This window comes from Gardnerella sp. c10Ua_31, assembly GCF_055700915.1.
Genome location: NZ_JANUYG010000002.1, coordinates 460230 through 575572, shown reverse-complemented (window position 1 = coordinate 575572; position 115343 = coordinate 460230). Strand labels below are relative to the sequence as shown.

Sequence of the window (115343 nt, the reverse complement as noted above, 5' to 3'; positions counted from 1 at the left end):
ATTTATACATCTTTTGTCTAAATATCACACACAGAATTCAGACTGAAATCAACAAATCACAATCAAACCAAACACAACATATAACAAACATAGCCTTCTGAATCTTAATTAAACTCAGAAGGCTATTATTATTTGATAAACTGTTTAATCTAGTTATTTTACATAGCTATTTTTTTACTCTTAAAAATAGTTATAGCAGCAATACTTACAACAAGAACAGCAAGAACAATCAATGGCGCCGCAAAATAATTTGTGTAGAATTCACGCACATCAACATCTACGGAATTGATAGTCGCAGCATAAGTTATATACGACAATACGCCTAATACAACATCAATAATTGCATATGAGCACGCGTTTTTATACAATTCTTTAACTGATTTGCTGCTTTTAACCCAAAGCATTACAGACAAAACCAAGCCTATTAACATTGATAAAACCGCAACAAGTGCAAACAACATATCTAACATAAAAACCTCCTGCCCAATTAAATCCTCTTCCATAGAGGATTTAATACGATTTTAATTTAACTAAGATTTTCGTGTCAATATTAAAAAAAAAATTATAGAATTTTGCACATTATTTTCACATTTAACGTACTTCTAAGACATAAGAACAAGCCACAAACGTTGATATATCAACGTTTTCTACATGGAGCGGACAACGGGAATCGAACCCGCCTCTGAAGCTTGGGAAGCTTCCATTCTACCGATGAACTATGTCCGCATGTTCGGTTGCTTGCGACTAATCCTCCAAAATAATCTGCCTGCAAACAAGCAAATAAGTGCCAAAGAATCAATCTAAAAAGCAAACCATCTAAGAATATCACGCTCCGCTAACCGCTACAACTCCGCCAGAAACGCCTTTGCTGTATTCAGCATCGTATTTAGTGCCATTCTTAAAACGAAACACGCTATCTCTATCTGGCTCAACGTAATCTACTTCTCCACGTGCATCTTCTTGCACAAGACTTTCCATCTTACTAGACATAAGCATTAAAGAGTCAACTCGCTTGTTAACATCTGGCTGCCTAGAAAACAGCTTTAAAAGCTTGGAATCGTAGTTTGCAAACGGATTTACAATCATCAGTGAAGCAATAGCTTGCACTCCCCCGAATGCAAATCCATCTTATGCATCTTAACTCCGTAGGAAATTTTGTTTAGAGCAGAAGCTAAAGCCGCAGGGTCGCCAGTAAGCATACTTGCACTTCGATCTGCATCCAGCTCGCGCACTCTAGAAATCGCAAGCTTAACAAATAGAGAACCAAGCGGCACAAAAATGGCACTTAAAACCTTGCCAATAACTTTTAGTACAGGGCAACGCCTTTTAGCAGATTTTGCACACTCACTTCCCGAATACATAAGCACGTACCCAAAATACGTAACAACTGTTGCGATTGCAGATGCAACCGTTGAATTCAAAATATCGTGATTATAAACATGAATAAGCTCGTGGCTTACAACGCCACGCAACTCGCGCTCGTTTAGAATATTCAAAAGACCACGAGTGCAGCAAATTGTTGCGTGACGCTCGCTTCTACCAATTGCAAAAATATTCGGACTATCTGTTGGAGCAACATAAATGCGCGGCATAGGCTTTTCGATTTGCGCAGAAATCTCGCGAACAATGCCGTATAAAACAGGTTCGTCATTCTCGCTAATTTCGCTAGCACGCATAATGCGAGTGGCAACTTTTCCAGAAAGCCAATAAGCACATAAGCTTAAAATTATTGCAATAATTGCAAACCAAACCAGCATCGACAAACGCAATCCAGCAACAATCCACAGCAAAGCAGCAAATAGCCATATTAGCGAAAACAACACTACTGTTTTCAAATTGTTGCAATAGCGCATACCCATGTTGCCAAACATGATTTTGATTTTAATAATCGCAACTGTAATTTTGCTGAATGAAAACTGTATATTTAATGTTTATGATTTAACACACTTAAAACAGATGAATAAATGTTGAAAAGTGGCCACTTTCTGCGCAATTTGGCTACAGTTTAATGGCCACTAATCAATGTTTACTAATCAATGCGTACACTCAATATAAACTATTGTTTAATTTCCGCTATATCCATAAGCATTTGTTTAGATACGACTTTTTTGCGAGCGCGATTTTCCGCTAATCCAGATTCCACCTCGAAAGCATCAATCCTCTTCCACCCTTCAAAATCAACCACTTTGACTCCTCTAGATTTAAGAAGATTTTCAATAGACTTAGGATCTCTATCTGTTGCCAATCTTCCAGGAAGTGCAGGAATCTCAGAAAGCGCAGGAAGCGCGGTTTCACATTCTTCGGTCGAGCTTTTTGCCAAGTCTTCCAGCATATTTTCAACAATTTGCAGAGCGTCCGACTTTGTAGAGCCAATCAAACCGACTGGTCCTCGCTTAGCCCAACCAGTTGCATACAAGCGCGGGCAAACAACCCCATTTTGCGCAGAAGTTAAAATCCTGCCATCGCTGTTTGCAAGAAGCGCACGAGAAGAGTCGTAAGCAACTCCACTAACCTGCGCAGGCTTATATCCAATCGCATGGTAAACCGCCTGAACTGGGTATTCTTCAAACTCGCCAGTGCAAGTCATTTTGCCATCCGCGCTTGTAGATGTGCGCTCTACTCGAATCGCACACACTCGCCCATCTTTGCCTAAAATCTCAACTGGATTTGCGTTAAAGTGAATAATGTAGCGCCTATTTGCAGTATTGCCCTCAAAGTCAACGTTTCCACCATCTTCCATATCTTCACTCAAATCGCGTATAGCAAAAAGCTCTTCTACCATTTGTCGAGTCAATTTGTCTTTTCCAGCAACATCAATTGTTTCGTCGTCCAGGTCAAAATCGCTTTCGTTTACAACTATTTGCACACCAGAAAGCTTTTCCATCTCACGCAATTCTTGCACGGAGAATTTAGCTTGAGCAACGCCTCGTCGAATAAACAAGTGAAGTGTTTTAGCCTGGTTTTTAAGTAAACCATTGTAAACGTCGTCGGAAATATCCGTGTGCTCTCTAAGATAATCAGCATCTCGCAAAAGCTCGCGCGCAACATCCATAGCAACGTTTCCGCCGCCAATAACAGCCACTTCGCTTGCATCAAGCGGCCACGTACGCTCGCTGGTAGGATATCCGTCGTACCATTCCACAAACTTTGCAGCGCCATACACGCCGTTCAACGATGCTCCTGGAATATTAAGCGGCTTATCTTCTACAGCGCCCGTAGCAAAAAGAATTGCGTCGTAGCGCGGCAATAAATCTTCTAGTGTAATATCTTTGCCAAATTCAACATTCGCATACAAGTGAATATTTGGATTATCAAGCGTTTTAGCTAATGCATCTGCAATAAATTTTATACTCGGATGGTCTGGAGCAACGCCATATCGAACCAGGCCAAATGGCACTGGCAACTTTTCAAATAAATCGATTCTAGCGGCCGTACCCAAGCCCATGCCGTCGCCTAGTTTTTTAAGCTGACGAAGAAAAATATCTGACGAGTAAATTCCAGCAGGCCCCGCGCCAATAACTGCGATTCGCAATTCGTGCGAATCCGCATTATAATTCGTTTCCATAAATTTTCCCATGTTATTATTCAAATTTTGTATTCAAATGTTGTTATTTAACTTTTGTTATGTTAAAACATTACATTTTGCGTGTTTCGAGCATTCTTAAGCCTAATCTTTTTGAAGATTTACATAATCGCTTCCTTAAATGCTCCACTACTTAGACTAGCGCCTTGATTCATTCAAGAAAAGAGCAAAGTGAATATTGTCACTTATGCACATTTATTGCTTATACGCGATTGCGCTTATCCACATATTCGCATTTACACATATAAACTCTTGATACTTATGCACATATTCGCATTTACGCTTATACGCGCAAAATCACGCACGCTTGCCTTTCAATGCTGTTAGCGCCCACAAAATTGACACAACATCAATCATCTCTTGCATCATAGCTCCAAGAACGGCAGGAATCAGCCCAAAAGCAGCCGCAATCATGCTTATAACAGCCAAACCAATTCCCAACATAACAGCTTGAATCATAACTCGTTTTGTGTGTTTTGCAACGCTTACAGCGTTTGCTACAGCATAAATGTTGTTATTCATAATCACAACTTGCGCGCACTCCGAAGCAGCTGTATCCGTGCCATCTGTTAAAGCCACGCCAATGTTTGCTGCAGCCAAAACTGGAGCATCATTTACACCGTCTCCAACCATCATTGTTACGCGCTTATCTTTTTTCTTATGCATAAAGCTGCTAAAACCGCCAAAACTGCCGCAATCTTCTTCGCTTTTATAACCACTATAGTGCTGTTTTATGCACTCAAGCTTGTCTTGTGGCAGCAAATTAGCCTTTACTCGCTCAATACCAACGCTTTTTGCTATTGTTTGAGCAGCCTGCAAGCCGTCTCCCGTAAGCATGCTTATTGAACGAACTCCAAGCTCCTTTAACTTTTGAATCGTTGATTTTGCATTTTCTCTAGGCACGTCTTTTAGGACGATTCGACCAACAAGTTTGCCATCAAAAGAAACGTATGTTGCCATTTCGTCGGCAGCAAGTTTTTCAAAATTATTTTCTATATTTTCTATATTTGCACGTTTGGCTTTATCTTCGGTTGCTTGCGACTTTTCCTCGAGGCAGCCAGCTGGCGCATTCAAAACGTAGCTTTTTCGCCCAACTCTAACGTTTACGCCATCCACACTTGCGCATATACCTTGCCCAGCAGTTTCTTTAACACCGCTTATAACTGGGTATTCTCGCACGCTTGGAAGTTGCGGAATAGCAGATGGATGCGCGTTTTGCCAAAGATCTGCTCCAGCTTTTGCAATTCCTCCTGCAAGAATGTGCTGCGAGTAGGTTTCCAAAACGCCTGCAAACATTAGGATTCTATTTTGCAACTCGCTATTTTCTCGATTTGCGCTATCCTTGCTATCTGCGTCATCTTTATGATTCGCTAAATCCACTCTAACAACTTGAGGCTGCTTAACAGTAAGCGTTCCTGTTTTGTCGAAGAAAACATCACTTACACAACTTAATTGCTCTAAAACATCCTGACTTTTTACAACAATCCCAAGCTTTGCAAGCCTTCCCGTTCCTGCCATAAATGCCACTGGCACAGCGATTAATAGCGGGCAAGGCGTAGCTAGCACCAACACTTGCGCAAATCTTAAAGCCTGACCAGATGCAGCCCAAGCGCTAAATGCAATCACAAAAGAAATCACCGTAAAAGGCACGGAAAGCATATCCGCAAATCGAACCACAGCAGCCTTGGAACTTCTTGCAGATTCCACCAACTTCATGATTTTTTGATATTGCGAATTTTGCGATAACTTAGTTACGCGCATAATTAACACAACACCGCCATTTACGCACCCAGACAACACTTGCGCGCCAGCAAACACTTCACGCGGAAGCGACTCGCCATTTATTGCGCTTGTGTCTAAAACCGCAGAACCGCTTAAAAGCTGACCATCTACAGGAACCGTTTCTCCTGGAAGCACAACTATTACATTGCCAATTTTTAGATCTTCAACTGGAACTGTTTTGTATCTTTGCAATTGGCTAGAAGACTTTACATCTTGCAATATTGGGCATTCTTTAGAGTTATTGTTACATTTTTTACACGATTCACAACTAGTAAAATCTTTAGGTTCTTGCAATGCCTCTAGCGAAGATTCATCGCTTACTTTTCTAAAATGATTATGATCAAGCAGAGCACATTGCTCACAAGATTCACCGCACACTATTCCAGGAAGTGTCATTAAATGCGCGGTTTGAGGAGACGCATTTACTAAAAGCGACAGATTTTTTTGCGCTGCATCTTGCGCAAAGTCTTCGATTGCACCGCCTGTAAACACCATTACAACAATCAAATAACTTGCCCAAAATTCGCCTATACAAAGCGTTGCGAGCAATGCAACAAACGCAAGCAAGTCAATTCCAAGCGTGCCATGCGCCAAATCATCAATCATACTTAAAAGCGACTTAGCACATGTGTATAAAACTAAACATGTTATTATACTTTGCCCGATTGTAAGGCTTATTTGCGCATTAAAATCAACGTTTATTAACGAAAGTAGGTGATTTAACTCTTTGCTTATAACTTTGCAAAAATCGAGTATAAAAGTCAGATTAATGGAATAAAACGCCGCAATAAACGGGAACAAAACTAAAACAATTACTAATTGAGGAGCACGACGGCAATACGCTAAAAGTTTACGCATACACTTCCTTACGCTGATCAGGTTAACCGCGTTAAACGCTGCTAACACACGATTTCACGCCTTGTTAACCCATTGAGCAGCTATTTATAACAGCAAACTCAATACACGGCGTAAGAGGTTATATTGACTTAACAAATTCAGTTTATCAAACGGCCTTGATGAGAAGCATTCTCATATAACAAGACGCGTGCAAAGCCAAGTAACACGCGCAAAACGAAGTACTGAGCGCATGTACAAAAAAGGGCTTCTAGCGATTGGCTAGAAACCCTGTTTGTGGAGCTAAGGAGACTCGAACTCCTGACCCTCTGCTTGCAAAGCAGATGCGCTACCAGCTGCGCCATAGCCCCATTCGAAAGAATGATGTTCATTCTATCGTGGGCCCGGGAGGACTTGAACCTCCGACCTCATCCTTATCAGGGATGCGCTCTAACCACCTGAGCTACGGGCCCAACTTGTATGTTGAAAACATACAAGTAGTTAGATTAGCACATGAAACAAAAATGTCAAATAGCAAATCTAAGCGTGTCGCAAAATTATTCTACAAAATTACTCTAAATGACTGCGCATAAACCACTGGAACTTTTCAAGCTGCTGAACATGGTCTTGAATAATATTTGAGCTAACAATATCAAGATTATCAAGCTGTGCAATGGCATTTCTATCGTCCGCAATCATATCGTTGTAATACTCAATTAATGCTTGCAAATATTCTTTGGTGGACTTTCTACCACTAAGAGCAAAACGCTTCCAAGTGCGCGAAGCTACAACATCGTCCGCGCGACCAGATGGCGAGCCTCCAAGCGTTGCAATTCGCTCAGCTGTCTCATCTGCTTGAGCCAAAACTTCACTAACTTGAGGGTCAAGCATTTCGTGAACTGCAATAAAGTCTGGACCCGTAACATTCCAATGCGCATGCTTTAAGACTAAAGCAGCTTCCTGCTCGTGGCTTAAACGATTTTGTAAAACCGCAATAGCTTTTTCGCTAGAAACTTCGTCTAAACCTGGCACAATATGCATTAAAGCCATAGTATCCTCCATTTTTTGTTTTTTATTAATTTTTGTTATTGATTTTGTTCAAATCTTTATTTTGCTCTGTTTTTCTAACTTCAATCGTAGCAATTCTACGACCATCCACTTCTGCAACAGTCATATCGTAGCCATCCGCATCGTGCAAAACAGCGCCAACCTTACCCATCGAGCCTGTGCGAGCCAGAAAATACCCTGCAACCGTTTCGTAAGGGCCATCTTCCAATTCGATTCCAGTAACGTCTGCAAAGTCTTCAATCGTCATTCCGCCATCAACAGTAGCTACTCCGTTTACAAACGCTGTAGACTTGCTATCGCGGCTTAAATCCGACTCATCTGGCAAGTCGTACTCGTCTCGAATATCTCCAACAAGCTCCTCGGTCATGTCTTCAAGAGTTACAATGCCATCCGTTCCACCATACTCGTCAATAACAACCGCAAGATGAACCCCTCGCTTTCTAAGAAGCTCAAGACTTGGGAGCAACTTAGACGTTCCAGGAAGACTTATTCCCTCTCTAGTTACGTCTGCTACTGTTTTTGCGTTTGGATCTTTAACATCCAGCAAATCTCGAACGTGAACAAATCCAATAACATCATCAAAATCCTTGCCTGTTACTGGGTACCTAGAGTACGGAAGCTCGCGAATCTTTGCAGCAGCATCTTCTAGACTTAGTGAGCCATCCAAAAACTCAACGTCTGCACGAGGACGCATGACTTCTGCAACAATCGTCTCGGAAGCGTCAAAAACATCGTCTAAAATCGTGCGCTCATCTTGACTAAGTTTTTTATTGGAATTAACTAAAACGCGCAACTCTTCGTCGGAAACTTCACTTTCTTTTTCGTTTGGATCGAACCCAAGAAGGCGCACAAAACCGTTGGTATTCTTAGCAATCAACCATATTAGGGGCTTGCATATTTTAGAGAACACGTCTACTGCAGGAACAACAGTCCTTGCGATTTGCTCCGATCGCTGCATTGCGATTCTTTTTGGAACAAGCTCAGAAATTACGATTGAAAAATACGATATTATAAGCGTTAAAACAATAGTCGTAAGCGGGCCTGCTACATGTTTTGAAACACCCCAAGACTCCACTAATGGCACAACATGAGGTGCTATTGCAGATTCGCCAAAAGATGCCGAAAGAAAACCAGAAAGCGTAACTCCGATTTGAAGAGTGGAAAGAAAAGTGTTTGGATCGCGGGCGATTTTTGCTACGCGCGCTCCTCGCGCATCCTGCGCTTCCATGCGATCCAGCTGCGACGATCGCAAGTTAACAAGCGCAAGTTCGGTTGCTGCAAATATGGAACCAAACAAAAGGAACACAACAATGAGTGCAATGTTAAAACCCAACGACATACTTGCTATCTTAGTTGAATTTAGCTCATATAAAAAGTGCGTATAAAAGCAATGTTAATAATGTTGATAATATGCGGATAATATGCGGACAATAAACAAATACGCGCAATCAAGTTCTATAGAAATACCCCGAAGGCGCTTTATTCAAATCGCTAGCGGATTCAACTTTAAGAACAATTCCATCTTGCGAATAACCTTTTAGCCCAACTTTCCCAAGGGCTATTTTGGCTTTAACAACAACCCATTGATGATGCTCAAATCGCATATTTTTGGGCATTTGTGCAACAAAACCAAACGGGCTCATATCTAAAATGCAACAAGACATAAACTGTCTAGATATGCGAACTTGATCTTTAGAAAGCGTAGATTCTTTGCTTATAAACCCTTTTACAACAATCGTATAATCTTTGTATTTATCAAAATTATGGTCAATTTCGTTGTACCAATTGCCAAAATCATCGTCTGCAACAACAATTTTTTTATTAACTACATCTAATCCGCTTAAATTTTTTTTATTATTTTTACGATTAGACGCGATTGCTATTGCGCGACCAGAAGCATACTCGTCAAAACCTGCAGACTTTGCAAAACCGCTCGCAAGCGACGATTGAGACATTTGAAGTGGAATCAAAATAATAAGCATTGGCACTACAATTGAAACCATTATTTTTTTGCAATCTTTAGCATGTGCAGGGAAAAGTCCAAAAAGTGAGCAAATTCCCAAAACCAAAAGCAAAATCGCAGCAAAAATAAGATAAGCAAACGCGCGCGGAGTAGTCAAAATTGCATAAGATCCACTTAGAGCACTGTGCATTAAAGTTGCAGAAAAACAAAATAAACACAATGCTTGAATAATGCTTGCAAATGTTATTTTTTTAGACAATTTTGCAGAATTTGCGGAATTTGCGGAATTTATATCACTCACAGCATTACTCCCCACGCAAAATGAACAATAAGCGCAGCAAACAAACAGAACACAACAATCGTTGCAATTAAGCGCAAAACAAAGCTAGTTTTGCAATCTTCAACAAGCATAAGCGTATTTTTTATGTCTAGCATTGGCCCAAAAAGCAGAAAAACAATTACTGAACTCATTGGAAGCGAGGAGGCCAAAGAGCGCGCGATTACAGCGTCGGAACTGGAGCAAAGTGAGCTTGCATACGCTATTAACATCATTGCTGGAATTGCCACAAAAACAATTGTTGTATTAACCTTTGATGCAGGATCTGCACCAAGCCAAACGCGAATAATCGAAGCAACTATCGTTCCAAACAAAATTATTGGCATTAGTCGCATAAAATCTGAATAAATGTGATGTGCGTAAGTTTTCAAACTATTTTTAATACCAGACTTAAAGCTGGAAGAATTTTTATACGAAGAATGGCCACTTTGCGACTTATTGCAGCCGCCGCAATACGCACAATCCGCACAATCCGAACAATCAGCGCGAACTTTTTCCAATACATTTCGCCTTAAAACTTGCGACTTTACAGGAAAAATCACAAAGCTAACACCCACTAAAAGAGCCACACCAACACCCAAAGCCACTCGAGTTACAGCAACTGCTGGAACGTCCGCAAACGCGTACCAAGTAGCCCAAATAGAAACAGGATTTACCACTGGAACAGCGCACAAAAACGTTACAGCACAAGGCAATGGCAGCTTTCGCGCAACAAGACGAGAAAAAGTTGGAACAACAACACAATCGCAAACAGGAACGCACACACCTGCAAAAATCGCAGCCAAAAAGCCGTTTGCAATAGACTTTGGAGCGTGTTTTTCAATAAAATCTTCCGTAACCCATGTTTCTACAGCAGCGGAAACAAGAACACCAATTAGCGTAAAAGGAACAGCTTGCAAAAGCAAGCCAGAAACACCCCTAATAACAGTGTTTACAGGCAACCACGGGTTGCGCGCTTGCAAAGCTGGAAGCATTGCAATAATAAGAGCTACAAAAGGCACTCCTGCAATCAAAAAAAGATAGTTTGCAGAATTTGCTTGTTTTGCTTTACTTGCTTTTTCTACTTGGCTCGTTGTTTTTGCTTCGGTTTCTGTTTTTAGCATGACAACACTTCCACCAAGCCGTCACTCATTCGATACCTTGCTCCAACAAGCATCAAAGCGTCTTTGAAAACAGCTTCGCGAATTATTTGTGATTTTTCGCAAATTTCAGCCAAAATATTAGACACGTGAATACGTTCAATATCATCTGTATCTAAATTTTCCTCAACACCTGCGAGCGCAGCAGGCCCTAAAGAACGCAGTAATATTGACTCGCTCGACTCAATTGTTTCGCTTGTTTTATCTTCGCCGTATTCAGAAACCAGCTTTTGCACGTTCGGCAAAACAGCCTGTACAGCGCCGCAATGCTCATGCCCAAGCACAACCAACACTTTTACCCCCAAATCACTTACAGCGTATTCTAGCGAAGCTATTACGGCATCATCCAACACTTCTCCAGCTGTGCGAACAGAAAAAATATCGCCCAAACCAGCGTCGAATATAAATTCTGGAGCAACTCGCGAATCTGCGCACGAAAGCACAACAGCTCCAGGATGCTGACCGTCAATAAGTTTCATGCGCGATTCTGAATTTACGCCTGCATGATCTGAATTGCCGTCTGCAAATTTGCGATTCCCTGCAAGCATTGCGTTTAATACCGATGTAGCTAAAACTGAATCTTCATTAGCAAAATCTTCGCTGACTTCTTCTTGCATTATTACCTCCTACACTGGCATTGGCAATATTTTCAGTTGCTTAAAGTGTAAAATTTTTGACTTAAAATATATTGTATCTTTCGTAGTAAATAAGAATTTTGTTTAAGAATATAAGCCTATTATCAAAAAGGCTCCCGTATTGCAATTCGCAAATACGAGAGCCTTCTTGATTCAGTAATTTATTAAAATCATCCAGTGTTTTGCAAGCCTGCAGCAACACCAGAAACTGTGCAAAGAATCAAGTAAATAAACTCTGCTTGCTGGCTTTCGCTAAGCTCTTCTTTATCTACCTTGTTGCGCAACTTATGCAATGCAAGTGACTGAATTACAGAAAGCGCGTCCACGTAAGGCGAGCGCACGCGGATTGCCTGGCCAAGCACATGGCGATGTTGCAACGGCCACTTATCTCCAACAATTTGCAAAACCCACTTGCGCGTAAGTTGCATTTCCGAAAGCACCTTATCGCTCAAATCTTCGCGATCTCCAAGGCTTAGATACATGCAAGCAATGCGCTCATCCGTTTTAGCCAAAGACATCTCAATGTTGTCAATAAAAGTGCTGAAAAGTGGCCACTCTTCGTACGCTTTGCGCAAAGTTTGCAAGTCGCCAAACTTTTCGCAAGCTGTACCCAAGCCGTACCACGCTGCCAAGTTGATTCGAGCTTGTGCCCAAGAGAAAACCCACGGGATTGTGCGCAAATCATCCAAAGACTTTGCGCCAAGGCCTCGCTTTGCAGGGCGAGAGCCGATTGGAAGCAAACCAATCTCGCTAAGCGGAGTAACGGTTGAGAACCACGGCGTAAAGTCATCTGTTTGAAGCAAATCAATAAAACGATTATGCGCTGCAACATCAAGCTTTTGAGCCATATCCGCATACTTATGCGTCATCTCTGTGTTTGTTTTCTCCACGCTTGGAGCAGACTGAAGCAAAGTTGCTGCAGCAACAGATTCCAAGTGGCGAATCGCCAAAATTGGGTTTCCGTATCGAGCAAAAATCACCTCGCCTTGCTCAGTAAGCTTAAATCTGCAATTTACTGACCCAACTGGTTGAGCCAAAACAGCACGGTTTGCAGGGCCTCCACCTCGTCCAACAGCGCCACCGCGACCGTGGAACAGCGTTAGGTCAATATCGTGCTTTTTAGCCCACTGAGCAATGCGCTCTTGAGCAGAATGCAAAGCAAGCGTTGCAGAAGTAGGGCCTGCGTCTTTGGAAGAGTCGGAGTAACCGAGCATAACTTCCATCTTGCGGCCAGTGGCCTTTAAGCGAGCTTGAACTTCTGGAATCTTAATGATTTCTTCCAGAACATTAACCGAATTTTGCAAGTCTTCAAGCTGCTCAAAAAGCGGGATTACATCGATTGTTGGCGCATCTTGAGGGTGAGCAAACGCAAGGCGATTAAGCTCAAACACATCGCGAACATGCTGAGCAGACTTTGCAAACGATATAATGTAGCGGCGAGCAGCGCGCATACCATTTCGCTTTTGAATAGCACCAAGCGCGCGGAAAGTGTCTAGAACTTCGCGAGTCATTGGCTGAAGCGGGCCGCGCTCCCCATGCAAACCGTGTTCGCGAATATCTTCCAAAGCGCGAGAATGCACGAGCGAATGCTGACGGAACTCCATTTCCACCATGTGGAATCCAAATGTTTGCGCTTGCCAAATAAGATCTTGCAATGGACCATAAGCCGCGCGCGAATCGCCAGCAGCCGCAAGAGACCTTTGTACAATGTGCAAGTCTTCAATAAAATCTTCGCAAGAATGATACATTATGTCTGTATCTCGGCTAATTGTTCTGTGCAAACGATCTGCCATAACAAGCATAACGGCTCTATGCGGCTCGCTATTGGAAACGTCGGATGCGCTTTCCGTTAGCTGCTCGCTCATTTCTCGCTGGCGATTCCAAAGCTCCAAAAGCTCAACACTTGGAGGAGTTGTGCGCGTTTCCATTGTTAAGCATTTTCCAACTTCACGCGTACGCGCTTCTAGAGCAGCAAGAACGTGGTCGCTAAACTTTCTAGCAACTTGCCTGCTAACTTTTGCCGTAACATTTGGATTTCCGTCTCTATCGGAGCCAATCCAGCTTCCTGGGTGGAAGAACGCTGGGCAACGCGGCGGCACTAAGCCAGCCTTCTTACCTAGCAGCCAATCGTCAAATCTGCGATAAACCAGAGGAATTGTGTTGAACAAAGTGGCGTCAAAAATATCTAGAATCGTGTCTGCTTCTTCAACAGGAGTTGGCTTTTTAAGTGCGATTGGAGATGTACGCAGCAATGCGTCAATCTCGTTGTATAGCTTACGATAATTCTCGCGCTTATCCGATCCACCTAAAGTATTGTGCTTACTTAAAAGCTGCGATATTCTGCGGATTTTACCAGCTACAGCCTTGCGCCTAGCTTCTGTTGGGTGCGCAGTAAAAACTGGGTGGAACTCAAGCTTTGCAAGTAATTCCTTAGCTTGCGCAGGGCTCATTTCTGTAAGCAACTTGTGATATGCGCAAGTTAGCTCGTTCACTGGATCCACTGGATTAGAATCCTCAACATCGCATTCGCGCTGATGAAGCACAGAAACCCTGTAGTTTTCTTCGCAAAGATTTGCAAGATGGAAGTATGTAGCAAACGCGCGCGCAAGCAATTGCATATCTGGCAAATCTATGCCATTGATTTTTTCTACAGCCTTGCTTAATCCGTCGTCTTCTGTTTCTTGAGCATCAAGCATTTGATTAAAGTGTGCTGCACTTGCGTCTACAGCATTTAAGCGCACTTCGTCAAATACGGTTAATAATTTTTCATCAAATTCGCCTAAAACATCGCGCAGAATATGCAAGCACAAATCCATGTCTTGCTTAAGCGATGCTGGCAGTTCGCGCTCCTCGGGACCTTTTCGCCCTAAACCAGACGTTACAATCGTTGCGTCTGCTGGAGTTACCTGTTGATTTTGAGTTGTCATCAGACCTCCTTGTGCTAGTCATAAGGTTGCTTGGTCATTCGACTTCCACGGCTCCTCCGCGGTTATTTAGGTCAAAAGTTGCAAGCCCACAGCCTTTGTTTCCAGCGAGATTCCAAAATAATTGTGAACCGACCTTAGGACTGATTTTTTGTATAAATTTTTTATATAAATTTTTATAGGCAATGCAATGCGTATACTAAAAAATTGTGAGCATAGAAGAGAATAACGCGGATAGCAGCGATAGCAATAGCAGCAATAATAACGGCAGTAACAGCGATAGTAATAAGCCAAAAATACTTTCGACTGGCCATATTGTTGGAAAGCCTTCTGGCCGTTTTCAAACGCACGCGATTCCGCTAGATATGGAAGATGTTGAGCGCGATTGGGATAAACCAGTTACGCAAGCTGGAATTGCAGCAAAATCCAGCATTATTATTCGTGTTGGTGCTTTAGGTTTAGGCGCTGGAACTGGAAGCTACCGCGTTCGCGAGCTTATGCATAGGGTTGGCGAACCTATGGGCGTGAACGTTCGTGCAGACGTTAATCTAACAGATATTGAAGCTACTTGCACAGATAAGCACGAGCGAATTACAGAAGTTGTTGATTTGCCTACTACTGGCGTAAACACTGAGCGAATTTGGTTGCTCGAACATTTTGCAGACTGGTTTAACGTTAAACTTGGAAACGATTCCTTATACCATTCAAAAGCCACTGTTTCCAAGGAATTAGTGGATACTCTTCAAGCTAGCAGTAACGAGAACGCGATTGTTCAAACAGCTAAGCAGTCAGAGGAGAATGCTGCAAAAGTCGAAGAAAAAATGGCAATTCAAGAGGCGATTCGTAAAGAAAAACCTCGCGGAATTTTTGCGCTCCAGCCAGAAAAAACGTATGTTGAGCATTTTTCTCACGTTCAAAATGTCAAGAATGTTAAAAATGCTCAAAATAGCCAAAATAATTTGAATTCAGATCTTAAAAACAATTCCACTACTTCCTCTAACGCAAATCCTGCTGGCGATTTCTCCGCGCCGCTTACAGTTCGTCAAGTTCACGACCGCTTAGACTTAATCAAAAACCGCAAGCCTCTTTATAAACCTTGGTTTGCTGGCCTTGCCTCTGCAGTAGCATGCGCATCCTTCGCATTTTTGCTTGGCGGCGGCGCTTACGATATGCTTGGCGCTTTTATTGGCGCTGGAATTGGCCACTACGTTAGAAGACGCATGTTTATGCATCATCTAAACCAATTCGTTGTAACGTTTATTGCTGTTGCTGTTGGCGCTTTAAGTTGCATTGCTTCTTTGCGCATTATTGGTTGCTTTGACCCTTCTGCTTTGCATCACAATACGGCTTATATTGGCTCTGTTTTGTTTGTAATTCCAGGCTTCCCGCTTATTACAGGCGGCTTAGATATTGCTAAGATTGATTTTCCTTCTGGCATTCAGCGGCTTTGCTACACAATGGCGATTATTCTAATGGGCACTCTTGCAGGCTGGATGGTTGCAAGCCTTGTTCAGCTAGACCCTCAAGGCTTTACTCCGCTTGGCTTAAATCCTTGGCTTAATGCTGTTCTTAGAATGATTACAGCGTTTGCAGGCGTGTGGGGATTCTCCGTTCTGTTTAATTCTCCTCAACGAATGTGTTTTGTTGCTGGAATAATCGGAGCAATTACCGATACTTTGCGCTTAACAATGGCTGATTTTGGCGTAGCTGCAGAGATCGCAGCGTTTACTGGCGCTTTGCTTGCTGGTCTTTTGGCTTCCGCTTGGCGTGCAATTGTGCATAGAGGCTGGGCGCCGCAATACTTGGGATATCCGCGCATTGGTCTTACGGTTCCATCTATTGTGATTATGGTTCCTGGACTTTATATGTATCGCGCAATGTTCTATCTCGGTCAGTTTAATACTCTTCCTGCTTTAGACTGGACTTTCCGCGCGTTTATGGTGATTATTTGCTTGCCATTAGGGCTTGCAGTTGCGCGCGTTATAACAGATAAAAGCTGGCGATACGACATTTAGTCATAAGCTAATAAACATAAAACGCCCAGCTACTACTGGGCGTTTTATTTATGCGCGTTCTATTTGCATGCAATCAAAATATGCAATCAAGAAAGCTTTATCAAGCAAGAATTAATCAATACTTCATATTCATTGCTTCGCGTACTTGATCAAGTGTTTCTTGTGCAATCGCAGCAGCTCGCGCATTTCCATCATGCAAAATATCTCGAATTGAATCCATATCTTTGGCCAATTCCGCTCTACGCTGGCGGTGTGGAGCAAGGAAGTTGTTTACAGATTCAATAACGTACGCTTTTAGTGCTCCTGCGCCCGCGTTGCCGATTTCTTGCGCAATATCTTTTGGATCTCTGCCTGTAACCAAACCAGCAGTAGTCAAAAGCGCAGAAACTTGCGGACGAGCCACTGGGTCAAAAGTAATTGTGCGCTCAGAATCAGTTGGACTCTTCTTAATCAGCTTTGCTGTTTCTTCTGCACTTGCGCCAAGCATAATCGAGTTTCCGTAAGACTTGCTCATCTTGCGGCCGTCTAATCCTGGGATTTCTGGCGTATCCGAAAGAATTGCAGCTGGCTCTGGAAAAACAGGATTCTTCTTTGCGTATCTCTCATTAAATCTGCGAGCAATCGTGCGCGTAATCTCAATATGCGGCAAATTATCTTTGCCAATTGGCACAACATTTGCTTTGCAAAACAGAATATCGCAAGCTTGATGCACTGGGTATGTAAGCAAAAGTCCTGTTAAGGCATGACCAGAAGCTTCCATTTCGGCTTTAACAGTAGGATTTCTATGCAATTCGGCTTCTGTAACTAAAGACAAGAATGGCAGCATAAGCTGGTTTTCTGCAGGCACAGCGGAGTGCGTAAAAATCATGGTTTTCTTAGGGTCAATTCCAGCAGCCATGTAGTCAAGAACAAGGTTTAGCACGTTATCTTCTACGTGCTCAACAGTGTCTCTATCCGTAATCACCTGATAGTCTGCAATAATCACGTTTGTGTTTACGCCAAGATTTTGCATTGCGACACGCTCGCGAATCGAACCAAAGTAATGACCTAAGTGAAGTCTTCCTGTTGGCCTATCTCCCGTAAGCATTGTAAAGGAGCTAGGATTTGCTTTTAGCTTCTCAAGCGTTGCGTCTGAACGTTTTTGAGCTGCCACAAAGCTTGCGCTTATCTCGTTTCCAGCAGCTGTAACCTGTGCTTCTTCTGCCATTTCTAACTCCTTACACACGCAATTTTTCTTGCGATTTTTACGCCTAAAATATGGCTTTTATGGTAAAAGTTCACTCAGACAATATACTCTGTTGCGGCAAAGTGGTACGCTCTTGTGTGATGAATTGATTGTTTCGGTAAATTAGAGGGGGTCAGATGGGCCGCGGACGACAGAAGGCAAAGCAACAGAAAATTGCCCGTAAGCTCAAATACCTGACGACCGATACGGATTACGACGAGCTTGCTAAAGAGCTTAATACTCACGAGCCTGGTCAAGGATCCTTCGATCCGTTTGAATCTGATAGCTACAAGAATGAGGATTATCTAGATAATCAAGATGATTCCGAAAGCTTATCTGTAGAAGATGATTCTAAAGACACCAACACTAATGCTGGTAATGATAGTGTTGATAGCTTGCATGATTCCGTTTCGAGTGGAGATGACGATTTAGACGACTACGCCGAGTGGGCTGCTCAGTCTGCCGCTCAGGCCGCTACTAAAGACAAGTCGTCTAGCAATTCTGGCGTTGTTCATCATCACATTCCTATGCCTATGCCTAGTTTTATGCATAAGAACAAGTAATTTTTGCACAAGAATTTGCACAAGAACGCTTAATTCTATATGTAGATAAGCATGTAGGCAAATACCCTTAGTTAGCATTAATTATTAAAAAGAGCTTTTGTAAGTTCGGGCAGCAAATTGCTTAAATCGTCTCGCTCTCCAACTGCGCTTATATTCCCAATTTGCTGCTCGTAATCCCATTTTGTTATTGCGCAAGAAAGTCGCAACCAAACATCTGGGTCAAGTTCTATAACATCTGGCGGTGTTAAATTATGCGGATCTGAATGTGGTCCTTCTAAGATTTTTACAGCTCCCCAAGGCGCCACTCTTACCTCTACAGCGCATCCTGGAGCTATATGCTCTAGCACATAAAGCGAGTATCTAACAGCCATTGCTTCATCGTTTACGCTAACGCCTATTTCGCTTGTGTTTATGCAGCACAAATCTTTTTTATTGTTCGTAGAATCTATTTTCATAGAATTTATATAAGATTTTGCACTATTTACCCACGTTTCAAACGATTTTTTAGCGCCACTTATATCCGCTTCTCGTATAACAGCCATATTTGAATTATCTCACGAATTGTCTAAGTATTATTTGCGATTTTAATGTTGTTTTATAAAAGTCATATTGTGAATAATTATTAATAAGGGTTTGGGGTTGTGATATCATCAACAATGAAAACGTGTGCATTGCCGCGTACCGTCTTGTTAAGTGCAATTTGGCGCGGCTACAACCAGCATAATCAAGGGTTGCTATTCGCACATTTTAGGTAAATATATTATTCACGGCACAAGGAGTCAAATATGACTAAACACGTCGCGCCTAAAGCCAAGACTACTGCGGCAGCATTTGCCAAAGAACTTCAAGAAAATCTGAAGTACACCCAGGGTGTCACCCCAGAACAGGCCACTACGGCTGATGTGTATGTTGCCGCTGCTACCGCAGTTCGTCGCCACTTGATGGACTCTTGGATGCAGACACAGCATGACATGATTAACGGAAACACAAAGGCTGTTGGCTATTTAAGCGCAGAGTTCTTAATGGGCAAGCAGCTTGAAAACGCTTTGCTTAACGCTGGCCTTACCGATCAGTTCAACAAGGCTGTTACAAAGCTTGGTTTTGAGCCAAAAGATGTTATCGATGCTGAGTATGAGCCAGGTTTAGGTAACGGCGGTTTGGGTCGTCTCGCAGCCTGCTTTATTGACTCGCTCGCCTCTATCGGCGTTCCAGCATTCGGCTACGGCATCCAATATCGTTACGGCATTTTTAAGCAGCGCTTCGACGAGCAGGGCAAGCAGGTAGAAACCCCTGATTACTGGCTTAGCAACGAAGAGCCATGGGGTCACGTTGACTACGGCAGAGATCAGCGCGTTAACTTTGGCGGCAAGGTTGTTGAAGAAAATGGCAAGCGCGTGTGGAAGCCAGATTGGGCTGTTCGCGCAGTACCAGTTGACTACATGGTTCCAGGCTACAATTCTGGTCGCGTAAACACTCTTCGCTTGTGGACTTCTAAGTCTTACGACGAATTTGATTTGCTCACCTTCAACAAGTCTGAGTACTTGGATGCTGTTAAGCCACAGGTTGAAGCAGAAAACATTTCTAAGATTCTTTATCCAGAAGATTCCACTCCACAGGGCAAGGCTTTGCGTCTTGAGCAGCAATACTTCTTCGTAGCTGCTTCTATTCACGACGCTATTCGCGTGTTCTATCCTGGTCAAGATAAGCCAGATCTTACAACCTTCCCAAGCAAGATCAACTTCCAGTTGAACGATACTCACCCAGTTATTGGTATTCCAGAGCTTATGCGCGTTCTTATGGACGAGTACGGCTACGATTGGAACACCGCTTGGGGCATTACTACTAAGACATTCAACTACACTTGCCACACGCTTCTTCCAGAAGCTTTGGAAGTTTGGCCAGCCAAGCTTATTGGCGAACTTTTGCCACGCCACCTTGAGATTATTCAAGGCATTAGCGAGCAGTTCCGCAACGAGCTTCGCAGCAAGGGCGTTTCCGAAGATCAGGTTGAGCGTATGCGCATTGCTACCGACGCCGACGAAAATGGCGAAGGTGCTGTAGTTCGCATGGCTTACTTGGCTACCTACGGCGGCTCTTACGTTAATGGCGTTGCTGAGCTTCACTCTGAGTTGTTGAAGGATGTTACATTAAAGGACTTCTCCAGCGTTTACCCAGATAAGTTCAAGAACGTTACTAACGGCGTAACTCCTCGTCGTTTCGTTCGCTTGAGCAACCCACGCATGTCTGCTCTTATTACTGAGGGCTTGGGCACCGACGCATGGCAGGGTGATTTGGAGCTTCTTGAAGGTTTGAAGCCATTGGCTGACGATCCATCCTTCGTGAAGAAGTTCGCTAAAGTCAAGCAGGAAAACAAGCTTGCCTTCGTTGATTTTGCAAAGCACAAGTATGGCTTTGAAATCAACCCAGACACTATGTTTAACACCATTGTTAAGCGTTTGCACGAGTACAAGCGCCAGTCCATGAAGATCCTCCAGGTTATCTCCACATACGCTGGAATCAAGAATGGCACAATCGACGTAGACAAGATGCTTCCACGCACCGTGTTCTTCGGCGCTAAGTCCGCTCCAGGCTATGCTATGGCAAAGCTTACGATTCAGCTCATCAACAATGTTGCTCGCGTTGTGAACAACGATCCAGCATGCAAGGGCAAGCTTGCAGTGTTCTTCCCAGAGAACTACAACATTGAACTTGCTATGAACTTGATTCCTGCAACCGATTTGGATGAGCAGATTTCTCAAGCTGGTAAGGAAGCTTCTGGCACTGGTAACATGAAGTTCGCTTTGAACGGTGCTTTGACTGTTGGTACTCTCGACGGTGCAAACGTTGAGATTCGTGAACGCGTTGGCGCTGAGAACTTCTTCCTCTTCGGCATGACTGTTGACGAGGTTGAGAAGCTCTACGCTGAAGGCTACGATCACGGCGGCTCCCGCAAGTACTACGAGTCTGATCCTCGCTTGAAGACCGCTTTAGACATGGTTGCTGACGGCACCTTCTCCAACGGCGACAAGAGCGTGTATGAGCCACTCGTCAACGATTGGCTTACTCACGATTACTTCATGGCAATGGCTGACTTCAGCTCTTACATGGATATTCAAGCTCAAATTGAGGAAACTTACCGCGATCCTATGAAGTGGGCACGCATGGCTGTGTTGAACGTAGCCAACTCTGGTTACTTCTCTTCCGATCGCTCTATCGAAGATTACCTCGATCGCATTTGGCACACTGGCGCTCTTCCAACTGCCGAATAATTATGTAAAAGCATTTTAATATTGCTTTAATAAAAGCTGTGACTAGCGTTTGTTGGTCACAGCTTTTTTATTTATAAAAATGACTAAAAAACGACTATCAAAATAAAAATAAGGTGTGAAGTTATGCACTACGAGTGCAATACTTCACACCTTATATAGCTAAAGATTTGAGTATAAGAATTTTAATTCTAACTAAGCCTCAACTGCCTTAGCTGCTTCAGATTCTTCCTTATCTTCTTTTTCTGCGCCTATGTTAATTGGCGAAGAGCTGTTCTCCCATGGCTGCTCCCATGGATCGTAATCAGGATTATGCTGCTTGTAAACATACAATGCTGCAATACCTGCGAGCAGTGCTCCAAAGAGCAGTGCAAAGAACTTCCAACCGCCAGAGGACCTGTTCTCCATGATGGCTCCTTTCGTTAAGCTGACCTGCTCGTCCAAGTCAACGTTTGTATCGAGTTTACTCGTGTATTCACTATAATAGTGATTTTTTTTAACACTTGCATCTTTTTATTATATTTTTATGCACAAAACACCATAAATCTTACAAAACATTTTTAATGACCATTATGGTTGCTACTTATGTATGCAAATTTGTGTATGCAATTAGATAATGTTATTTTATGAACAATTTTGACATAAACACTATTGTTAAGCGCTTTAAAACTAATTGCAAAACCGCAACGTATTCAATTATCTACATTTGCGTGTTTGTGTGGATTATTGAGATGATTCTTCACACTTTTTTGCCAAGCGCATATCAACTATTTGTTGAAAATACTGCTTTTGCGCCATTTTTGATTACAAAAGCAAGCTGGACTTGGTTTACGTCTATGTTTGTTCACGCGCCAGAACTTACGCACATTCTTTTTAACATGATTTGCTTGTATTCGCTTGGCGTAGAGCTTGAGAGATTCTTTGGTAAATGGAAGTTCTTTTTCTTATACGCTATTAGTGGGCTTGGTGGATGCGTTGCAACTCTACTTTACTCAAAGCTTACACAAGACTGGGTGATTGCAGCTTATGGGGCTTCGGGAGCGATTATGGGTCTTATTGGCGCTCTTTTGGTTGCGCAATGGCGACTTGGCGAAAGTGTTAATGGCACTTTAATTTGGATTGGCCTAACGCTTGCAATGCCTCTTTTGGTTCAAAATATTGCTTGGCAAGCTCATATTGGTGGAATTGTTACTGGAATAGTTCTGTCTGCTTTACTTGGCACTAATAATCCTCTTCTTAAAAAAGCATCTTTTAATGAGCGATTTGCTGTTTACTCTTTACTAATACTTATTGTTCTTCTGGCAATAAGCGCATTCTGTTTGCAATAAATAGCGTTAAATTACACGCGTGTAGTTCTCCACAATTGTGGACATAAATGTGCATAACCTGGGTATAACATGGGTATATCTAAATAAGTTATCCACATTGTTATACACAATCGTTGATAACTCTGCATTTTTAGCCATGTTAACAAGTGTATAAAAGTTATCCACATTTTTGGAAAATTGTGACTTTCTCTAAACCTTAATTAAAAATAGAATTATGCAATCTAACAACATTCACACAAAACAACTACAAGATCAAAATCAGCAAACTATTGATTTTATTCTTCAAAATCAAAACACAAACCCAAAAGAAGCTGCACTAAAAGCGTCTAATAACCCAAACGTGAATGTTGCTTTTGCTGTTAATCAAATAAGCGGAAAGCAGATTGCAAAAACAAAACTGCCAATGTGGTATAAAAACAATCAAGTTATTTACCCATCACATATTTCTATGGAACAGTGCTCGTCGCAAGCAACCGCGCAATATAAAGCACGCATCGCAAATCGTCTTATAAAAAACAACAATATTGATAAGTGCAAAACAACTCTAATCGACTTAACTGGCGGATTTGGAGTAGATTGCGCAATTATGAGCCAAGAGTTTTGCAAAGCCATTTGCGTAGAAACTCAAGAAGAACTATCGGCCATAAGCCAGCACAATATGACTGTTATGCGCTTAAACAATGTTCAATGCGTAAACTCAACAAGCGTAGAAGTGCTAGAAAAAGTAGACTACGCAACGATTATTTATATTGACCCAGCAAGACGAGATAAAAGTGGAGCTAGAACGTACGCGATTAAAGATTGCACACCTAATGTTTTAGAGCTAAAACAACGCATGCTGCAAGTAGCAAAATTTGTGATTATTAAACTATCTCCAATGCTTGATTGGAGAAAAGCTGTTTGCGACTTTTGTGGAAACGTTAGTCAAGTACACATTGTTTCACACAATAACGAGTGCAAAGAGCTGCTTTTAGTATTAGACTCAAACATGCATTCGCATATTGAAGTTTATTGCGCAAACAACGATTCAGTAACCGTTTTTAACGCAAAATATAATCTGGACTTAAATAAAGTAGAAGAAGCGCAAAAGACGCAAAAATCGCAAGAATCACGCATAAAAAACGAGCAAAATTCAAATGATTCAAATGATTCAATAAGCGATTGGAAAAACTGCGCTAAATATGTTTATGAGCCAAACTCTTCAATTATGAAGTCGGGATGTTTTAAGATTTTAAGCACTAAATACAACGTAGTTCAAATCGCAAGCAACAGCCACGTTTTTATATCTTGCGAATATAAATCAGATTTTCCTGGAAACATTTGGAAAATAAATAATATTTGCAGCTTAAACAAAAAAGAAATCAGCAAAGCTCTTTCTAAAATAACTTACGCAAATATTGCAACATACAATTTTCCACTAAGCGTAAACGACTTAAAGAAAAGGCTTAAGTTAAAAGACGGTGGAAACACTAGGATTATTGCAACTACCGATTCTAAAAATAATCATGTTCTTATTTGTGCAAGTAAAGCGGAGTAATAAACACACAAAATGCGCAAAACACACAAAGCACGCATATAAAAATGGCTGCATGCTTATTACATGCAGCCAGAAAATCAAGCTATATACAAGCTATTTATAAGCTATCTCCAGCACATTGTCATTAAGAATCCAGCCATAACCAAGCACGCTGCAATCAAAAGATTAAACGCTCCAATTCCTGGAATTGGCAAAGCAGGATTCAAGTAATAAATAACAGCCCAGAACAAGCCAACAATCATAAGCGTGCAAAATAGTGGAACAAACCATCCAGCATTAGCTTTAGTGCCCTTAATGGACTCTTCAACTCTGCGAGTATTTTCTTCTTGACGCTTCATCATGCGCTGTATTTGCGGAGACAACGACGATTTATCGGCAGTTGCGTTCAAAACAGCTTCAACCTGTTCCATAGGAACACCATACAAGTCTTCTTTAGAAGAGTTTTGAGATTCATCCACATCGGCAGATGAAGTGGTGTTCAATTTATTCAATTCTTCGTCAGCCATAACAGTAACACTCCAATCAATCGGCTACACGCTATAATAATAGTTACACTCGAACGCAAGAAGAAGAATGGGTAATATGGCAAAACAAACAGGTAAACACGGCGCTAGAAAATCGCTGTTAGGAAGCGTTGCCGTTGCCCTAGCAATTTGTTTTACTGGTTACTTATTCGTTACTAATTTGCGCATAAATCGTACTGCATTTGTAACTTCCGATACGGGGCAAATGGTGGAAAGAAATTCTCAAAGAGCAAAATATTTGAGAGAAGAGGTTAAAGAGTTAGATTCTAAAGTTAATCTTCTAAACAAAACGTTAACAAGCAGCACAAGCGGGTCTGATTCTTCCGACGATACTGGCGCAAGCACAATACTTCCAGCAATACAAGGACCAGGAATTACTGTAACGCTAAACGATTCGCCACTTTGGAAAACGGCCGTAAACGGGTCTGGAAGCTCCGCAAACATAAATGACTATGTAATTCACCAACAAGATATAGAAGCCGTTATAAATGCCCTATGGAAAGGCGGAGCGGAGGCTATAACAATTCAGGGTCAAAGAATCTTGTTTAATTCAGCTGTTGTTTGTATTGGAAATGTGCTTATGTTGCAAGGCCATCAGTACTCGCCACCGTATAGAATATCTGCTATTGGTTCAATAGAAGACATGATAGAATCGTTGGATAATTCTCCAGCAATTCAAACATATAAAGACTATGTCAGTACTTTTGGACTGGGATGGAAAGTGGAAAAAAGGGGAAACTTAAAGTTCTTAGAGTCGTCTGCCCTGTTGCAGCCTCTAAGGTTTGCTTCGGTTCCAAAAGATGCCGATATTATTGGAAATATTCCCCAACACCATTCCACCAAACAATAAAGGAGTAAAATGAAGCGTTCTAACTACAAGCACGAACGTAGCGAAGCCAAAACAACAAAGGCTAGCGCACTTTGGACAATAGCTGGCGTTGTTGGAGAACTTCTTATAGCTTTTGCAGTTGTTTGCGCATTGTACATTGTCTGGCAAATGTGGTGGACGGGCGCTCAATCCGAGCATGTACAGTTTGAAACCAGAGAGGCTGTTTCGTGGAAGAATCCTGCTGCTGGTAAAAAAACCAAGATTGCTCTTCCTCAAGTAGACGATCCTCCTAAATTGCAAAAAGTAAAGTATGGAGAACTTGTTGCTCGAGCATACATTCCTAGGTTTGGTAATCAATGGGAGCGCAATATTGTTGAAGGCGTTAGCCTAGAAATATTAAATAGGCGAGGACTTGCACACTTCCCTAAAACAGAAATGCCAGGAGAAATTGGAAACTTGGCTATTAGTGGTCACCGAAATGGTTACGGTCAGCCTTTAGCAGACGTTGACCGATTCCAAAAGGGCGATCCTATTATTATTCGTACAAAAGATTATTGGTTCGTTTATAAGTACGTTACTCACAAGATTGTTAGACCAGATCAAAGTGAAGTTCTTGATCAAGACCCAATAAATCACAGCAAGAATCCTAAAAAGCGCATGATTACGCTTGTTACTTGTGAGCCAAAATATTCAACTCCTGAGTTCCGCTTTATTAGCTTTGGCGAGTTTGATTATTGGGCTAAGGTTTCCGACGGTATTCCTAAAGAGCTTTCTACGGTAGATGCAAACGGTCAAGTTAAGTTTGTAAACAACGAGCAGCAGTCTTTGGCTTCTAAGCTCGATTCGCTTGTTCCAGTTATACTTATTGCTATAGTTGCGTACATTATTATCTTCGCTGCAGCAGCTATCGCTTGGCAATGGCCTCTAAGACGTCAAATCCGAGCTGGATTAAAACCAAAGCCAGAATTCAGCATTTTTGGCGGACTTATGCGATTGCAGCCTGGTATTTTGCCAATAAGATTAGTTCTTTGCGCACTAATCTACGTAACAGCAATTGCAATTCTTATGCAATGGATATATCCGTTTGCTTCGGCAACAATTCCATTCTTAAGAGAAATGTCTGCATACACAACAACGATTTATTAAATCGCTACTAATAAGCTAGGAATCTATTAGTTTACAGTTTACTTGTCTAATTAGTTTTCTAGCTTATTAGATTACAAACAGCTTATAAATCATTGGTTTGATAGCTTATTAAAATAGCTTATTAAAACACAAACTATTAATTAATCTTAGTAGCTTACAAGTTAAATAGCTTACAAGTTAAATACAAATGCCGCCTAGCACCGTTAAAACAACGGCAAGATAGGCGGCTTCTTGTTATTTATCACTATTGCTTGTTGTTGCAGAAGATGAGCCAGATGTTGAAGTTCTTCCAGGCTTTGTAGTGGTGTCTACAGAAGGCTGGGGAGTTTTTACAGTAAGCGTTATTGTAGAGCCTTTATCTATCTTAGACCCTTCCTTTTCCGACATACTATCAACAATATCGTCATCTGTAGCGGAGCCATCAGCAACAACCTTAAAGCCCTTTGCTTCTAGTATTTGCTTAGCTTGCTTTAACGTTGATGTTCCAAGAGCAACATGAGGAACTTCTACCTTAGGCTTTCCTTTAGAAACATACACAGTTATAGCGCTATGAGGTTTTACAGCAACTCCAGAAGACGGATTCATTTTAGTAACCATTCCTTCTGCAACAGTGTCGGATTCTTCTTCTACGGTATTAACAGTAAATCCAAGATTTTGCAATTCTCCAGCAACAATATCTTTGGACTGCCCAACCATTCCATCTGGAACCTTAGTTAAGCCAGAAGAAATGTACAAAGTTACCATTGAACCTTTATCGGCAAACGAATCTGCAACTGGGTCAGTTCTAGTAACGTGATTCTTTTTAACGTCTGTACTATCTTCCACTCTAACGTTAGAAATCTTAAATCCTGCGCGCTCAAGAGCTTTTCTAGCTGCTTCTTGCGATTTTCCAGTAACATCTGGAACCTTAGTTGATTGAGGACCAATAGAGAACCAAACGCTAACTCTAGACCCAGACGCAACCTTCTCTCCACCTTTAGGAGATTGCTTGGTAAAAGTACCTTCTGGCTTAGTAGACTTATCGTCTTCCAAAATATCTGGAATAAGACCAAGCGCGCGAAGTTTTTCTTTAGCAGCATCTTGAGTTGTAGTTTCGCTAAACGTTGGAACAACAATATCTCCAGCTAGCTTACTGCGATTTAGCATAAATAGAATTCCGCCAACAACAATCGCGCAAACAATCGCAGACACAACAGAAGCAATAACAATTCGCTTACTTCTTTTTGCCTGATTTGCAGCGCGCTGAGCGGCTCTTGTGTTGTAGCCCGTATTTGGATACGCATCAAACTGGCCTGTAATCGCGCCAAAACTTTGAGTAGAGGCAGTGTCTGCCGCTCCAATAGCTTGAGTTGCAGCATTCTGCTCTGCCTGCTTTCTTGCGCGCATATTAGCTAAATCGGTTAGCGGATTAAAAGCTGCTGCAACAGGAACACCGCCGTTCATAAACGCTAATATGTCGTTCTTAAATTCAGCAGCCGTTGCATACCTATTCTGCCTATCTTTTGCCATTGCTTTTGCGCAAATCTTATCCCACATTGAAGGAAGACCTGGAACAAGCGTACTTAGAGGAGTTGCAACTTCTGAAACATGCTGATATGCGATTGCAACTGCAGAATCGCCAGTAAAAGGCGGCCTTCCAGTTAGCATCTCGTATAAGACGCATCCTGCAGAATACAAGTCGGACCTCATATCCACCTGTTCTCCACGCGCCTGCTCTGGAGACAAATATTGCGCAGTTCCAACAACACCTTGCGATTGTGTCATTGTTGTTGCAGAATCGTCTAGCGCTCTTGCGATTCCAAAATCCATAACCTTAACAATGCCCTGCTCGGAAATCATAATGTTTCCAGGCTTAATATCTCGGTGAATCACGCCCATTCTATGCGAATACTCCAGGGCGTTCAAAACTCCAAGCATAACTTGTTCGGAATCTCTTTGACTTAAAGCACCATTCATCTTAAGAATATCGCGAAGCGTTTTGCCTTTAACGTATTCCATAACAAGATACGGCAAATGCTCTTCTACGCCATTGTCGTCTACAACAGACTCTTCTCCAGAATCATAGATATTCACTATGTTTGGGTTATTCATTTGCGCAATCGAATGTGCTTCTCGGCGGAAACGAGACAAAAAGATTTCGTCATTTGCCAAATCAGAACGCATGATTTTAACAGCAACGGTACGACCCAAGCGCTTATCTTCTGCGACTCGCACTTCGGCCATTCCACCGCGGCCAATCAATTCACCTAATTGGTACCGTCCATTCGCTAATGAGGTAGGCATTGTGTTACTCATTGCTGCTCCTTGCGGTCGTTATTATTCAAAATGTTAATAATATTAACTTGTGTTTTTGGAACACTTCTAACGCTGCGTTTAATGCGCTGAGCATTGGAAGAATCTATTGTGTTTTTATTGTTAAACGCTGTTTGCTGATCCAAAAGTCTTCGTTCAATTTTTGCAAGCACTTTTGAAACAACAAGAGCATCTTTAGGTCTATCTTTTGGATTCTTAGAAAGCATTGACATTACAAACTGTCTTAATTGAAGGTCAACACTATCTGGAAGAGGTGGAACAGGGTCATTAACGTGTGCGGCTGCAATATCTACAGGCGTAGTTCCAGTAAATGGCCTATGTCCACAAAGTCCTTCGTATGCAACAACTCCAAGAGAATAAATATCGGACTGGGCAGTTGCTTGCTCTCCTTGAGCTTGCTCTGGGGAAATATATTGAGCTGTTCCAACAACCATTCCATCTTGAGTAATCTGCTCTTGGTCGCTAGAGTACGAAACGCCAAAATCTGTTATCTTTACGCTTCCCGTTTCGGAAACCATAATATTTGCTGGCTTAACGTCTCTATGAATAACACCGTGGGAATGTGCAACAAAAAGACCTCTTGCAGTTTGAATAAGTATAGGCAGCAATCGCGTTGGCTCAACAGTTTTTTCTTTATGATATAAGTCTGCTAAAGACTTACTAGGAACATACTCCATAATCAAAAAGCCAATGCCATCATGCTCGTAGTAGTCAAATAAAGCTGCAATGTTTGGATGAGCAAGATTGGCTGAATTATGTGCTTCTGCTCTAAGTCTACGCAATTTAGCTTCAACATTGCTTGTATCGGTTCTAAGCGCTTTAACGGCAACAATCCTGCCAAGCTGTATATCAAAGCCCTTCCAGACTTCCCCCATGCCTCCTTGTGCAAGTCTTCTATCTAGTCTGTATCGATGATGAACTAACTGTCCTTCAACAAGTTTCATTGCTTAAGCGCCTCCTTCATCACCTGTCTCATAATTGGCCCTGCTGTAAGCGTTCCATACGTACTAGCATTGTGAATAACAACTGCTACAGCTATTTTAGGATCTTGTGCAGGAGCAAATCCAATAACCCACCCATTAATAGCTTGATTTCTAAACCCAATTTGTGCTGTTCCCGATTTTGCTGCAACAGCAACATTGGGCAAAGAAAGATTTTGATTACTTTTTACAACTACACTTTGCATCATAGCATTGAGTTTTGCAGCACTTTGTGCGCTTAAAGCTTGACTCATAACGGTAGGCGTTGTTTGAGAAATAACAGACAAGTCACTAGACCTTACGCAATCAACAAGCGTTGGCTTCATAAGTGTTCCATTATTTGCAATAGCAGCTGCAATCATAGCGTTTTGAAGAGGAGTAACCCTAGCGTCTCCCTGACCAATCGACTGAAGAGCAAGCTTATCTTGCGTAGGCTTTTGATTAAGCAAAGACGCAACAACTCTCATTGGGAATCCTGTTGAATCAGATCCATCTAAAGTAAATGAGCTAAATAATCCAAACTTTTTAGCCTGCTTAACAATCGCATCCGATCCTAAAGAAACTCCTAGTTGTGCAAATGCAGTATTTGAAGAATAAGCTAAAGCATCTTCAAACGATATTTGACCATTCGATCCGCTAGCGCTTGGAACAACATTTGTAAGATGAGTTTGCGTTCCTGGAAGAGTGTACGAAGATCCAGCTGGAATCGAAGTATTTAAATCATATTTTCCAGTTTCTAGCGCTGTTGCAGCAACAACCGTTTTGAAAGTAGAACCAGGAGCATAAAGTTCAGATATTGAATGATTTAGCATTGGATTATATATGTTAGATATAAGATCCTTATATGCTCTGTTTACTAAAGAAACATTGTGAGATGCAAGAGAAGAAGGATCGTAGCTAGGCGTACTAACCATTGCTAGTATTCTTCCAGTTTTTGGCTCTATTGCAACTAAAGCGCCATTCTTGTCTTTTAGTAGATTGTATGCAAGAGTTTGAAGCTTAGTGTTAATAGATGTTTCTATAGAAGCACCTCTGTTTTCTGCTCCTGTAAATAGAGACTTAAACTTTTGAAGGAATAGCGCGTCGGATTCTCCACTTAAAAGCTGATTTCTAGAAGCCTCTATGCCCCTATCTGCCCTTTGACTTATTGAATAATAACCCGTTATTGGAGCATAAGCAGGGCCGTTAAAATATGACCTTTGATACACAAACGCATCTTTAGATGGATCTGACTTTGCTAAAACAGTTCCATCTGACGCAAGAATGGCTCCTCTTGGAGCGCCAAATTCGTGATATAGTGCACGCCTGTTTCTAGGATCAGAATTTAATTCGTTTGCTTTTATAGACGTTATGTACGTGCTAGAAATACATAAAACAACAAACAACACAATTACTGCACTAAAAAGCTGCTTCAAACATTTATTCATAAGATTCACCCCCATCTTCTTTAAGATTAGAGGACTTATTTTCTCTTTGCTTAAGCTCTCTTTCCCTAAGAGCAGCTAAAGCTTCGTATTGGAAAGTATCAGACAATATAGCAGCCTCTGGCTTATTAGCAGCATTAGATATAACAATCAAAATAGATGCAAGCAAATAGTTAGCAACTAGAGAAGAACCACCAGCTGCCATATAAGGCATTGTTAAGCCAGTAAGTGGAATAACAAGCGTGATTCCGCCAACAACAGTAAATACTTGGAACGCCATTGTAAAAACAAGACCAGATGCAAGAAGCTTTCCAAAACCGTCTTTAATCTTCATAGCAGTAATCATGCCCGACGCAATAATAATCATGTAAAGAATTAAGACTATAAACAAACCAGTTAATCCTAATTCTTCCCCAACCGAAGCATAAATAAAATCGGAATTAGCAAGTGGCGTTAAAGAAGGATGACCTTGGCCTAATCCTGTTCCAGTTATACCTCCTGCAGCAAGGCCAAATAATCCAGTAACAATTTGAGCAGACCCGCCTGGGAATCTGTTGTAAATAACTGGGTCGTATGGGTTAAGCCAAGCGTCAACTCTGTATTGAACGTGTGCAAAAAGCTTAACAGCAACTAAACATCCAATTATAAATGCTATAAAGCCTATTGCAAGCCAGCCTTTTCTTCCAGTTGCAACGTAAAGCATAGAAACAAACATTGCAAAGAACATTAATGATGTTCCTAAATCGTGTTGCACAACAAGCACACACATTGAAGCAGCCCAAACAAGCGCTATAGGACCCATATCTTTGAATCGTGGAAGATGAATTCCAAAAATCTTTGTTCCACCAACCGCAAGTCTGTCTCTATGGTCAAACAAGTATGCCGCAAAGAAGAAAGCTAAGAATAGTTTTGCAAATTCTCCTGGCTGAATAGTGTGGTTTCCAAAGCCAATCCAAATTCTCGCTCCGCCAATTTCCTTACCGATTATTGGAAGCATTGGAGATAAAAGGAGAACAAGACCAATAACCATGCTAACGTACGAGAATCTTCTAAGAATCCTATAATCTTCTAGAACCATCACAAAAATTATGGATAATACAAGAGCAACACAAACCCAAATAAGCTGTTTCATAGCAACATTAGTGTTGTGCTGTTTATCTATTCTTGCAATCATAACAGTTCCAATAGCTGTAAGAAGAAGAATACAAGGGAGTATTACCTGGCTAGAATAAGGCTTTTTTACAATCAAAACGCCCCACAAAACAAGGTATAATGCCGTTGTTAGAACAAGCATACCAACATAGTTTGCTGGAACGAATCCATTAATCCTTAGAAACATTTGTAAAAATGCTATTGAAGATATAATTACAGAAAACAGAAGCAAAGATATTTGCTTAATACGCATACTAAACATGTTCACGAGGTTTTACCTCCTGAATCATTGCTTGAATCTACAGCTCCACTATTGTTTCCGTCTTTATTATCTGAATTAGAAATAATACTTTTTGGCTTATTGCCGCGCTTCTCGCTTTCTCGAGCGCGCATTTCTCTTCCGATTAGCCTTGCATGACCTCTTGCTTCTTTAAGACTGCTAAAGCTAATACCTTCGTCAAGCTGATCTTGCCAAGACTTATCTAGATTCTTAACTCTAATATTTGTTTCTTCAATCTGATGTGAAAGCTCTAATCCAAATATGTTAGTAGGAACACCTTGGTAAATAACTACTTTGCCATTTCCTTTACCAATGTAGTATTGCTTTTGAGTCCAAGAATAAACAAGATAAGCTCCACAAGCAACAATCGCACACACAACAAGCGTTGCAAAAGCAACACCTATTCTCATCCATCTTATTCTAATTCTATTTGCTTTATGTGCTTCTGCCTGTTCTCTTTTAACAGCGCGCTGAACATCTGGATCCCTAGGATCTGTTGATATTCTACCGTTCTTCTTTTTTACAATAGGAATCTCGTTTGTATCTGTAGATCTTAATTCCTCTTCGTTTCTTAAATGAGAAGGCTGCACAAGTCGAGTAGTTTCTACAATTTTCTCATCTTTTTCCGCCGATTTTGCGTCTGTTTGCATAAGAGCAGCAGCTCTTTGAGCAGGAGAATCTTTACCTTCACGCAATGGTGGTGTAGAAGAAACAGCTTTATTAACAATATCTGCTATAGACTCTAAATCTTTGCTTGCAGCACCGCCAATTAATGGAGTTTGGTGAGGCAAGTCAAAAGCATCTGCGTCTAGTGCCAAAGTTGCATCTGCTATAACAGCAGTCGCATTATCTGTGCTTCCTGCTTTAAGTGCCATATAAACAAGTTTTTGAGCACACTCTTCTTGATTAGATACAGTGCTCATAACTTCTTGAATTGTGGAATCTTCTAATACTCCACACACACCATCCGAGCATAAAAGCCAGCGATCGGAAGGGTGCGCCTGCCTAATAGCAATATCTGGCCTTGGATCAATATCAAAATCACCTAAAACGCGCATAACAACATTTCGCTGCGGATGATTTCTTGCTTCTTCTGGCGTAATGTGACCCGTGTCTATTAAATGTTGAACGTAACTATGGTCGCAAGTCATTCTTGTAAGATGATTATCTCGCAACAAGTACGCTCTAGAATCGCCCAAATGTGCAAGAACCCAGTAACCATTTACAAGAGATACGGCTGTTACTGTTGTTCCCATTCCAGCAAGTCTGCGTTCTCTTTTGGCTTTGCCAACAATTGCGTCGTGAGCAGCCATAATCGAGGTTTCCATCATTGAAGAAACAGCTTTTACATCATTTGGCCTTGAATCTTGCTCAATGTGCGCTAAAGACCTAATTGCGATTGTAGAAGCAGTATCTCCTCCAGCATGACCGCCCATACCATCGCAAATAGCGGCCAATCTTTCTCCAGCAAACGCAGAATCTTGATTATTGCTTCTAACAGTACCAACGTCGCTAACAGCTGTTGAATACATAAACAACGCTTTGTCTATAAAATAGGCCTTATTTAAGTTTTGTTCTTCACTTTTTACAGCATTATTTACTGGATTATTATTTGTATCGCTGCTATTTGCAGACTCACTACTTACAACATTTGCAACGTCACTACTTGAAACGTTATTACTTGCAGAATCAACTTGATCTTGCTGTTTTTGACTACTTGTTTTATCTTCAATGTTTGAATCGAATTGCGCCATTTATTTACCTCAATTCAAACATTGTTGCTCCGATTCGCACAGACTTGCGCGGAGGCAAAACAACAGGTTCATTAACTCTACTATGACCTATCATAGTTCCGTTAGTGCTACCTAAATCTTCAAGAACCCAAGAATTTACAGATTGATTAAAATACACGCGCGCGTGATGAGAAGAAACAAACTCGTCATTTAGAACAACCGTATTGTTTGCAGATCTTCCAAGAGTTACGCCAGAAGGCTCCAACGGGAATGACGAACCAGCTAAAGGACCATCAATAATAACAAGCAAAGTTGGCATTTCAGCTTGATTATTCTTCTCTAAATTAGCAGAAGCAATATTGTTATTTCTTAAAGATTCATCATTAGAAGGATTTGGTCTGCGATGAGACTTATTCTTCCAAGCTTTAGACTTTTTAGGACTAAAAATCTCAATATCTTTGCGTAAAGATCGAACAGCAAACCATACGAATACCCACAAAAGTACTAAAAAACTGTACTTAAGTATAGCAAAAGTCAACTCGGTTAATATCATGCGTGTACTCGTATCTCTTTACGTATTCGTCTACTACTCCTGATCTTGATCCGAAGCCCAATAAAGAATACGGGTGCGCCCAATAGTAATAGTGTTTCCATCTAATAGCGTTGCTGCTGGAGTTTGATGACCTTCAACATAAGTACCATTAGTGGATCCAAGATCCCTAGCAATAACACCATCTGGTGTAACGTCTATTCCAAGATGTCTACGAGAAATTCCAGGATCATCAATAACAATATCGCAACCAGAACCTCTGCCTAATATTGTGCGATCTTTTGTTAACAAATACCTATTCCCATTAATCTCCAGCATTGGATGATTTTCTGACTGCTCTTGCGTTGTTACAGGAACAGCGTTTCCTGGAACAGAATCAGAAGTTAAATTGAAATTACCTTTTGTAAGATCGGTATCTTCTTCAAAAATAACTGCAACTGGGCCAACAAAAGCATAATGCTGACTTTTTGCATACTGTGTAAGATTATCCGCAAGCTCATTTGCTAAAGCTTCACTACCAAGCTGATCAAAGTCTGGAGTACTAAGCTTAAAGTGATACTCATTTGGTGCAACCGTACGATCGCGATCAATTGGCATAGACTGGTTATCAATTTCTCGCTCTAATGCACTAGAAAGATCAACAGGTTGCAAGTCTTTAGACCCGAATTTTGCGAAGACTCCATTCATTGCACCTTCAACGCTCTTCTCAAGTCTGTCAAGCACGCTCATTGTAAACCCTTTCTACCTTTTCCTCATATTACTCGTCACCTCGTACGGTGTACAAATCACATCTAAATACCAAACATGCGTTTGCTAAATTTATTTACATACTTGTTTATATACTACATTTTTACAAAATTATGCAAAATAAACAAATAAAACTTATAAACCAATTTAATATTACAAGTTTATTATATATTTCTAAGTGTAATCTTTAATTATGAATCAAAAAAATAAGCTTTACGAATTTTTAGAAAAAATAAAGTTCTATATAACTAATAATAAGAAGTGTTCTACTGTTATACTTCTTGCGATTTTAGTTCCTTTAATTGGAAAACTTTTGCTTGTTAATAGTGCAGAAAGATCTTTTGAAGCAGGAATCGTAGCATTTTTCCACAACTATTCTCCGTCTTTTATAATGGCTCTTTCTAAATTGCTTGCAATAGTTTTTTCTACAAAATCATGCATTGTTATACTTTTTATTTTGGCTGTTATTTCTTATTTTATAAAACGAGATTGGCGCATAACTCTAATACAGCTTGCGACTTGCCTTTTGCCAATGATTTATATTTTTGCTGTTAAATTCATAGTTCATAGACCTAGGCCATTTATTGGTGTAAAAATTAAAGTTCCACCAGATCCAAGTTTTCCAAGCGGTCACACTGCAGCAGCAGTAGCTATTTGTTCAATGGCTCTTATGATTATTTATATTGCAAATAAGTCTTTCTTAAGGCTTGGATTAATCGTTAGCATTATTATTGTTGCTATTGTTGCAATTTCTAGACTTGTTGTTGCAGCACACTTCCCTAGTGATGTTTTAACTTCTGCAATAATGTACCCAATACTTGTTTTGTCTATTCTTAATCTATCTAAAAGTAATAGTTTTATTTACAACAAAATATTAAGAAAATTAAAATAATATAGATATCAAATAGACATCAAATATTAAATAGCAGAAGGGATTTTCTATGTTTAACGGTTTCAAAAAATTCATTGCAAGAGGTAGTGTAATCGACATGGCGGTTGGTGTTGTTATGGGCAGCGCCGTAACTTCCGTTGTTACTTCGATTGTTAAAAACATTATTAATCCGCTTATAGCGATAATTTGCGGAAAGCCAGATCTTGATGGTGTTTTAACAATAACAATAAATGGTGCAACAATCTCTTTTGGTGCAGTTATTGGATCAATCTTAAACTTCCTTATTGTTGCTGCAGCTGTTTATTTTTGCATTGTTCTTCCTATTAACAAGTTAAGAGAGATTGGTCTTCCTTTCTTGCAATTTGAAAAAGAAAAGAGTGATGAAGAAAAACGCAAAGATCGCGAAGAAAAAATGATTAAAATTTTGGAAGATATTCGAGATCTATCTTATAAAAAATAGTTCGTTTAATGATTTTTATAAATAATTTTTATAAAAATAATCCCCACTAATCTACTTAAAGTTTAGTGGGGATTAATTTTATGAGATTAAATTATTAATTATACGTGCTTTTTGCTTTAGTCATCACCAAGAGTTAAGTGAATTCCACCAACTAATGATCCAACAACGTTATAAAGCAAAGATCCAATTGCAGATAATAATGTTGCAATAACTATTTCTACAACAGAAAAAATTATTACAGCACTTAAAACAGTTGGCAAAGAAAACACGTCTGCAAGGTTAAAACCGTTGCTATTTAAGCCTGTTGATGAAACAATCTGTGTTACTTGATCAAAAACACCAATCATGTTTAGAAATAGCCAAACTAATCCCGCTGCAATAACTTGTATTATTCCGCCAGCAACACTTAGCAAAAATGTTACTTTTGCAACACTCCAAGCGTCTACTCTAACTAGGGAAAGACTCATCCTTCTAGCTCTTGGTTGAGTAGATTTCCTAACGCTATACGCATTAGAAGAAGACGTAGCTGTTGCACCTACTGTTCTTGGAGAACTAGTATTAGATTCTCCACTAACTTTGCTATTGGATGCTTCAAAATCTTCACTCATCTAAGTTCCTTCCAATAGTTTTTTCTGATGATTCTTCATTTTGAGTTTCATCATCATCTCTTTCCTCGTTTCGAGCAATCGAGATGATTTCATCACCCTTATCTGGCTTTGCTAAAGTCACTCCTTGAGTGGTTCTACCTGTGCGCTTAACTTCGTTAACGTCGGAACGAATCACTTTACCAGACTTCATAATTGCCATTACTTGATCTGTTTCTTCAACAATCAAAGCACCAACCAAAGAACCGCGGCCTTCTGTAAGCTGTACCGCTTTAACACCGTAGCCGTTTCTTCCTTGCAAACGATACTCTTCAATAGCTGTACGCTTAGCAAATCCTTCGTTTGTAACAACAAGAAGATCTTTGCTTGTATCTACCGACACAACATCCATATCCAGCAATTCGTCGCCTTCTCTAAATCTCATGCCTTGAACGCCTGCAGTTTGACGGCCCATTGGTCGAAGTTGCTCATCATCTGCTCTAAACTTAAGGCTCATACCAAGTTTAGAAACAAGAATAATGTCATCTTCTGGGTTGCACAAAGCTGCACCAATCAGCTCGTCTGTTGGCTCCCCAGTTTCTTCGTTTGCCATTAGTCGAACAGCAATCAAGCCACCTTGTCGTGGAGAATCATATTCTTGCAAAGCAGTTTTCTTAACTTTTCCAGAACGAGTTGCCAAAACCAAATACTTTGCTACATCATAATTTTGAATTGACAATACCGCTTGAATTGTTTCTCCAGGAGTAAATTGAAGAAGATTTGCAACATGCTGACCTTTAGAATCTCTTGATCCTTCTGGAAGCTCATATGCTTTAATGCGGTAAACGCGTCCGCGATTAGTGAAGAACAAAAGCCAATTGTGAGTAGATGTTAAGAAGAAGTGATCTACAACATCATCTTCACGAAGCTTTGCGCCCTTAATACCCTTACCTCCACGGTGTTGTGCGCGATACTCGTCTGCTTTTGTACGCTTAATATAGCCTGCGCGAGTAACTGTTACAACAACGTTTTCTTCGGCAATAAGATCTTCAACGTTCATTTCTCCCGAGAATGGAAGAATCTTAGTTCTGCGCTCATCTCCATATTTTGCTACGATTTCGTCAAGCTCATCGCCAACAATCTTGCGCTGACGCTCTGGGCTTGCAAGAATATCGTTGTAATCTTCAATCTTGCGCATTAATTCTTCATGCTCGTCGAGAATCTTTTGACGTTCCAAAGCTGCGAGCCTACGAAGTTGCATTGCAAGAATAGCATCTGCTTGAACTTCATCAACATCAAGCAAATTCATCAAACCAGTGCGAGCTGTTTCAACATCTTTAGAAGATCTGATTAATGCAACAACTTCGTCAATCATATCCAAAGCTTTTAAGTAGCCTTGCAAAATATGATCTCGCTCTTCTGCCTCGCGCTTTAAGTAGCGTGTACGCCTATCAATAACTTCAAGCTGATGACTTACCCAATGACGAATAAACGCATCCAAGCTCAAAGTTCTAGGAACACCATCAACAAGCGCAAGCATGTTAGCGCCGAAAGTTTGCTGCAATTGCGAATGCTTATACAAGTTGTTCAAAACAACTTTTGGAACAGCATCTCGCTTAAGAACAAGAACCAAACGCTGACCAGTACGGCCAGACGTTTCATCGCGCATATCTGCAATGCCTTGAATCTTACCGTCTCGCACAGCTTCTCTAATAGAAGCAGCTAAACGATCAGGATTAACTTGGTATGGAAGCTCAGTAACAACCAAGCACATACGTCCCTTAATTTCCTCGGTATTAACAACAGCGCGCATTGTAATTAATCCGCGACCAGTGCGGTACGCTTGCTCAATTCCCTTGTGGCCTAAGATTGTTGCTCCAGTAGGAAAATCAGGCCCTTTAATTCGCTGAATTAATGCTTCTAGAAGCTCGGAATTACTGGCATCTGGGTGATCTAAAGCCCAATGTACGCCATCGGCAACCTCGCGCATATTGTGAGGTGGAATATTAGTTGCCATACCAACAGCAATACCTGCAGAACCATTAACTAAAAGATTTGGGAAACGAGATGGCAAAACTGTTGGCTCTTGAGTTTTTCCATCGTAGTTTGGCAAGAAATCAACAGTATCTTTGTCAATATCTCGAACCATTTCCATAGCAAGAGGCGCCATACGGCATTCTGTATAACGCATTGCTGCTGCAGGATCATCACCTGGGGATCCAAAGTTTCCTTGACCATCAACAAGCAAGTATCGCATTGACCAAGATTGAGCCATACGAACCAAAGTGTCGTAAATAGCAGAATCACCATGAGGATGATACTTACCCATAACATCGCCAACAACACGAGAGCACTTGTTGTATCCGCGATCTGGCCTATATCCGCCATCGTACATTGCGTAAATAACGCGACGATGCACTGGCTTTAAGCCATCTCGAACATCTGGCAAAGCACGCTCAACAATAACAGAAAGTGCATAAGCAAGATAGGATTCGCGCATCTCTTGTTGCAAATCCATATGCTTTACGCGAGCACCCTTCATTAAGCCATAATCCGTATTATCTGCTTCTTGCGGGCTTTGTGGCTCCATTGAACCGTCAGGTAACTGATCTGGCTCTTCGCTATTATTAGCGGCATTTATTTCGTCTACCACTGTAATTCCTTTTTATTAGCTTTAAGTTTATTTGCTTTAATGCTTTTACTGACAATTTTTAACAATTTTTAAGCGTCAATAAATCTTGCATCGTGAGCATTACGTTGAATAAAGAGCCTACGAGGTTCCACTTCGTCTCCCATAAGCATTGAGAAAGTTTCATCAGCTCGAGCAGCATCTTCAATATGAATTTGCTTTAGGATTCTGTGCTCAGGGTCCATTGTTGTTTCCCACAATTCCTGATAGCTCATCTCACCCAAGCCCTTGTATCGCTGAATGCCTTCGCCTTTAGGAAGTTGTCTGCCTGCAGCTTTACCTTCTGCAAGAACTCTGTCTCGCTCTGCATCCGTATAAACAAAATCATGCGCACCCTTGCTCCACTTCAAGCGATAAAGAGGAGGCATTGCAACGTAAACGTAGCCTGCTGTAATCATTGGTCGCATATAGCGGAAGAACAGTGTTAAATTCAATGTAGCAATATGAGCACCATCAACATCAGCATCAGCCATAATAATGACTTTGTGATATCTAACTTTACTTAAGTCAAAATCTTCACCATAACCGCCACCAACAGCAGTGATTAAGGATTCAATAGTTTCCGACTTCATCATTCTGTCGATTGATGCGCGCTCAGTATTCAAAATCTTACCGCGCAATGGCAAAATTGCTTGCGTAATAGGATCTCGTCCTTGAATTGCGGAGCCACCTGCGGAATCACCCTCCACTATAAACAGCTCGCATTCTTCTGGATTATTAGACTGGCAATCCTTCAATTTATCTGGCATTCCAGCAGTTTCAAAGATTGACTTTCTACGAGTATTTTCGCGAGCTTTCTTAGCTGCAAGACGCGCACGCGATGCTTCAATTGCTTTTTGAATAATGTTCTTTGCTTCACTTGGATGAGCGTCGAACCAATCTCCAAGCTTTTCGGTCATAACTCGCTGAACAAAAGTCTTAGCTTCGGAATTACCAAGCTTTGTTTTAGTCTGACCTTCAAACTGTGGAGTTGTAAGCTTTACGGAAACAACTGCTGTTAAGCCTTCTCGAACATCGTCTCCAGAAAGATTAGTATCTTTTTCTTTTAATATGTTCTTTTCTCGAGCATAACGATTTACAAGAGATGTAAGCGCAGCACGGAATCCTTCTTCGTGAGTTCCACCTTCTGTAGTAGAAATCGTATTTGCAAAAGTATGCACCGCTTCCGAATATGCAACAGTCCATTGCATAGCGATTTCTGCAGAAATACCAATCTCAAGGTCTTCTGCCTCAAAATCAATAACATCTGGCTCTACTGGAACAGCTTTACGAGATTTAACTAAGTAATCAACGTAATCTTTAATTCCGTGATCATACTTGTAGCTAACGCTTTGATGCTTTTCTTCGCTAATTGATTCATTTTCTCCAGTGACTTCATCCCCTGCTTCATCGGGTTTACGCAAATCGGTTAGAGAAATCTTCAATCCCTTGTTAAGAAAAGCCATTTGCTGGAATCTAGATCGCAAAGTTTCAAAATCGTACGTAGTTGTTTCAAAAATTGCGCCATCTGGCCAGAACGTTACAGAAGTTCCCGTAGATTCACCATCTTCCATTGGCTGACCTTTTTTAAGAGGAGCCGTTGGATGCTGATCTACATACGTTTGAGTCCAATGGAATCCTTGACGACGAACTTCGATTTCTACACGCGTAGAAAGAGCATTAACAACAGATATGCCAACGCCGTGCAAGCCGCCAGAAACAGCGTATCCGCCGCCGCCAAACTTTCCGCCAGCGTGAAGCTTAGTCATAACTGTTTCAACACCAGAAACACCTTCGCCTGGTACTTCGTCAACTGGAATACCACGTCCATCGTCCACAACTTTTATTGCATTGTCTGGCAAAATTGTCACTTCAATGTGAGAAGCATAACCAGCCAAAGCTTCATCAACTGAATTATCTACAATCTCGTATACAAGATGATGCAATCCTCTAGGGCCAGTTGAACCAATATACATACCTGGCCTAATTCGAACTGCTTCCAATCCTTCTAGAACTCGAAGATCACTAGCATCATAATGTTCAGGAGAAAGTGAATCATCTAGCTGAGCATCATCTAGTTTATGTTCTTCAACAGAATTTTCCATTGAATTATCTTCAGTGTTTAACACTTTAGATCCCTTCCCGTATTACCTCATGCCAAGAGGCATTTACGAGGTCTATACACGCTAGAAAGCACAAAAAAGGGTCTTCTAGCGATTTAACTATATTACATAACATTCTACACATGCATAATGACCGCTCTTTATTAAGAGCCATTATTAGTGATTCTTAATATTAAACCTACTGTTTATTGATTTTTTGCCTGTTTTTTGCAAAGATGGGCCAACTATTTTGACTTCTTTAATATTAATATTCTTAGAATATTCAAATATTTTTTTCTCAAGCATAGGCTTGCAATAGCTAAGTTGCGTATACCAAACATTTGATTTTGTTCTAACAATTAAAACGCCATCTTTTATTTTGTCTATATAACAATTCAATGATGCGCTTTTTCCAACTATTTTCCACCAATCTTCGCGCATTTTTGCTATAGAAAGTTGCTCATTCCAATTGTTTTGATTAGCAAAATTTGCAAGTAAAGAATAAAGATTTTGTGGATCTCTACCAGGTTTTCCAAAACTTTCTAAAGCTTTATAAGCATTCTGCTCGTTAACTACCTTTTTTATTGCTTTCTTTTTAATAGGCGTAAAAATTAGTTCTGGAAGCTTTCTTGTATCTAATTTTAGTATTTTATTTACGGGAATTTTCATCTAATATCCCCTAAGTCAGTAGATTTATTTTGGTTATTTTCAATATAATCAACACTATTTTTACGACTATTAACAATATTTTCCAATAAAATTTTATGATTAATATCAATATTGTTTTCTAAAGATTTAGAATCATCTTCATTTTGATCTTTTGCTATTTTAGACACATCAATAATCGAGTTTTCTAACACACTTTTATCTTTTGGTATATCACTTAAAGACGCAACAGTAATAAAAACTTGATCTTGATTTTTTGCAAATTCTAAAATTTGTTTTCTTCTAAACTCGTCTAATTGTGCAAAAACATCATCTAAAATAACAATAGGTTTTTTCCCATTCTTTTTTTCTAATGACTTAAATAAAGCCATTTTTAATGCTAATGCAAGAGTCCAAGATTCACCGTTTGAAGCAAATTCTTTTGCATTATAATCATTAAGCAATATAGTAAAATCGTCTCGATGAGGCCCTATTAGATTGTATCCTCTTGCAACTTCTCCATTATAAATTCTTTGAAAATGCTCACTAATCGCAAGTCTAATAGAATTATCATTACTTTCTTCAAAATCGTCTTCAAAATTATTTTCGCTAAAATCAATCTCACTAAAAGAAGGATTATATTCGATTGAAGCAAAATTAGATGAGTTAGAAAGATGTTTAACAATATTTGAAAAAACATTATTAAGTAACTCTATTATTTGTTTGCGTAATTTTGTAAGAATTATTCCAGTTTCAATAAACTTAGCAGTCCATACTTCTAAATCAGAAACCGTATTGTAATTATTCATTGAATTTGGTGAATAATTATTAGATAAACTTTTTAATAGTGCAGAACGCTGCTTTGCAATATGATTATATTCTTGCAAAATAGGCAAATAGTTTGGTATTAATAATGCTCCAGCTTGATCAATGAATGTTCTTCTAACAGTAGGATCTGAAACAATCAAATTTTGGTCTCTTGGAGTAAAAGAAACACAAGGAACTAAGCCAACTATATCTTTCATATATAGAGATTTTTTACCATTAATCCTTGCTCTATTAGCACCCTTTAGATTAATGCTTAGCTCAAATGTTGTTTCGTCTAAATTATCTAAATTATCTGAACCATCTAAAGTATTGATATTGCAAGTATTGCTAAAATCCTTAACATTTGCTCGTATTGTAGCGCAATTATGATTTATCTCTATTAATGGCGTTAAAGAAGATACTCTATGACTTGTTCCTGTTGAAATAACTTCTAACGATTCAACAACATTAGTTTTACCTAAACCGTTTGAACCTACTAGAACATTCATTTTGGGGGAAAAGTCGAGTACACAACTACTCCACGAGCGAAAATGGTCTAATGCAAGCTTTGAAACATACATTTATTTGGCTACGTTATTCGTTATAAGTATTTGTTTTAAGGATGCATTGGAACAACAAGATATCTGTAATTCATTGATTCATCTCCATCTGCTTCTTGTTGACCGTTAAATTCAACAGGCTTAACAGCAGACGTGATTTTAGCGTGAATAAATGGCTCACTAATAGCGCTTAATCCTTCAATCAAGTAGTTAGGATTAAAAGCAACAATAATATCTTGACCATCCATATCTATGTCAATAATTTCTTTTGCTTTAGATTCACTGTCGTTTCCAGCACTTAGAGTGAGTTCATCTTCCGCAAAAGACATGTAGATTGGAGCATCTTTTTCTGCAACAATAGCAACGCGTTTAATTGCGTTAATAAGCATTTGTCGATTAATAATTGCGTGAATAGGATACTCGTCAACAAAAAGACGATCTACAGAAGGAAATTCTCCATCAATAAGTTGAGAAGTGCTAACTCTTCCAGAATTTTCAAATCCTAGAATAGAAGGTTCTTGCTCGTTTAAGTTAATAACAACATTTTGATGTTCGTCAACAGAGCGCGAAATATCTTTAAGAATGCTTCCCTTAATAAGAGTTGAAGTATTTATATCGCTATGTTCTGGAGTCCACTTAAAAGTGGAACGAGCAAGACGATATCTGTCAGTAGCTGTAAAAGTAACAGTATCGTCTTCAAAATGAGCATGAATTCCTGTTAGAACTGGCCTATCTTCTTCTCTAGAAACTGCTACAGAAGCCTGATTTACAGCCTGAACAAAAGTAGGAGCATCTACTTGACCAAGTTTTGAAGGAATTTCTGGTAAATCTGGATATTCTCCTTCTGGCATAAGCTGCAAAGTAAATGTTGACTTTCCAGAAGTAATTGTAAGAGTTGTTTCGTTAGAAGATAAATATGTTTTTTCTGCTGGCAAAGATTTTGTTATATCTGCAAGTAGTCTGCCTAAAACGAGCACACTCCCTGCTTCATCTACACCCGCTTCAACGTGATGACGACTAGAAAGTTGATAGTTAAATGCGCAAAGCTGCAAAGTTCCGTCTTTTGCTTCTAGCTTTAAGCCAGCAAGAATAGGATTTGCTGGACGATTATCTATAACGCGAGTAGTCCAAGATAGTGCGTCTGCAAAAGAAGCGGAATTAACTTCAACTTTCATATTTCCTCATTTCAGTAAAACTGTGTTTATTCTATCTCATTGGCTAATGAAAATCTAATTTAGAAATAAGTGCTAATCGTTAATAAAAAATATTATTATTATTCAAAAATAAAGTAATAATAGTAATAAGCAATGTGGAAATGTTAACATGTGACTAGAAAAGCTTTGTTAAAGCCATTATCCACATAAGAAAAATGTGGATAACCTATGAGTAATTGTGTGCAAAAAGAGTCGAGTTATCCACATTCGGAGCTATTTTTTCATTAATTCACATTTTGAGCGGCTTTATAAACAGTTTATTCACTTTTTTAACGGCGTTTTCCACCACTTATTCGCAGGGTTTAACCACATTTGTGACTAACTATGTGGATAACTTTTTTTATTTTAATTAACAGAGTTGTATAGATTTGTGTAAAACTACTTTTTATTCGTAGGATTTTGCTTTAATCGAACAGTTAATTCCATAACATAGTTATAGATTTCCTGCTTTTCTTGCATCTCTCCGCTAATGCGCGTATAAGCATGCATAACAGTCGTGTGATCGCGGCCGCCAAAGACTTCGCCAATATCAACAAGACTCATACTTGTCATTTCTCTAGCTAAATACATTGCAATTTGACGTGCCAAAGCAACATTCTTAGTTCTAGATCTGCCAACAATCTCGTCAAAAGTCATATGGAAGTACTTAGCAACTTGACCAATAATATCTGTTGGACGAATTTCAATATCGGAAGCAAAGAAGTCTTGTAAAGCTTGTTCTGCCAAGGCTTTGCTCACAGGTTGATTACTTAAAGATGCAACGGCTGTAACTCTAGTTAAAGCACCTTCAAGCTCACGGATATTCTCTGTAAAACGCTCCGCAATAAGGTCTAGAACATCGCTAGGGACGTTAGAATTATTCATTAATGCCATCATTCTTAGAATGGCTATTCGGGTTTCTAAATCAGGCGGCTTAATATCAACAGTTAAGCCAGACTCAAATCTAGAAATAAGTCTTGATTCAAATCCTCTAAGATTTTTAGGAGCAACATCAGAAGCAATAACAATTCTTTTACTTGCTTGATAAAGAGCATTAAAAGTATGGAAGAATTGTTCCAGAGTTGCTTCTTTTCCTCCCAAAAACTGAATGTCATCGATTAAAAGAACATCAACTTCGCGGAAGCGCCTATTAAAATTAGCGATTTGACCCTGATTTTGACTTGTGTTTTGTAAAGCCTCAATAAATTCGTTAGTAAATTCCTCGCTTGTAATATAACGAACCTTAAGTGAAGAATCCTTAACAAGAGCATAATTGCCAATAGCATTAAGCAAATGTGTTTTACCTAAACCAGATCCGCCGTAAATACATAAAGGATTAAAGTCTTTTCCAGAGCCTTCTGCAACAGCTAAAGCAACTGTGCGCGCAAAACGATTAGAATCTCCAGGAACAAAAGTATCAAAAGTTGCGCAAGTATTTAAGTGAGTAACGGGATCCCTTTTTATTGAAGAAGGAATTTTTGCTTGCGGATTATTAATACCAGAATTAATACCAGAAACATCTAAACCAGTGTTTTGCATGGTATTTAAGCCGGTTGCGTAGTCAAAATCTTTTTGAATAGGAGTATTGCTAGATGAACCAACATTTTCAACGCTATTAGTGTTTACAAGATTGTTAGTATTTTCAACAGATTGTGCGCCAAAATTTGATTTTACGTTCTCTAAAGAGTTGCTTTTAGAAGAAGATAAGTCTGAATTAACGTTTGTATTTTCTTCTAAAGATGTTGAAAATACTCGGGAAGTCTCGTTTACATTTTGATTAAGATTGCTTAAATCGGAAGTGCTGTTAGTGGCATTGATGTTAGCGGCTGCACTGTTAGTTGAAGTATTGTTATTTTCTGATTGAGAAACAATCTTAAATGCTGGAAACATATCTTTTCCAGTACAAATTTTTAATGATGTAAGAAGAGCTGAACTAAGCTCATTTTGCAAAGCTTGCTGTGTTTCTATATTAGAGACGCAAAGAACAATAGTAGTTCCAAAAATAGATTCAGGTTTTACGCTTTCAAACCAGCTTTTATCGCGGTTGCTTAAAAGGGCATTATGACGCAATACTGCAAGGGTATTTGACCACACAATAGTGGCTTGCGCATTTGGATCGCTAAAAGAATCCGTCATGCTACACCCCCATAAACTTGCAGAAACATTTATTCGATTCTTTACGCTTAGACAAAACAGATATGCAAAACAGAGATACATATCCATTCGCGCGCGTAAAGAGTGCTAGTAGAATATGTTTACTCCGACCCTAAGAAGTTATCCACAGCCTCGCGTGTTGAAAATACTTAATTGTGAATAACATGTGTGTAATTTGTGGATAAGATAAAAGCTTTTAATCCACATTTTTCAAGGCTTTTACAAGTTGTTTGATTTAGTGAAAATGGTACAGAAAATTTTACGGTGTTGAAAAATTTGACTTATTAAAGCGTACTTATAAACACGTTTAATCAAAAGTTTTTTGACTATTGGTGAGGGGTAATAGTAATTTAGTATAGCTTGACTCATACGGAGCCGTGCTTTTGCATGGCTAAATACAGGAGCGTTAGTTATGAAGAGGACATTCCAGCCTAACAACCGTCGTCGTCACATGAAGCACGGCTTCCGCGTTCGCATGCGTACGCGTGCTGGCCGCGCAGTGATTAATCGTCGTCGCGCCAAGGGCCGTAAGACACTATCTGCCTGAGATGGGGCGCGTCGTAAAGCATGGATAGGCTGAAAAGCCATCGCGATTTTGTTGCGGTGCTCAAAAAACGACGCAAGGTGTGTTCACGGGATATCGTCGCGCATTACAACATGCGTGGCGGTATAGCCGTGTTAAACGCGCTTAACGAAGGCGAAAAAACAAGTCTGAATCAGATTGCCACGGGTCGTGATGGTAATACACCCGCGGCATTTTGTGGTACCTTAAATCAGCCTCAACAAAATGAAGCTGACTTAAGGCTAGGGCTTGCTGTATCTAAAAGCGTAGGAAAAGCTGTTATTAGAAATAAAGTAAAAAGACGCTTTAGAGTAATAGCAAAACAGCATCAATCGTTACTTCCAAATGGTTGTGACGTAGTTCTAAGAGCTAAATCTACTGCTGCTAGTGCATCGTTTGAATCATTAAATGAGCAGGTTAAAAAGATTTTTGAGAAAATAACCAAAATTGTTCAAAATCAAAGCCAGCAAATAGCGCAAGAAGAACACCAAGAATGCCAACTAAATCAACCATCAGAATCGTTGAAAATCGGCGAAAACAACAATAAGTTGGTTTAAGGAATAGTGATACAGCTATGAATAGCAGAAAAAGTGTTGTAGCGAATTTGATTATAAAAGCGATTCGCTGGTATCAACGCGCGATTTCTGCTAATAGACCAGCTTGCTGCCGATACTACCCAACTTGCTCAAGATACGCTATTGAAGCAATTAGCCGCTATGGAGCGTTTAAGGGCGGTATCCTAGCTGCTTTGCGACTATTGCGCTGTAGACCATGGACCAGCTGCAGTATTGACGATGTACCACGCAAATATTCAATTTTTTATCGTTGCGCTTGGTCCAAAGCGCATGAAGAGCCACGGTTAACTCCCTTGGCTGATCAAGACAAGGAAAACTAATGTTTAATCAAGACCACTTTTTACTTGATAATGGAATTTGGGGATGGTTCTATAAAATCCTTACGCCAGTTGAGTGGCTTATGACTCAAGTAATGGCGCTTTTCCACAAGCTATTTGTTCTTATTGGAATGAATGAAATTGGATTCTCCTGGGTTCTTTCAATCGTCTTTCTTGTGCTTGTTGTGCACGCGTGCATATTCCCTGCCTTTATAAAAAGCATTAAAGGTATGCGCAATATGCAAGCGATCGCTCCTAAAATGAAGAAAATTCAGCAAAAGTATAAGGGTAAAAACGATTCTGCTAGCAAAGAAGCCATGCAGCGAGAAATGATGAAGCTGTATCAGGAGAATAACGCAAATCCTGCTGGAAGCTGCCTGCCAATGATGATTCAAGGCCCAGCATTTATGAGTATTTGGTATACGCTTTCTGTGATTCCGTTCATTGCTCGTGGAAAGCATGCTTCTTTGGGTGCTTTTGATGTTACTACAGCACAGCAATTCGTTAAAACGCATGTGTTTGGTGTTGGTGTTTCCGACACGTTTATGACGGTTCAAGCAGGCGGAAAAGTTGTTATTGTAATCTTTGTTATATTGATGTGTGCTGCAATGTGGTACATGCAATTTAACAATATTCGTAAGAATCTTCCGCCAGAATCGAAGCAGGGTCCCCAGTACACAATGCAAAAACTTATGATGTGGGGATTCCCATTAATCTATGTTTTCTCTGCATTTGCTCTTCCATTTGCAATGCTTGTTTATTGGCTTGTAAACAACATTATTAATATGCTTCGCTCTATTTGGCAGGTGTATGCCTTCCCAACCCCAGGATCTCCTGCAGCAGAGGAAAAAGAAAAGCGCGATTACAAAAAAGAATCCGAGCGCCGAAAGCGCGAAGGTTTGCCTTCTATTGAAGAAGAAAAGCTTCAACAGGCTCGAGAAGAAGCTAAGCGCAGAGAATCCGAAGGGTTCCAACGTAAGCAGCCTAATCGCAAGCGAAAAACAAGTAAATAATGTAAAAACAAGGTAAATGTGAATTTATTTATTAGATTTATTAAAATTATTAAAATAATTTATAAATTTGGATTTATCTTCAGTTAAACTGTACACAGAATTGTGATTCTTGACATTTATTGAAATTAAGGAGTATGTAAATGGCACAAGACGAGACCAGGAGCATTGACCAGCTCAATGAGGAAGCTGATATAGCTGCCGATTACTTAGAAGGACTTTTAGATATTGCTGATTACGAAGGTGATATTGAAATGGGAGTTCGCAACAATAGACCAATGATTCAAATTGTTGCAGACGACGATTCAGATATTAAGCATTTGATTGGTAGAGATGGAGAGGTTGTTGATGCTTTGCAACAATTGAGCCGTCTAGCTATTCAGCAAAAAACTGGTGAAAGATCGCACTTAATTGTAGACGTTGATGGGTTCCTTAAGCGTAAGCGTCAACATTTGCGAGATATTGCGTTGGATGCTGTTGATGAAGTTCGCGAAACTGGCGATTCTGTTGATTTGAAGCCAATGAATTCGTTTGAGCGTAAAGTTATTCACGATACAGTTAGAGAAGAAGGCTTAAGGTCTAGGTCTCATGGAGAAGAACCACACCGCTACGTTACTGTTTATATGCCTGCAAGCGCCATTGAAGACGATGATTTAGATGAAGATGTGGATGTAGACATGGATGATGTAGACGTAGAGTTGGACGAAGAATATACAGAGTAGCAATTAGCTTAAATAAAAAGTAACACAATAGAACAAAAATGTTTTATTGTGTTACTTTTTGTTTGAGGGGCTGATTTGCGGAAAAGATTTTAGATATGGAACAGGCTGACAATTTACAAAACAATGTAGATGAAAACAATGTAGATGAATTAGACAACTCCCCTTTGTTGAGTGAAGTTTTGGGCAATGCTCTTGATAAATGCAAGATGTTTCACGTGAAACTTAAGAAAGAGGGATTAGTTCGCGGCCTTGTTGGTCCTAGAGATATGAATATTCTTTGGGAAAGGCATATTCTAAATTCTGCTGCGGTTGTTCCATTTGTTAAAAAAGCAGTTGAAAAGTCAAGTAAGAAATCTATTGCAGACGTTGGAAGTGGCGGAGGTTTTCCAGGAATTGTTGTAGCTGCGTGTTTGCCTGATTGCAAAGTAACATTAATTGAGCCAATGGAAAGACGAGTTCTTTGGTTAAAAGAATGCGTAGAGGTTATGAGCCTAAAAAATGTTACAGTTTTTCATGGAAGATCAGACGAAGTTATTGCTAAAGTTAAGTCTCACGAAATTCCAGCCTTTGACGTAGTTACATGTAGAGCTGTTGCACCTATGACAAAATTGGCTGGATGGACCATTCCACTATTAGGCAAGAATGGACAACTAATCGCGTTAAAAGGAAAGTCTGCACAAGCGGAGATTGATAAAGCTGAAAAGATGATTAAAAAAGTAAAAGGGCTAAATCCTAGAGTAGTTGATGCCCCTGTTGCTAAAGGCCTTCAATCAACTAGCGTTGTAATAATTGATAAAGGCTGATTTAAGTTTTGTGATTTACTTCTGTGCTTTTATGCGCAATTATTTTTTGCATTAAGTTTCATTGAATGTTTCACGTGAAACTGAATAAAGATGTTATATGTTTCATGTGAAACTGTGTGTTTTTATAATATTTTTGTAGCATTTTCTGCAATTTTTATGGTGTTTTATGTCCATAGAAGAAAGGAAACTTGAAAATACTACGGTTAAATTGGTTAAGTTTGGTAATTTCCCATAGGTGGGCGGGGTGGTGTGAATGGTGGAATCAGCAGAAGATACAATTAAACGTATTTTTGGGGATTCTGGATCTTCCTTGGGCAGTGAGTTGGCAGATATAACCAGTCGCTTTCACGCCATTGATGGCGTTGTGTTCCCTAAGCCGAAGACTACACGTTTTATTGCGGTTGCGAATCAAAAAGGTGGAGTTGGAAAAACCAGTTCCGCTGTGAATTTGTCGGCAGCAATGGCTGTTGGCGGCTCGAAAGTTTTATTAATTGATATGGATCCACAAGGTAATGCTTCTACGGCAATGAATATACCACATTCTTCCGCAGATCCTTCTATTTATGATGTTATTGAAGGAAGAAAGACTATTGCTGATGTTAAACAAGAGTGCCCAGATATTGCAGGGCTAGATGTTGTTCCAGCTTCGATTGAGTTAAGTGGTGCTGAATTAGAAGTTGCTCAAATGGAAGATAGGAATAATCTTCTTAAGAATGCAATTGATGAGTTTTTAAGCTCTAGCAGCGAACATTACGATTACGTTTTTATTGATTGCCAACCTTCTCTTGGTCTTTTAGTAATTAATGCGATGTGCGCTGTGCACGAGATGCTAATTCCAATTCAAGCGGAATACTATGCGCTCGAAGGATTGGGTCAGTTGATTAGAACAATTGGTTTGGTTCAAAAGCACTATAATCCTGCGCTTGTTGTTTCTACAATGCTTGTAACAATGTTTGATAAGCGAACTCTTCTTGGTAGGGAAGTTTTTCAAGAAGTTAAAAATCATTATCCAAATATTGTTCTTAATACCACTATTCCGCGAACTGTTAAGATTCCAGAAGCGCCAAGTTTTAATCAAAGTGTTATAACCTACGATCCGCATGGAACAGGTGCTGTGTCTTATAGAGAAGCTGCATTTGAGATAGCTAATAAGTCTGATGTAATTTTGTCTGTTATTGATTCAAAAAGAGAGGGTAATTAGTGATGAGTGCAAGTAAATCGCGTTTGGGGAAAGGATTGGGAGCATTATTCCCTGCACTTCCTGGAGAAGATAGTTTAGATGAGTTTGCTAACAAAAAGATTGAAGATGTTTCACATGAAGCATTAGAGAGTAACGACACTTCGAGCACTGTTTCACGTGAAACAGACAGTAAAATCGTAGATAAAAATACGCAAAAAAGTGTTTCACGTGAAACAAAGGTATTTACAAAAAAGCCAGCTAAGGTTCCTAGCGTTGATGACTCAATTTCCCCGCATTTAAGCCAAAAAATGGGGGGAAATACTTCCGTTTCACGTGAAACAGTGCCGTCAATCGCTAGCAAAAACAAGCATTCGGCAAAGCGAACTTCTATGCCGTCAATTGATGACGTTACAAGGCCAATTGACTTTTTCTTTGGCGATTCTGCTTCTAAATCGTTTGTTTCTTCAAAGCAAAAAAATGAAGATAATGATAAAAATAAAGTTGCAGAAAAAATATCGCAAGATAAACAAACAAGCCAAACGCAAGAGCTAAAGCCTATTGAAGGTGGGTATTTAGAGTATTTGGATCCAAGTGATATTGTTCCAAACGCTCATCAGCCGCGTACGATTTTTGATGAAGAAGAGCTTCAAGAATTGTCTGCTTCAATCAAAGAGGTTGGAGTTTTGCAGCCGATTGTTGTGCGAAAAATCAAGGATATAAGTCAAGATGATTTGCACAATGCTCATTATGAGTTAATAATGGGCGAGCGAAGGTGGAGAGCAACGCAATTAGCAGGTCTTAAAAAGATTCCAGCGATTGTTAGAACCACTTCGGATGAAAACATGCTTAGGGATGCGCTTTTGGAGAATTTGCACAGAGTTGCATTAAATCCGTTAGAAGAAGCTGCAGCTTATGCTCAAATGATTGATGATTTTGGACTTACGCAAATTCAGCTTTCTAAGTCCGTTTCTAAGTCTCGTCCGCAAATCGCAAACACCTTGCGACTTTTGAATTTGCCAGCCAGCGTGCAAAAACATATTGCGTCGGGAGTGCTTTCTGCAGGTCACGCTCGTGCTCTTCTTGCATTAGCTTCTACAGAAGAAATGGAAGCTCTTGCAAAGCGCATTATTGCAGAAGGTTTATCGGTTCGCAGTACGGAAGAAATTGTTTCGATTAAAGTAGACAATGGAGACGATTCTTCTAGAAGAACTAGAGTTAAACGAAACAACAAGTGGGTGTCTTCTCCAATTAGAAAGCAGCTTGAAGATAGATTCTCCACAAAAGTTGCCATTAAAGGAAGCGAAAATCACGGAAGAATCGAAATAGTATTTTCTTCTCCAGAAGAACTGCATCGAATAGTCAATATTTTAGTAGATAAAAAAGATTAATAATAAACCCCCAATAAGCTGTTAATACAACTATTGGGGGTTATTGTTTCACGTGGAACAAAAAATTATTGTTCGTTCAAATCAGTTAAATCGTTCAAATAGGCTTGTGCATCAAGGGCCGCGCGGCAGCCCATGCCAGCAGCAGATATTGCTTGCCTATATACGCTATCTACAACATCGCCAGCAGCAAAAACGCCAGGAACTGAAGTTTTAGTAGATGCTCCTTGCACAGAAATAGTTCCATCTTCGTTAAGATCTAAAGCACCATCTAAGAAACTTGTAGATGGGGAGTGTCCAATAGCAACAAAAATGCCGCTTGCCTCAATATTTTGAGTCTCGCCGGTTTTAACATTCTTAACAGTTACAGATTGTGCATCTCCATCCACGCCGTTTACAGAGCAAACAACAGAATCTAAAACAAAATTGATTTTGCTGTTTTTGCGCGCGCGGTCAACCATAATCTTAGATGCGCGGAATGAATCACGCCTATGAATAAGCGTTACGCAAGAGCCAAAACGAGTTAAGAAAAGCGCTTCTTCGAAAGCAGAATCACCGCCGCCTACAACAACAATAGGCTTTTCCCTAAAGAAGAATCCGTCACAAGTTGCACAATAAGAAACACCGCGGCCCGAGTACTCCTGCTCTCCCGGAACACCTAATTTGCGCACTTGTGAGCCCGTAGAAACGATTACAGCTTTAGATGTGTAAGTTACACCATCATCTGTTGTAACCGCTTTTAAATCGCCATTAAAATCTACAGAAATAACATCGTTAAGCAAGATTTGTGCTCCGAATTTTTCTGCCTGTTTTTGCATTGCTTCCATTAGGTCTGGGCCTAAAATGCCGTCTGCAAAACCTGGATAATTTTCCACTTCGGTAGTGTTCATAAGCTGGCCGCCAGGCGTTAGCGCTCCAGCAATAACTAGAGGGCTGTAGCCTGCGCGCGCTAAGTACAAAGCCGAAGTGTACCCAGCAGGGCCAGAACCAATAATAATTACGTTTTTTTGCACAGTTTTCATAAAATATTCCTAATAGTCCTAATAATTTTAATAATTTTTAGTAAATTCTAACGTAGTTTATGTATAGCCCATTCATTGGTATAGACCCTTGTGGAACCCACAAGATAAAGTCTTGCGCTGTTATAGGCTTTTTGAACTTTACATCTGTTACTCCGCTAGCGTCAAAAGTAAAGTCTGCAACTTTTTCTCCAGCGCTAGGATCGTTCTTGGAATTTGCAATCAAATACCCATGTCCGCCCGAAGAGCGAATCGAAACAACAAATCTGTATGCTTCTTGAGGCTGAGTTAAGTGCATGTAGTAGCCGTAGCCGCGCTGATTGCCCGTATCTTCCAAGAATTGCTGAATATCTATAGGGTAAGGCGTGTTGTTAGTAGGCATTTTAGGCTTTGGTACTTGCTTTACTTTCTTGCGTTTATTTTGTTTCTTATGCTTGTTTTTAAGGCTTTTATTATCCTTATTGCTCTTATTCTTTTCGCCAGCCTTATTTGCATCAGATTCACTAGTACCAGGCTTATTTGGTTGCTTTTCTTTAGATGAATCGCTTTTATCTTCCGAAAGAACACCTTGACTTCCAAAAGGCACATTTTCAACACTTTGCGAATCCCAAGAATTAGATTTTGCAAAGTTTGATGGCGCTTCGTGAGAGTTAAAAAGACTATGCAAAGATATTGCAAAGACAACAATCACTAGCAATGCAACAACGCCAATAGCTAAGACTTTTGTAGAAAGTCCTCCAAAAATCTTTGCATCTGCAATGTCTACATTGTTTTGACCAGAAGATTTCTTTGCTTTTAAGTCGTCTTGATGCTCGTGAGGCTGGAAGCTAGGAGGCATGGATGAGTGAGACAATAATCCAGTATTTTGGCTGCTATAATCGCCATATTCCTCGTTTTCTAGCTCCTCTTCTCGCAACGCTCTAGCGGATTCTTCGCCAGGAGCAACAAAACGCCCATTGCTGTCTACAACAGGCACTCTTCCTGTTGATTCGGCTTCTAATGGCAAGATTTGCGGCTTAGAAAGCAACTCCGTGTGCCTTGTGTTACTGCTTAGAAGGTCTTCAAAGTCGAATCTTCTAGGCATTAGTGGCGAAGATAAGTCATCTTTTTGTGAATAATCGTTTCCAGAAGTTAGCGAGTCTAAAGCGTTTAACGCGCTTTTATTGCCATTTTCTTTTGCGTACGAGTCGTTTGTAGAATCATTGCCAATGTTTGTATTCTTGCTATTCTCGTTATTTTTATTATTTTTATTTTCGCCAACCTTATTCTCTTCGCTTGCTTGCGATTTATCGGTTGAATAGCTAGGGAAACTTGTGTATGTTGAAGACAAATTGTGGAAAATTGAATCATCGGCGTCTAGCTCAGTTGGAGCTAAAATATTCGCCATTTCTGCTGCAGCAATATCGTGGAAGTCGTAGTCTGTTCCAGTTGAATCGGACTCTGGTAAAGAATCAAGTTTTTTCTCAGAATTATCATCATTTCTTTTTAGCAAAGCGCTTAAAGCACCAATGGTTTTGCTTGCATTTTTAAGACCAGTATTTTTAGCGTTTTTGCCAAACTTGTTAGGCTTTTCGTCTTCATTTTTTATTGATAAATCACTTGAATCTAAAATACCAATAGATTCTTGACTTGATAATTGGTTTTCAAGCAAATCTTCGTTCTTAGATAATCCTTCTGGAAAATCAATAAGATCTTCGTCTTTGCAAGGTAAAAGTAGTGCTTTTTGAATAGAAGATTCGCTTGCATTATTGTTAAGAATAATATCTTTTTCGCTAAGCTTTTTAACAGGAGTATATGTGCCTAAAAGTGCCAGAAGCTCCCCAATAGATGCCATTGGAATAATGCTTGAATCCTTAGCAGAAGAAAGGCCTCTTTTGCAAATCATAACAAATTCGCCAGGAACGCCGTCTGCAAGTCTAGAAACGTTAAAAACTGTGTTATTTTGCGTGTATCCAGTGCGCGTAAGAAGAGCATATAAAAGCGCAGAAAGCTGATGTGTTGCAATGTTTTCTACACTTTGTGGCAAGTTTTTAGACGGTTCTTCGTTTTTGTTTTGATTTTCGCTTTCGTTTTGCGAATCCTGCGCGTCTTGCTTATTTTTAGTATTCGGCTTATCTTGTTTGTTTTTTTGCGAATCCTGCTTTGAATATTCAACAGTAACGTCTTTTAATAGAGGGCTTATTGGCGCGCAAGCTAGCTCTACTCCATTATTTGTGATTCTTACCGTGTTTGTTGAAATAGCATAATGAGTTATTCCAGATGCAAGAAGTTTGCTAAGTGCATTTGCTGCTTCGGCAACAATAGAGCGTATAGCTTCGTAGCTAAGTGTAGAGCTATGTGATTTTATGTAGTCGTCTACAGTTATTCCAGAATCCAACTCAGTTATAATAATTGCAACGTCATCTATGTTGTGAATTTTTAGAACTGGCGTAAATTTGCGGATTCTAGATAGTGCAAGAGTAGAAGATATTGTGTTTACTTCGGGAAGGAATCTACGGTCGCGCACAATAAAGAGCTGGCAATCTCTAGCAAGTATGCGGTCGCTAGCTTTCCATACTTGAACGCCTGCTTCTTCTCGCAAAGGTGATATTAGAGCATAGCGATTAAGTATAATATCTCCCAACTGAGGTTTCATCTACTCCCCGGCTTCCTACATGAGTAATGAATATGCGTAAATAATAAATCCCATCAATTATTGTAATTGCAGAATTTAGTAAAACGCTCCTTATTTTGCAATTATTGTTGTTTATTTATTTTGATTTAATTATTGCTCACTGTGTTGATTTATGATTATCAACTTGTATTGTGACGATTATTGTTGACTATTGTGGCCTTTTATTGCACATTATGCACTGTTTTTGCCTATTTTTGAACGAACAATGCGAGACGAATTATTTTTGTTGCCATTTTTGCTGCTGCTTTCGCTGCTGTTTTTGGCATTACTTTTTACATTACTTTTAACAGCATTTGCGCGCTCAAGATTTAGTAAGAACGACCATTTTACGCCGATTTTTTTAAGAATTGGATTAATAATGATCGCCAATTCGCTTGTTCTTAAAAGCAAAAGAGTAGATACGTAAACGATTACAAGAATAATAGTTATAATTGCGCAAACAAAAATCGCAAGCAACCATCGATTAACACCACGAAGCTTTGGTGAATCTAAAGAAATCCACTTGTAAATAAATTCTCTAGTCAAAATTCCAACAACAATAGAAACAATCGAAGCCGCAATCACCTTTATGTGAGTAACAATAAGCTGCTTATCGTCTAAATTATTGTTAAAACGAGACCTAATCATTTTAACAAGCGCAGGGAAAGTAAGAATGTAGCTAAATGATGCAGCTGCTGCTAAAGCGCTAACCCAGTAGTTTGGCGGAAGGAACTTTATGCAAGAAAACACAATAACAAGCTCTACGCAAAGTTGCGCTGCACAAAACATAAATGGATGCTTTCCGTCTTCAAAAGCGTAGAATGTGCGTTGAATAATCAAATAGGCGCTAGATAGTGGCAAGCCAATTGAAAGCATCATAAGAGGATCGGCCATTAAGTACGCCTCTTTTATGCTGATTGAAGGAAGCAGAGCCAAAGAGATAGGCATTGGAATAACAATAAAAGCAACGCTAAAGAAGCACATTAAAATGCTAACGCTTCTAATGCAAGAGCTTAAATCTGCGCGAACTGTAGATAAATCGTGTTGTGCAATCGACTTAGAAATCTTTGGAAAAACAGCGGTTGCAACCGATACAGCTATAAGCGAATAAGGCAGAATAAACATTGTGTATGCGTTTTGAAAAGTGGCGTTTCCTGCAACATCAAATTGGCTTAATCCCAATGTTTCTTCGGCTATAGAAGGTGCGCTTGTTGTTATGTGAGTTGTAGCCATTGTAGAAAGCTGACTAACAGCCACGATTGCAAAGCTCCAAGCTGCAACAGGGCCCATAGAACGCAAGCCAATGCCACTAATGCCAAAACTTGGCTTATACTTTAATCCGATTTTTTTAAGAGGAATAAACAAAACAAGTGCTTGAGCTGCAACGCCTAAAGTCCAAAAGCCTGCAGTTAAAAGCATTGTAGTGTTGTTCCAAAAATGCGCAGGCTGTCTACTTGCCTTTCCAAAAATCGCAATAAACACGCCAAATCCCGTGCAACTAACAATGTTTGCAGCAACCGAGCTCCAAGCATACATTGCAAATTTGCCTTTAGCAGCCAGAACTTGGCCGAGTACGGTATAAAGGCCGTAGAAGAATATTTGAGGCATACACCATAGCGTAAAAGCGTTTGTAAGTGCAATCATTGCTGGGTTTGATCCAACGTAAAGCCATGTTAAAACAGGTGTGGCAATCGCCATTAAAGCGGTTACGCCTAAAAGCAGAATAATAGCAAATGTTATTAGCTTATTTAGCCTATTTTTTGCATCTTGTTTTTCTAGAGTCTTAACGATTTGTGGAACAAGAACAGCATTGAAAATTCCGCCAGAAACAAGCGTATAAATAAGCTGAGGAATCATAGACCCAGCCTGGTAAGCGTTTGCTGCCAAACCAGTTGTGCCAAGGGCTGCGGCGAGCAAAATTGTTCTAATCTGGCCAGTGATTCTAGAAGCGGCTGTGCCGCTTGCCATTATAATCGAGTTGCGGCCTACTGAATTCATTCGTCTGGGTCCTTTTTACGATTAAACTGCCTGAAAAGCCCAAAAGCTCCAAGTGCAAAAGCAAATATTATAATAATCGTACCGCTTTTATCGCTGATTTGCAGCGTGCTTGTGATTGCCGTCTCTTTAGTGCTACTAAAAACGTTGTGGTTTCTATCTTCTAGAGCAAAAGTGGCTTTAACTTTGCTAGATGTTGTAGATCTAAGTGGCAAAATCACCTGGGATTCGCTATTTGCTGCGATTTTAACTGGTGTTTTTCTTCTAGTTACTATTTCCATAGAATTGGTATACGCAGTTAAATATACGCTAATCGGGTATGGGTTTGTGTTGCTGATTGTAATCGGCATGGTTGCTGTTTCGCTTACAAGAGTAACGTCTTTTGGAGGAATAATATTGATTCCAGAAATGAGCATTTTAGCCAAATCGTGAGTGCCATTTTTGGTTTGCGTCTGCGATTCGCTAGCGCTACTGTTTGATTGGCTAGCGCTATTTAACGTATTATCTAGCTCTCTTTGAGCCATTGCGTCAAAAAGTTTAATAAGATTTTCGCTCCAGATTTTGCTGTTTTGATTAATTTTTAACTTTGCGTTTTGTTTTGCAAGAGACTGAGCATCTGACTCGCATGTTTTATGGTTATTAAGCTCATTTTGATCAAGAATGCTGTTTATAAATTGGTTTACTAGCATTCTATCGGAAGCTAATTGGCTAATCTTAGCTTTGCTTGCGATTAATGATTTTCCTTCGATTGAACTCGCCTTAGGAACTGGGCTATATCCAAGGTGTTCTTTAGTAATAGCTTTTGAGTGTGTTAAAGAATTTATATCTAGAAGACTAATCCAAGGCGATTTTTCTAGAATGCTTACAACTGATTCGATTAAAGGTATAGAAGAATCTGGGCTAAACGTTAGTAGCAAATGCCTAGGCATATAAGGCTGTTCCATCTGGTAGAAGGCGCTTTGTGCTGCAAGTCTGTTTAGAAGTCCTGCGCTAGTAGTTTCTGCTGCCGATTGAGCACTTGTAAAATGCCCATTTATTAGCTCGTTAAGCGTTTCTTGGCAAGAAAGCACTTTTACGCTTCCCGAAGATGTTTGAACCTCGTAAACACCATTTTTTACGGCAAAACGGTTTGCTAGAGGGTCGAATCCGCTAGTGGCCACTACTGTTTTGTATCCGTTTGCGGCAGCCTTCTCTAGTGCGCGTAGAGTCCATTTTTCGCCTGTTTGAAAAGCGTAGGAATCAAGATTTAGCGGCTTTGTTGTTGAATTTTCTAATATAGATGATTTTTTACTCCAAGAATCTAAACCAATTCCAGCTAGTTTATAAGAAACACGATTTTCAGATTCCGCATACCTGCTTATGTTAAAACCGTTATTTTGCATAAATACGGAAGGCGTAAATGTTGGTTCACTAAATTTAAGAGTGTTTGGGTCTGCTATTGTTTGCAACTTTGGATGCTTTTGAACAAGATTTATCAAAGAAGTAATGCGCTTAATACTGCTTTTACTAAGTCTGATTTTTCTGTTAGTTGTAGAGCCTGTTGTAGAGCCTGTTGTAGGATTTGCTAAATTTTCTTGCGATTCACTAATGGCGTTAATAGAAGGAGAAATATTGTGCTTGCTAATGTTAAAACGCCAATCGGAAGATTTTGCGATTATTGGCATTAGTAAAGTCACATTAATTGGCGGAGTTTGAACGTTTTTAATGCCAATATTTGCTCGAGTTACAAACGATTTAACAGAATAATAATGCTTAAAATCTAAAGAAGAATACATTATAGAAACAGGTTTTGGACCCCAATAAATAATGTTTGAAAGATTTTGACTGTCTGCATCAACGTCAATTTGCGCACTATAGGATTTTCCGCTTGCAAGCGCTGGAACACTAACTTCGCCTATTAGTTGAGGCGTTGGAATCCTAGACTCGGCTTGGCTCCATTTTTGCAAGTCGGTTCTAGACATAAAAGTGTACCAAGGGTTAAAAGTGACTTGAATTTTGCCTTCTGGAAAATCTTTAGAACTGTTATTTTTAAGCAGAAGATTAATGTGGTATCCGCTTTTATCTGTAAGAATCGAAGTTGACTTTACGATTTTTAGCGAGATTCCTTTGAATTTTGTGTTATACAAAGAGTAGGAGCTTAAGGAAGACTGATTAGCATACGCGACTTTTGGTGCGAAGAAAAATGGGAAAGTCGCAAGCAAGAGTGCCATTAGAACTGTGGTTACGCAAAGTCTTAAAAACGCGTTTTTTTGCGACTTACGCAACTGGTTTTTTGAAAAATCAATCACATTAATCACGTTAGTAACGTTAATCACGGTTTTGCCTCCTATTCGCCTTTTTAGCATACATCCATGCTATTTTTCGTTCGTTTGGGTAGCTTAAAATGTCGTTAAGGTTCTTAAAATCAACCCAAATCGCGTCTTCTGCTTCGTGATCTGGGTCTCCAAGAACAGATAATTCGCCGCTAACATACTTAAGCGCAAAGTGGTGAACAAGTTTATGCACACGCTGGCTTGTTCCAGTAAACCAGTAGTCGATAGTTGCAATTGAATCAACAACTTCGCCAAGAATACCCGTTTCTTCGCGAATCTCTCTAACTGCTGTTTGTTGCGGTGTTTCGCCTTTTTCAATATGGCCTTTTGGCAAGCACCATTCCATGTGTCCACTTCGCGAATGCCGTGCTATAACCGCGACACGCCCAAGAGAGTCAAAAACTAATCCTCCAGCGGAATATTCTCGAACAATAGGCAAATCCTGTGCGTCTAGAGAAGCAAAAGTTTTAGGGCCGTCATTAACTCTTCTTTGAGGCATTAATGCAGGAGAAGGGGCATTAATAGAAGATATTTGCTGCCTGGATTCCGTTATATTAACATGAATGTTTTCAACAGTGTAGCTGCCTGAAAAGCCCGAAATATCAACAAAAATCGACTCCTCTTCTTCGGCCTGTTGTGGATGAATTTTGCTTTTCATTCTAGCAACATCAAGAGGAGTGACTCGAATGCTTGGAGTGTTTTGGGTATGATTATCCGAGGCTCTGGCGAGCATGCGTCTTAAGTCTTTCGGAGTAACCATACACTCCACCTTACTCAATCCGCTGTGCATTGGGGTAACGGTATGCTGGAATGTAGTTTGATTTTTGCTGAAAGGGTGTTTTTAAGCGTGTCTGTGAACTTTGAAGTTTGGCCAGAAGCCATAGAGTTGGGTAAATTATTTGCCGATCACAATTACGAGTTGGCGCTTGTTGGCGGCCCTGTGCGAGACATGCTTTTGCATAGAGTTTCGCACGATCTTGACTTTTGCACATCTGCTAAGCCAGAAGAGTTTGAGCCACTTCTTAGGTCTTGGGGTCATGACGGTTTTTGGGACATGGGTCGAAAGTTTGGCACGCTTGGAGCTTTGAAGCGCAGAAAAGACGGAACCGAAGTAAAAGTAGAGATAACAACTTACAGATGCGATGCTTATAATCCAGATTCCAGAAAGCCAGAAGTAAAATATGGCGATACTTTGGAAGGTGATCTTTCTAGACGCGATTTTACTGTAAACGCAATGGCTTTGCGCGTGCCAAGTCTAGAATTTGTGGATCCATTTGGCGGAGCAAGCGACTTATCTAAAGGTATTTTGCGAACTCCGGTAGACCCACGTCAATCTTTTGACGACGATCCTTTAAGAATGATGCGTGCTGTTCGCTTTGTTGCTCAACTTGGTTTCACTATTGAAGCAAGCACGGCTGAGGCCATTTTGAGCATGGTTTCTAGATTAGATATTGTTTCTGCGGAGCGCGTTCGTGACGAAATAACAAAGATGCTTCTTTCGGCAAATCCGCGCGCTGGAATTGAAGCAATGGTTGATTCTGGTATTGCAGATAGGGTTTTGCCAGAAATTCCTGCTTTGCGCTTAGAAATTGATGAGCATCACAGGCATAAGGATGTTTTCGAGCACACAATGATGGTTCTTGAGCGCGCAATAGCGCTTGAAACAGATGACGAAGGTGCTGTTCCTGGGCCTGATTTGACTTTGCGACTTGCGGCTCTTTTGCACGATATTGGCAAGCCGCGTACTAGAAAGTTTGAAGACGGCGGAAAAGTTAGCTTCCATCATCACGATATTGTTGGAGCTAAAATGACTCGAAAACGCATGAAAGCTTTGCATTTTGACCATCATATTATTGACGATGTAAGCGAGCTTGTGAATTTGCATTTGCGATTCCATGGCTACGTAGATGAGCCTTGGACGGATTCTGCAGTTAGAAGGTATGTTAAGGATTCTGGCCACTTGTACGAGCGGCTAAATCGCTTAACTCGCGCAGACGCTACTACACAAAACAGGCGCAAGTCGCTTATGTTTGAGCATGCTATGGACGAGATGGAAGATCGCGTACGCGAATTAAAAAAGCAGGAAGATTTTAACGCAATTCGTCCAGACTTGGATGGCAATGAAATCATGAATCTTCTTGGCCTAGAGCCTGGCCCGATTGTTGGGAAGGCATACAAGCACATGTTGGAATACAGACTAGATAATGGTCCTGTAGAGCACAGTGTTGCTGTTGAAGAGCTTAAAAAATGGTACGAAAGTCAAAGCTGAATAAAGCGAATCACGCAAAGCGTCTATATAAGCGTCTATACAAGCTAGAATACTACTGAATAGGCTTGTGGTTTGCAGCTTTTGGAAGATTCTTAATTGTGTTATACGCTGCGCAGCCTCTAATCTCGTTAATCGTAGCTCCAGCAGCAGGAACGTCGGTTTTAGGACGAAGATTGCTAAAAGTGGTTCCTAAAACAACGTCAATAAGCTTATCTTGACGGTCGTCCATGCGCAAAATAGCGTCCTTAAAATTGGCAACTAGTGTATAAGCTTCGTTAATCGACTGTTTTCCAAAATAGATTGTTGTGCGCTTAACGCGTGTTTCGCTATTTCCAACTTCGATTAAGTTAAAACCGCGATTTCTAAGGCCTTCCCCGACTGCTCGCGCGAATCCGCGGAATTTTGTTCCATTTAGAACGCGTATAGAAACAGCACGATTATCTATATAAGATGCTTTATTTTCGTCTTTGTTTTTTATAGCACAAGGCGCTTGAACGCCGTAATTTGGGTCTACTTCTGGAGTTCTAGGAGCAGCGATTCCAAAAAGATGAGATTGCACAATAAGAGCTAGAACAAAGGCAATTGCAACTCCGATTGCAACAGACGATAGCACAAATCGTTTTCTTTGATACATGAACTCTCTTCGGGCTAGTCGCTCGTCGTAAAACTGCGTCATGCTAACTTCCGATCTGTACTGTGTGCTTGTATTGTGTACCTGTATTGTGCGCGTTGTGCGTGCATATGCGTATGCATAAGTGTTAGCTATTTTACTTACTATGCATGACGGCGTTTATAAGCGTATTTTAACTGTTAAAAGCTTTAGACAGAGCTAAAAATTCGTCGCAAGTTAAAGTTTCGCCTCGTCTTGTTGAATCAATCTTAGAAAGTTCGTAGGCTTCTTTAGGAACAATGCCTTTTAGTGCTGCGTTTAGCGTTTTTCTTCTCTGCTGGAATGCTGCATCAATAATCTTAAACACTTTTTCTTTTTCTTGCTCGCTGCCTTTTGGATTATTGTTTCTCTTAAAGTACACTAGCGCGGAGTCAACGTTTGGAGCAGGCCAAAATACGTTTCTGCCGATTAAACCCGCTTTTTGAGCAGTACCGTACCAAGCCAACTTTACGCTTGGAGTGCCATACGTTTTATTGCCAGGCTGCGCGCATAAGCGATCTGCAACTTCTTTTTGAACCATTACAAGAAAGCTTGTAAGATTATCGAATTTTTCTAAAAGAGTAAGAATAATCGGTGTTGCAACGTTGTATGGAAGATTTGCAACAAGCGTAAAGTGCGCCGCTTTTGCTAAATCGGGAACGTCTTGAGCGTTTACCTCTAACGCGTCTTTAAGAATCACATTAAACCGTTCTAAAGCATTAGGCATAAATTCTTTAACGGTTCTTGGCAAACGCTTAGCAAGATGCGGATCTATTTCTACAGCAGTAAGATTTGCGCCCGCTTGAAGAATCGCAAGTGTAAGCGAGCCAAGACCAGGGCCTACTTCCATAACAAAATCGTTTGAATTAATTTTTGACGCAGCAACGATTTTTTTAACTGTTCCTGGGTCAATAACAAAATTTTGACCAAACTTTTTTGTAGGTGTAATGCCCTCTTGTGCTGCGATTGCGCGAATATCTACTGCTCCAAGAAGACGGCCTTGTTGATTTTCAATATTATCTTTCGTCAATTTAATACCATCCAAACTTTAATACCATCCAACTTCTTGTGAATGCTTCCATGCTTCGCTAGGATTTCCGTATTTACTTCTAATGTAACTAAGGCCCCACGTTATTTGTATTGACGCGTCTTCGTGCCAGTTTGCTCCCGCGCTCGCCATTTTATCTGCTGGAAGTGATTGCGGAATTCCGTACGCGCCAGAGCTTTTATTTTCTGCGTTCCAACGCCAATTCGATTCTTTTGTCCACAATTTAACAAGATCTTCCCACATTGCGCCAGTCCAACCAAGTTGTGCGCATGCTGCTTGAGCGTAAAGTTTTGCTTGTTCGGGCGTTGCGTGAACCATGCCATTTGGGTTATCTGCGGGTGCGGGAGTTGGTGTTGGGGCAGGTGTTTGTTTTATAGCTTGTGAAGTTTCAGCAGTTTGCTTAGAATTTTGCTGATTGTTGTTATTATTTTGTTGAATGTTTTGATTTTGCGCGCCCTGTTGTGTGCTCTGGTTTTGAGTATTTTGTTGATTCGTGTTTGTTTTTTGCGATTGAGTTTGATTATTTGGTTTCTTGTTTTCTTCTTGTTTATTGATTCGTTTGCTTGGCTTAGACTCGTTTTGTGTTCTAGGAGTAGACTTTGCGCCAATTGCAACAATTTGATCAATCGACGGCTTAACAATTGACTGCTTTATTAGCGTTGCACTTTGAGCTTTGCCATCCACATAAGTCACGTTATACAAATCTATGCGCTCGCCATTTACGCCAGCTTGTTTAATAACACTAGCTCCTATTGCAAGACTTGGGTCGATTATGTTTACAGTGCTAAATGGAATAACAACGTTTCTAGATTCTTTTCCATGCGTTACTCTAAGAATGCGAAGCAATGTTTTTCCGTTTTCTTCGCTAACAGTTACTTGGTCTTCTTTTCCTAAGACTATTCCTAAAGAATCAAGAATGGAGCTTGCTGGCAGTGTTCCGTCTGGAACAACTCTTGTTTTGTTATCGCAAATAACTGTGACTGGTCCTTTTTTGTTTATAGAAAGTCCACCAGTAAGCTTGTTATAAATGTTTTGCAAATTAACAGTTATTTTTGCAGCATGATCTGCGTTTGCTTGGAAGAATCCGATTAATTGGTCAATGCTTGTTGCAACAGTCCAAAATGGTATTGTTACACCGTCTACTGTAATGGATGTTTGATAAGCGCTTCTAACGGTAACAGTTGCGCGATCTGCTAGTACGTCTCCCGAAGTACTAATAACTTGGTCGTGTGTTTTAACTGGTACTTTTTGTTCTTGTAGAAGTCTTTGTGTAGTAGATGCATAAGTTGTTACTACTTTAGTTTTGCCATTTATGATTAAAGCAATAGATTTACGCGCAGAAAGTGCAAAAATCCCAGTGCTAGAAATAACAAGAGCTAGAACGCATATAAAAACGCGTAGTCTTCTCATTATTACAAACCGCTGAGGCGTCCATCTGCGTGCCATTCAACCTCACTTTCAATGCAAAACTGAATTTTAATTATAGCAATGATTACAATCAGCCAAAAATAAGACTATAAGCATATGATCTAACTCATTAAAAATGCGTTAAGAAGAATCAGTCTTAAATTATAAAATTATAAAACTATAAAACTATAAAAGGTAAAGGGGGGCAGGAGAGAAGGGGATTTGTCCTGCCCCCATGAGGAGGAGCTGGTTGGGGGACGCTCCATCCTCATGCTCGGAAACCCTGAGTTGGGGGAAGGTTCCCGAGAACTTACTCAAGCGAAGTAATCAGCATAAAGTATTTTTGTAAGCTTTACGATTCATCATAAAATAAATCTATTTATAATTTATTATCTTATTATTGTTATTGTAAATTTACTAAAAACTTTTTATATGCTTATGACTCATAATATGCATACAAGTGGATTTTTATAATTTAGACCGTTTTTGTTATGCAAAACGCCTATAAAATGGAGCCTCCTGCCGGGATCGAACCGGCGACCTGCCGCTTACAAGGCGGCCGCTCTGGCCATCTGAGCTAAGGAGGCGAGTTCTTGCACGCTAGTTAAAAATCTTCGCGAGCAAAACATTGATTAGTGTATCAGCACCCGTTGCCAAGTGCAACTTTTGGAACCAACACACTAATCAACAAGAACTAGTCAAGAGGATTTGGCTGATCTTTATCTGTTATTTTTGGCATAACACCAGCAACGCCAACCTTAGACTTGTCTAATCCGATAGACTTAAGAATTGCATCTGGAGTACTAAGCTTATTCTTACTAACCGCAACCATATCTAGCAACTTTCCGTTGATAGTGGTTGTTGGCGTTGTCATAGCTCCCTTATTCGCTCCACTAACATTCCACAAAGCCTTGCGATTTGGTGTATCGGCATTAATAGCGTTTTGCCAATCAAGATAATTTCTGTTGAATGCTTTGTTTGCCACTTCTTCGCTAACGCCAGCGTTTATAGCTTGCTCAATCAGCTTTTCGTTGCTAACAGGCTTGTAGTTGTCGCCTTCTTCTGGTTGGAAATCCTCGGCAAAAATGTTGTTAATAAATTGAAGTAAGTGCGAAGGATTGTCGTCGTTAGAAGAAATGTATGCGATTGCGCCAGTTACGCGTGTTGAATAGTGGTCGCTAGAAATTCGATCCAAGAACGACATTGGGTGAATCTCAAGGTTGATTTGGCCGGCTTTCATCATTGCAATAAGCATTTGATCGGAATCGCGATTAAAATTACCGCATCCTGGGCACAGAGGATCGGCATAAACCGCTATAGTCGGAGCGTTTGGAGCCGTTGTGTTATAGCCGCTTTTACTAATTAAAATTCCGCCTTGCTCGTTTGCGTACTTAGGCTTTTGGCTACTTGTAAGCTTTTTAACAGCTCGTCTTGCTTGCTGAGCTTGTTCGGCGTTCTTTTGATTTTGCGCGTTGGTAGCGTTAAGTGCTGTAATTCCTATTGCTGCAATCATGCCAATTAAAATAGCAACAACAATAATTCCAACAATTGTCTGTTGCCTTAACTCTTTAGCTTTGCTAGCGCGAAGGTCCTGATTTGGTTGATTCTGCGCGCTTTTGCTAGTATTAGGCATGCTTATCCTTCCCCTGATTTTGCAAATAACATACATAAGTAAATTAATCTAAAAGAATAGTTTAGATTACGGTATCAACGGGCTTAATCGCCGTCGGTTGCTTGCGATTTTCCCGCTCCACAAATGGCCCCTGCTCCAACGGCGAATATTTTAGTTTTACCTAATATAAAAGAAATAATCCATCCTGCAATAAATCCAATAATGTATCCAATTGAAGTTGGTGAACAAATATCTGGAGCGTATGTTGGTAAAATCACGCTAATTGACCAAACTTGAACTTTGACTAATTGGCTAGATGCGTGGATTAAAATTGGATACACATATGCTCCAATAATGCCTGCTATTGCAAGAGTTAGGACTTTTTTAATCGAGTATGCGATTGCTTTAATAAAATGCCAAGGTATACTAGCAACTCTTATAAATACGTCTTTTCCGCCAACGGATTCGTTAGCGCATTTTCTGCGTACGCTTGAGCAAACATTGTATCCGATTGTTGCTGTAATTAGCATAAAAATAGCATTTGCTGCAAGCGCATCTATTGGAGAAATCGCAGCTAGTAAGCTTGCAAGAGTAAGGAATATAGCCGACGCCACTCGCCCACGAAATAAGTATTTATTTACGTTTGGATGCGGATTTTCATCTAACTCAGGCGTCTCAGCAATTTTGGTTGCTTGTTCTGGATTGTTTGCGATTTGTTTCGTCTCTGCAACTTGTTCTGGGTTGTGCGCGTAGACTTTGGTAATAGATGTGCTAGTGGCGTCTAGCAAAGATGTTGGCGCGGAATCTATTAAATCCGATTCTGTAGAGTGTAACAAAGTTGTATTGTCAACATTCTTAGAAACCCACATTTTTCTAGGGTTTTCTGGAAGTTTTTTTGTTTGAAAAGTCGTGTTAAAATCGTGAGTTTTGGCATTATTAGGTACAGTTTCTCCACTAAAGCTGTTCTCAAAAGGGTAGCTTGAATCCTGCCAGTCTGTAGGGTTCATGGCATCTTGGAAAATTGCGTTTTCAAGCTGTTCTGGAGTGCATCGCTCGCTTCTTTTAGGATTCAATGCGCTTTTGAACGCTTGCATTGTTCTTATTGGAAGGCCATTAAGATTTGCGTTCCCAGATGCTGCTCTTTCTAAAACTGCCATTATTGGCTTGGTTCCAAAAACAGGCTTTCCTGTTGCTGCAAAAGCTAGAACGGCAGCTACGCTCCACCAATCTGTAAGTTCGCTCGATTCTCCGCCTTCGATGATTTCTGGGGCAATAAATCCTGGTGTTCCCATTACAAGGCCAGTCCGCGTAACATGCGATTCGCCCTGTCCCATAGATATTCCAAAATCAACTAAAACGGGGCCTGTAGTGGAAATCATTATGTTTGTAGGCTTAATATCTCGGTGAATTATGCCCGCGCTATGAACTGCTTTTACGGCGTTGATTAGTTTGTGTGCAAGTCGTTCTAAATCGCCACCAACGTATGGGCCGTTAATTGCAACGTCTTCTTTAAGATTGTGGCCGTCAATAAGTTCTGTGACTATAAAAGCGATTGAAGCATCAAGTTCCATGTCTACTATTGAGCACACGCCTTCGTGGTGTATTTTTTGCAAAGCTAGAGCCTCGCGCCTAAGTCTAAGTCTCGCTTGCTCTTGCGGATTGCTAACTTCGGCAGACTCCAAACTATCATCTTCGTTTTCTAGCATTGATGCGCGCAAAATCTTCATTGCGTAAAAATGGCCGCCGTCGTCTTGCACTCGCCAAACGGAGCCCATGGCGCCGCCACCTAGTCGCTCAATCAGCGTGTATCCGCCAACATTTTGGCCAGAGCGCAAGTCAAACATGCTCACATCTTCCATAATGCATTATGTTAGTGTGCAGCTATGCCAATTTGTTTTTTAACACTAAACACGCTATTTTATAAACAAATGTTTAGATATTTACTGTAAAAGTAATCGCGTTTATGAGCCTTTGTTTATTTGTGATTTTTATACTCGACACGCCGAAGTGTTAGAAAATAGTGTAATTTTGCTGTTTTTACTGAATAAACATGATATATTAAATCATGGCTCAACGAAGAGAACCTTCAATGAACCATGTAAGTAAATGTGGACGATTGACGCCGCCGATGTAGGACTTGGGGTCTTGAGTGCACACCCTTCACAACGGATCGTTCGGCACGTACCTGCCGATGAAAGGAAAATATCATGGCAGAAGTTGTATTTGATCATGTAACTCGAATCTACCCAGGCAACGATAAGCCATCGGTTGATGATTTGAACATGACTATTAAGGATGGCGAGTTCCTTGTGCTCGTTGGTCCATCTGGTTGCGGTAAGTCCACAACGCTGCGAATGTTGGCTGGTTTGGAAGAGGTTAACAAAGGTCGCATTCTTATTGGTGGTCAAGACGTTACTACAATGCAGCCAAAAGATCGCGATATTGCAATGGTGTTCCAGAACTACGCATTGTATCCACACATGACTGTTGCAGACAACATGGGCTTTGCTCTTAAGATTGCAGGCGTAAACAAGGAAGAAATCCGCAAGCGCGTTGAAAAAGCTGCTGAAGTTTTGGATTTGACTGAGTACTTGGATCGTAAGCCAAAGGCTTTGTCTGGTGGTCAGCGTCAGCGCGTTGCAATGGGTCGCGCAATTGTTCGTGAACCAAAAGTCTTCCTTATGGATGAGCCTCTTTCTAACCTTGATGCAAAGCTTCGCGTGCAGACTCGTACGCAGATTGCAGCATTGCAGCGTCAGCTCGGCGTTACTACTCTTTACGTAACGCACGATCAGACCGAGGCTTTGACAATGGGCGACCGCATTGCCGTTATTAAGCTTGGCATTTTGCAGCAGGTTGGTGCTCCAACCGAGCTTTATGACCGCCCAGCAAACGTGTTTGTTGCAGGCTTCATTGGTTCCCCATCTATGAATATTAACCAGCATCCAGTGGTTGATGGCAAGGCTCAAATTGGCGAGGATTCCATCACTCTTCCAGCAGAAGCTGTTGATAAGCTTACCGAGGAAGATAAGGGTCAGATTATTGTTGGCTTCCGTCCAGAAGATGCAAGCTTGGCAACTTCCGACGATCCAAATGCCTTCTCCTTGAAGGTTGTAAACGTGGAAGATCTTGGCTCCGACGGTTACATCTACGGAAACATCATCACCGATGGATCTCCAGAAGAAGCATCTACAATGATGAGCGACCAGAACAAGCTCACAACGATTCGCGTGAACCCACGTGCGCTTCCAAAGGTTGGTGACGTTGTAAAGATTAAGATTGATCCATCCAAGATGCACCTGTTTGCACCTTCTACAGAGTTGCGTTTGAACTAGCGTTTTCTTGGGCACTTGATTCTTGTTTTGAGTGCCCAAGATTTCTGTATAAGGGTATGGCGGGGTTCGCTAGGCGAGCCCCGTTTTCGCATCATTTGAATTATTTACGATTAGTTATAATTTAATTGCGATTTTATTATTCGATTATTGGCGTTCGAACTTAACGGGTAGATTAAAGTTTATGGAATGGAACGATACTCCTTTATTGGATCCACGTGCTATGCAAGCAACATCAGTATCTGCGCAGGATGAAACTGTATCTTCTGCAGAGCCTCAAGCTTTGAAGATTACTGCCGCAAGCTCTAATCCTCAAATGTTTATGCTTCCGTGGGAGCTTCCATTATCTCAATGGCCTACGAATCTTTTTGTAAACTTGCCGCGCGGTATCTCTAGGCACGTTGTGCGTTTTGTGCACGTAGGCGACGAAGTGTACGCAATGAAGGAGATTACTCGTCAAGTCGCGGAGCGCGAATATGAGCTTTTAAGACGCTTGCGCAAGCTGGAACTTCCAACAGTTAAACCTATAGCGGTTGTTGCTGGTAGAAAAGATAAGAATGGTGAGCCGCTTGAAGCAATGCTTGTTACTCGTCATCTTAAATTCTCGCTGCCTTATCGAGCACTATTTGCTAGAACTTTGCGACCAGATACTGCGGAGCGTTTGATTGATGCTCTTGCTGTGCTTATGGTTCGTTTGCATCTTTCCGGATTCTATTGGGGAGATGTTTCGCTTTCTAACGTTCTGTTTTTGCGCGATGCCGACGCATTTACTGCGTTTTTGGTGGACGCGGAAACTGGCGATTTGCATGGAAGCCTTACCGAAGGTCAGCGAGAATACGATATTGATTTAGCTCGCACAAATATAATCGGCGAATTAATGGATTTGAGTTCTGGCCAGCTTTTGCCTGGAGAAGTTGACGAAATTAGCATTGGAAACAGGCTTGTAGACAGATACCATTCGCTTTGGAGCACGCTTACAGACGTAGATAAGTTTAGCCCAGACGAAATGTGGCGTATTGAGCGCCGCGTGAATCGTCTTAACGAGCTTGGATTTGACGTAGACGAGCTTGAGATGAAGACTTCCGAAGATGGACGAAGAGTTTTGGTTAGACCGCGAGTTGTGGACGCTGGATACGCTTCTAGAAAGCTTTTGCGTTTGACTGGCTTAGATGTGCAAGAAAATCAAGCTCGTAGGCTTCTTAACGATTTAGATGCGTATCGCACTTCTACATGGCGTCAAGGCGAAGAGCTGGAGATTGTTGCTACAGACTGGATGCGCGAAGTGTTTGAGCCTACTGTTCGCATGATTCCGCCTGAGTTTAGGTCGCAAATCCAGCCAGCGCAGTTCTTCCATGAAGTTTTGGATCATCGTTGGTTTATGGCAGAGCGCGTTGGGCACGACGTTTCTATGCAAGATGCAGTAACAAGTTACATTAAGAACGTTTTGCCTCAATACAAGATGGATAAGCGCGTTTTGGCTGCGATTAATGCGGATGCGGATTCTGGCGTTGTAGATGACGAGTACACGTATTCCACGCCTGCGCCTGCAGCCGCTCCTGCGGTTGCGGCGAGCGACGACGATGACGAGTACGATCAAGACGCAAGTGTTTGGGCAAGCTGAGCTTTTTGTGAGCTTTTGCGTGCTTTTGTGGGCATTTTTGTTTTGCTAGCGTTTTAAGAGATTCCTTACTTTGCATCTGTTTTACACCTGTTTTACATTTGCTTTACTTTTGTTTAGTGAAGTGTGGAATTATTCTCTCTGAAATGTGGAATAATTCGTATTTATTTTAGGAATTTTGTTAATTTCTTTTGTGAATGGTGATAGAATTTTCTTGTTAGTTGTCAATGATTGCCAACTAATCATAGTTATTTATCAATTAATCAAGGGAGATTATTATGTTAAAAGGTGTAGATTCTATAATTCCTCCAGCGTTGCTGAAGGTTCTCTGCGAAATGGGCCATGGAGATGTTTTAGTATTGGCCGATGGAAATTTTCCAACTGAGTCTGTAGGAAAAGACGCTATAGTTGTACGCTGCGATGGTCATGGAACTTCGGAATTGCTAACTGCAATCTTAAAGTTGATGCCACTTGATCAATACACAGATAAGCCAGCTACACTTATGGAAGTTGTTCCAGGAGACCCTTGCGAAACTCCAATCTGGAAAGAATATGAAGATATTATTGCTAAATACGATAAACGTGGAGCAAGCACTTTAGGAACTCTTGAAAGATTTGCGTTCTACGATGAGGCAAAGAAGGCATATTGTGTTGTTGCCACGGGTGAGCGTGCTCAATACGCTAACATTATGCTGCGTAAGGGCGTGGTGTTTGCTGGAGAGTAGCGTAAATAGGTAAATAAGTTCATATTTATATGCTATTTATCTGTTATTTGCTTGTTATCTGTTTGTAGAGATATAGAAATCTAAGTGTTATAGCATAAAAGCACTGCATGCAACAAGATGATTTGGAATTTAAGAACCATCTGCTACGTGCAGTGCTTATTTTGTGCCCCCTGTGGGACTCGAACCCACAACCCAAGACTTAAAGGGTAGAGCACACTGTGTACTGACCACGCTGGTAAATATTTACCCTTATATGGTACCGCCAACAGCAGACTAGTGAAAACTTCTGTTCAAATTGAACAGAAGTTTTCACTAAGCGCGCTTTATATAAGCACGTGCTTGCATAAAATCAATCTTTTTCTCATCATTACGAGGCATGCGAGCAAATGAGAGAGTCCGTTTAAGTTCTATTGGAAGTTTCATAAAATTAAGTTCTTGCAAATACCAAGCATATAGTTTTCGTTCTAAAGTGTATAAATTTTTGCGATTTTCAACAATTCCTACACAAGAATGTTGCTCTGCTAAGTAGTTTAACCGTTGAGAAATGCTTGAAATATCAAGTGTTTGCATGAGTTCATAAGCTAGCTTGTTTCCGTTCTTTATGCCGATCCCTCTGTAAGTGCAGGCATCATGAGAAACAATCTGAAGGAACTTACTAATAGTAGATAGTAAATAATTTTTAACAGTAGTAACTGTATTTGCATCAGCAGTAAACGGGGGCGTGTTACCACTTGTGTCAAGCTTTAACAGTTTTCCTTGTGATTGCAACGATTTCACGCACATCGACCACACAGCACCATGCCGCCCTTCTGACTTTCTTGACAAGCACACCGCCCCACAACCCACTAGCCTTCTAAGCGCGACTGATACTGTTTGACGGCTTAACCCTGTGTGCAATGCTAGTCTTCTAGTGTCTGCCTCAACTGTTAGTGAGTTAGCTTGCAACATGAAGTATGCTAGTGCCATAAGAACACGAGTATCACTAGCCTTGCTAGCTTTAATACTCTTACTATTATGTGCTTCTAGAATCTGCCATAGTATGTGAATGGCTTCTACTACTTTCTGAGTTCTTTCGATATACGTCTGATCGTTCATAGCAACCGATGCTCGCACAGTATCATGCTTTGTTAAGAAACTTACAGCACGCTTCCAAGTGTATTTAAGAATAGCTTGTGCTTGTGCTTGAGAACGTGGCTTACGAGAGTTTGATGATACTTTAACGCTTAAAGCATGAGTAAAAGCTTTAGGATACGAAACCACTAACGGTAACACGTCTTCAAACTTATAGCGTGCGCAAACGCACCCAAGCATAATACGCCATAAAAGAACACTAGTATCAGTACTGTTCGTAACACGTGTTTGAAGTAGTATTCTAGTAGCATGTGATAATGAGCGTTTAGCGCCTTGTAAACAAACTATGTTTTCTTGAATAGAAGTATCAATAACGTCTAATGATGGTTGAGTAGACTCTAAAACATTAAGTAACTCAATAATCTGCTGTTCGCTAGTAGTAGCATAGCAAATAATGTTTTCACGCCCACGAATCACTCTTGAATATCCGCCTAAATGGTGTGGTGATAGTGGTGGTCGCGCACAGCCTTCAGAAGTGTTTAAAAGTGGAGTAATATCAAGCGTTGAATAATGGTTTTTAGAAGCGTACGCAAGGTTTCTAACAAAACTAGCTTCTAACTTGTCTATCATACTAATCCATACGTGTCTGCCACCTGAAGGTCCTGACTGGCAAAGCGTGTACTCAATGTGCTTTTCATCTAAAAGAAGACATAATTCTTCACTCTGGCTTACTGCAAGGTTGCGTTCTTCGTCACTATTATTGTGTGCGTCGAAATCAAAACAAAGTAAATTATAGTGTTTACTATCATCGCACAAGTATACTGCCCAAGCGTTTGGCATACCGTCACTAATACGATGTTTAACAGTTGTATTACTACAATCAGGATACGCTCGAACATTTGTTCGCATAATGCTTTGTTCGAGCGTATAAGCCCATGCGCGTGTCGCGTTGTCATTGCTCACTTTTTCACCTCCTTTTTGAGTCTCTATACATGTATTCACGCGCGTGAAAGCCTATTTATATAAATCAGATTTTTTTGGTGTAAACATACGTGTGAAAGCAAAAAACTAAGCCAAACATGGTTTTGGAAGGAGAAAAAATTATGAAAATTGTTATTTGTAACGCTAAAGGCGGTGTTGGTAAAACTACCACTGCTATTCATTTAGCTTGCGCTGCTAGTAAAGCTGGTTTAAAAACACGCGTATATGATGCTGACATGCAAGCTAGCGCGAGCCTTTGGGCTGACGCGTGTGCTGAACACGGTAGTCCGCTACCGTTTGACGTTTTGCCTGCTAACATTTCTACAGTGTTGAAGCCGACGATTGATGATGAACTAGTTTTTATCGACACGCCGCCTGCTGGAGCGTTACTAGAAAAAGCTATTTACAATGCTGACCTGATTATTATCCCGTCATCTGATACTGCTATTGACTACATGCAAACGTTTAATCTTCAGAGGGGTATTCCAACAACGACACCGTTTAAAGTTCTTATAACGAGAGCAGAAACACATACCACAGCGTATAAGGCGCTTGTTGATGCCCTTGACGCTCAGCGCGTGCCACGTTTTCAGAATGTTATAGTTAAAAGGCAGCCGTTGAAACTTGTTATGGGTACTTTTCCTAAAAACTTGTATGAGTATGAGCAGGTGTTTAGTGAACTGTTAGCAATGAGAAACAAGCATTAAACAAGCATTATGATAACGTGTTTCACGATTTATTAATTAGAAATAATCAAACAGAATATTAGAATAATACTGTAAAAACAGTTTGTGTACTGTTCAGGATACATGCACGCAATTTACAGCGTGGTCTAACAGTACGCACAGAAAGTAAAGGAGTGTGGTATAATATGAAGTTTAAAAACCTTACCAAAAAACAAGTAATAATAATAATTACTATTATCATTATGATTGCTGTTGCAGTCCTAGGTGGAACGCTCATCTACCATCAGAATGAAGTCAAAAACGCGCGTGAAACATGCGCTAAAACAGTATCACGCGCTAAAAACGCTGTTAAAACATTAGAAAAACAGTTAACAAGCAAGCAAACATTAGAAGCATTAAAAATAAAAGAAAGCGAAGTAGAAGATAAGAAAACTGTAGAAACATTAAAAAAACTAACAGTAAAACCTGATAAAAGCTTGGTTGAATGTAAAACAGATAACATTAACACTCTAAAACAAGCATCAACAGAAGACAGTAATCTTACAAACATTATTAACAAGCAAGTAAAAAGCGTGAAACAAGCTGTTACAAGCGTGTTTGATTCTAAACTTAAAAAACAAGTTAAAGACGCGAAACAACAGTTAGCAGAAATCTTGAAACAAGCAAACACGTTACTAGAGTCTTCTAAAAACCGTGTGGCAGATGATAATACTAGGAAAGCATTAGAAAATAAGATTAATAATGTTAAAAACCTCTTAGACGAGAAGAACACGAGTGTTAAAAAACTCAGTGATGCTAGAAACGATGTTCAGAATGCTGTTAATAGTGTGAACGTGAGCATAAAGAAGAAGCAGGATGCTGATGCTAAAAAAGTAGCAACCACTAATGCTATACGCAGGCGTGCAACATACTCTTACCCTGAAACAAACTATGCGCAAGATGGAAACGCTCTTAATGATCCTTCATGTTACTTCAATAACACATGCACACGAGGAGGTTTAACACCAGAAGAAGAAGCAAAAATAGATTGGTCGAGATATAAAAACGGTTGCGATATTATTACAGGTGTTTGCGTTCTTGGCTGAATAAACTTTAAAATATGCACACTCTCCTGAAACTGTTGGGTAGTAACTAAAAAGTTACTACCCTTTTTATATAAACGGTGTTTTTTACGCGTGAACATATTAGTAGATAGTAAAACTGCTATCTACTCATAAACATGTTTACGAGTAAGGAAACAATAAATGAGCAAACATAAAGCGTCTAACAGGCGCAAAATATGGAAAAGACTGTTAGCTAGTGTTACAACACTAGCCACAGTGTGTTGTATTACACCAGCATTTGCTGATGGTGGTTGGGGTAACGCTCCTACAAACCCTATTCATGGTAGTGGAACACCAGCCGTACGATGGGCGTACACGGATAACGATGGTGGCTCTCTTGGTCGGATGGATCTTGGAACTGCCATAAAAGCTATACGAAACATTGGTATTAACTATCGTGGTGGTGACAATGTTCTACAGGCTGCTGTTAGCCGTTCGCTTAGTGATTGTGAGAACCGTTTCAACGCGAAGCATCCTGATCAAGCAGGTCATGCTAGCTGCCGTATGGTTGGTGTTGGTGTGGTTATTGAATCACGTTCAAACGGCTACTATGGTATGGGATATATACAACGTATGGCGTGGATTAATGAGTGGAACAGGTTGATACGACCACAAACATACAGTCATAACGGAGTTCCATATCATGTTGATGACGTGTTTAAGGATGCTCCTGATCGTAGTGTTGGCTCAATGGTTAGTGAAGCAACAACGCTACCGAGAGTTAACGCTATCGTACTATCGTTAAACCAGTACGAGCCTAAAGGTGATCCTGCACCTAAAACTTATAATGCGACTGTAACTACAGTAGCTTCAGCGCCTAAAGATACGCGTGTAGGATCGACAGAACCTGTTCATGATATGATAAGCGTTTCAGGCGGTAATGGTGAGAGTCTTGACGCAACAGTAATAATGCATTTTGACGGTAACAATTACGTTTCTTCAAAACAAGCTACTAAACAAGTTAGTGTTCCAAGTGATGGTAGTACTGTATCTCCTGATTTCACGCCTTCTGATTTTGGTATGAGTCATTGGCAAGAAGGAAACTACTGGTTCGACGTGCAAATACCTAAACAAGGATTAATGAAAGACAGTATTAACACGAGCGATCATGATCCACTTGAATCATGGAATATTCAGTATGAAGCACCAAGAAAAGTAAGCAAACACGTTCAAAAACTAGTTAGTGCGGATAGTATGAAAAACCGTACAACAATTAGTACTGATACTGGTCGTGGAACTTACGAAATGGTTATAAAAGACAAAATTAACCCGAACGGCATGAGCTACACTGTTGATAATTACAAGCTTACAGACACTACAACAAACAGTGATGTTAGCAACCAATTCCAAATCAACTTGGATAAAGCAAGTAATACTGTTACTGCCACGCGTTCGAGTGCTCAGGGTGAAATGCCATTAAACCATAATATTGAATTCTCATTCGATGTTACAGTGCATCAGCCTGAAAACTCTAAAATCAATGATCATGCAACAGTTAAACCAAACCATTTACCTGAAATTAGTACAGATCCACGCGAGTTTAAAACGTGGAAACCACTGCCTGATAAAAGCTGGGTGAAATGGGATGATACTAAGAAAACATGGGATAGTGTTATAGACCCGGGTAAAACTAATAACACGGGTGCTGACAACATGACAATTCTTGACGGTGACAAAATAGGAAGCGTTGTAAACGGTGTAGTCGCATCCAATCTTATAGAAGCGCCAAAAACATTAACGCTTGTTGACGACTATAAGAACGCTTACTACATTTTTGACGCTGACACTAAAAAAATTCACGTTTACGAACAGAATGCTACAAGCGACACAGTTTCAAGCGTTCAAAACATTGTGAACACTGGAACTGATGTTACTAAACACTTCAAAATAAACGTGGACGGTACGAGAATCACTGCTACCGCAGACAAAGAGTATTTAGCTAAACTACAAGGAATGAGCACACCACTACAAGTAAGCCTCATGGTTGGCGGTAAAGCTAACTACGCTCACGGTAAAGGTGCTGAACAAGTACGTAAAGACTACGGTAAACAAGCTGGTGACGAGGTTGCTTCCTGTGCTACGCCTAAAAACAGTAGTTTTACTAACAGTGGTTCACAAACAGTTAATAATCAGAGCGTTAAAACAAACGAGCCTAAAATCTGCTTGTATGTTCCACCTGTTAAGAAAGACGTTGTTTCTGAAAGCTCTCAAGGAGGCGCTCAAGAAACCGCTGACGGTAAAGTAGTATTTCCTGGTCAAAAAGTGGAATACCGTTTACAAACACAGCCGAAACTACCATCTAACTTCGCGTACCCTATTAAAAGTGTGAAAGTAGTTGACACGTACAACAAGTATCTGAACATTGATAAGCAGACGCTAGAAGTAACAGATCTTACAAACGCTAAAGCAATTAGTAAGAAACATTACACGACACAATGGGATGATACTGCTCACACTGTGACCCTTAACTTTGACCCTAAGTACGTTGAAGAAAACTGGAAGAATGGTTCTAATCCACGTATTCTTATCCGCTTCGAAGGAACAGTAGACAAGAACGCGCCAACAAGCACAAAAGTACACAACAAGTGGATGCTACTATTAAATAATAGTATTACGCCATCAAACGAAGTAGGAAACAACCCACCATCATTCACACCACACAAAACAGTAAACCAAAGCGCTAAACAGGGTGACGGTAGTGTACTAATCAATGGTAAAACGTTCCTTACAGGCGACACAGGCGCATACCATTTAACGCTTGACTTAACACAACACGACATGGCGTATAAAGTACACCGTGCAGGAATCGTTGATGATTATGATAAGCGTTACCTGAAAGTAGACGCTAAAGACATTCATGTTAAAGGCGCGGACGGTAAAGACTACACTAGCAAGTTCAACATTAGTGTTATTAACGGTGTTGTATACGTGTTTGCTAAAACAGTAGACACTTTCATTTACGCTACAGGTGTAACAGTTAAAGGCGACCCACAGCCGAAAGATCTTGCGCAGTACGCGAACAGTAAAGACTACAAGCCGTTAGAAAACCCTTCAATAGACCAAAAACTATTAGGGCAGAAATACACTGTAGAAATGCCTTTCACAGTTACTGACGGTGACGGTGTGAAAGTAGTCAACACTGCTACACAAGTCGTGAATAACATTAGTAAGAAAACTAACACTGTTACAAACGAAATCAAAAAAATCAAGCCGAAAAAAGACGTGACAATCAAAGTAGGCTCTGAAAGCGCTAACGGTTCAAGCGTATACCTTAAAAACACGTTCCTATACCAGCTTGACACTGCAATTCTTCCAAAGAATCGTGCATATCAGAAGATTAAAAATTGGCAGATAGTAGACAAGTTAGACCCAGCGTACGATCGTGTTACAGGAGCATGGGCAGTATACGCTACACGTGATCTATACAAAGGTAACACAGTGTTTGCTACTAAAGGCACGCAAATCGCAGGCTTAGGAGCAGACGCAAAATACGGTAACCTATTCACCTACAGTTTCAAAGACAATACGGTAACAATTAGCGCTACTGAAGAGTACTTGAAACTAGTATCCGCTGATAATGAACACGAATCAGGATGGCGCGCGTACGTTCAAGTAGAACGCATGAAAGTAACCAAACGTCACGAAAACAAGTTCACTGAAATTATTAACAATAGTAAGCACGAAAGTAATCTCGTGTGGACTCGTACACCTGACCTAACACCATCACTACACATTATTAAATGGGATAAAAAATCAGGTAAAATTAAAGGTGACCGTAACGATCCTAAAGACGCGTTACCAAACGCTAAAGACGGTGACGTTATAGTATTCACTATCACAAACACTAGTAAAACCGATACTAACGGGTATGGCGCATGGTTCAAAGCAACCGATCTTCAATTAGAAGATAAAACGATTGTAGGAACAGGCGTAGTAACAGACTTAAAGTATCCAGAAAATTGGAAGACATTAGTGTTAAAACCAAACCAGAGTGTTGACGTTGAAGGAGTACTACACAAGTTCAAAGCGGGCACTAAACACACTAACCGTGCTGTAGTAAGAGGCATTCCACTACTCACATGCCGTGTAACAAACAACAACGGGTTAAGCACAGGAAGCAAAACAACCGTCACAAAGCCAATCGACGGTAAAACCGACGGTAAGAAAACTGATGTTTCTACAACTGCACCAACAGGCAAAGACGGTAAGGCTGTTGAGTATACTGTTAAACCAACCGATGGCAAGACCAGTAAGGAAACAGACACTACTACTGCAGAAAGTAAGCAGCAAAAAGTGACTGTAGACGGTGTAACACTGTGTACTGATACGCAGGTGACAAGCAATACTGATGATTGGAACGGTACAGCACCATTACCACAGTTACCACCTGAGCCACCAACACCAACCATACGGCAGTTAGCAAAAACAGGTGTAGAAAACGCAAACGTGCTACTAACTATAGTTATGGCAAGCGTTCTAATTGGCGCATGCTTGGTCATGAGAAAAACACAAGAATCACACGCACGACATGGGAGATAAAATAAAATAGTATTATGACAAAGTGTTATACCCCTCGCGAAAAGCGTGGGGTATAACTTTATTCACGATTTGCACCTAGTGTTGCTCTTACATAAACTCTCGTAAAACACAGGAACAAAAAAATAATGAAATAAGAATAAAAATAAAGCATTAGCGCAACACTTAAAACAGTCTTAAAAAAGTATTACGCTAATGCTCGTATATATTTACCAGTTGCAGCCTTAAAAGGTTAAGGCAACAGCAAAAATCATCATGCAAAGAATCATCTTGCCTTATAAAAATAGTATCATCAAACACAACAATTCTCTTATATAAACGTTCGCCACATTCTGTGCATATATAAGTAAATAACAAAACTTAACTCTAGTAAAGGCGCGCAATAATGAAAGATGCACAATACATAAATGTTTTCAACATGCTAAGCGAATATAGTAAGTATGTGACACAGCATCCTGAAGTATTAAAAGCAATGATCGCTAAAATACTATTCATATCACTAGTAGTCACACTATTGCATGTGCTTAATGGCGTCTTGGCGAAAGCATTCGACACTACTAAACTCACACTACAGCTCATCGAAATCGTAGCATTGTTTATTATTGCAGCAGCATACGGGTACACCGTTAGTAACAATGTTCTAAAACTATTCCAACAATTCATAAACTGGTTCTTCTACCTACACTAAAACACGAAGCAATCAGCAACCGCGTAATCGCACACCTACTAGGCATTAATGAGATAACAGTTCGACGTTCCGCACAACAATTTATCAAGGATGGCAACTGCGACATTAATGTCGCAGTTGCCACTTTACCGCGCGTGCTTAGCGCGGACGGTAAAACACGTTCTACTAACCGTGCAGCCTGTGAGATTGCGAAATCGTTTATTGAGTATTCTCAGTATGTTAATAAGGGTAAAAATAGTAGTGATATTTCTCATTTAACTGGTATTCCTCGTAAAACTATTTCTTACGCTCTTGATATTCGTAACGTGAGTATTTTAGAAGTTTCTAAACTGTTCTTACTCGCACGACTACAAATATTCACACAAGTAGTAGTTTTAAGAAGTTTCGCGCGAAAAACGTTGTGCGTCTTGCGCCCTCCCCCTGTTCTGTGGTTACTTTGTGCAGCTACATACTACCGCGTTTTCTTGCAGTTTTATTCTAACGCGTACAACATGTCCTTGTTGTTTGATTCTTTGTCGTCAACACTTGGTATTGCTCGCATTCCTTTGAAGCTCTTATATTCTGCTATTGTGCGCATACAAATACTCATAACCTTATCTTAAAACTCACTACATCTTTGTGAGTCTGTTGTCTTACGTAATTAACTTTGGTCTTGTAGCGTATTTCATTTCCATGCGAACGTTAGTTTTCTAATCATGTTGTAGACTGTGAACTTTTTCTTCTAATACTTATTGAATAACGACTGCTAGTGTTTCCTTACGCATTTTTCCTTTCATGAAACTGTTTTGTCAAAGCTTCATTAGTTTTGAACTTTGCGCTCTACTTCGTAGCAATCATAGTTAGTCGCGCGTAAATACTGCAACTTCACCACGCCTCAGCAAAGCTGGTCGTGTTGAAGACGCTTTCGCTTTGCAGATTCACTCACGGCTAACTCTTATTGACGCTGTCAAAGTTCAAAAATGAAACTTTGAGAATAAAAACAGCTCATGGAAGGAAGTTTAAAATGAGTAAGGAAACACAAAAAGCCGTCGAAAAATTCAAAACCATTCTTGAAGATAACGATTTTATTGTTGATAGTAGTGAAGAAAACTATTTAAACGTTTGCATGGAAATGAACTACGTTTACTTTGACCTTAGTTTTTCTTACGACGACAACGCCACACTTAAAGATTTGAGTGACGCTTTCCACGATACTGCTTCTGAATATTTTCAGAGCTTAGAACCATTGACTATTGGTGACTTCTTAGAAGAAATAACTTATATGCCAGGTGTTATTAACGATCCAAAGAATCTAACTCTAACGGATGTTGATTGTATACGCGAAGAATTCAAAACTGTAGCAAAGCTAAGTGTGCTGAGCATTATGGCTACTCATTAACCTACAGTAAACGCGAGGGGGCGCAAGCCCCCTTTTCTTTTTCTTAGCTTTCAAAAACCTGCTTAAAACACGAAGCAAAAGTAAGCGCATGTATCAAAGCGTGCTTACAAGATTGTAAAAAATAATTAACCACAAGCGCTAAACATAAAAATCTTAACAATATACACAGTCTCTAAACGTTCGAAAGCTTTACGTTAAAAACTAGAAACACACAGCACAAAACAATAGTTTTAATAAACTAAAATTTTCTAAAAACACGATAATGTTTTACGCGTCTGATACGAGTAAAACACAACACAACAAAAACAATACAACAAAATAAGAATAAGAAAAATAAAACTAGAAGAATAAAAAATAATTAAATAACTACAAAACAAGCTTTAAAAATAAAAGAAAAATAAGAAAAATAAGAACAAAAAAATAAGAAACATCACCAAATAATAAAAAAGTAATTTTTATGGACATATGCACCCTTGTTGCGAGAATGTTGAAATATCGTTGATATTTCAACGAAAACAAGCGTTCTGAGCGTCATGACGCTCAGAACTTTTAATTTATATAAACAACTTTTTTAGAAGATGAATATATTAGTGACGGAAATAACATGTTAGAAAGGGAAATCCGTTATGAGTGACACAGAAAATTGTGCGTACTGTGGTCAAGCGTTCACACAGAATCAAGCAGGTGGCTCTTCTCAAATTTACTGTTCTGCTAACTGCCGTAAGAAAGCATTTTTAGACAAGCAAAAATCAGAAGCTACTAGTCGTGCTGCTGATGAAACTAAAAAAGCGTCTGATGCTAATGCTGAATTAACACAAGAATTACATATTTCTATGGAACGTTACGAGAAAGTTTGTTATGAGCGTGAAAAACTTTATACAGACTACTATACGTTGCGTGAGTATTTGAAAATTTTGTGTACAGATTTAGAACGTATGATAAGCGAGAACTATTTTACCGTGAATACTAACGCCGTGAATTATGAGATGTGGCATAATCCAAAAGCTAATTGGCGGAAGATTGTAAATAAGTTTTCATGGTGGGGTATTCCAGAAACATTAAAAGCATTGCGTGAATATGATGAGCTTAGAGAACAGCACGACGCACACATGCAATTGTTACGTGACGTACCAGGTGATCCTAGCGAAAGTGTAGATAAGCTTAATCAAATGATTAACGATTTCAGTCGCGAGAGATCAAAAATAGTTAAACAGCACCCTGGGCTAAAAGCAATACTTGCGAGAAGAGCGCAAATACGCGCATGGGAAGAAGACAATGGCGAAGAGTTTCCTGACACAACTAATTATGATGCAACAGCAATAAACATGTTACTTCAACAAGTGCAAAAGCCTGAAGAAACAACTTTACCGTTTGAACCCAATAGAAAAAACGTTAATCAGGTTGAAGAAAGTCCTCTACCTTTCATACCGAAAGAAAAACATAATGGACAACACGGTAGTTTTGATGATTTTGATTTCTTCGAATAGTAGAAGAACCAGTTTATGAAATTCTGAATTATTAAGTAAAGGAGTAATAAGTGAGTATTCAAGATAAAATTCGTGAACTTCAAGAAGCAACAGATAAAAAAATTAAAGAGCTACAAAACAAGCAGCGTAAATTAGACGAGTATAAGAAGCAGCATGAGCGTATTGTTAGAAGATTAAAAACGCAGATAAAAGCGTATGAGATTTTCATACGAACTATTGATGCAGAAAAAATATTAAACAAAGCGCAGCTTAAAGCTGATGGCGGTATTGAGTCTACTGATAAAACCTTGTGTACTCTACTAGCAGAAGTAAACAGTGATTTACAAGAGCAATCAGAGTCGCCAGTAGAACCACAGTCTGAAAATTCAGCGCATACAGAAACTGTAGTAGATGAAACTAAACAAACTGTTTTAGAAGAAAACAGTGATCAGGCTGAATCAGTAAACAATGATAAAGAAGAAGCATTAAACACGATTACAAGCAACAGTATTAATTCAGAGTTCTTCGACGACGAACCACAATACAACTAAAAAATAAGAAATAAAAATAAAGGAATTACATGAGTGCCACGCTAAGAAAAATGTACGCAGGATACGTTTCATATTTAGAAGATGCAGTAAGTGATGTAATGTTATCGAAACCTAATAGCACGATGACAGCATCAGCATACTACACGCAAGAAGGAAACCCTGCAGGCGTTTTTATTGGACGTGGACTAAACATGATTAACCGTGTGCAAGGTCAAACGGCAACGCGTGAAGACGCGCAACGTTTACTAGACAAGCTTTACCACCCCGACACAGACAAGCCTTTAAAAGCAGGTCAAAAACTTCACGAAGCTAATCCAGTAAGTGTTAATAAAAAAGATCAAGCAAGTGTCACAGGTTATGATATGACATTTCAATGTCCTAAAAGTGTTAGTGTTCTATGGGCGTTAGCAGATCCAAAACTTGCTAAACAAATAGAACGAATACACCATGAAGCTATTCAAGACACAATAAGTCTTTTAGAAGAAAACTACACTTACACGAGGCGAGGTAAAGGCGGAGTGTTACGCGAACGCGTAAACGGGTTAAGCGCAATAATGTATGACCATTACACGAATCGTGATAATGAACCACACTTACACTCACACGTGGCACTCAGTAATTACGTAACGTGCGAAGATGGAACAATACGCGCGCTAGATGGAACAATACTATTCAACAATATTGTTGCTTTCTCAAACCATCACAACGCGATCCTAATGGATAAGCTAAGAAAAGAATTAGGCGTAGAATTCCACTATCATAACGCGATAACAGGAAACGGAATGGTATGGGATATTAACGGCATGAGTGATGACTTTCTAAAAGAGTTCACAGCTAGGGGAGCTGAAAGCAGCAAACTATACAACCAGTACGTTGAAAAATATGTTAAAGAAAACGGTATAGAACCTGATAAAAAAATTAGAGCAACACTCAAAAAGAACGCTTGGCATAATACGCGTAAACCGAAACCAAAAGACCCAGAACCAATACAATACCAAAAACGAGAATGGAGGCAGCAAGCAAGAAAAGCAGGATATGATATTCAACAAATAATTCAAAACTGTTTACACAAGAATCAAACACCATTCTTTACAAGCAACGTTCTAAACAGCAGTAAAATAAGCGAACTGTTAAGCGAAGTAACAGTACAAGATCTTGCGCATAATAGCGGACGGTACGATAAAAAATTTACTATCCAAAACACGGATGATGCAATAAACTACATTGCTTACAAAGCACAAGACCATCAAACTAGTATTACGCGCGGTCACATATGGAGTACTGTATCTGAAATGACAGCTAGCATTCCTATGATTGACTCAAAAACGCGTGACAATTTCAACCAGAAAATCGTTAAACAAGTAGTAGACACTCTAATACCAATAACAACACAAAAATACGCGTTACCTGAAAGCTTACAAAACACGCCTATAGCTTATGCTGATCAAAACGTTTTTGGAGCAGACAAGTCTGCAGGCAACGAACTATACGTGACAAAAGAATTATGGGATGCTGAAGAAAAATTCATTCAAATTTCTGAACAAACACTTAATGATAATTTAGCGAAAGCACAGCCAGATGAAATATTAAGCATGCTTACACAATACGATAAAACTGCTAAACACCGTTTATCAACCGACCAGTTCAACGCGTCAAAAGAACTACTATTATCAAAACATCGTATAAGCGCGCTTGTAGGAGCTGCAGGAACAGGAAAAACCACGACACTTAAAACAGTGTTCAACGTGCTAGATAAAACAGTTGGCTCAGACAGAATACTAGGAATTTCACCGTCTGCTAGAGGAGCGACAGAATTAGAAGCATCATTAGAAAAACCATGTAACACGATAGCGGCAATAATTAACGAAGCAGAACACCATTACAATGAGAAAACTATTGAAAACGCTACCAAAATTCTTAACAACAGCACGTCTAACAGTAATACGCGTGCGAAAGCAAAAAGTGATTTAGCAGTAGCGTTAGCAAACCGTGAACGTCTTAAAATACCACAAAACGGTGTAATAATCATTGACGAAGCGTCTATGGCAAACACAATAGACATGAGTAAGCTTGCTAAACTCTGTGAACAGTACAACAGTAGAATGATCATGGTCGGAGACCCTCACCAGTTAGATAGTGTAGGAGTAGGGCAGGGAAGTTTCAACCATGTAGTAGACGCAAACAAGGCAGTTGCAAAACTAGAAAAAGTATGGAGATTTTATGACGAACACGAAGCGAAAGTAAGCGTTGATTTTGCTAAAGGTAAAATGAATAAAACCAGAAGCTACTATACGGCAATAAAAGAGTATAGAAGCATGAAACGAATACACGGCGGAACATTAGAAGACGTACGATTTAAAGCGTATAACGCAACATTACAAGATATTCAAAACGGTATTGACTCAGTCCTAATAGTAGCGACTAACGACACATTATCAGATTTAAACAAGCTTTTTAGTGACGAACGACAAAAACAAGGCTTAGTAGAAAAAGACCCGTTAAAACGACTAGTTTTTAACGATGGTAACACTTACGGTAAAGGTGACATTATTTGTACAAGAACAGTAGACCGTAAAAAAGTTGCCAGCGATGGAACATTCGTTAAAAACGGTGATCTATGGCAGATTCAGAACATTGATACGCAAAAAAACAGTATGCTACTTCGTAACCAGCAGACAAGAGCAACAATCACATTGCCGAACGAGTGGGTAACTCAAAACGCAGAAGGAGGGTACGCTTGCACAGTACACCGTTCTCAAGGCATAACTGTTACAAACGCTAGAGTAGTTATTGCAGAAGACAGTAATCTAACAAGAAACCTTGCGTACGTTGCAGCAACAAGAGGTAGAGCAAGTAACGAATTCTATGTTGAAGTACAAGACCCTCAAGAAATTACTTCAGGTCACGAACAGCAAAGCACAAGCGCTTTACAATGGAGGAACTATTTAGAAAAGAAACTTCAGGAACAAGGAAAACATTTATGGAAAAGCAGTAAAGTTAAGCCTGAAGACGCTAGCATGTTTTACACTTACGAAGATTTAATACCATCAATGGATGATTTAGCGGAAGCAGCGTTACAAAAAATTTGTGACAATAATACTAGAGGAGTATTAGCACACACGCAAAAACAGGTGAGCGCTAAAAAAGCGTATTCTATAAGCACGCTACTAGCAGAAAAAACAGCTATTATTGATTACGCTACAAGTAATGTTTTAAACAAGATAGTTGAAAACAAGCATGGTAAAGAATACTTGCAGAAACTAACAGCAAGTGAAGACTATAGTAAACTAGTAAAAACGTTTACGAAAGCTTACACAGTAGATTCTGAGCGCGCGCTAAACATTCTTGAAACGTATCCACAAAACTTTAAAAACAATAGTAATAATGTTATTAACGATTCTGAAATCGTCAGTAATCTTAACAATAAGCTAGCAGACTTAGCAGTCGTAAACGCTTTAGAACAAGATAGTAGTAGTAAGAGCATTAACAGTGTAGTTGATGCTTTAACCGATAAAGAATTACGTGAAGGAATTCGAAACGTTTTAGAACAAAACAGTCAAATGATACAAAACCAAGTAAAAGCAATCATAGAAGACACCAACAGTTCAGCATGGATAAACAATATTATTACACAACAGCAACGTTCTGATATTAGTAAAATAACACCACAGCAGCAACAGCTTATTCAAGACACAATAACATATCGTGCTCAATACAATATTAAAGATAATTACAGTCCTTTAGGGAAACTAGAAACTCATAATATGAGTAAAACGCAACTTCAAGACGCACAAACTCTGCAATCAAAAATACTTTTAGAGCAAGAACATTTTAAACTTCCACAAACACTAAAGCCACAACCGCGTGTAACAGCGTCAACGTTTAAACGTTTTGAAAAAGTAAACGCGAATAGTGTGCAAACGTTAAAAAAGCATTCTGATTACGCGATTATTCTATGCCAAAAACTAGAAGAAGCACAGCAGATTAACAAAACACTCATTAAAAATAAGCAACCTTATGTTGCAGTATGCGTGAACGATACTATTAAACAGCACAATAGGATAATGAATAATGCTTTGAAAAATATTCAAAACTATTATTCTCTTTCAAAACCGCGTCAAATATACGTTTGGCAAGGAAACAGCGCGTCAAAAAACTTCACTCAAATAGTAGAACACGAGCTATCAGATGCGCAAAAATATGCTGCAAAAACAATCAGAAACATTAACGTTAAAAATGTTGATGATACGAATATAAGAAAATATTCTAAAAACTTATGGGAGCAGAACATAGAAAAAGCGTTCACACCAAACCAGAAGCTAACAGCAAATGAGGCTACAGAACTAAACATTAAACTTAACAAAACCATTATTCAACACATGCCTGTAGAACAACGATTTGAAGCACAAAAACAGATAGTAGAACATTTGAAAAAAGCGTGTCCTGAAGTATCTTACGAAAACTATGGTATACGCGTAAAACACAGTGAACTACAATACGATTTACAACAAAATAATAAACGTTTTAATAGTATTCAGCAAGCAGCACCTAGCATCAGCATATAATAATTTTAACAACGCTAATTTAATAAATTATTCTTTACTCGCCTGATCCATGCTAGCATACTGAGAATTCGCATGATAATGAACATTCTTTGCAACGTCATCAAACGGAAACTCATAATAATGTTCAACATGGTATCCTTTAGAAACCTCATTTTTAATACGATTAGCACGTTGAATACTAACGCTAGTTTGAACACCTGAACAAGTTGAATTATGCTCAGTAGCTTGCCTCCAAGCGTTAAGACGACTAATAGTCGTATACACTAAATCAATAAAATAAGGTACAGAACCATTAGGCGCGTCTTGACTAACATAACTATCGTAGTAGCGCACATACAAGGCGTCTACAAGCATTATAATCCATGGGTGTTGTAGGAAACATTCAGGTAACGCTTGATCAAACTCACTATTAACATTTGAAAGCCAGTCAGCAAATCTAGCAACCTGCCATATTCTTATTTCAACGTCACTTCTACTAGCATGATACCAGTCAAAAACTATTGACGGGCTATTGTTAGTGTTTGAAAACTGTGTGTTTGTGTTATCATCCATTTTAATAATTACTCGTGTAAGGAATTAGCGCGTTCTGTTCTTCAGTTAAACTTGAATAGCATTCGTTCTGTAGTTTTATAGTGTGATTATAGAAACCTATTGTCTGCTGCAACTGTTTAGAAGTAGTAAGATTATCATCAATAGGTGTAGGATTTTTCAACAAGTCAGCGTACGTGTAACACACTTTAGGAAAATCAGAATACTTATTCAACGTGTCTACCAAACGTTGAGAGTCTTGAATGCTTCTTATTGACGCAAGATGAACGTAACCAATAGCAGACTTGTGTAACAGTTCATTCACTTTCTGCCAATCGTTTTCTAAACGATTAATGTGTTTTTTAAACACGTCGTGAGAAGATGTTTTAGGAAGACGAACAGCAATATTAATATCGCCAGTTAAAGCATAATCCGCGTTTTTAGCATCATCAGAAACAACATTATTATCTAACACGTCAGCGTACGTGTCGTTAAGATTAGCTAACCCAATTTTTGTTTTCAACAGTTTCTGATATTCGCTACTAATGGAAGTTATTTTACTAGTAATATCATCATACGTTAAAACATTTGCTTTCGAACTACTACTGTTAGAATCTGTTTTCCTTAAAGTTTTTTTGCGAGTCGTACTAGTAGTTTTAACAGTCGTCTGTTTTGGTGCGTTAACAGTTTGAGTTTTTAAAGTAGTAAGAAAATACGCGCCCCACACTATGATACAAACAATAGTTAAAATAACTATTTTTGCTATCAAACTTGAACGGTATAGTTTCCTAAAAGAAGAGAACAATTTAATAACACTATTTTCCATCATTTACTCCATCCTGTTTTTTCTTAAGCTTGTAAGCACGCTTATAATAAGGTAAGAGAGAAATAATCGCAGGCTTATGAGAAGAATGTAAAATTAAAGCCATGCCAGTAGGAATACGACGTATCTCATCAGGCTCAATAACAGCGTAACGATCAGAACGAATACTAGTATTTAAAACATCCAAAAAACTCATACTATTACTAGAACCTTCTTCACTAAACTTTACGCGACGCTTACCAGTAAGCTCACTAATCTCATCCAGCTCAGCGCGCAACGATAAACCACCAAGAATAATTTTATGGCTTGAATCCCACATTTGACCTTCAGCTTTCTCATAAGCATCTTCAGCCTGCTTGCGAGACTGAAAACATGCCACAGACCAAATACCCTCACCAGTACCAGCAGTAAAAAGTTGAGGAAGCTCAGTCCAAGGCTCAATATTAGCTATCTCATCAAGAATAAAAGCTAGAGGCGGTTGAAGACGACCACCCTTCAAACGCGGTGCTACGCGCCGTGCTGCGTCACGTACTTGTGTTAAAAACATTGCCATAAATGCGCCAGCACCAGTGGCAACAGCAGACTCCTTATCAGGCTTTAAATCACACAACAAGTACACTGTGTCTGTTGACTGAACAAACTCTTCTAAATCAATACACTTCTCATTCTCTTTAGGGCATAAAGCATGCTGAACTTGAGGAAGACTTAGCGCGCTAAAAGCACCACCAACACCAAACATTTTACTACCACGCAAACGTGGATCATCATGCTGTAAAACAAGAATATTCTGCGCCCACTGTGACGCTACACAATGCTCAGGATGACGAAGAAGAATATTAGCAGCAATTTGACAAGACGTGTAACTTTGAGACCAAGAATACACGTCCACAAGAGATTTATTTTCCAGTGCTGCCGCTAACAGCAAGGCTTGTACAATATCAACACTCATTTTAGCGAAAGCAGCATTATCGCCACCAATACTAACAGTAGAAACCATAGTTTCAGCGCAAGCTCTAGCAACCTCAGGCTTAATGCAACGAGCTATAGGATTCCAAATAAGGCGAGGCGGAAGATCATCATCATTTGTTCTTGCCGCAACATTCATAGGATCAAACAAGTAAGTGTTACCACCGTTAAAATGAAGAGGCTTATCATACTTATCAGGCTTATTAGGCGCATTCTGCCAGCGAGTAGGATCAAACCACCCTTTAGAACGGTAATGCCAAGTAGCATCAACAACATCACGACGAGAAGACGTAGTAACAACCGCCCCAGCACACTCCATAACCATAGGAATAATCACATTAGTAGTCTTACCGCTTCGAGCAGGCGCTAATAAGTACAACGGTTGCTCAGACCAAACCCAGCTTGAAACACCATGGCAAACACCAATATGAACACCAGTCCACCTTGCAGGAAGAGGCTTATCATTTTTCCAACCATTCTGACGGTACAAGTCACGAATCATAGGAACAGCATGCTCAGCATTCTTAGAAACAGCTTGCGCGGAAAGATAACGAATAGCACCATGTTGCCTTAATAAATCTTTACGAGTATTCAAATCATCTCTAAAACGCTGCTCATCATCCTTATAAACCCACCAAAAAACAGCTTGCGCAGCAAACACGAGTAAACATAGTATGAAAGCAGTAGTAGCTAAAAGCTTGTAAGAAAATAATGCTAAAAGAAGAGTAACTAGTAGCAAAATAATAGTAGGAAAAAGTGTTGAACTAAAACGCGCTTGAGGCTCAGAAATAGCGCGAACTAGTGGAGTATGCTCATTAAGAATAACACCTAGTTTTGTTGTTAAAAATTTTTGCCAAACGTTGATAATTTTCTCTTTACCACTCATCATTTCTTCATGAGAAGTGGTTAAACCAACACCTAAACGCTTACTACTCATAGAACTAACCTTTACGACCTTTATCAGTATTAAACAGTTTGAAAGCCTCATCGCTCATCATTGGAAACACTAGTTGACGTAAACTCTTACCCACACGCCACAAGCCAACACCCTGAGGAAGCTTATCAATAACACTTAATTCTTCACTAGTAATATCTTCAATAAGTTTTTCAAGAGTAGAAATTGATGCCGAAGACTGACGGTATAAAATCATGATTTCACTCTTCGTAAAAATACCTTGAATCATAGCTTTAAGACCGCTACCTTCGTTCGCAAACTTGTCTAAATCAGCAAGCTCATGAACAAGCATCCAGTTTGAAACACCAAGCTCACCACTTAAACGAATACGCTTATCCCAGCCAGCAACAAGCTCAGGATTAGAAAGCAGATTCCAACCCTCTTCAGCAATAACAAGACGGAACAAACCATCATGAGAATAACAAATACGGTCAATAGCAGCACTCATAGCAGCAACATAAGTAGCGCGCTTAACATCATTATGCTCATCAATACTACCCGTGTTAAACACAATGATTGGAGCATTAGTATCAATACGAACTGTTGATTTCTTCTCAAAATTACCTTTAAGAGTACCCTCTATAAGACGGTTAAAAACAAGTATAAGACTATTCGCAGCAATGCGAGCTTGACGAGTATCTAAACCTCTTATATTACTGTTCTCAACCCAGGTAGAAAGAAGCAAATTCACTAAATCAACAATCGTAGGCTCACTAACAGGAGCGAAATATTCAACAACCTTATCAAGAACAGCAGTCTCAGCCATAACAAGAGGCTCATTAGCAGAACGAATAGCAGTTATCAAACTTCTAAGCGCACTAATACGAAGATCAGCACACACGTTCTGCCACTGTTCAACACTAACATTTTCAGGCTTAACACCAGCGTCAAGCGGATTAAGATAATTACCATTGCCAACAGAAATAACCTGACCGCCTAAAGCCTCAGCAACACGCGCCCACTCACCCTTAGGATCACCCTCAATAATAATATGCCTGCCGTAAGCAATCTCACGAATAGCAAGAGTCTTCAAACACACGCTCTTACCACTACCCATAAGACCAGCAATCATAGCATTCACAGAAGTAACCATATGTTTCCTATAAGCACTCCACGGATCAAAGCGGAACGGAACGCCAGTAAAATGGTCAACACCAATAATCTCACCGTCAAGAAGAGAACGACCAGAAGCCAAAATAGGTGTAAGAACACTACTAGAACGAATCGAAGTCGCATGCCAAGGAATCCACGCGCTAGTAACGCCACCAAACTTAAAATTACCCGTAAGCTTTTGAACCCATGAACGTTTCTTAACAACTAAACCATCATCGCTTAAAGATACTGCTTTCTCATCAGCTAAACGATCCTGATAATTAGTTTTCTTAATAGCCTGCATATTAGCAATAGTTCGTTTCTGAGCCTCAAAAATAGCATTATTCACGCGAACACTACGATTATTCGCAAACCATTTTTGACCATGAGTTTCTAAACGAGCTAAATCGCGTGCAGTAAACTCAGGAAGCACACTAAAAGCGCTTAAAGTTCCTTTAGAAACAACCTGCGCTTTCTCTCTATCACCATCATCAATCATGATCTACCTGCCAAACCCATAGGAAGCGCGTTAAGCCAACCCACCCACTGTTGACAAGTCATACGATCGTAATGAACAAAACTAGTTTTTGTCACAAGCATGTTAGTCTGATCATTCAACACATACAAGTCAGGAGATATTAAAGTAACATAACCTTGAAACTCAACTTCAGCATTAAATTTAGGTAACTCTTCTAAACGTTGACGAATAGACTCTAATTCTTGATCATACTTTTTAGAACTCACGCGCCCAATACGCTCATTAATGCTTTTAATACGCTCAAGCTCAGCTACACGATTACCTAGCACTTTTTGCGCTTTATGTCCTTCAATACAACGCCACACTTGAGTAAACACCATAGAATACGTTTTTTGAACAATAAACTGTTTCAAAAAACCACTATAAACACTCTTCTCAGGAAACTTATCAATCCAGTACGTGCGCGCATACATGCTACCAACTTGAACTTCGTTCGCAAACTCAGTGTAAGAAGTAGAAACAGGAATAGTATCATCCAGCTCACCATGCTTACTTAAAATAGTGTTACTACTAGGATCAACCATTGTTTTCATAAGACCACGAACTTGACCATAGTTAAGCCAAAGAATAGAAAACTCTTTATCAATACCAGCATCCTCTAAGAAACTAACAATAGGTATAAGACGAGTTTTCAACAATTCACTAATACCACGAATACCGCCACCATGCGTTGTAATAAAATTCTGTGCTTTCTCAACATCAACAGTAACAGTCAAAATCAGATCATGACTCATAACCTTATGAAGTTGAGAATTAACATTACCAGCATCACGCTTACTAAAATCCTCTTCACGCGTAAAACTATCATCACGAACATTCTCTACAGGAAGCGAACGCGCTTGAGTAACAATACGAACAATATCCTTATGCTCAGCTAAAGAACTTAATAAATCACTCCAAGCCAGCGCGCGCTCATCTTGAGTATCAGCACTCAAAAATAAGAATGGTATAGCAGTCATCTTTAAAACAGCCGTCGCCTGACCATTCTCCTTATCAAACAAGAAGCAAGCACCGTTATAATCAGTGTTAACTACCTCAACAGGCTTAATAATCTTATCTGTAACACCAGCAACATCAATATAACCAACAGTACTAAACGCGCTCATAGGACTCATCGTCCAACGTGTAGCACCAGTCGCTTCGCGAACACCAAAGCCAAGCCTAATAGCAATAATCTGCCACAAGCTCCTACCATGAAAAGTAACCAGTGAAATAATAAGAATAAAAAACGCAGGAATATTAGTAAGTTGAAAAAGACTACCACCTAGAAACAGTGGTATAAGACACCAAATAATACACATGAATCCGATAACAACCTGATGAGTTTTCCAAAACAGGATCACACCAGCATTAGAAACAGGACTAAAAGAAGCACTAATACGATTACTCATAGCAAACTACTTTCTTTCTCTTTCTTCATAACTATTATTTTCAGTAACATGAACGTCTGCTGAAGGCGTACTATTGTTTGAAACCGTGTGCTCATGTACATCAGCATCAACACGAACGTTAGGTGTTATTTGTGGACTACTAGGCGTAGTAACATACAAATCTTGAGGCTCAGACTTTTGGCTAATATTTTCTTGAGTGTTCACGTTTATTCCATCAACATGAACATCAGGCGTACTAGACTCATTCTGACCATTATCAGAAACTGAAACACTTAAACCATTAACAGTATGAACATCAGAATCTTTCAAACTATCAGTATTATTATTCGAAGAATCATGCTCATTAACAGATGGCGGAACATCTATACGATCAGCATTAGAGTGTTCACCATTATTAAACGTTGAAAATGGCTTACCACTACTATTATTAAGGTCATCACCAGTACCAGTACTATTAGAATTACTACCACGGTAAGAAAGCATTTGCGCAGCAGAATTTAAACCATTCCTCACCTTGCTTGAAGCAAAAGGACTTTGCGCAGCATTATGCAACAAGTCAGAAGTAGAGCCACCAGTACCAGGAATCTTACTATCAAGCATTGAAGCAACACTACCAATACCATTAGCAGCTTTAGCAGCCATGCCACCAGCTGCCATTCCCCCAGCAGCTAATCCTCCTGCCGCCGCGGACGCTCCACCAGTAGCAACAGCAACAGCAACCGAAGCAGCAAGTTTAACAGTATCTTCAACCGCCTTACCCGTTTTCTGTTGCGATGTTGCCATAGTATTCAAGCCGCTAGAACCAACACCAAGAACTTTATCAACAATACGAACAAGAACCCAAGGGCAGAAAATAGAAACATAAACTGCAAAAGTAACCATCATCAAACAGTTAACAGAATCACCAATAGTTAAACACAATTGACCAGATAAGTATACGAGAATAGCAACAAGAGGCTTATACAAAATTACGCCAGTAATAAAACTAGCCCACTGCCTGACGCTAGAACGAAGCGAATTTAAAGGAATAAGCATAATAGCAATAGGCGCGAACGCTACAGCAAGAATAAGAAGAAAAGCCCTACCAATCATAGTGATACTAAGAAAACATGATCCGATAATACAAATCATGCAAAGAATCATCACCCAAATAACACTAACGCCACCAGACGCAATACTACCTATTTTTATAGAGTCACTAGAATAAGACCAAGCTAAAATCCTACTAGTTACGTCTTTCTCAACACTCAACGCGTTCATAACAAAAGTAATAAGAATGACTGTTATAGGCCATGCCATTAAAGTTAAGAAAATGCTAGTAATAGCATCACCAATAGAACCTCTAAGCATAGCCTTAACAATCGCATATATCCCACAAGCGATAGCTACAAACGCCATAACGCCAGCTATATGATTAGCAGTATCAAGACTGATATCCCATTGTGAAGTTGACACGTCACCGCTAGACAACGCAATTCTTGCCGTCTGCTTATAAACGTCTACCGCACTTTCAATGAACTTTTTCTCAAGCCACTTTATAGGATCTGTCAACCATTCAAACATTCTGTAAGTTCCTAACTATCGCATGTGGAAAAACATTGTTTATCAGATAATCTTCTGCTGAGTAGCCCAGTTAATAAGACCACCAGAAGAAGCAATCAGAGCCGCTGCTATAAGACAAATAATCGCTGCACTAAGAGAAATTTTTTGTCCCATGCCACTATTAGAAACCTTGCTTATCACCCAGCCAGCAACAGCAACAATAAACACAATAGCGAGTATCATCAGAGCAGCACCCTGAGTACCATTAGCAATATTTCCTAACGCTCCCATAAAAGGAAAATAGTTAAAATCAGACTTCATATCTGATGGACTAAACGCTAGTATTTTTGCGAACATATTCATACAATCTCCTTTCATGAAATAAGTTCACACTAATATGTTCACGCGTAAAAAACACCATTTATATAAACGCATAAAAACAGATATTTGAAACACGGTATGTTTCAAAAAATGTTTTAAACATTAGTCACAAAAGAACTAAAATGGTCAATTCCAAACATCATAAGACCAGACAGCATGCTTAACGCGAACGCGCCAAGAAAAACAGTAATAAGAATTCGTGTTCCTGCACTATCGTCAAAAGGATTACCAGTACACTTACAGAAAATAAAACGAATCACGCCACAAATAAACGCAATAGCGCAAACAAGAATAGACAATCCTAGAATACCATTAAGTAAACTAACTAAACTTTGAGGAACCCAATCATAATCAGGCTTTAACTGTGTTGCTGAAAAAACGTAAAAAATACGCATAATAATTCTCTTTTCTATTTAATACCAGTGATGCTCATTCCACCACTGCAAAGCTTTACAAGGTGAACCATACTGAGGACGATTTTTAATGTATGATAAGCCCCACCTGATCTGTGTTTCAGCATTATCACGCCAATCAATGCCAGCAGACGCCATTTTGTCAGCAGGTAAACTCTGAGGAATACCATATGCTCCTGAACCACGATTTTCCGCATTCCAACGCCAACCAGACTCTCTATTCCACATTTGAACAAGGCAAGAATACTCATCATCACCCCAACCGTAAGTAGAGTGCATAACACACATTGCTATTCTCTTAGCCTCATCAGGTGAAGCATGAACACCCTTATTTTTAAGATCAATCGCACAATCAGAAACATCATATTTAACAGCACCAGCCTTCATGTTCTTCTCACAAAGACCTGAAATATTAATAACAGAACCAGAAGCAGGCTGAGAAACACCGGCAGAAGAAGAACCAGAAGCATTAGAAGAAGCTACGCCACTACCGTTATAACGGTAGAAATAGTTCAAGCCAGCATCTAAATACTTTCCTATACCAATCTCCTCATTACTAGCAGCACACTGATCACCCGGATTACCATCTTCAATACCAGAAGGGCAAGCATGACGCGCGCCACCAAAAAGACCGCCACCTAAATACGTTTCCGTATGCGCTTGAGGATTAACAACAATGTCGCCACGCAACAACTCATGCTGAGCGTTACGATAATTACCACTCCACACGCCCTCATTAAACCCGTGAGATTTAAGAACACTACCCATAGAACGAGTGTTAAAAGCTCCACCAGTTAAATTAATACCAGCATTCTTAACAGCAAAAAATACTAGTGATGAACAATCATAATCAGGATTACCACCACGTCGAGCCTGCGAGTAGCCGTGTGAATTATCCAACGCTACAGCCTCAACATAAGTAGCAATACTTTCAGCAACACTATTAGAAGACTTTTCAGGCGGATGATAATTAGACTTAGTGAAAACTTCCTTACGATTAACGCCAGAAGGACTACCATTATTCAACAAACTAGTATTACCATTATTTAAACAGTCAGCATAAGCTTTACTACCAGCCATTCCAATAAGCAGCCAGCCGATAAGCATAAACATAATAAAAACAGGCGTAAGAATACTAGCGGTAACAGCAATCGACGCTTTCTTCAACAAGCTCACACCGTCACCTCACCGCTATAAGAAGAATCATTATGTTCAGCTGCAACAAGGAAACCCTTGCTAAAAATAGTTATTTCTCTAGGAATCCACGCGCAATAATCACTCACATTCTCGCGGCGGCTCTGATAAACGTGCGCTGATAAACTACCAGAACCATAAGGCATATCCTTTTGAAGGAAATGGTATGCAACAGAACGCATCACAAGAATAGCGAGATGAAGAATGTCAAGAGCATTCTCAGAAGTTTTTAAAACCGTAACAGTATTATTAAGAAGCGTTTCAGAATTTGTTATAGCAAAATAGTATGTGAGTAAATAAGTCGCAACAATCGCAACCTTGCTCAAATACTCTTCTTCTAAATCAGAATGCCAGTAGTTTAAACAACTATAAGCATTCCACGCAAGAACATTAGTTAGTAAATCAACTAGACTACCGCCAGTAGGAAGATTAACAGTACCTTTAGCTGAAATAGTAATACTAGAACTAACACTAAGATTCCTACTAAACGTAACAAAACTAGTAGAAAACTGTTTCTCACGAACAAGTATTTTCTCTAAACGTTTAAAATACCTTTCTTGCTGCTTTTCGCCCAAATTTTGTGCGTTCAGAATTTCTTGAAATGAAAGGTAAGACAAGTTATTTCTTGGATAATACAATCGTATTAAACCATCTATACTATTCTTCTCATATGCTTTACAAACGCTAGCATCATGTGATACGTATGTTATTTCACTACCATAAGGCGCATGCTCACCAATAAACGCTTTAGAATGCCTACTACTATTAGAGTAGAAAATAATAGTAATAGTATTATTCGTATCACTACTAGTATCCCTATTAAGCGTAACCGTAATATTATTAGAATACGATTGAATATTAGGTGTATAAGCTAATTTAGTTCGAATAAAAGGCACGCAAGCATAAGTAACAGGCACACAAAAAGTTTTCAAACTACTAAAATTCGCTTCAACAACATTATGAATACCATTAGCATCACGATACCCAATCTGAATATCAGTACGAAGTTGCGCGCTAGCCACAACCTTAATATCATGCGAATTAAAAACAAAATGTTTAATACACTGAGGAACAATATTTGCTTGAAGTAGTAGCACAGGATCGTGCGCATCGACGCCTAAAACAGGTATAAACGTCTCATCAACAATAAGTTCAGGAACTTGAGAAAAACGTTTAGCAATAAGTAGGATACTAGGCGCGTCATACTCATTTAAAACACGAATAGTATCACACAAGTGCTTAAAACTATTCCTATCATTAACGCATTTGTTTAAATAGTCTTGCGCTTGAACTAATAAATCTTCTACAGTTACAGTGCTCATATATTGAAGTCCTCCTACAATATATATGCACGCAAAAAAACGCTTGTTTATATAAAACAAGTTTTCAAGTGTTAAAAACAGTTTTACAAGCTACCATCAGTTTTAGGGAAAGGCTGTTCTTTTGGACTAGGAACACTCCAGCCTCCACTATACGAACTACCAGAACTGCCTCCTGAACCGTAACTAGTAGAACCACTTGAACTACTACTGTGATTACCAGTATTTGAGCCACTACTTCCACCACTATAACTGCTGCTGTGACTATCATCAGAAGATTGTTCATGTTGAGCAGACGTATCATTATTAGAATGACGACTAGTAGAACGAGGCGTAAAATGACGTCTAAATCTATAACTGTTAGTCTGATTTTGTGTCTTCTGCTGCGACTGTTGCTGTTGCGCTTGCTGCTGCTTACTAGCATCATCAGCATTCTTCTTATCAACAGCATCCTGAGCTTTAGCTAACTTGTCAGATAAATCTTTCCAACAATTTTCAAACTCTTTAACAGTAAACTCTTTATCAAGCACAGAGTGCGCGCTATCAATACTAGTTTTCAAACTATTAAACAAAGTTTCATCAACATCATGATACTTATCATACGTTTCTTCGGCAGACTGTATTAAATGCTCTAATTTAGACTTTTTACTTTCAGCCTTAGCTTCACGAATCTTACGAACAAGCCTCCTATTAGCTTTAACTAAATCTTTCAAAGACTTCTCATACCACCGTAAACTACCTTGAACAACACTAAGCTCAGAACCAGAATTAACAGTACAAGAAACAACATCAGGGCGACTCTGCGAAACCATGCTATTAAGATTGTCAACTAGCGAAAGAAGTCTACGATTTGAAAGCTTTTTAGCTTGAGAAACAAGCCTACTACTACGCTTAGCTTCAGAATCATACTTATCTTGCAACTCTTTAATCTTAACAGTAACAATACTGCATTGCGACACTGTTTTACTGTGTGAAGAAGAAAAACTAACCATTACAAGCAGGATAAGAAGTATCAACGCAACAAAAACACTAATAATAGTTTTTAAATGCTTAGCAACAGCTTTCTTAACACTAACTAGTAGCGAATGTTCATGAATACTCTTACTATTATCATCATTAGCTTCAGATAACTGTTGACTACTTATATTATTAAGCAGATCATAATCATCATCACTACTAGTATCTACAGTAGTTCCTTCACTACCAGCTTCTTCTAAACTAGTTTCTTCATTTTCTTGTTTCTTCTTAAAAAAATTATGAAGAAAAGATGAACTCTTACGCTTCTTAACAGGATCATCGGCAGAAACCGTCATATCTTGCGCAATAAGATCACGTAATAAATCAGAATTCTTACCATCACTAGTATCAGTAGCAACAGCAACAGTATCAGACACTTGGTCAAAAAACGATGAATGCTGCTTTCCTACACTACTATTAGACTTACTCTCATCAGGCATAAAAGCAGTAGCATCATCTTGAGAAAGAAGTTTCTTACTACTATTTTTAGCATCAACTTTCTCAGGCTTTTTACGGTAAGAACGTTCTAGATTATACATGCTTATTCTTTTTAATGATTATGACGAATTTCATTCATTAAACAAAGTACTTTTTCAACCTGTTCAGGCTTAACACCACGTTTAATCACAGCGTTTTTCTCATCTTCCTGTAACACTATTTTCGTTAAAGCCCACTGAGAGCCAGCAAGAAAAGCAGTAATTAAAGCAGGATTAAAATTATATGCGCTAGCACAAGCCCACTGAGCTTCCACACAAAAATTAGTTTCACCAACACCACGTGAAGACGCGTAAATATCATCATTAAAAGAAGATGCGCCTAGCGTACGCTGCATAAATATTCTCCTAAATATTATAAAATTCGTGTAACAATGAACTCAAATTATTCTTGATGGCTTTTTAAATACTGCTCAATAGCAGTATGAACCCATTCTTTAACATCAGACTCTTTAACATTTTCAGGAATCCAAGAGCTAGGAATATGAACATATTTTTTAACATTTTGAACACTACTTTTTACATCACCGTTCGCAAGCTCACTAATCTTATCTTTATCTAACGTGCTATTTGACTTACTGTAATCTTCAATAGCAGATAATTGATTTGAAGATAGTTTAAAATCATCATCTTTAGCATACAAGTCGTTTATAGTATTACGCACAATAGTAGGAAGCGTTGTTAAACGGCAAGCAACATTAGCGCCAAGACGTTTCGAATCTACACACTCTAATAGTTTCTTAGGTAAGTCAGCAAGCTTAACAAGACGAGCAACAGTAGACTCTGAAGTATTAATCTGTTGAGCCATAATGCTTCTAGCAGTTCCATTACCGTTTTTAAAACCTTGATGTTTCAACGCTTCATAGCGTTGCTTATAAGCATGCGCTAATTCTGAAACAGCGATATGTGGTCGTTGCAAATTAGAATCAACCATCATAATAGTAGCTTCATCATCAGAAACCTGCTTAACAAGAACAGGAACAGTTTTCAAACCCAGCTTTTTAACCGCATGAAGTCTACGATGACCAGAAATAACCTGATACGAGTCATCAACCTTACGAACAACAAGAGGAGTAATAACACCCTGAGTGCTAATAGAATCAACTAAATCGCCCATAGCATCATCATCTTTAACACTAAAAGGATGATTAGGGAAAGTTTTCAACAAATCAACCTGAACCTCTTGAGGCTCAACATTAGTTTCTTCATCAATATTACGAAACATGTCTTTAACACTACTAATGTGCCTATCAGTCACGTCAAACGGGTTAATCTTACTCTTGCTCATAAAAAATCCTTTCAAAAAGTATAGATAGTAGTTTTACTATCTACTAATATGTTCACGCGTAAAAAACACCGTTTATATAAAAAAAGTTACTTACAGTAAAATAAAATTTTTTACAAACACGTTAAAAAGTTAATTATCTAAAATTCCATAACGATTACGATACAAATCTAGTTTATGTAATGCCTCAAAAACATCAGCATTAGAAACATAAATATAACGTTGAGTAGTATCAACACTCTCATGACCAAGCAGTTCTTGAACAATACGAAGATTATGCGTTGCATTATACAAGTGTGTAGCATACATTCTACGCAAAGCGTGAGTAGGGTAACCAGTACACCGTTTAATTTTACGGTAAACAGTATCACCAATAATATGTTCACCAGAATGCTTAGGATCGTCAGAAGGAAACAGCCAGCCCTTAGGACGTTTCAACATTAACTGTGCTAAAGAAATAGACAACGGTACTAACCGTTCCTTATCACCCTTGCCATGAACAAGTAAAGAATAATTACCATTATTTAATACAATATCTTTACTGTTAACACGAGCAATCTCATTACGACGTAAACCACCTTCAGCAGCAAGACGAATCATCAACTCAATATTCTCACCTTGATGCTTAGAAATAGATTCAGATATTTGCTTCCAAGACGCAATAATTTGTCTTTTAGGCTTACGCCTACTAAGCATAGGTAAATCTTCAACAATCGGATACTTTAAATACTTAGCATTATACAAGAAATTGTAAAACGAGCGAATAGCATTCAAATCAGAACGTCGTGTTTCTAATTTAACACCACGATTGCTCCAATTCTTAATATTCGCAACAGTAACATTTAACGGATTATCAACATGCGTATAACGTTGCAAATAACGTAACTTATACTCCCAAACACTAACAGTATTAACACTAATACCACGGTATGTGCAATCATCTTTCCATAAAGAAATGTAATAATCCCACAAACCAGTATTATTTGCAGTTTTTGCAATTTCAGTTTTCATTTCACGCTCCTTGCGAACTAGTTAAATTAAAATTAGAATCAAACATCTACTTTTAAACGTCTGTAAAAATCATGCCATTATCGGCATAATCTAGAATTTTTAGAAGTGTATAAAACATGCAAACATGATAATTCAGGCTTAACACCCTTACAATACGATGCTATACAGTCAGCAACACAATCATTCAAACGCTTACTACGGTACAAGTAAACAAGCGAACAAATATGACGCCACTCTGAATAAGAGTATTGTTTTGAAAAATCTTTTTTCAAATTCAAAACAGCTTCAACCGCGCGCTTAATCACACTAAACTCATCTAAACCAAACAAGCCAAGACTAGCCGTCAAACAGTCAGCGAATGCGTGAGAATGCGACTGATTATTAAACGTACGCTGCTCTAAAGTATCTAAAATTATTTCATCAAGCTGCACGAGAGTAGTATTCTTAGAAAAATTAACAATACCAATACTACGATTTTGACGCGCAATATTACAAAGCAAGTTATTAACAGTCGTGTAAACCCATGCTTGAGCAGTACGCGACGGATGATCAGCGTCAGGGCAATCACAAAAAGTGAAATCATCATCCCAAACAGTCCACAACTCATGCTTCACAGTATCAACTAGATTATCTAAAGAATTTTCACCACAAGCACAAAGCCAGCGCGTGCACACTTTAGTTAAATGAATTTCTTCACACAATGTGTTAATACGATTAATAATAGTTTTCTGATCTACTAAAGTACTCATCTAATATTCCTATCCTAAAAATCCAGTCTTAAATAAACGAATACGCGCTAGCGTTCTAACTTTTTTAAAGCGCGAGAAATAGTAGTAAGACGTTCTTTATACGATTGAATAAGCTTTTGCCTAGCATTCTCATCAAGTAAAGAAGTAATATTATTAGAGTAAGCGACTAGGTTATCTAACGTTGTAAACTTACTATCAACATGAGTTAATAAATCAGAAAACTGTTTAGCAGTTTTTTCTACTAAACCTTCTGTTGAATCATAAAAATATGAGGCAGTACGGCAAGCATCATCAAACTCTTCTTTAGCAGGAGATATCGAGTACTTTCCAGTATCCCAAGTTTCAAAACAATTCATGAAATAATCAGCTATTGTTTCACGCTTACGATTATCCTGTAAACAATCATTATTCACACTCACGCTAGTATCTGTTGTGATAGCAGTTTTTTGACGCGAAGGAACTTCAACCTCTAATTCTTCTACCCAGTCAGCAAGATGAATAGAAACAAGAGGTTGTGTGCATTGAAGAATAGTAGCTAATTTAGCTTGATTAACAGTATCACCATTAATAAGAGTTAAAGAAGACTCATGATTACTTTTAGCCCATTCAATAACACTAGTTTCATCAATAATAGAACGAGTAACACCATTCTTACCAATATAGTAAGCGCAAAAAGTTTTATAACCATTACCAAACAACCATTCAAGAGCACTACTAGAAAGTTGTAAATACTGTTGAATAGACGCGTTAGAATAACCATCTAACTGTTTCAAACGTGCGAGTAAGAACAGTTTAGAAACTTCTAAAATACTCACGTTACGAATATCAAGAGCGTAAGAAATAGTTTTACGAGGAATACCAGTTAAATGAGAAATATCACTACTATTTTTACCCTTATTAACATACTGAGAATACTCAATAAACGATTTCGCAATCTCACAGGCTGCACGGTTAGTAGAACGTGTTTTACCGTCCGCGCTAAGCACGCGCGGTAAAGTGGCAACTGCGACATTAATGTCGCAGTTGCCATCCTTGATAAATTGTTGTGCGGAACGTCGAACTGTTATCTCATTAATGCCTAGTAGGTGTGCGATTACGCGGTTGCTGATTGCCTCGTGTTTTAGTGCTTTGACCATGAGGTCACGTTCACCACGCGTCTTATAAATCTGAGCGTCATTAAACTTAGCTTTGCAATACTCAGCCCATGAGGTAAAACCAAAACGTGTGTAAGCCTTACCAGAATAAGCTTCACGAACAAGACGAGCTAAATCAGCACACTTAGTTTCAAAAGCTTTATAAGTATCCTGAGTATCTACAATGCAATGTTGAATCTGTTCAGTAATTTTCTCAGCCCAAACGTGAGCTTCAGAATCAGATAATTGGCTAGTTTGTTTAGCAAGATTTTCATCGTAGAAAAGTTCAACATTAGCCCTAACGCTAATTAAATCATTTTCTGTAGTTGTATTCGCATTTTCTACAACATCCATTTTTGCCCCTTAAGTAAGGGGTCAAGACACTAAAAGTGCCCCCTGTGGGACTCGAACCCACAACCCAAGACTTAAAAGGACTCTGCTCTGCCAATTGAGCTAAAGGGGCAACAAATGCTTAGTGTACTACATTTTGTAGACTAATCCAACTTCTTTGATGTTGGCGTGTTAGTTTGCAAGTTGTCCTAATTGCATAAGCTTATCTTTGATTTGGCTTGCGGATGGCTCAACCATAAAGCTGCCGTCGCTAAAAGTCACAACAGGAATATGCTTCTGACCGCTAATCTCAACAGCTTTTTGAGCAGCTCCGTCTTCGGACTCAATATTGTGCCAAGTAAAAGCAACATTAAACTGGTTAAGCGCGGACTTTGCGCGAATGCAATCGCCACACCAATCGGCTCCGTAAACATTGACTAATGGCAAATTTTCCATAAACTATCACCCCAATTCAGTTTGATTGTAAAGTGGCCATTAAAGTGGTCATTAAAGTGGTTTGCAAATGTAGCATAAATTTTCACTCATAATGGTCTGTAAAATCATTGTATTAGAACACTAATATTTGTGTAATTTTTGCGAATAATCAACAATTTTAACTAAAATTTGAGCAAATTCCCTTTAATGTGTCCCTTTAATTTCATAGGCTTATTATATGAACATGGTTATGGACTTAAATTTGGTTATATGGTTTACTGTTGGCGCAGTTATTTTAGCTGTTGCTTTAGTGGCGGTAGCTGTTGTTTTGCGAATTATTGGAAAATCGAATGGCCCAGTAATACCTACTAGCAAAGAAGACCCATTGTCTAGTAGCGCTGAAAATAATGGCGATTTTAGCGCGCAATTGCCAGAAAATGCAACGTCTAGAATGGCTAGGCTTAGAGGCAAGCTTGCGAATAGTCAAAATCCTTTTGGACGCGCGCTTTTTAACATTTTAAGCAAAGATAATATTAGTGAAGATGATTGGCAAGATGTAGAAGATACGCTTTTAATGGCGGATGTTGGTGCTCAAGCAAGCGAAGAGTTGGTTGAGTCGCTTAAAAAAGACGCCAGGATTTCTGATGCTGCAAGCGCGCAAGAGGTTCGCGAAACATTGCGCGCAAAACTGCTGGATGTTGTTGGAGTCAAAGCAGATAGAAGTCTAAAAGCAGATTTGCAAGATGCAAATAAGCCAAGCGTAATCATGATGGTTGGCGTAAATGGCACTGGAAAAACCACTACTGCTGGCAAGCTTGCGCGACTAATGGTTTCTAAAAATCGTTCTGTAATTCTTGCTGCTGCCGATACTTTCCGCGCGGCTGCTGCCGATCAGCTTGAAACTTGGGCAAATGCTGCAGGCGTTAAAGTTGTGCGTAGTCAAAAAGATGGCGCAGATCCTGCTTCCGTGGCTTTTGATGGCGCTGCGGCTGCCAAAGAAGCAAACGCAGACGTTTTGATTGTAGACACGGCTGGAAGGTTGCAAAATAAGGCAAATCTTATGGAAGAGCTTGGCAAAATCCGCCGCGTAATCGAGAAAACTGTCCCTGTAGACGAAGTGCTTTTAGTTCTTGATGCTACAACTGGCCAAAATGGAATGGCTCAAGCAAAAGTCTTTGCTCAAGCTATTGGAATTACGGGCGTTGTGCTAACAAAGTTAGACGGTTCCGCAAAGGGTGGAATTGTGATTTCTGTTCAACGCGAGCTTGGAGTTCCTGTAAAGCTTGTTGGGCTAGGGGAAGGCCCAGATGACCTTGCTCCGTTTGACCCAGAAAGTTTTGTAGACGGCATTTTGGCTTGAGTTGCTTTTGGTTTTAGTCGCATTTTAGATTAAGTAATTTTGCTTTAGTAACTTTTAGCTTGAGTTGATTAGAATATAAATTAAATTGCAACCACCGATGGCTGCGTTTGTGAGGTGAAAAATGACCGCAATAGATCCGCAATGGGCGTTACTAGCTGCCGCATTAGTGTTTATAATTACTCCAGGAATCGCACTGTTTTATGGTGGCCGTGAGCGCGCAACATCAATGGTTAACATGATGATGCTTTCTGCTGGTGCAATTGCGGTAACAACCATAGTTTGGACGCTTTGGGGCTGGTCAATGGCCTTTGCTGGCAAAGACATGATTGGCGGCGTTGTTGGCGACCCTGTAAGCGGATTGCTGCTACGTGATTCAATGGTGGCAGATCACGGCATTTTTACTTCGATGGATGCAAACACTGGCCTTGCTGGCGGAATTCCAGCGGCATTTAGACTTGCGTGCGCGGTTGTTGCTGTGGCTCTTATAACTGGCGCGCTTGCTGGTCGTGTGCGCTACGCGATTTGGCTAATATTCGTAGCTGTTTGGGTAACTCTTGTGTTTGCGCCTCTTGCGCACATGGTTTGTGGAGGCGGTCTGCTTTCGCCAAATGGCGCTATATCTCAGGCTCTTGGAATCCAGGTTCACGATTTTGCAGGCGGATCTTTGCTGCACGTAGCTGCGGCTGTTTCGGCTTTAGCAATTGTTCTTATTATTGGCGGTCATGCTCATTTTCCTCTTAAGAATTTTGTTTTGCATACCAAGTCTTTTGCGACTTTGGGTGGCGCAAATTCGGAGCACAAGGGCAATTTAGTTCGCGCACTTTTGATGGAAGTCGCAAAGTCTAATAAGACTAATGATTCTGCTGCTTCTAGCGATGATTCTAAAGCTAAGGGCGATTCTTCTTTAGAAAACTCTAGCGAGCTTGCGGTTAATGGCCATTTTTCCAATGTTTCTGCACGAGCTCCGCACAATGTTCCATTTGTTGTTCTTGGAATTTTCATCATTTGGTTTGGATGGCTTGGCTTAATGATTGGATCTTCTGTAGGTCTTCCAGGAGTTGCTGGATATGCATGGGTTAGCTCAACTATTACAGCGTCTGCGTCTATGCTTGCTTGGGGCGTTACGGAACGCTTGCGCTCGGGATGTTTTAGCGCCGTTGGAGCAGCTAGTGGAATCATGGCTGGTTTGGCTGCTAGTGCCGCCGCTGCGGACGTTATAGCGCCTTTGTGGGCGGTTGTACTGGGTGCGATTGTTGGTGTTGTTACATGCCTTGCTACGCATTCTAAGACTTTTACTCGCTACGATGGTGCGCTACACGTTGTAAGCGTAAATGGCATTGCTGCGCTTATTGGCATTATAGCTGTTGGATTGTTTGCGGATGCAAGCGGATTGCTTTCTACTGGCGATTGGCATCAGCTAATTGCGCAAATATGCCTTCTGGCAATCACCATTCTTTATTCTGGAGCTGTTACAGCGTTGCTTGCGTTTGGATTAGAGAAGCTTTTTGGTTGGAGAATATCGGAAGCTAAAGAGCGTAAGGGTGTTGATTTAGCGGATCAAGGTGAGCGCGCTTATGATTTTTCTGGCATTGCTCAAGAAAAATCTGCGATCGACGCTGAAGATAAGACGCAAATGTGACACACTCGGATTGCGCAATGTGGATAAAACTTTCAGTTATCCACATTTTAGGCGTGTTGCTGTGTATATCTATAAAAGTTATACACAAATGGGGGATAACTTTGTGGATATCCTGCGGATAACTTTTTTGAAATCATATTCAGTTTGCAATTCAAAAAGTTTTATGATAGCGATTGCATAATTCAAGATAAATGATTCAATTACCAAAAAGGCATGAAAAGGCGTTAAATAGGCCATTATTATGAGCGATCAGAGTGAAAACGTTAACAAAAAAGACCTATTGAAACATATGTTTTCTCTAGCTATTCCTACATTTGGCCAGCTTATTGCAGAGCCAGCGTTTGTTTTAGTAGATACTGCAATAGTTGGGCATTTAGGCAAAATGCAACTTGCAGGGCTTTCAATAGGCTCAACCGTGCTTTTAACAACAACGGGGCTATGCCTGTTTTTGGCGTACAACACCACAAGCCAAGTTGCAAGGCTATTGGGTGCTGGCAAAAATCGCCAAGGGCTAAGCGTTGGAATGGATGGATTGTGGCTTGCTCTCGTGCTTGGGGTTGTTCTAACGCTTGTTTTAATGGTGTTTGCGCGTCCGCTTTGCCAAAGTTTTGGCGCAAATGGCGAAACGCTTAAAAACGCGATTATTTACACTCAAACTGTTATGCCAGGTTTGCCTGCAATGTTGCTAATTTACGCTGCAAATGGCATTTTTAGAGGACTTAGCAAAGTAAAAATCACGCTTTTTGCTGCAATAAGTGGAGCTGTACTAAACGCTATTTTAGATATTCTATTTGTGTTTGGAATGAACCTTGGCATTGCCGGGTCTGGAATAGCAACGATGATAGCGCAATGGTATATGGGCATTGTTTTAATGCTACCAGCGATTTTTTGGGCAGCTCGAGAAAAAGCACGTTTGCGTCCACAAGCGCGTAACATACTTAAAAGCGCTGGAAGTGGCGTTCCGCTGTTTATACGCACATTGGCATTACGCGCGTGCATGGTGGCAACTGTTGCAGCTGCTGCGCGACTTGGAACGAACACTTTAGCGGCATATCAAGTTGCAAATTCTTGCTGGAATTTTGTTATGAACATATTAGATGCTATAGGAATTGCAGCTCAAACAATAGTCGCCTCCGCTCTTGGAGCTGGCTTATTAAAACGCGCTAATGTAATCACAAAAGTTTGCGCACAAGTAGGAGCATTAAGTAGCGTAATAGTTGGAATTGTAATGATATTTGCAGGATGGTTATGCTCGCCGCTGTTTAGTCCAAATGCAGAAGTGCAACTTTTGGTTTCAATAGGAATGACGATTCTTGGAATTTTCTTGCCGCTATCTGGATTTATGTGGGCTTTAGACGGAGTGTTAATCGGGGCTGGAGATCACAAGTATTTAGCCAAATCGTGCTCAATTACAGCAGTTGTGTATCTTATTGTAATTAGCGCGGTTTGTGTGGCAAATGTGGCTCTTTTTGCGGGAGATATTACTAAAACAATATCGCTGTGGGTTGCTCTTAACGCTGTGTATATTGGCGGACGCGCGCTTGGAAATTCGCTTAGAGTTAAAACGGATGATTGGATGAAGTGCGCAAATCTGTGATTTGTTAGGTTGATTTTTAAGTTGATTTGTGATTTGTGACTTTTAAGTTGATTTGTAAAATCGTGAAGTATTTAACTTACGATTTGTGTTGGTTTATATAAACTTTTTGTTTGCGTGCTCCGTGCAGACGTTTATACTCGATTTTATGGCAGATAATGATATGTGGCAGTCAAATCGAAAAGACTCAAACCGATTAAACAACGCCAACGCTAATGTTAGCTTGTTTGACAAGGTTCCGCCTCACGACGAAGATGCGGAAATGGCCGTTTTGGGCGGAATGCTAATGAGCAAAGATGCTATTGGCGAAGTTTCGCAAATCCTAGAAACAGCAGACTTTTATATTCCAAAACATCAAACAATTTACGACGCGATTATAAGCCTGTTTTCTGGGTCGCAACCAGTAGACGTTGTTTTAGTTGCAAACGAGCTTCTAAAAGACGAAAACCTGGAGAAAATTGGCGGAGCAGACTACTTGCATAGCCTTGTAGCATGCGTTCCTACAGCAGCGAACGCGCTATATTATGCGGATATTGTGCACAAAAATGCGATTTTGCGAAACGTGATTGCTGCTGGAACAAAGATTGCGCAAATGGGGTATTCGGCTACGGGAGATCAAGCAGAAGATGTTGTGAACCTTGCGCAATCCGAAGTTTACGAGATGAGCTCTGGCAAAGTTCATCAAGATTATTCCGCTATTGGCCCAGTTGTGCAAGACGCTCTCGAGCAGTTAGACAAGTTGCAAAGTAACGAGATTGAAAAAGGTGTTCCAACAGGATTTAGAGATATTGACGACATGACGCAAGGCTTGCAACCAGGGCAAATGGTAGTCGTAGCTGGTAGGCCTGCAATGGGAAAGTCAACTCTTGGAATCGACTTCGCTCGTTCTGCAGCGTTGCATCACAATATGACAACAATCGTGTTCTCTCTAGAAATGAACAAATTGGAGCTTGCTCAAAGAATAATCGCAGCCGAAACGGATATTCCAATGACG

General features: G+C 39.8%; 88 protein-coding genes, 5 tRNA genes and 1 pseudogene (1 of these 94 only partly in view). 33 read left to right on the top strand and 61 right to left on the bottom strand.

Going from position 1 to position 115343, the window contains the following annotated elements; genetic code table 11:
• Nucleotides 1–158: 158 nt before the first annotated feature.
• From NYP55_RS04955 to NYP55_RS04895, 13 genes and pseudogenes are all read right to left on the bottom strand, one after another.
• The gene (locus NYP55_RS04955) at nucleotides 159–470 is read right to left on the bottom strand and encodes a hypothetical protein (protein WP_004131240.1); all 312 of its coding nucleotides are present in this window, start codon (nucleotides 468–470) and stop codon (nucleotides 159–161) included.
• Between the two features lie 182 nt (nucleotides 471–652).
• Nucleotides 653–726, bottom strand: a tRNA-Gly gene (locus NYP55_RS04950).
• A 99-nt stretch (nucleotides 727–825) separates the two neighbouring features.
• Nucleotides 826–1871: pseudogene (locus tag NYP55_RS04945) on the bottom strand (M48 family metalloprotease).
• A 185-nt stretch (nucleotides 1872–2056) separates the two neighbouring features.
• On the bottom strand, nucleotides 2057–3565 hold the full coding sequence (locus tag NYP55_RS04940; RefSeq protein WP_101889591.1) for an FAD-dependent oxidoreductase: 1509 nt from the start codon (nucleotides 3563–3565) through the stop codon (nucleotides 2057–2059).
• Between the two features lie 315 nt (nucleotides 3566–3880).
• The gene (locus tag NYP55_RS04935) at nucleotides 3881–6223 is read right to left on the bottom strand and encodes a heavy metal translocating P-type ATPase (protein ID WP_415680689.1); all 2343 of its coding nucleotides are present in this window, start codon (nucleotides 6221–6223) and stop codon (nucleotides 3881–3883) included.
• A 274-nt stretch (nucleotides 6224–6497) separates the two neighbouring features.
• A tRNA-Ala gene (locus NYP55_RS04930) sits at nucleotides 6498–6570 on the bottom strand.
• Nucleotides 6571–6598: 28 nt separating this feature from the next.
• A tRNA-Ile gene (locus NYP55_RS04925) sits at nucleotides 6599–6672 on the bottom strand.
• Nucleotides 6673–6769: 97 nt separating this feature from the next.
• Nucleotides 6770–7249, bottom strand: a complete 480-nt coding sequence (locus NYP55_RS04920) for a Dps family protein (RefSeq protein ID WP_004131229.1) — start codon at nucleotides 7247–7249, stop codon at nucleotides 6770–6772.
• A 25-nt stretch (nucleotides 7250–7274) separates the two neighbouring features.
• Nucleotides 7275–8606 carry a hemolysin family protein gene (locus NYP55_RS04915; RefSeq protein WP_004131228.1) on the bottom strand — a complete coding sequence of 444 codons (1332 nt, stop codon included), beginning with the start codon at nucleotides 8604–8606 and terminating at the stop codon, nucleotides 7275–7277.
• 109 nt (nucleotides 8607–8715) lie between these two features.
• Entirely contained in the window at nucleotides 8716–9531 is an 816-nt protein-coding gene (locus NYP55_RS04910; RefSeq protein WP_004132407.1) for a TIGR03943 family putative permease subunit, read from the bottom strand.
• On the bottom strand, nucleotides 9528–10670 hold the full coding sequence (locus tag NYP55_RS04905; protein ID WP_004132405.1) for a permease: 1143 nt from the start codon (nucleotides 10668–10670) through the stop codon (nucleotides 9528–9530). The genes NYP55_RS04910 and NYP55_RS04905 overlap by 4 nt, the downstream gene beginning before the upstream one ends.
• Complete coding sequence (locus NYP55_RS04900) at nucleotides 10664–11323, bottom strand: carbonic anhydrase (protein ID WP_115757084.1); 660 nt, start codon at nucleotides 11321–11323, stop codon at nucleotides 10664–10666. Before NYP55_RS04900 ends, NYP55_RS04905 begins: the two co-directional genes overlap by 7 nt.
• 188 nt (nucleotides 11324–11511) lie before the next feature.
• The gene (locus NYP55_RS04895; protein ID WP_472781632.1) at nucleotides 11512–14268 is read right to left on the bottom strand and encodes a phosphoenolpyruvate carboxylase; all 2757 of its coding nucleotides are present in this window, start codon (nucleotides 14266–14268) and stop codon (nucleotides 11512–11514) included.
• A gap of 206 nt (nucleotides 14269–14474) precedes the next feature.
• On the opposite strand from NYP55_RS04895, the gene NYP55_RS04890 reads away from it, so the two are divergent.
• Nucleotides 14475–16280 carry a threonine/serine exporter family protein gene (locus NYP55_RS04890; RefSeq protein WP_472781631.1) on the top strand — a complete coding sequence of 602 codons (1806 nt, stop codon included), beginning with the start codon at nucleotides 14475–14477 and terminating at the stop codon, nucleotides 16278–16280.
• A 115-nt stretch (nucleotides 16281–16395) separates the two neighbouring features.
• On the opposite strand, the gene trpS is transcribed toward NYP55_RS04890, so the two are convergent.
• Nucleotides 16396–17487 carry a tryptophan--tRNA ligase gene (gene trpS, locus NYP55_RS04885; protein ID WP_115757082.1) on the bottom strand — a complete coding sequence of 364 codons (1092 nt, stop codon included), beginning with the start codon at nucleotides 17485–17487 and terminating at the stop codon, nucleotides 16396–16398.
• Between the two features lie 155 nt (nucleotides 17488–17642).
• Between trpS and NYP55_RS04880 the strand changes: the two genes are divergently transcribed.
• Complete coding sequence (locus NYP55_RS04880) at nucleotides 17643–18068, top strand: DUF3073 domain-containing protein (RefSeq protein WP_472781630.1); 426 nt, start codon at nucleotides 17643–17645, stop codon at nucleotides 18066–18068.
• A gap of 77 nt (nucleotides 18069–18145) precedes the next feature.
• Here the strand turns inward: NYP55_RS04880 and NYP55_RS04875 are convergent, their stop codons facing one another.
• On the bottom strand, nucleotides 18146–18610 hold the full coding sequence (locus NYP55_RS04875) for a sterol carrier family protein (protein WP_004131216.1): 465 nt from the start codon (nucleotides 18608–18610) through the stop codon (nucleotides 18146–18148).
• A gap of 243 nt (nucleotides 18611–18853) precedes the next feature.
• Between NYP55_RS04875 and NYP55_RS04870 the strand changes: the two genes are divergently transcribed.
• Nucleotides 18854–21337, top strand: coding sequence for a glycogen/starch/alpha-glucan phosphorylase (locus tag NYP55_RS04870; RefSeq protein ID WP_472781629.1), 2484 nt, complete (start codon nucleotides 18854–18856; stop codon nucleotides 21335–21337).
• Between the two features lie 192 nt (nucleotides 21338–21529).
• Here the strand turns inward: NYP55_RS04870 and NYP55_RS04865 are convergent, their stop codons facing one another.
• On the bottom strand, nucleotides 21530–21742 hold the full coding sequence (locus tag NYP55_RS04865; protein WP_004131212.1) for a hypothetical protein: 213 nt from the start codon (nucleotides 21740–21742) through the stop codon (nucleotides 21530–21532).
• Nucleotides 21743–21960: 218 nt separating this feature from the next.
• Between NYP55_RS04865 and NYP55_RS04860 the strand changes: the two genes are divergently transcribed.
• Together NYP55_RS04860 and NYP55_RS04855 are read left to right on the top strand one after the other, a co-directional pair.
• Nucleotides 21961–22662 carry a rhomboid family intramembrane serine protease gene (locus NYP55_RS04860; RefSeq protein WP_018639895.1) on the top strand — a complete coding sequence of 234 codons (702 nt, stop codon included), beginning with the start codon at nucleotides 21961–21963 and terminating at the stop codon, nucleotides 22660–22662.
• A gap of 214 nt (nucleotides 22663–22876) precedes the next feature.
• A complete protein-coding gene (locus NYP55_RS04855; protein ID WP_472781628.1) occupies nucleotides 22877–24199 on the top strand; it encodes a THUMP-like domain-containing protein in 1323 nt (440 codons plus the stop codon).
• Nucleotides 24200–24303: 104 nt separating this feature from the next.
• Here NYP55_RS04855 and crgA read toward each other — a convergent pair whose 3' ends face one another.
• Entirely contained in the window at nucleotides 24304–24705 is a 402-nt protein-coding gene (gene crgA / locus NYP55_RS04850) for a cell division protein CrgA (RefSeq protein WP_020757063.1), read from the bottom strand.
• 76 nt (nucleotides 24706–24781) lie between these two features.
• Between crgA and NYP55_RS04845 the strand changes: the two genes are divergently transcribed.
• The gene (locus tag NYP55_RS04845; RefSeq protein ID WP_472781627.1) at nucleotides 24782–25573 is read left to right on the top strand and encodes a DUF881 domain-containing protein; all 792 of its coding nucleotides are present in this window, start codon (nucleotides 24782–24784) and stop codon (nucleotides 25571–25573) included.
• Between the two features lie 9 nt (nucleotides 25574–25582).
• Entirely contained in the window at nucleotides 25583–26698 is a 1116-nt protein-coding gene (locus NYP55_RS04840) for a class E sortase (RefSeq protein ID WP_004131205.1), read from the top strand.
• Nucleotides 26699–26932: 234 nt separating this feature from the next.
• Here NYP55_RS04840 and pknB read toward each other — a convergent pair whose 3' ends face one another.
• From pknB to NYP55_RS04805, 7 genes are read right to left on the bottom strand one after another with little or no spacing between them, the layout of a single operon-like run.
• The gene (pknB, locus tag NYP55_RS04835) at nucleotides 26933–28993 is read right to left on the bottom strand and encodes a Stk1 family PASTA domain-containing Ser/Thr kinase (protein WP_004131204.1); all 2061 of its coding nucleotides are present in this window, start codon (nucleotides 28991–28993) and stop codon (nucleotides 26933–26935) included.
• Nucleotides 28990–29955 (bottom strand): serine/threonine-protein kinase, encoded by a 966-nt coding sequence (locus tag NYP55_RS04830; RefSeq protein WP_004131203.1) that lies wholly within the window; start codon nucleotides 29953–29955, stop codon nucleotides 28990–28992. Before NYP55_RS04830 ends, pknB begins: the two co-directional genes overlap by 4 nt.
• A complete protein-coding gene (locus NYP55_RS04825; RefSeq protein ID WP_032819120.1) occupies nucleotides 29952–31418 on the bottom strand; it encodes a peptidoglycan D,D-transpeptidase FtsI family protein in 1467 nt (488 codons plus the stop codon). The genes NYP55_RS04830 and NYP55_RS04825 overlap by 4 nt, the downstream gene beginning before the upstream one ends.
• A complete protein-coding gene (locus tag NYP55_RS04820; RefSeq protein ID WP_415684585.1) occupies nucleotides 31411–32835 on the bottom strand; it encodes an FtsW/RodA/SpoVE family cell cycle protein in 1425 nt (474 codons plus the stop codon). The genes NYP55_RS04825 and NYP55_RS04820 overlap by 8 nt, the downstream gene beginning before the upstream one ends.
• Nucleotides 32832–34601: a PP2C family protein-serine/threonine phosphatase gene (locus tag NYP55_RS04815; RefSeq protein WP_415684586.1), complete on the bottom strand. Its 1770-nt coding sequence runs from the start codon at nucleotides 34599–34601 to the stop codon at nucleotides 32832–32834. The genes NYP55_RS04820 and NYP55_RS04815 overlap by 4 nt, the downstream gene beginning before the upstream one ends.
• A 4-nt stretch (nucleotides 34602–34605) precedes the next feature.
• Entirely contained in the window at nucleotides 34606–35133 is a 528-nt protein-coding gene (locus NYP55_RS04810) for an FHA domain-containing protein FhaB/FipA (protein WP_004131195.1), read from the bottom strand.
• A gap of 33 nt (nucleotides 35134–35166) precedes the next feature.
• Nucleotides 35167–35859 (bottom strand): FhaA domain-containing protein, encoded by a 693-nt coding sequence (locus NYP55_RS04805; protein ID WP_004131193.1) that lies wholly within the window; start codon nucleotides 35857–35859, stop codon nucleotides 35167–35169.
• A gap of 211 nt (nucleotides 35860–36070) precedes the next feature.
• Between NYP55_RS04805 and NYP55_RS04800 the strand changes: the two genes are divergently transcribed.
• On the top strand, nucleotides 36071–36769 hold the full coding sequence (locus NYP55_RS04800; protein WP_004132376.1) for a phosphatase PAP2 family protein: 699 nt from the start codon (nucleotides 36071–36073) through the stop codon (nucleotides 36767–36769).
• 49 nt (nucleotides 36770–36818) lie between these two features.
• The gene (gene mscL / locus NYP55_RS04795; protein ID WP_116438085.1) at nucleotides 36819–37229 is read left to right on the top strand and encodes a large conductance mechanosensitive channel protein MscL; all 411 of its coding nucleotides are present in this window, start codon (nucleotides 36819–36821) and stop codon (nucleotides 37227–37229) included.
• Nucleotides 37230–37345: 116 nt separating this feature from the next.
• On the opposite strand, the gene NYP55_RS04790 is transcribed toward mscL, so the two are convergent.
• The 7 genes from NYP55_RS04790 to dnaA all read right to left on the bottom strand — a co-directional run bounded on the left by NYP55_RS04790 (nucleotide 37346) and on the right by dnaA (nucleotide 47924).
• Nucleotides 37346–37837, bottom strand: coding sequence for a DUF3566 domain-containing protein (locus NYP55_RS04790; RefSeq protein WP_004131188.1), 492 nt, complete (start codon nucleotides 37835–37837; stop codon nucleotides 37346–37348).
• Complete coding sequence (gyrA, locus tag NYP55_RS04785) at nucleotides 37830–40466, bottom strand: DNA gyrase subunit A (RefSeq protein WP_004131185.1); 2637 nt, start codon at nucleotides 40464–40466, stop codon at nucleotides 37830–37832. The genes NYP55_RS04790 and gyrA overlap by 8 nt, the downstream gene beginning before the upstream one ends.
• Nucleotides 40467–40534: 68 nt before the next feature.
• Complete coding sequence (gene gyrB, locus NYP55_RS04780) at nucleotides 40535–42610, bottom strand: DNA topoisomerase (ATP-hydrolyzing) subunit B (RefSeq protein ID WP_004131183.1); 2076 nt, start codon at nucleotides 42608–42610, stop codon at nucleotides 40535–40537.
• Between the two features lie 150 nt (nucleotides 42611–42760).
• Entirely contained in the window at nucleotides 42761–43252 is a 492-nt protein-coding gene (locus NYP55_RS04775; RefSeq protein WP_004131181.1) for a DciA family protein, read from the bottom strand.
• Nucleotides 43249–44616, bottom strand: a complete 1368-nt coding sequence (gene recF, locus NYP55_RS04770; protein WP_032835976.1) for a DNA replication/repair protein RecF — start codon at nucleotides 44614–44616, stop codon at nucleotides 43249–43251. Before recF ends, NYP55_RS04775 begins: the two co-directional genes overlap by 4 nt.
• 35 nt (nucleotides 44617–44651) lie before the next feature.
• Complete coding sequence (gene dnaN / locus NYP55_RS04765) at nucleotides 44652–45770, bottom strand: DNA polymerase III subunit beta (RefSeq protein WP_004131176.1); 1119 nt, start codon at nucleotides 45768–45770, stop codon at nucleotides 44652–44654.
• Between the two features lie 417 nt (nucleotides 45771–46187).
• A complete protein-coding gene (gene dnaA / locus NYP55_RS04760) occupies nucleotides 46188–47924 on the bottom strand; it encodes a chromosomal replication initiator protein DnaA (RefSeq protein WP_004131174.1) in 1737 nt (578 codons plus the stop codon).
• 430 nt (nucleotides 47925–48354) lie between these two features.
• On the opposite strand from dnaA, the gene rpmH reads away from it, so the two are divergent.
• The 8 genes from rpmH to NYP55_RS04720 all read left to right on the top strand — a co-directional run bounded on the left by rpmH (nucleotide 48355) and on the right by NYP55_RS04720 (nucleotide 54499).
• Entirely contained in the window at nucleotides 48355–48489 is a 135-nt protein-coding gene (gene rpmH / locus NYP55_RS04755; protein WP_004114029.1) for a 50S ribosomal protein L34, read from the top strand.
• A gap of 20 nt (nucleotides 48490–48509) precedes the next feature.
• Nucleotides 48510–49061: a ribonuclease P protein component gene (gene rnpA, locus NYP55_RS04750; protein ID WP_004131172.1), complete on the top strand. Its 552-nt coding sequence runs from the start codon at nucleotides 48510–48512 to the stop codon at nucleotides 49059–49061.
• Nucleotides 49062–49078: 17 nt separating this feature from the next.
• Nucleotides 49079–49399 (top strand): membrane protein insertion efficiency factor YidD, encoded by a 321-nt coding sequence (gene yidD / locus NYP55_RS04745; RefSeq protein WP_004131171.1) that lies wholly within the window; start codon nucleotides 49079–49081, stop codon nucleotides 49397–49399.
• Nucleotides 49399–50409, top strand: a complete 1011-nt coding sequence (gene yidC, locus NYP55_RS04740) for a membrane protein insertase YidC (protein ID WP_004131170.1) — start codon at nucleotides 49399–49401, stop codon at nucleotides 50407–50409. The genes yidD and yidC overlap by 1 nt, the downstream gene beginning before the upstream one ends.
• Nucleotides 50410–50549: 140 nt before the next feature.
• A complete protein-coding gene (locus NYP55_RS04735; protein WP_004131169.1) occupies nucleotides 50550–51128 on the top strand; it encodes a Jag family protein in 579 nt (192 codons plus the stop codon).
• 95 nt (nucleotides 51129–51223) lie between these two features.
• On the top strand, nucleotides 51224–51931 hold the full coding sequence (gene rsmG, locus NYP55_RS04730) for a 16S rRNA (guanine(527)-N(7))-methyltransferase RsmG (protein ID WP_004131168.1): 708 nt from the start codon (nucleotides 51224–51226) through the stop codon (nucleotides 51929–51931).
• A gap of 253 nt (nucleotides 51932–52184) precedes the next feature.
• Complete coding sequence (locus tag NYP55_RS04725) at nucleotides 52185–53132, top strand: ParA family protein (RefSeq protein WP_472781626.1); 948 nt, start codon at nucleotides 52185–52187, stop codon at nucleotides 53130–53132.
• A gap of 2 nt (nucleotides 53133–53134) precedes the next feature.
• Nucleotides 53135–54499, top strand: a complete 1365-nt coding sequence (locus tag NYP55_RS04720) for a ParB/RepB/Spo0J family partition protein (RefSeq protein ID WP_004131165.1) — start codon at nucleotides 53135–53137, stop codon at nucleotides 54497–54499.
• Nucleotides 54500–54564: 65 nt separating this feature from the next.
• Here NYP55_RS04720 and trxB read toward each other — a convergent pair whose 3' ends face one another.
• The 5 genes from trxB to NYP55_RS04695 form a co-directional block, all read right to left on the bottom strand.
• The gene (gene trxB, locus NYP55_RS04715) at nucleotides 54565–55518 is read right to left on the bottom strand and encodes a thioredoxin-disulfide reductase (RefSeq protein WP_004131163.1); all 954 of its coding nucleotides are present in this window, start codon (nucleotides 55516–55518) and stop codon (nucleotides 54565–54567) included.
• Nucleotides 55519–55555: 37 nt separating this feature from the next.
• Nucleotides 55556–58150, bottom strand: a complete 2595-nt coding sequence (locus tag NYP55_RS04710) for a protein kinase family protein (protein ID WP_472781625.1) — start codon at nucleotides 58148–58150, stop codon at nucleotides 55556–55558.
• Between the two features lie 210 nt (nucleotides 58151–58360).
• Complete coding sequence (gene murJ, locus NYP55_RS04705) at nucleotides 58361–60166, bottom strand: murein biosynthesis integral membrane protein MurJ (RefSeq protein ID WP_472781624.1); 1806 nt, start codon at nucleotides 60164–60166, stop codon at nucleotides 58361–58363.
• Nucleotides 60163–62508 carry a DUF6049 family protein gene (locus NYP55_RS04700; protein ID WP_472781623.1) on the bottom strand — a complete coding sequence of 782 codons (2346 nt, stop codon included), beginning with the start codon at nucleotides 62506–62508 and terminating at the stop codon, nucleotides 60163–60165. The genes murJ and NYP55_RS04700 overlap by 4 nt, the downstream gene beginning before the upstream one ends.
• Entirely contained in the window at nucleotides 62471–63235 is a 765-nt protein-coding gene (locus NYP55_RS04695) for an NUDIX hydrolase (protein ID WP_004131150.1), read from the bottom strand. The genes NYP55_RS04700 and NYP55_RS04695 overlap by 38 nt, the downstream gene beginning before the upstream one ends.
• Before the next feature lie 42 nt (nucleotides 63236–63277).
• On the opposite strand from NYP55_RS04695, the gene NYP55_RS04690 reads away from it, so the two are divergent.
• On the top strand, nucleotides 63278–64744 hold the full coding sequence (locus tag NYP55_RS04690) for a CCA tRNA nucleotidyltransferase (RefSeq protein WP_174191201.1): 1467 nt from the start codon (nucleotides 63278–63280) through the stop codon (nucleotides 64742–64744).
• 52 nt (nucleotides 64745–64796) lie between these two features.
• Here NYP55_RS04690 and NYP55_RS04685 read toward each other — a convergent pair whose 3' ends face one another.
• The 6 genes from NYP55_RS04685 to NYP55_RS04660 all read right to left on the bottom strand — a co-directional run bounded on the left by NYP55_RS04685 (nucleotide 64797) and on the right by NYP55_RS04660 (nucleotide 71319).
• Nucleotides 64797–65420, bottom strand: coding sequence for a LytR C-terminal domain-containing protein (locus NYP55_RS04685; RefSeq protein ID WP_016832410.1), 624 nt, complete (start codon nucleotides 65418–65420; stop codon nucleotides 64797–64799).
• A 127-nt stretch (nucleotides 65421–65547) separates the two neighbouring features.
• Nucleotides 65548–66438 (bottom strand): 16S rRNA (adenine(1518)-N(6)/adenine(1519)-N(6))-dimethyltransferase RsmA, encoded by an 891-nt coding sequence (gene rsmA / locus NYP55_RS04680; RefSeq protein ID WP_472781622.1) that lies wholly within the window; start codon nucleotides 66436–66438, stop codon nucleotides 65548–65550.
• A 3-nt stretch (nucleotides 66439–66441) separates the two neighbouring features.
• On the bottom strand, nucleotides 66442–67887 hold the full coding sequence (locus NYP55_RS04675) for an aggregation-promoting factor C-terminal-like domain-containing protein (RefSeq protein ID WP_472781621.1): 1446 nt from the start codon (nucleotides 67885–67887) through the stop codon (nucleotides 66442–66444).
• A gap of 471 nt (nucleotides 67888–68358) precedes the next feature.
• A tRNA-Thr gene (locus tag NYP55_RS04670) sits at nucleotides 68359–68435 on the bottom strand.
• Nucleotides 68436–68542: 107 nt separating this feature from the next.
• On the bottom strand, nucleotides 68543–69481 hold the full coding sequence (locus NYP55_RS04665) for a DsbA family protein (protein ID WP_102704842.1): 939 nt from the start codon (nucleotides 69479–69481) through the stop codon (nucleotides 68543–68545).
• A gap of 83 nt (nucleotides 69482–69564) precedes the next feature.
• The gene (locus NYP55_RS04660) at nucleotides 69565–71319 is read right to left on the bottom strand and encodes a serine/threonine-protein kinase (protein ID WP_472781620.1); all 1755 of its coding nucleotides are present in this window, start codon (nucleotides 71317–71319) and stop codon (nucleotides 69565–69567) included.
• A gap of 348 nt (nucleotides 71320–71667) precedes the next feature.
• Here NYP55_RS04660 and NYP55_RS04655 point away from each other — a divergent pair, with 348 nt between their 5' ends.
• The 3 genes from NYP55_RS04655 (at nucleotide 71668) to NYP55_RS04645 (ending at nucleotide 75135) form a co-directional block, all read left to right on the top strand.
• Nucleotides 71668–72795 carry an ABC transporter ATP-binding protein gene (locus NYP55_RS04655; protein WP_004131128.1) on the top strand — a complete coding sequence of 376 codons (1128 nt, stop codon included), beginning with the start codon at nucleotides 71668–71670 and terminating at the stop codon, nucleotides 72793–72795.
• 181 nt (nucleotides 72796–72976) lie between these two features.
• A complete protein-coding gene (locus NYP55_RS04650; protein WP_060785786.1) occupies nucleotides 72977–74413 on the top strand; it encodes a DUF4032 domain-containing protein in 1437 nt (478 codons plus the stop codon).
• 275 nt (nucleotides 74414–74688) lie between these two features.
• Nucleotides 74689–75135, top strand: a complete 447-nt coding sequence (locus tag NYP55_RS04645) for an RbsD/FucU family protein (RefSeq protein WP_004131125.1) — start codon at nucleotides 74689–74691, stop codon at nucleotides 75133–75135.
• Nucleotides 75136–75447: 312 nt separating this feature from the next.
• Here NYP55_RS04645 and NYP55_RS04640 read toward each other — a convergent pair whose 3' ends face one another.
• A complete protein-coding gene (locus NYP55_RS04640; RefSeq protein ID WP_076002525.1) occupies nucleotides 75448–77169 on the bottom strand; it encodes a MarR family transcriptional regulator in 1722 nt (573 codons plus the stop codon).
• Nucleotides 77170–77309: 140 nt separating this feature from the next.
• Between NYP55_RS04640 and NYP55_RS04635 the strand changes: the two genes are divergently transcribed.
• The 8 genes from NYP55_RS04635 (at nucleotide 77310) to mobF (ending at nucleotide 92160) form a co-directional block, all read left to right on the top strand.
• Nucleotides 77310–77894, top strand: a complete 585-nt coding sequence (locus tag NYP55_RS04635) for a ParA family protein (protein WP_076002526.1) — start codon at nucleotides 77310–77312, stop codon at nucleotides 77892–77894.
• Between the two features lie 221 nt (nucleotides 77895–78115).
• On the top strand, nucleotides 78116–78958 hold the full coding sequence (locus NYP55_RS04630; protein WP_472781619.1) for a hypothetical protein: 843 nt from the start codon (nucleotides 78116–78118) through the stop codon (nucleotides 78956–78958).
• 234 nt (nucleotides 78959–79192) lie between these two features.
• Complete coding sequence (locus NYP55_RS04625; protein ID WP_472781618.1) at nucleotides 79193–83515, top strand: LPXTG cell wall anchor domain-containing protein; 4323 nt, start codon at nucleotides 79193–79195, stop codon at nucleotides 83513–83515.
• Nucleotides 83516–83954: 439 nt separating this feature from the next.
• Nucleotides 83955–84200 (top strand): hypothetical protein, encoded by a 246-nt coding sequence (locus tag NYP55_RS04620; protein WP_472781617.1) that lies wholly within the window; start codon nucleotides 83955–83957, stop codon nucleotides 84198–84200.
• A gap of 1003 nt (nucleotides 84201–85203) precedes the next feature.
• Nucleotides 85204–85578 (top strand): hypothetical protein, encoded by a 375-nt coding sequence (locus NYP55_RS04615; RefSeq protein WP_076002531.1) that lies wholly within the window; start codon nucleotides 85204–85206, stop codon nucleotides 85576–85578.
• Between the two features lie 626 nt (nucleotides 85579–86204).
• Nucleotides 86205–87065 (top strand): hypothetical protein, encoded by an 861-nt coding sequence (locus tag NYP55_RS04610; RefSeq protein WP_076002532.1) that lies wholly within the window; start codon nucleotides 86205–86207, stop codon nucleotides 87063–87065.
• Between the two features lie 50 nt (nucleotides 87066–87115).
• Nucleotides 87116–87595, top strand: a complete 480-nt coding sequence (locus NYP55_RS04605) for a hypothetical protein (RefSeq protein ID WP_076002533.1) — start codon at nucleotides 87116–87118, stop codon at nucleotides 87593–87595.
• A 29-nt stretch (nucleotides 87596–87624) separates the two neighbouring features.
• Complete coding sequence (gene mobF, locus NYP55_RS04600; RefSeq protein ID WP_076002534.1) at nucleotides 87625–92160, top strand: MobF family relaxase; 4536 nt, start codon at nucleotides 87625–87627, stop codon at nucleotides 92158–92160.
• A gap of 27 nt (nucleotides 92161–92187) precedes the next feature.
• Here the strand turns inward: mobF and NYP55_RS04595 are convergent, their stop codons facing one another.
• From NYP55_RS04595 to NYP55_RS04510, 18 genes are all read right to left on the bottom strand, one after another.
• Nucleotides 92188–92712: a hypothetical protein gene (locus tag NYP55_RS04595; protein ID WP_076002535.1), complete on the bottom strand. Its 525-nt coding sequence runs from the start codon at nucleotides 92710–92712 to the stop codon at nucleotides 92188–92190.
• Between the two features lies 1 nt (nucleotide 92713).
• Nucleotides 92714–93211 (bottom strand): hypothetical protein, encoded by a 498-nt coding sequence (locus NYP55_RS04590; protein ID WP_346284485.1) that lies wholly within the window; start codon nucleotides 93209–93211, stop codon nucleotides 92714–92716.
• A 292-nt stretch (nucleotides 93212–93503) separates the two neighbouring features.
• The gene (locus NYP55_RS04585) at nucleotides 93504–95414 is read right to left on the bottom strand and encodes a type IV secretory system conjugative DNA transfer family protein (protein ID WP_076002537.1); all 1911 of its coding nucleotides are present in this window, start codon (nucleotides 95412–95414) and stop codon (nucleotides 93504–93506) included.
• 4 nt (nucleotides 95415–95418) lie between these two features.
• Nucleotides 95419–97023: an ATP-binding protein gene (locus tag NYP55_RS04580; protein ID WP_346284484.1), complete on the bottom strand. Its 1605-nt coding sequence runs from the start codon at nucleotides 97021–97023 to the stop codon at nucleotides 95419–95421.
• Nucleotides 97020–98453 (bottom strand): SCO6880 family protein, encoded by a 1434-nt coding sequence (locus NYP55_RS04575; protein WP_076002539.1) that lies wholly within the window; start codon nucleotides 98451–98453, stop codon nucleotides 97020–97022. Before NYP55_RS04575 ends, NYP55_RS04580 begins: the two co-directional genes overlap by 4 nt.
• 6 nt (nucleotides 98454–98459) lie before the next feature.
• On the bottom strand, nucleotides 98460–100016 hold the full coding sequence (locus NYP55_RS04570) for a hypothetical protein (RefSeq protein ID WP_076002540.1): 1557 nt from the start codon (nucleotides 100014–100016) through the stop codon (nucleotides 98460–98462).
• Between the two features lie 42 nt (nucleotides 100017–100058).
• Nucleotides 100059–100358 carry a hypothetical protein gene (locus NYP55_RS04565; RefSeq protein WP_076002541.1) on the bottom strand — a complete coding sequence of 100 codons (300 nt, stop codon included), beginning with the start codon at nucleotides 100356–100358 and terminating at the stop codon, nucleotides 100059–100061.
• Nucleotides 100359–100471: 113 nt separating this feature from the next.
• Nucleotides 100472–100771, bottom strand: coding sequence for a hypothetical protein (locus NYP55_RS04560; protein WP_076002542.1), 300 nt, complete (start codon nucleotides 100769–100771; stop codon nucleotides 100472–100474).
• An 18-nt stretch (nucleotides 100772–100789) separates the two neighbouring features.
• The gene (locus tag NYP55_RS04555; RefSeq protein WP_155760785.1) at nucleotides 100790–101965 is read right to left on the bottom strand and encodes an aggregation-promoting factor C-terminal-like domain-containing protein; all 1176 of its coding nucleotides are present in this window, start codon (nucleotides 101963–101965) and stop codon (nucleotides 100790–100792) included.
• Nucleotides 101962–103305: a hypothetical protein gene (locus NYP55_RS04550; RefSeq protein WP_472781616.1), complete on the bottom strand. Its 1344-nt coding sequence runs from the start codon at nucleotides 103303–103305 to the stop codon at nucleotides 101962–101964. Before NYP55_RS04550 ends, NYP55_RS04555 begins: the two co-directional genes overlap by 4 nt.
• An 83-nt stretch (nucleotides 103306–103388) precedes the next feature.
• Nucleotides 103389–104858, bottom strand: a complete 1470-nt coding sequence (locus tag NYP55_RS04545) for a hypothetical protein (protein WP_076002544.1) — start codon at nucleotides 104856–104858, stop codon at nucleotides 103389–103391.
• 11 nt (nucleotides 104859–104869) lie between these two features.
• A complete protein-coding gene (locus tag NYP55_RS04540) occupies nucleotides 104870–105151 on the bottom strand; it encodes a hypothetical protein (protein ID WP_076002545.1) in 282 nt (93 codons plus the stop codon).
• Nucleotides 105152–105198: 47 nt separating this feature from the next.
• Nucleotides 105199–106101, bottom strand: a complete 903-nt coding sequence (locus NYP55_RS04535) for a ParB/RepB/Spo0J family partition protein (RefSeq protein ID WP_076002546.1) — start codon at nucleotides 106099–106101, stop codon at nucleotides 105199–105201.
• A 129-nt stretch (nucleotides 106102–106230) separates the two neighbouring features.
• Nucleotides 106231–107109, bottom strand: coding sequence for a tyrosine-type recombinase/integrase (locus NYP55_RS04530; RefSeq protein ID WP_076002547.1), 879 nt, complete (start codon nucleotides 107107–107109; stop codon nucleotides 106231–106233).
• Between the two features lie 77 nt (nucleotides 107110–107186).
• A complete protein-coding gene (locus tag NYP55_RS04525) occupies nucleotides 107187–107858 on the bottom strand; it encodes a hypothetical protein (RefSeq protein ID WP_076002548.1) in 672 nt (223 codons plus the stop codon).
• A gap of 47 nt (nucleotides 107859–107905) precedes the next feature.
• Nucleotides 107906–109345, bottom strand: a complete 1440-nt coding sequence (locus tag NYP55_RS04520) for a hypothetical protein (RefSeq protein WP_472781615.1) — start codon at nucleotides 109343–109345, stop codon at nucleotides 107906–107908.
• A gap of 36 nt (nucleotides 109346–109381) precedes the next feature.
• Nucleotides 109382–109454 (bottom strand) — tRNA-Lys (locus NYP55_RS04515).
• A 59-nt stretch (nucleotides 109455–109513) separates the two neighbouring features.
• A complete protein-coding gene (locus tag NYP55_RS04510) occupies nucleotides 109514–109777 on the bottom strand; it encodes a mycoredoxin (RefSeq protein ID WP_016635485.1) in 264 nt (87 codons plus the stop codon).
• Nucleotides 109778–109994: 217 nt separating this feature from the next.
• Here NYP55_RS04510 and ftsY point away from each other — a divergent pair, with 217 nt between their 5' ends.
• The 4 genes from ftsY to dnaB all read left to right on the top strand — a co-directional run.
• Nucleotides 109995–111116, top strand: a complete 1122-nt coding sequence (gene ftsY, locus NYP55_RS04505; RefSeq protein ID WP_060785787.1) for a signal recognition particle-docking protein FtsY — start codon at nucleotides 109995–109997, stop codon at nucleotides 111114–111116.
• Between the two features lie 121 nt (nucleotides 111117–111237).
• The gene (locus tag NYP55_RS04500) at nucleotides 111238–112755 is read left to right on the top strand and encodes an ammonium transporter (RefSeq protein WP_102704840.1); all 1518 of its coding nucleotides are present in this window, start codon (nucleotides 111238–111240) and stop codon (nucleotides 112753–112755) included.
• Nucleotides 112756–112996: 241 nt separating this feature from the next.
• Nucleotides 112997–114352: an MATE family efflux transporter gene (locus tag NYP55_RS04495; protein ID WP_472781614.1), complete on the top strand. Its 1356-nt coding sequence runs from the start codon at nucleotides 112997–112999 to the stop codon at nucleotides 114350–114352.
• A gap of 145 nt (nucleotides 114353–114497) precedes the next feature.
• Nucleotides 114498–115343: the 5' portion of a replicative DNA helicase gene (dnaB, locus tag NYP55_RS04490; RefSeq protein ID WP_004131116.1), read on the top strand. The gene runs 618 nt beyond the window's last position; the window shows 846 of its 1464 coding nt (coding positions 1–846); its start codon is at nucleotides 114498–114500; its stop codon lies beyond the right edge, outside the window.

Coding starts and splice junctions, on each gene's coding strand:
- NYP55_RS04955 (WP_004131240.1), bottom strand. CDS start 470: ATGTTAGATATGTTGTTTGCACTTGTTGCGGTTTTATCAATGTTAATA.
- NYP55_RS04940 (WP_101889591.1), bottom strand. CDS start 3,565: ATGGAAACGAATTATAATGCGGATTCGCACGAATTGCGAATCGCAGTT.
- NYP55_RS04935 (WP_415680689.1), bottom strand. CDS start 6,223: ATGCGTAAACTTTTAGCGTATTGCCGTCGTGCTCCTCAATTAGTAATT.
- NYP55_RS04920 (WP_004131229.1), bottom strand. CDS start 7,249: ATGGCTTTAATGCATATTGTGCCAGGTTTAGACGAAGTTTCTAGCGAA.
- NYP55_RS04915 (WP_004131228.1), bottom strand. CDS start 8,606: ATGTCGTTGGGTTTTAACATTGCACTCATTGTTGTGTTCCTTTTGTTT.
- NYP55_RS04905 (WP_004132405.1), bottom strand. CDS start 10,670: ATGCTAAAAACAGAAACCGAAGCAAAAACAACGAGCCAAGTAGAAAAA.
- NYP55_RS04900 (WP_115757084.1), bottom strand. CDS start 11,323: ATGCAAGAAGAAGTCAGCGAAGATTTTGCTAATGAAGATTCAGTTTTA.
- NYP55_RS04895 (WP_472781632.1), bottom strand. CDS start 14,268: ATGACAACTCAAAATCAACAGGTAACTCCAGCAGACGCAACGATTGTA.
- trpS (WP_115757082.1), bottom strand. CDS start 17,487: ATGGCAGAAGAAGCACAGGTTACAGCTGCTGGAAACGAGATAAGCGCA.
- NYP55_RS04880 (WP_472781630.1), top strand. CDS start 17,643: ATGGGCCGCGGACGACAGAAGGCAAAGCAACAGAAAATTGCCCGTAAG.
- NYP55_RS04875 (WP_004131216.1), bottom strand. CDS start 18,610: ATGGCTGTTATACGAGAAGCGGATATAAGTGGCGCTAAAAAATCGTTT.
- NYP55_RS04870 (WP_472781629.1), top strand. CDS start 18,854: ATGACTAAACACGTCGCGCCTAAAGCCAAGACTACTGCGGCAGCATTT.
- NYP55_RS04865 (WP_004131212.1), bottom strand. CDS start 21,742: ATGGAGAACAGGTCCTCTGGCGGTTGGAAGTTCTTTGCACTGCTCTTT.
- NYP55_RS04860 (WP_018639895.1), top strand. CDS start 21,961: ATGAACAATTTTGACATAAACACTATTGTTAAGCGCTTTAAAACTAAT.
- NYP55_RS04855 (WP_472781628.1), top strand. CDS start 22,877: ATGCAATCTAACAACATTCACACAAAACAACTACAAGATCAAAATCAG.
- crgA (WP_020757063.1), bottom strand. CDS start 24,705: ATGGCTGACGAAGAATTGAATAAATTGAACACCACTTCATCTGCCGAT.
- NYP55_RS04845 (WP_472781627.1), top strand. CDS start 24,782: ATGGCAAAACAAACAGGTAAACACGGCGCTAGAAAATCGCTGTTAGGA.
- NYP55_RS04840 (WP_004131205.1), top strand. CDS start 25,583: ATGAAGCGTTCTAACTACAAGCACGAACGTAGCGAAGCCAAAACAACA.
- pknB (WP_004131204.1), bottom strand. CDS start 28,993: ATGAGTAACACAATGCCTACCTCATTAGCGAATGGACGGTACCAATTA.
- NYP55_RS04830 (WP_004131203.1), bottom strand. CDS start 29,955: ATGAAACTTGTTGAAGGACAGTTAGTTCATCATCGATACAGACTAGAT.
- NYP55_RS04825 (WP_032819120.1), bottom strand. CDS start 31,418: ATGAATAAATGTTTGAAGCAGCTTTTTAGTGCAGTAATTGTGTTGTTT.
- NYP55_RS04815 (WP_415684586.1), bottom strand. CDS start 34,601: ATGGCGCAATTCGATTCAAACATTGAAGATAAAACAAGTAGTCAAAAA.
- NYP55_RS04810 (WP_004131195.1), bottom strand. CDS start 35,133: ATGATATTAACCGAGTTGACTTTTGCTATACTTAAGTACAGTTTTTTA.
- NYP55_RS04805 (WP_004131193.1), bottom strand. CDS start 35,859: ATGAGCGTGCTTGACAGACTTGAGAAGAGCGTTGAAGGTGCAATGAAT.
- NYP55_RS04800 (WP_004132376.1), top strand. CDS start 36,071: ATGAATCAAAAAAATAAGCTTTACGAATTTTTAGAAAAAATAAAGTTC.
- mscL (WP_116438085.1), top strand. CDS start 36,819: ATGTTTAACGGTTTCAAAAAATTCATTGCAAGAGGTAGTGTAATCGAC.
- NYP55_RS04790 (WP_004131188.1), bottom strand. CDS start 37,837: ATGAGTGAAGATTTTGAAGCATCCAATAGCAAAGTTAGTGGAGAATCT.
- NYP55_RS04775 (WP_004131181.1), bottom strand. CDS start 43,252: ATGAAAATTCCCGTAAATAAAATACTAAAATTAGATACAAGAAAGCTT.
- recF (WP_032835976.1), bottom strand. CDS start 44,616: ATGTATGTTTCAAAGCTTGCATTAGACCATTTTCGCTCGTGGAGTAGT.
- dnaN (WP_004131176.1), bottom strand. CDS start 45,770: ATGAAAGTTGAAGTTAATTCCGCTTCTTTTGCAGACGCACTATCTTGG.
- dnaA (WP_004131174.1), bottom strand. CDS start 47,924: ATGACGGATTCTTTTAGCGATCCAAATGCGCAAGCCACTATTGTGTGG.
- rpmH (WP_004114029.1), top strand. CDS start 48,355: ATGAAGAGGACATTCCAGCCTAACAACCGTCGTCGTCACATGAAGCAC.
- rnpA (WP_004131172.1), top strand. CDS start 48,510: ATGGATAGGCTGAAAAGCCATCGCGATTTTGTTGCGGTGCTCAAAAAA.
- yidD (WP_004131171.1), top strand. CDS start 49,079: ATGAATAGCAGAAAAAGTGTTGTAGCGAATTTGATTATAAAAGCGATT.
- yidC (WP_004131170.1), top strand. CDS start 49,399: ATGTTTAATCAAGACCACTTTTTACTTGATAATGGAATTTGGGGATGG.
- NYP55_RS04735 (WP_004131169.1), top strand. CDS start 50,550: ATGGCACAAGACGAGACCAGGAGCATTGACCAGCTCAATGAGGAAGCT.
- rsmG (WP_004131168.1), top strand. CDS start 51,224: ATGGAACAGGCTGACAATTTACAAAACAATGTAGATGAAAACAATGTA.
- NYP55_RS04725 (WP_472781626.1), top strand. CDS start 52,185: ATGGTGGAATCAGCAGAAGATACAATTAAACGTATTTTTGGGGATTCT.
- NYP55_RS04720 (WP_004131165.1), top strand. CDS start 53,135: ATGAGTGCAAGTAAATCGCGTTTGGGGAAAGGATTGGGAGCATTATTC.
- trxB (WP_004131163.1), bottom strand. CDS start 55,518: ATGAAAACTGTGCAAAAAAACGTAATTATTATTGGTTCTGGCCCTGCT.
- NYP55_RS04710 (WP_472781625.1), bottom strand. CDS start 58,150: ATGAAACCTCAGTTGGGAGATATTATACTTAATCGCTATGCTCTAATA.
- murJ (WP_472781624.1), bottom strand. CDS start 60,166: ATGAATTCAGTAGGCCGCAACTCGATTATAATGGCAAGCGGCACAGCC.
- NYP55_RS04700 (WP_472781623.1), bottom strand. CDS start 62,508: ATGCTAAAAAGGCGAATAGGAGGCAAAACCGTGATTAACGTTACTAAC.
- NYP55_RS04695 (WP_004131150.1), bottom strand. CDS start 63,235: ATGGTTACTCCGAAAGACTTAAGACGCATGCTCGCCAGAGCCTCGGAT.
- NYP55_RS04690 (WP_174191201.1), top strand. CDS start 63,278: ATGCTGGAATGTAGTTTGATTTTTGCTGAAAGGGTGTTTTTAAGCGTG.
- NYP55_RS04685 (WP_016832410.1), bottom strand. CDS start 65,420: ATGACGCAGTTTTACGACGAGCGACTAGCCCGAAGAGAGTTCATGTAT.
- NYP55_RS04675 (WP_472781621.1), bottom strand. CDS start 67,887: ATGGCACGCAGATGGACGCCTCAGCGGTTTGTAATAATGAGAAGACTA.
- NYP55_RS04665 (WP_102704842.1), bottom strand. CDS start 69,481: ATGCCTAATACTAGCAAAAGCGCGCAGAATCAACCAAATCAGGACCTT.
- NYP55_RS04660 (WP_472781620.1), bottom strand. CDS start 71,319: ATGGAAGATGTGAGCATGTTTGACTTGCGCTCTGGCCAAAATGTTGGC.
- NYP55_RS04655 (WP_004131128.1), top strand. CDS start 71,668: ATGGCAGAAGTTGTATTTGATCATGTAACTCGAATCTACCCAGGCAAC.
- NYP55_RS04650 (WP_060785786.1), top strand. CDS start 72,977: ATGGAATGGAACGATACTCCTTTATTGGATCCACGTGCTATGCAAGCA.
- NYP55_RS04645 (WP_004131125.1), top strand. CDS start 74,689: ATGTTAAAAGGTGTAGATTCTATAATTCCTCCAGCGTTGCTGAAGGTT.
- NYP55_RS04635 (WP_076002526.1), top strand. CDS start 77,310: ATGAAAATTGTTATTTGTAACGCTAAAGGCGGTGTTGGTAAAACTACC.
- NYP55_RS04630 (WP_472781619.1), top strand. CDS start 78,116: ATGATTGCTGTTGCAGTCCTAGGTGGAACGCTCATCTACCATCAGAAT.
- NYP55_RS04615 (WP_076002531.1), top strand. CDS start 85,204: ATGAGTAAGGAAACACAAAAAGCCGTCGAAAAATTCAAAACCATTCTT.
- NYP55_RS04610 (WP_076002532.1), top strand. CDS start 86,205: ATGAGTGACACAGAAAATTGTGCGTACTGTGGTCAAGCGTTCACACAG.
- mobF (WP_076002534.1), top strand. CDS start 87,625: ATGAGTGCCACGCTAAGAAAAATGTACGCAGGATACGTTTCATATTTA.
- NYP55_RS04595 (WP_076002535.1), bottom strand. CDS start 92,712: ATGGATGATAACACAAACACACAGTTTTCAAACACTAACAATAGCCCG.
- NYP55_RS04585 (WP_076002537.1), bottom strand. CDS start 95,414: ATGAGTAGTAAGCGTTTAGGTGTTGGTTTAACCACTTCTCATGAAGAA.
- NYP55_RS04580 (WP_346284484.1), bottom strand. CDS start 97,023: ATGATTGATGATGGTGATAGAGAGAAAGCGCAGGTTGTTTCTAAAGGA.
- NYP55_RS04575 (WP_076002539.1), bottom strand. CDS start 98,453: ATGAGTAATCGTATTAGTGCTTCTTTTAGTCCTGTTTCTAATGCTGGT.
- NYP55_RS04570 (WP_076002540.1), bottom strand. CDS start 100,016: ATGTTTGAATGGTTGACAGATCCTATAAAGTGGCTTGAGAAAAAGTTC.
- NYP55_RS04565 (WP_076002541.1), bottom strand. CDS start 100,358: ATGAATATGTTCGCAAAAATACTAGCGTTTAGTCCATCAGATATGAAG.
- NYP55_RS04560 (WP_076002542.1), bottom strand. CDS start 100,771: ATGCGTATTTTTTACGTTTTTTCAGCAACACAGTTAAAGCCTGATTAT.
- NYP55_RS04550 (WP_472781616.1), bottom strand. CDS start 103,305: ATGAGCACTGTAACTGTAGAAGATTTATTAGTTCAAGCGCAAGACTAT.
- NYP55_RS04545 (WP_076002544.1), bottom strand. CDS start 104,858: ATGTATAATCTAGAACGTTCTTACCGTAAAAAGCCTGAGAAAGTTGAT.
- NYP55_RS04540 (WP_076002545.1), bottom strand. CDS start 105,151: ATGCAGCGTACGCTAGGCGCATCTTCTTTTAATGATGATATTTACGCG.
- NYP55_RS04535 (WP_076002546.1), bottom strand. CDS start 106,101: ATGAGCAAGAGTAAGATTAACCCGTTTGACGTGACTGATAGGCACATT.
- NYP55_RS04530 (WP_076002547.1), bottom strand. CDS start 107,109: ATGAAAACTGAAATTGCAAAAACTGCAAATAATACTGGTTTGTGGGAT.
- NYP55_RS04525 (WP_076002548.1), bottom strand. CDS start 107,858: ATGAGTACTTTAGTAGATCAGAAAACTATTATTAATCGTATTAACACA.
- NYP55_RS04520 (WP_472781615.1), bottom strand. CDS start 109,345: ATGGATGTTGTAGAAAATGCGAATACAACTACAGAAAATGATTTAATT.
- NYP55_RS04510 (WP_016635485.1), bottom strand. CDS start 109,777: ATGGAAAATTTGCCATTAGTCAATGTTTACGGAGCCGATTGGTGTGGC.
- ftsY (WP_060785787.1), top strand. CDS start 109,995: ATGAACATGGTTATGGACTTAAATTTGGTTATATGGTTTACTGTTGGC.
- NYP55_RS04500 (WP_102704840.1), top strand. CDS start 111,238: ATGACCGCAATAGATCCGCAATGGGCGTTACTAGCTGCCGCATTAGTG.
- NYP55_RS04495 (WP_472781614.1), top strand. CDS start 112,997: ATGAGCGATCAGAGTGAAAACGTTAACAAAAAAGACCTATTGAAACAT.